We start from the raw sequence: 115,343 nt of genomic DNA on the forward strand, positions 1-115,343 counted from the left end.
GGTCGGCCAGGTGCGCTTCGGCCTGGGCCAGGGTACCGGCATCGATATCGGCGGGTAGGTAGCTGAAGAAGGAGCGGATCACCGCGATATGTCCCGCCCCGATGGTGCCGGCTCGTTGCGCGGTAGCCACCGCGGGCCGCACCGGTTCCAACGGCTCGCCGGTCAACGTTCGGCGGGCCCCGAGTTCGGCGGCTTCGGCGATACGGCGTCCGGCTTCCCCGCGGGTGATGTGCAACTCGTCGGCCAGGATCCAGCGGGGCTTGCCACCGACCTCGGCCGGGTCGGCGGCGGCCAGCTGATTCACCAGCGGATGCTCCACTGCCGGCAGGCGGCGTCGCAGCTTCTCGCAGCGCCGCAGCAGGGCCACACATTCCCGGGGCGTCAACGCATCGAAGTCCAACTCCAACGCCCGGTCCAGGTCAGCCGAGAGCGCGTCGAAGGCTTCGACAACTTCCTCGCGACCACTCGAACGCATGTGCTAAGACTAGCGCCGGGGTCCGACAAGTCACGGAAACTCAACCACACCTAAAACCACAGTGACACAAGTGAATACAGTGACACTGCGGGCGAACTATTCAGTCCCCCAGCGTGGCGTCAGCACCCCGAGCGCACCCAGCGCGACCGCGGCGGCGGTGGAGGTGCGCAACACCGTCGGCCCTAGCCGGACCACGGCCGCCCCGGCCCCGGTCAACGCCGTCAGCTCCGCCTCGGTGATACCGCCTTCGGGCCCGACCACCAGGGCCAGGGCCGGCGCACCCGCCCCGACGGCATCGGCCAGGGCGGCGCCGGCCGCGTCATGCAGCACCAGGACCCTGGTGCCGGCGGCCACCTGCTCGCGGACCCAGGACACCAATTCGGCGCCGGCCAACACTCCGTCCACCGGCGGAATGTAGGCCCTGCGGGATTGTCCGGCTGCCGCGCGGGCCACCGCCTGCCAGCGCCGCACTCCCTTGTCGGCGCGCGAACCGTCCCACCGGGCCACGCATCGGTCGGCCTGCCAGGCCACGAAGGCGTCGGCACCGGCCTCGGTGGCCAATTCGATCGCCAACTCGGATCGCTCGGATTTGGGCAACGCCTGGACCACCGTGACTGGCGGACTGGGAGGCTCGACCTGGGACCGCTCCAACACCCGCGCCCGCAACCCGGCGCGGTCGGCCTCCTCGACTTCGCACTGCGCCATGACACCGGCACCATCACCGAGGGTGAGCTGCTCACCGGGCCGGATCCGGCGCACCGTCGCGGCGTGGAAGCCGGCGTCGCCACCGACTACCGCCACCGAACCCACTTCGGGCAGCGCGTCGACGTAGAACAGGCCGGCCACCGCGGGCTCAGCGCCCGGTGAAGGTTTCGCGCAGTCGGCTGAACAGTCCGCCGCTGGGCGGGGTCTGCGCCGAACGGACTTCGGCGGACTCACGGTCACGGTGCTCTTTGAACTTGCGTAGCAGCTCGGTGTCATGGCTGTCGAGGCGCTCGGGAACAACAACCTCGATATGTGCGTGCAGATCGCCGCGCACTCCTGTGCGCACCTGCGGCATGCCACGGCCGCGCAGCACGATGGTGGCGCCCGGTTGGGTACCGGCAGGGATCGTGATGTCGACGGCACCATCGAGGATGGCGTCGACCACAACGGTGGCGCCCAGCGCCGCGTCGACCATCGGCACCGAAATGGTGCAGTGCAGATCATCGCCGTCGCGGATGAAGATCTCGTGGGGCTGTTCGTGCACCTCGACGTAGAGGTCGCCGGCCGGTCCACCACCCGGGCCGACCTCACCCTGCGCGGCCAGCCGAACACGCATCCCGTCGCCGACGCCGGCCGGGATCTTGACGCTGATCTCGCGGCGGGAACGCACCCGACCGTCGCCGCCGCACTGATGACAGGGATCCGGGATCACCTCGCCGACCCCGCGGCAGGTCGGGCATGGCCGCGAGGTCATGACCTGACCCAGCAGTGAACGCTGCATGCTCTGCACCTCGCCGCGGCCGTGGCAGGTGTCGCAGGCGATGGGGCGCGAATCTCCGTTGGTGCCGCGGCCCTGGCAGCGGTCGCACAGCACCGCGGTGTCGACCGTGACGCGCTTGGTGACACCGGTCGCGCACTCGGTGAGGTCTAGGCGCAGTCGCAGCAACGAGTCCGAACCCGGCCGAACCCGGCCGACGGGGCCGCGCGAGGCGGCACCGCCGCCGAAGAACGCCTCGAACACGTCCCCGAGGCCACCAAATCCCGAGGCGCCGCCGAAGCCGCCGAAGCCATTGCCGGCGCCGCTTTCCAGCGGGTCGCCGCCGAGGTCGACGATACGGCGCTTCTCCGGGTCGGAGAGCACCTCGTAGGCGGCGCTGATCTCCTTGAACTTGGCCTGCGCGGCCTCGTCGGGGTTGACGTCGGGATGGTAGGTGCGCGCCAGCTTGCGGTAGGCGCGCTTGAGCTCGGTGTCGCTGGCGTCCTTACCGACGCCCAGCAAGCCGTAATAGTCGCGTGCCACGCCTGACCCTTCCCACCTTCTGCCGACCGGAGATCAGCGAGCCCCGAGCACTTCACCGATGTACATCGCCACCGCGGCGACACTGGCGATCGTTCCCGGATAGTCCATCCGAGTGGGACCCAACACCCCCATGCCCCCGTACACGGTGCCCTGTGACCCGTAAGCGGTGGACACCATCGAGGCCCCGGCCATCTCCTGCGCCTCGGTCTCGTGACCGATGCGCACCGTGACTTTACCGGCTTCCTGCTGCACAGCCAGCAGCCGCAGCACCACCACCTGCTCCTCGAGCACTTCCAGCACCGATCGCAGTGAGCTGCCGAAGTCGGCCGCGTTGCGGGTGAGGTTGGCCGTGCCTCCCAGCAGCAGGCGCTCCTCGCGGTGTTCGACCAGCGATTCCAGCAGTACGGTCGCCGAACGGCCGACCGCGTTCGCCAGCCCGGGTGAGAGCCCACTGCGCCCGTCCAGGTGACCGGCGAGTTCGGCGACCGCGGTCGAGGCCGCCGAGATCCGCTTGCCCTCCAGCGCGGCGCCGAGTAACTCCCGCAGCTGACTGAGCTGGTGGTCGTCGATGGGATCGCCAAGCTCGACGATGCGCTGATCGACCCGGCCGGAGTCGGTGATCACCACCAGCAACAGCCGCGCCGGGGTCAGCGCGATCACCTCCAAGTGGCGCACCGTGGACACCGACAAGGTCGGATACTGCACCACGGCGACCTGCCGAGTCAGCTGCGCCAGGGTGCGCACCGCGCGGCGCAACACGTCGTCGAGGTCCACACCGGAGTCCAGGAACGACAGGATCGCCCGGCGCTCGGCGGCCGACAGCGGCTTGACGTCGTCGATGCGGTCGACGAACTCCCGGTAGCCCTTCTCGGTGGGGACCCGCCCGGAACTGGTGTGCGGCTGGGCGATGTAGCCCTCGGCCTCCAACACCGCCATGTCATTGCGGACGGTGGCCGGAGAGACCCCCAGGTTGTGCCGCTCGACCAAAGCCTTGGAGCCGATGGGCTCCTTGGTGGCAACGAAGTCCGCGACGATGGCGCGCAATACCTCCAAGCGGCGATCGTCAGCCACGCCCATGAGTGCTCACCTCCTGCGACGAACAGTTACGGCCGTTGTCGATTTTACGGTGACGCCGCCACTAGCCGGTGCTCGATACCGTGCACGATCGCGGGCTCGGCGTCGCGCACCGAACAGGCGACGTCGACGAAGCGGGTCACCAGCGGTGACGGTTCGTCATCGGTCCAGCCGACCGCGATCACCGATCCGGGCCAGTCTCGTATCGACACGAACCGGACTCCGGTCGCCGGCATGAAGTGAGCCGCCGCCGCACTGGTGACGGCGATGGCCGCCCCAGCCGCGACCACCTGCGCCTCCTCGGTGATCGAGTCGGTACGCACGGTGTCGATCCGGGCCGCGTCGGCCCGCGCCGCGGCCAGGCTCCAGAACGCGTGGTGAGCGTCGTCCACGCTGGAGGACTGGGTGATCGGTTCGTCGAGGAGGTCCCGCACCGACACCGACTCTCGGCCGGCGAGGCGGTGCGATGCCGACACCATCGCCACGACAGGATCGATCGCGAGGATCTCAGTCATCAGGTTGGGTGTGCTCTGGGGCAACCGCAGGAAGGCCACGTCGGCCGCGCCCGACGCGACCCCCGCCGACGGATCGGTGACCGGGAATTCCCGCATCTGCACGCTGACGTCGGGGTGACGCTCCCGGAACTCGGCAATGATCGGCGCGGTCAGTTCGAGGGCGGCACCCGGCACGTACCCCAGTCGCAGGGTGCCCGCCATGCCGCGGGCGGTCTGTTGGGCAGCCGCGGCCGCGCCGTCCAACGCGGCCAAGACGGCCCGCGCGCCCTCGAGAAACACTTCGCCGGCGGGCGTCAGGGCCACGTTGCGGGTGGTTCGCTCGAACAATCTGACGCCGAGTTCGTCCTCAAGGTCCTTGATCTGGCGGCTCAGGGCCTGCTGGGCCAGATACACGCGCGCCGCTGCCCGGCTGAAGTGCAGTTCCTCGGCGGCCACCACGAAGTGGCGCAGCTTGCGCGTGTTGATGTCGATAGAGCCCGATCCTAGGTCACGGCCTGCTGGTCAGACAGGGTTCGATCCGGTCGCGGAGCCGGGCACGGACAATAACGCCACGAACCGATGCTCCCGCGAGCCAGAAATTCCTACCTGTGTGGCACGCATTTATCTGCGTGCGGCGCGGGTCAGAATTTGGACTAATTGACGAGCAAACACACCCCACGTCCATTTGCTGGTATTGTCCCCCGCTTGTGGGAATTGCAGCAACATCCATCAATGATGACCTGACGTTGGCGCTGGCCCTGGCGGACCTCGCGGACGCAATGACTATGGACCGGTTCGGCGCGCTGGACCTGCGGGTGGACACGAAACCCGATCTCACCCCGGTCACCGATGCCGACCGTGCGGTCGAGGTCGCGCTCCGTGACGCCCTGGCGCGCGATCGGCCCGACGACGACGTCCTGGGCGAGGAGTTCGGTGGCAGCGCCCTCTTCAGCGGCCGCCAGTGGGTCATCGACCCGATCGACGGAACCAAGAACTTCGTCCGGGGGGTGCCGGTGTGGGCCACCTTGATCTCGCTGCTCGACGACGGTGTGCCGCGCATCGGCGTGATCAGCGCGCCTGCGCTGGGCAGACGGTGGTGGGCCGGTGACGGCCTCGGCGCATTCGCCGCGGTCGGGGACGCCGCAGCACGTCGTCTGGCGGTGTCCGCGGTGGCCGACCTGAGCGCGGCGAGCCTGTCGTTCGCCGGACTCAAGCAGTGGGCGCAACTGGGACTGCGACAGCGTTTTCTGGATCTGACCGACTCGGTGTGGCGAACCCGCAGCTACGGCGACTTCTGGGCCTACTGCCTGCTCGCCGAGGGTGCACTCGACGTGGTCGCCGAACCCACGGTCTCCCTTTGGGATCTGGCGGCACTGGATGTCCTGGTACGCGAGGCGGGCGGGGCTTTCACCGATCTGAGCGGCACCGCAGGCCCGCACGGCGGCAGCGCGGTGGCCAGCAACTCGCTGCTGCAGGCGGCGGTGCTCGACTGCCTCGGAGTGGGCTAGCAACGGGCATTCCCTGCGGCCAAGGGATTCACAACCAGAATCTGTTAATCGCGTCGATTTTCGGTGTTGGAATTGTCAATGCTGATTTGACATTCTTGATCGGCGGCCATTGTGCACATGTGTCGGTAATTCCGGCTGACCAATCGCAGCGGTCATGTGGGCGGGCAGGCGATCACGATTTCGAACTTCCCGATCGCGGCCGCGGCGGCCCCGGCGTGATGCAAAGGTATGGGCGCGACGTAATGTGACGGCGCGCGAGTCGGTCATGGTTAGCTCTGCTATTGCGCGTGCGAACAACAACAACACGATGCTCCCTCTCCGGTGCCCGGCCTGGAGAGGTCTTCAAGATGGAGGATCCGCTTCACCATGTCCGACTTCCCCTATACGGACCGCTTCACCGTCAACCGCACGTTGCCCGAACGTGGCCGGCCGCGCGATGAGGTACTGGCGGAGTTGCGTGAGATGGCGCAGGCCGAGGACCCCACCTGGGAGACCGGCAAAGTGTCCGGGACCATGTACTGCGGAGACCACGAGCACTACCGATTCCTCGATGAGGCCTTCGGACTGTTCGCCCACGTGAACGTGCTGCAGCGCGACATCTGCCCGTCGGCAACCAAGTTCGAAGGCGAGATCATCGCGATGGCACTGGATCTCATGCACGCCGAGGCCGTCACCGACGGCGAGCCGGTGGGCATGGTCACTACCGGGGGAACCGGCAGCATCATCCACGCGCTGTTGGCCTACCGTGAGCACGCAGCCAAACATCGGGGCATCACCCGGCCGAATTTCATCAAGCCCGAAACCGGCCACCCGGCCTTCGACAAGGGCTGTCACCTGTTCGGCATCGAGCTGCGCAAGGCCCCCATCGACCCGCAGACGGCGCAGGTCGACGTCGACTGGGTGGCCGCCAACATCGATGAGAACACCATCGCGATCATGGGCTCGGCCTGCAACTACGGCTACGGCACCGTCGACCCGATCCCGGAGCTGGGCCAGTTGGCGCTCGAACGCGGGGTGGGCTTGCACGTCGACGGGTGCCTGGGCGGTTTCGTGCTGCCGTTCGCCAACGAACTGGGCTACGACATTCCCCTTTTCGACTTCCGGGTCCCCGGCGTCACCAGCATCTCGGCGGACAACCACAAGTACGGCTACGCGTTGAAGGGTTCTTCGACCCTGCTGTTCCGCGACAAGTCCTACCGCAACGCGCAGTACTTCTTCCTGCCGGACTGGACCGGCGGCAAGTACATGTCCCCGGGAATCGAGGGATCCCGCTCGGGCGGGCTGATCGCCGCCGCGTGGGCCTCCATGGTCCAGCTGGGCCGGGAGGGGTACCGCAACTACGCCAAGGCGATCTTCGAGACCGCGGCGGCCATGCAGGACGCGGTGCGCAGCCACCCCGAGCTGACCATCATCGGCTCCCCCACGTTCTGCTTCAGCTTCCGGTCCGACGAGTTCGACATCTACCACGTGGCAGACGCCATGAAGCCTCAGGGCTGGCGGTTCAACGGCCAGCAGTACCCGAACGCGATTCACATGGCGGTCACCCGGCCGCAGACCCAGCCCGGTGTGGTCGAAGCCTTCACCGCCGATCTCGACGACGCGATCGAGTACGCCAAGAAGAAGACCGCCGCCGGTGAGGCGCCGATCAGCGCCGCGGTCTACGGCGGTGTCCCCGGCGGGATGACCGACGAGGCGGCCCATTTCATCGAAGGGTTCATGGAGCACATCCTCGACACCCAGCAGTCCCTGCCGCCCCAATGAGCGACCGCTCCGCCCACATCATCCTGGCCGTCGACCTCGGAACCGGCGGCCCCAAAGTCGGCTTCGTGTCGTTGGACGGAACCGTGCTGTGGTCGGATCACGTTGAGGTCGCGACCGAATACGGCCCAGGCGGGGAAGCCACCCAGGACGCCGCCCTGTGGTGGTCGATCATCCGCGACGCCACCCGACGCGGGTTGGCCGAAGGCGGTATCGACGGCCAGCGAGTCACCGGGGTGTCCATCACCGGGCAGTGGGCCAGCATCGTGCCGGTCGACGCCCAAGGGCGCCCGGTGGGGCCCTGCGTGATGTGGATGGACAGTCGCGGAGCGCCCTACAGCCGCAAGGCCTTCGGCGGGTGGCTGGCCGGTTACCGGCCGCGGGTGGTACTCAACTGGCTGCGCCGCAACGGCGGGGTCCCCTCCCCCAACGGTGACGACCCGATCGGGCACATGCTGCACCTGCAGCACGCCGACCCGGCGGTATTCGCACAGACCCGCTGGCTGCTTGAGCCGGTGGACTACCTGAGCATGTGCTTCACCGGGCAAGCAGCCGCATCGCCGGCATCGATGACGGGCAGCTGGCTCACCGACAATCGAAAACTGGGCGTGCTGGACTACGACGACGTGCTGGTGCGTCTGGCCGGTGTGGACCGCGCGAAGCTGCCGCCGTTGCTGCCCACCGGATCGATCATCGGCTCGGTGACACCCGAGGTCGCTGCCGAGCTCGGCATCTCGGCTGCGGCCCAGGTGGTCACCGGCAGCACGGACATGCACAGCGCCGCCGTGGGCTCCGGTGCGGTGCGGCCGGGCGAGCTGCACCTGACCATCTCGACCACCTCGTGGATAAGCTGCCCGATGCCGTCGAAGAAGACCGATGTGTTTCATCAACTCGCCACGGTTCCGGGCCTGGACCCGTCGTCCTACCTCTTGGTCGACATGCAGGACACCGCCGGGCGCGCGCTGGAGTGGTTGCGCGACAACGTCTTCGATGGCCTGAACTACGACGCGCTGACGCAGCTGGCGGCCGGCGCACCGGCCGGATCCAACGGCGTGATCTTCACCCCGTGGCTCAAGGGCGAACGCTCCCCCGTCGACGACCGCCAGGCCCGGGGCGGTTTCCACAACCTTTCGCTGGCCACCACCCGCGCCGATCTGGTGCGTGCGGTGCTCGAAGGGGTGGCTTTCAACAGTCGCTGGCTGCTGCGGTACCTGGACCGGTTCGCGCCCAATTCCGGGCCGATCCGGATCATCGGCGGCGGCGCGCGGTCGGACCTGTGGTGCCAGATCATGGCCGATGTGACGGGCCGCACCTACGAACGAGTCGCGGACCCGCTCAACGCCCAGCTCCGCGGCGCAGCGTTGTTCGCCGGAATCGGGATGGGTGTCCTGCGCCCCGACGAGCTGCGCCACCTGACCCCACTCGACGGCGTCTTCGAGCCCGACGCCGGCAATCGCGAGGTCTATGACCGGCTCTTCGCCGAATTCCCGGGGCTCTACAAGACGCAGAAGGGCATGTTCGGGCGCCTTAACCGCTGAGCGCCGCTGCTAGCGGGCTAGTGAGCGCCGAGGATCTGTATCAGCTGGGTCGCCGAGTCCTGCGACAGCACCCAACTGCCCTGATCGACGAGCTGCAGCGGCACGGTCCGCGGCGCAGGCATCTTGGGGCCGGTGATGGTGACATTGGCCAACCCCTGCCCGTCGCCGGTCTGCACCACGTTGAGCACGTCGAAGTTGTAGGGCAGCTCCCCGTCGCGGTATGCCCGACGCAGCTCACTGTCGAGCCCGTGCCCCTCGTGCTGAGTGATGCCGTTCTCGACCAGATCGGCCTTCTCCTTGTAGCCGATACCGGCATCGCTGAGCCTGGTCAGCATGCCCGCGACCTCGCCGGTCGTGGGCAGCGGCACTCCAGACGGCGCCGGCGGTGCGGGCTCCTGCGGAATGGGCGCGTCAAGCACCGAGTCCTGCGGTGCGGCCGGCTCCGCGGACGCGACGCCCCCCGTTGCGACCCCGATGGCGGCCAACGCCGCAGCGCCGATCAGTAGCATTCTTCCAGTCACGGTTCCCCCTCGAATAGCGACGGTTACCGCGCCAGGCTACCCCCGTTCGGCCGCCATGGCATCACGAAGACTCTTGGGCCGCAGGTCGTTCCAGTGCTGTTCTACGTATTCCAAGCAGGCCGAACGAGCGGCGCCCAGTTCACCTCCGTAGACCACGCGCCATCCGGCGGGCACATTGGCGAAAGTCGGCCACAGGCTGTACTGCTCCTCGTCATTGACCAGCACGTAGAAGCTGCCATTTTCGTCGTCAAAGGGATTGGTGCTCATCGGATCTCCTCGATATCGCTGGGGAAGGGGGTGACGTAGGCGCAAGATGAGCGCCCAGCACCCGGTCGGACAGCAGGCCCAGACAGCTCAGGTTGGGAAAGCCCGGCCCCTGGGTGAGGCCTGCCAAATTGGGTAAGAACAGCTTCGGGGTGACCTCACTGACGGCAAGATCCGGCCCGATCGCCTCGGCCAGCCGTTCCCCGGACAGCGGACCGCCCAGCCCCAACTCCAGCAGGTCCAGGGTGTCTTGGCCGAACAACGGCACAAACCACAGCGGATCGGCGCCGGAACCGTCGATCACCAGGTCGAAGCCGTGGACGGTCTCGAAGTTCTCGCCGCCCCGGTTGGTGCTCAACGTCAGTCGGATACGACCGTCTCGGGCCACCGCGTGGGCTACCCGGCCCCGGAGGTGACGGATCCGGTCGTCGGCCAGCAGCGCATCTTGCACCCGAGCCGAGAACACCCCGCGGTCGGTACGGGCGAGCGCGTCTCGCCGCTCCGCCAAGGTGAGCGCGGTCCAATCGATGGGGTCGGAGAACAACGCGTTCTCGAAGAACCCCTCCCCCCGGGTGAACAGAGTCACCTGCGGGGAGATCACCGTGATCGTCGAAACACGATGGCGGAAAAGCTCATTGAGCATCGACGCGGCCGTCTCACCGCCGCCGATGACCGCCACGCGTTCGGCGCTGATCCGATCGGCGGCGGCCCGATGCCAGAACTGGGCGATCGAGAGCACCAGGGGGTTGCCGGGCAGGATCGACTTCTCCGCCTGGCCCGGTCCGGTGATCATCACCGCGTCAGCGGCGACCTCCGTCTCGCGGGTGTGCAACACCCAGCCGGTGCCCTGCACCCCGAGTCGCTCCACCTCCCCCGGGATCACGGTCAGCTGCACCGCGTCGGCCACCCAGCGCAGGTACTGGCTCCACCGCAGGTGAGTCGGCGCTGGGCGGCCGCGATCCACCCATTGCGCAAATTGGCCGGTGGCGATCAGATAGGCCTGCCAGCTGTAGCGGGTCATCCGCTCGTCGAGTTCGGCGTTGCGACCGGCTACCAGTGCCGAGCGGTACGGAAAGCCGACGTCTTTCTCCGGGCTGGTCCCCAACCGGTGGGCGCCGTCGGTCCAGCCGCCGGAAGCGCGCCAGTTGGCGGCGACCTCGGTGCGTTCCACGGCGACCACGTTCGGAGCGGCGACCCCCATCGCGCGCAGCACGGCAGCCTTCGCGGCCACCGCCACAGCTTTGGCCCCGGCGCCCACCACCGCAAGTGTGCTCATCGCAGCTCCTCCACCAGCTCGCTCAGACTGTCGGCGAACAGCCCTTGCAGCTGCACGATCTCGGCGTCGCCGAGGATATCGGGCAGGGTGCGCCACTGGGCCATCAACGCCGGCCCGGCCCCGAGATCGGCCACCGCGGCGAAGATGCTCAGCTCGTGGCGCACCGCCTGGCCTGGCTCGGGCACCGACGGCAGCCCGGCGATCAGGTCGGGGGCCACTGCCGGTCCGCCGCCCACCCGGTCGACCCTGCCCAGGTAATTGAGCAGCAGCTGCGGGCCCGGAAAAGCCGCCAGCTGCTCGGCGGTATCGGCCCGTAGATAGGCCAGCAGGCCGTAATCGATTCCCCCGCCGGGAATTCCCGCCAGCGCATCCGCCACCCCGGCCGGGTCGGCCTGGGGCACCCGCAGCGGATAGATCGCCGAGAGCAGGCCGGCGATGTCGGTGGTGTCGACCCCGGTCACCACCTCCTCAGCGCGTCCATGGGTCTCCACGGCCAGCAACGGTGGCGTGTCGACCTGTCCGCGGCGGGCCCGCCAGGCCCTGACCATCCTTGCCGTCGCCGCGACCAGCAGGTCGTGCATCGGAACCTGGGTGGCCAACAGTGCAGCGGTGATCGCCGGGTCGGCCACGGTCACCGCCACCGTGAGGTCACCGGCGCGATCGTGCCGCGGGTCCACCCGTCGCGCACCCAACTCAGGGTCGTCGCCGGCCAGCTGTGCAGCCCAGTAATCCACCGTGTCCAAGTCCTGGGCGCGCTGCTGCAGTGCGGCCGCCCATCGCCGGTAGCCGCTGTGTTCCGGCAGCGGCTCGGTCCCGGCAAGGGCGGCATGCAGCTCACCGAGGATCACCTGCCACGACACCGGGTCCATCGCCAGCACGTGGGCGCCCAGGATCAGTACCCCAGCCCCACTCGGCGGACGCAGCCACACGGCGCGCAGCATGGCTCCGGCCTCGGGATCCAGGCTCTGCAGCAGTCGGGTGCCGTGCTCGGTGACCATCGACTGATCGGCCACCGCGACGGCCACCTCGCTCACGATGTCGGTGGTTTCGATCGGATGCAGCGTCAGCTCGGCCAGATCGAGTCGGGCGTGCAGGAGCGGGTGGGCGGCGACGACCGCGGCCACGGCCGAGCGCAGCCGCTGCGGATCGGTGTCCTCGGGCAGCCGGATCGCCTCGACCTGCCCCAGTCGGCGCGGACTGCCGTATTGGTAAAGCCAGCGGCCGGCGGGAAGCAAGGGGATCGGGCCGTCGTCACCGAACGGACCGCCGAATCTCGACGCTTCGGCGGCCTCGGCGAGTTCGCTGTCCAAGACCGCAGCCAAGTCACGGATCGTGTTGCAGCTCAACACTGCCCGCGGACGCAAGGGCAGTCCGCGCTGGCGTGCGGCGCGCACCAGCGACAGGGCGACGATGCTGTCCAGCCCCAGCTCCCGCAGATCGGCCTCGACCCCGAGCGCGGCGACATCGACACTCGGGGAGCCCGCCGGACCCGCCAACACCTCGGCGAGCACTGCTACCAAAGCTCTTTCGGTGTCGGTAACCGCTTCGACCCCGCCGCCGAGCGGACCGGATTGCGCCAGCAGCGCCGTCAGGTGCTCGGTGTCCAGTTTTCCGTTGGGAGTCAACGGCATCGATTCGACCGCGATGAGCCGCGCGGGGATCAGGTACGACGGCAACCGGGAACCGATCTCGGCGCGGACCCGGGTGACGTCCACCCCTGCGCCCACGACGAAGCCGGCCAGTTGAGTCCCGGTCGGGCCCGCAACGGCGAGCACGGCGGCGGCCGTCACCCCGGTCGCCGCGGCCAACGCCCCTTCGACCTCGGCGATCTCCACTCGGTAACCCCGCACCTTGACCTGGTCGTCGGCTCGGCCGAGATAGACCAGCCGACCGTCGGCGCGACGCCGGACCAGGTCCCCGGTCCGGTACATCCGGCCGCCGTTGCCGGAGGGATCGGCGACATAGCGGGCCGCGGTTGCCCCGGCACGGCCCAGGTAGCCCCGGGTTACCTGTGCCCCGGACAGATACAGCTCGCCGGCCACTCCGGCGGGCACATCCCGCAGCGCCGAGTCCAGCACGTGGGCGACCATCCCCCGCACCGCATGCCCGATCACCGGCACATCGGTGTCGGCAACATCAGCGACCACGGCTTCCACCGTCGTTTCGGTCGGCCCGTAGCAGTTGTGCACCGCCGTCGACGGTGCGGCCCGCAGCCGAGCCCACACGTGCGGGGCGATCGCCTCGCCGCCGAGCGCCAGCACCGTGAGCCGGTGGTCGGATCCGGCGTCGAGCAGTCCGGCATCGAAGAGCTGGGTGAACATCGACGGGGAGGTGTCGATCATGTCCAGGCGATGCCGGCGAATGCCGTCGATGATCGCCTCGGCGTCGCGCATCTCCTCGGCGGAGAACAGGTGCACGCTCTGTCCGCCCAACAGCCCGACCAGCGGCTGCCAGCTGGCGTCGAAACTCAGCGACCACGCGTGCGCGACACGCAGGGGACGGCCGAGCCGTGCGATGGCCGGTGCGTACATGCGTTGCTGATGGTCTGCGAAGTAGGACGCCAGGGCCCTGTGGGTGCCGATGACGCCCTTGGGTTCGCCGGTGGATCCGGAGGTGAAGATCACGTACGCAGCCGAATCGGGGTGGATCATCGTCGGCGTCGGGCGCTGCTCGACCCCGTCGGCGCGCAGCTGCGCCAGCAGCTCGGGGGTCAAGGTCATCTTCGGGCCGGATTGGCGCAGAATCGATTCGATGCGCGCCTCGGGCAGACCGATATCGACCGGAACGTAGGCGGCGCCGGCTTGCAGCACCGCCAGGATCGCGATGACCGAGTCCAGCGAGCGAGGCAGCGCTATCGCGACCCGGTCTTCGGGTCCGATCCCCTGCCCGGCCAGTGCCCGCGCCAGCCGGGCCGATTCGGCGGCCAGCTGCGCATAGGTCAGGCTGCGGTCCGCGCCGGTGAGCGCCACACTGTCCGGCTGCGCGGCAACGGCCCCGGCGAACAACGACGGCACCGAATTCGCTTGCACCGAAACCGGATCGGCGAGCACGTGTGCCCGCTCGGCCGGCAGCAGAACATCCAGGTCAGCGATCCGCGGCCGCGCCGGATCCACCATGTGTCGCAGCACCTGCAGCAGCCGCTGCCCCAGGTCGGGCACCGACAGCTCCCCGAGCGCATGGGGAACGGCTTCGAGCAGCACGGTGAGTCGGCCCTCGCGCGGTGGGTAACTGACCAGCGTCAGCGGGTAGTGCGTCAGGCTTTCCACCGTGACCGGAATGAACCGCACCCCGTCCGCGGTGGTGACACCGGCCGACGCCGAGCCGATCGGCGCGTTCTCGAAGACCAGCAGGGTGTCGAATACCGCAGTGCTGCTGGCCCGCTGCACCGTCGACAGGCTCAGATAGCTCAAGTCGCGCATGGCTGCGGTATCACGTTGCAGCGCTTGGCAGGTGGCGACCACCTCGGCCCGCGGAGGCGTGGATGCCGCCACCGGAACGGTGTTGATGAACAGGCCGACCATGGTCTCGACACCGGTCAGCTGTTGGGGGCGTCCCGACACCACCGCCCCGAAGGCCACGTCGGTCCGGTCGGTGAGCCGGCCGAGCAGCACCGCCCAGGCGAACTGCAAGACCGTGTTGAGCGTCAACCCGTGCCGGCGGGCCCACTCGGTCAGGCGTGCGGTGTCCTCAGCGTCCAGGGCGACCTCGTGGGTCACGGGTACGGCGCTGCCCACCACGGGCCGCGTACCCCGCGCCAGGATGGTCGGGGCGCTCAGTTCCGCCAGGTAATCGCGCCACGCCGCCACGGCGGCGTCGCTGTCCTGGCTTGCGAGCCATCCGATGTAGTCGCGGTAGGGCCGCGGTGGGGGTAGCGGATCGACTCCGCCGGCGCGGTAGATGGCGACCATCTCGTCGAAGAACACCGCCATCGACCACCCGTCGAGCAGCAGGTGGTGCACGGTGAGGATGAGCCGGCGCTGTTCGGGGGCCGATTGGACCAGCACGAAGCGCAGCAGCGGACCGCGAGCCAGGTCGAAGTTGGTGGTGCGTTCTACCCGCGCTATCTCCTCGAATTCGCTGGGTGCCGCAGTGATCTCACGCCAGGGAAGGACCGCCGTCGCCGGGATGATCTGTACCGGGTGGGGCAGGTCGACATCCCAGAACGATGCGCGCAGGTTGGCGTGCCGAGCCAGCATGGCCTCGGCGCTGCGACGTAGCAGTGCCGGATCCACCGCGCCGACGATGTCGATGACGAACTGCACGGTGTACAGGTCCACCCCGTCGCCCGCGGCGTCGGGTACGCCTCCGTCGTCGGTGGCGAGTTTGGCCAGTGAGAACAGTCCCTGCTGCAGCGGGGACAGTGCCAGCACGTCCTCGATGGCCGCGGCCGGTGCCGCGCTGGACCGTGTCGTCGCCTCGGTCACGGCGAATCACCCCATGCCGCGGTCAGATCGGCCAGCGCATCGCTGCTCAGACCTGAGACGCTCATCGGCTCAAAAGCCGTGTCGGCCGCCTGCGGAGTGCTTTCGGAGGCGTCGACGGCGGCGGCCAGTTCGCCGAACGTGGGGTGCTCGAAGATCATCCGCGGGTCCACATCCAACCCGGCTGCGCGAGCCCGGGCGGCCAGCTGCACCGACAAGATGCTGTCCCCGCCGAGTTCGAAGAAGCCGTCGCTGCGGCCGATCGCCTCAAGACCCAGCAGTTCGGCACAGATACCCACCAGAGTCTTTTCGGTGGGGGTGACGGCCGGGTCCGACTCCCCGCGGGTAGCCACCGCGGGCTGCGGCAGCGCGGGCCGGTTCAGCTTCCCGGAGTCGGTGAGCGGCAAGGCTTCCAACACCGTCAGCGATGCCGGAACCATGTAGCCGGGCAGCACCGCGGCCACCTCGGCGCGTACCGCGGCGATGAAGGCCGCCACGTCGTCGACCGGGTCGGCGGGCACCACATAGCCGGCCAGGGTGGTGACACCGCGCTGCTCCCACGTGCGGGCAGCCGCCGAAGCCACTCCGGATGCTGCGCGCAGCGCGGCTTCCACCTCCGCCAACTCCACCCGGAAACCTCGCACCTTGACCTGGTGGTCGGTCCGGCCGACGAATTCCAGGACGCCGTCCACGCTCCAGCGAGCCCGGTCCCCGCTGCGGTAGAGCCGGTCACCGGCGGTGGTCGAGAAGGGGTTGGCCACGAAGCGGGTCGAGGTCAGTCCCGGTCGCTTCCAGTAGCCGCGGACGATCTGCGGGCCGGCGTAGTAGACCTCTCCGACCACGCCGGGCGGCACCGGTTGCAGCGCGTCGTCGAGCACATAGGCCGCGGACCCGGGCGTGGGCCGACCCAGTTTCGGGGTCGGCGGCTCCAGTTCACCGCGCACGGCGGCCCCCGAGGTCTCGGTGGCACCGAAGTTGTTGAGCAGCGCAGCGTTCGGATCAAGCGCCGTGGCCAGGCGCGCCAGCAGGTCGGCGGAGACGGGTTCGCCGCTGCACACCAGCCGGCGCAGGCCACGCAAGGTGCCTTCGGATTCAGCCAGCACCGAGATCAGGCTGGCCACCGCGGTCACTTGAGCCACCCGTTCATCGACGATCAGCCGAGCGAGCGCTTCGGGATTGCGGAACTCGTTGTCGTCGGCCAGGATCAGCGTCGCCCCGGCGGCCAGGCCGGCCAGCATCTCCATGCCGCCCTCCAGGAACGTCATCGACGACTGGGCCAACCGGATGTCCTCACCGGTCACCGGATAGTGGGCGATCTGCCAGTTCAGCCGGGCGCTCATGGACCGATGGGTCCCCAACACGCCCTTGGGCACACCGGTGGATCCGGAGGTGAACACCAGATACATCGGGTCGTCCGGGTGCGGTACCGGAAGCGGGACTCCGGCAGCGTCTTTCGCCAGCTCGGCCTGCACCTCCGCGTCGTCCAGGCACAACAGCGTCACACCGTCGGGAGCCGGAATCGCCTCCCGGGTGGCGGCGCTGACCAGCACCACCGAGGCGCCGCCGGCCCCGAAGACGTCGCTGATCATGAATTCGAGGCGCTGCCGCGGATAGGTCGGGTCCAGCGGGAAATATCCGGCACCGGCCTTCATGATGCCGACCAGCGCCACCGGCAGATCCACGTCGCGTTGGACCGACAGTCCCACCAGACTTCCGGGCTGCACGCCGGCGGCGATCAGCAGCTCGGCAAGCCGGTCGGAACGCTGATGCAGCTGCGGGTAGGTGAGCTCGGCTCCCGCGCAGCGTACGGCGACGCCATCGAAGTCCCGGCTGGCCGCAAGCACGTCGGCGATAGTGCGCGGATCATCCGCGGGTACCTCGGCGCCGCGGCTCCACTGGTTCAGGATCAGGTCGCGTTGCGCGTCATCGACCAAGCTGATGTCGCGCAGCGCCCGGCCCGGATCACTGGCCATGGTCGCCAGCACCCGGCCCAGCCAGTCGGCCAGTCGCGCCACCGTGGCTCGCTCGTAGAGATCGGTCCGATAGATCAGGTGGCCGTCGTAGCCGGCGCCGTCGGCACTGTCCCCGGCCGCGGTGAACAGGTTCACCGACAAGTCGGCGTGGGCGATGTCGAACGTCGGCATCACGGTGCGGAAGACCAAGTCACCGTCGGACCCGGTGTCGATGACGTGGGTGACGTCGGCAGCTTCCCGCACGTGGACCACCACCTGGAACAGCGGATTGCGCGACAGGGTCCGGACCGGGTTGAGTGCCTCCACCAGTCGGTCGAAGGGCAGGTCGGCATGCGCATAGGCGCCCAGCGCGGCTTCGCGTGCCCGGGTCACCACGTCGCGCAGTGTCGGGTTGCCCGACAACCGGTTTCGCAGAACCACGATGTTGACAAAGAACCCGACCAGATTGTCCAGGGCGTCGTCGGTGCGTCCAGCGATGGGCACCCCGAGCGGGATGTCGTCTCCGCTGCCGGCCAGATGCATCAGCACCGCGACCGCGGCCTGCACCACCATGAACTCCGTGGCACCGGTCTCGCGCGCCAGTGCCGCCAGACCTGCCCGCACCTGCGGTGACACGGTGAAGGCGACCGAGTCACCCGAACCGTTGGCGGTGGCGGGCCGGGCGAAGTCCGGCCGCGGCCCGGTGTCGTCGGCCAGGCCGGCCAATTGTTCCATCCAGTAGCGGCGTTGCGCCTCGATCAGCCCCGACTCGTCGCGCAGCAGTTCGCCCTGCCAGTGCGCGAAGTCGGCGTACTGCAAGGCCGGCGGCGCCCATCCCGGCGCTGAACCCGCGGCCCGCGATCGATAGGCGATCAACAGGTCGGTGAACAGCACCTCGACCGACCAGTGGTCGGCGGCGATGTGATGGACCACCAGCGAGAGCACCCGCTCGTCGCCGGGCAGGTGCAGCAGTGCGGCACGGATCGGCCACTCCCGCTCGAGATCGAATGCGGCACCACGCTGCTCATCGAGGCGGGCCTGGGTCCAAGCCGTGACGGCCACCGGATCGGTTTCCGGGCAATGCAGCTCGGTCACCGGAAGCGCAGCCGCGGCGTTGATGACTTGGTGCGGCAGCCCGTCGACCTCGCGGAAGGTGGTGCGCAGGCTGTCGTGTCGGGCCACCACGTCGCTGATCGCCGCGATCAGCGACGCGGTGTCGCACGGGCCGGTGAGCCGAGCCGTCAGTGGAATGTTGTCACCGGTGGCGCCCGGGTCCAGCCGATAGGCGAACCAGGTGCGCAGCTGCGATGCCGACACCGGGGCATCCCCGGAGCGCGGCACAGCGACCAGCGCGGGTCGCCCGGCGGTCTGCTGCGCGGCCGGTGCCCGGTCGATCGCCGCGGCCAGCCTGGCTACCGTGCTGGCCTCAAAGATCTCGCGGATGCCGATCTCCACGGCGCATCGCGAGCGGATGGCGGCGACCAGTTTCGTGGCCAGCAGTGAATGCCCGCCGAGGTCGAAGAACGAGTCGTCGGCGCCCACCTTGTCGCGGGAGAGCAGCTGGGCGAACAGTTGCGCCACCAGGTGCTCGGTCTCGGTCTGCGGTTCCCGGTAGGGCGTGCTCTCGATCGGTTTCGGGTCGGGCAGAGCGGCACGGTCGATCTTGCCGTGCGCGGTGATCGGGATGTCGTCGACGACCACGTAGGCGGCGGGAGCCATGTACTCCGGCAGCGCGGCGGCAACCCGCGCGCGGATCCGCGGAATCTCGACGGTTTCCTCGCCGGCACCGGGTCCCACGGGGGTCAGATAGGCGACCAGACTGCGGCCCAGCCCGGGCAGGTCCGACACGACGACCACACACTGGCCGACGCTGGGATCCACCGAGATGGCGGCGGCCACCTCGCCGAGTTCGATCCGGAATCCGCGCACCTTGACCTGGTCATCAGCGCGACCGATGAACTCCAGGTCGCCGGCGGCATTGCGGCGGGCCAGGTCGCCGGTGCGGTAGAGCCGTTGACCGGGGGTCCAGGGGTCGGCCACGAAGCGTTCCGCGGTCAGTCCAGGGCGGTCGAAGTAGCCACGGGCCACATGGGTTCCGCCGATGTAGATCTCGCCGATCACGCCGACCGGTACCGGCGCCAGGGCGTCATCGAGCAGCCACATGGTGGTGTTGATGTTCGGGCTGCCGATCGGCACGATCCGATTGCCCTGCGGGCCTTCGACCTTGTAGCGGCAGGAGTTCACCACGGTCTCGGTCGGACCGTAGAAGTTGTGCAGCAGTGCATCGAACGTGGCGTGGAACTTATCGGCGAGTTCGCCGGGCAGCGGCTCGCCGCCGATCGGGATGCGCCGCAGTGTCCGCCACTGGTTGACACCGGGCAACGACAGGAACAGACCCAGCAGCGACGGCACGAAGTGCATGGCGGTGACGCCTTCGCGCTGCAGAAGATCGGTCAGGTACCCGATGTCACGCAGTCCGTCCGGGCGTGGAATCACCAGCCGGGCACCGTTTCCCAGGGTGCCGAACAGCTCGCCGATCGACACGTCGAAGCTCGGAGAGGCGACCTGGAGCAAGACGTCGGAGTCGTCGATTCCGTATTCGGCGCCGAACCAGAGCAGGTACTCGGTGATCGGGGCGTGGGAGACCTCGACGCCCTTGGGCAACCCGGTCGAGCCCGAGGTGTAGATCAGGTAAGCGAGATTCTCCGGGGTCAGCGGGCGCACCCGGTCGGCGTCGGTGGGGTCGGTGTCGGGCCGGCCGGCCACCTCGTCGGCGGTCAGCGGCTCGCGCAGCACCAGCGCCGGCCGGGCATCACCCAGGATGAATTCGATACGGTCCGCTGGGTATTCGGGGTCGACAGGGACGTAGGCGGCGCCGGCCTTGGCGATGCCCAACGCCGTGACCACCAGATCCACCGAGCGGCCGAACAGCACCGCGACCTTGTCCTCGGTGCCGATGCCGGCCGCGATCAGGTGGTGGGCGATCCGGTTGGCGCGCGCGTTGATCTCGGCGTAGCTGTAGCGGCCGTTGTCGTCGACGATGGCGATGGCATGCGGGGTGGCCGCTGCGCGATCGGCGACCAGGGCGCCCAGCGTGGCTGGGGCGTCCGAGGCCGGGGTGTAGTCCGGTCCGTGTGAGACCGCTTCCAGCCATGCCCGATCCTCGTCGCCGAGCATGTCGAGTTCACCGACGGTTCCGTCCGGTTGGGCGACCGCGGCGGCCAACAGTTGCACCAGGTGGCGCAGGACCTGGTCAACCAGCGCCTCGTCGAGCACGTCGTGCAGATACTCGGCCTCGATCAACGCGCCGCCATCGTGAGAGCCGCCGGCCTCGACCATGATCCCGAGCGGCAGTTGGGCGATCTTTCCGCGGTAATCGGCTCGGGTGCAGGTGATCCCGGCAGGCTGGAAGCCCTCGCCGTGGGTGGAACGGAACCCGAAGCTGATGCGGGTAAGACGTTCCACTCCCCCGTGGCGGCGATCAGGGTTCAGTTCGCGCACCACGCGGTCCAAGTTGATGCCCTGATGGCCGAACGCGCCCAGCGCCGCGTCACGGGTGCGGGCCACCAGTGCACTGAAACTGTCCGCGGCGTCGACCTTCGCGCGCAGCACGACGGTGTTGCCGAAGTAGCCGATGGCCCCCTCGGTGCCGGCGGTGCGGTTGAGCACCGGTGATGCGATCAGGAAGTCGTCGGTGGCGGTGTAGCGGTAGATCAGGGCGGACAACGCCGCGGCGATCACCATGTAGGGCGTGGCGCCGTTGCTGCGCGCCAGCTCGGCGACGCCGGCCATCAGTTCGGCGGGCAGCGTGCGCGTGCACAGGCCGGCGCGCAGCGTGCCGGGAATGGCCGAGCCGTGCGGGCCGGGCAGCTCCAGCGGATCGGGCGGGTCGGCCAGCAGGGTCCGCCAGTACGTCAGTTCGGCTTCGTGTCCGGAGCCCGCCGGAGCGACGGGATGCGGCACCGGCGGGCGGGCCGCAAACTGCTCGGGGTCGGTGTAGGCGGCGGTGAGGTCGGCGAAGAAGACTGCCCAGGAGTCGTCGTCCCAGGCGATATGGTGCGCCACCAACAGCAGAATGTGTTCGTCGGGACGGACGCGGACCACGGTGAGCCGCAGTGGCGCATCGGTTTCCAGCCGGAACGGGGTGGCGAATTCTCGCTGGGCCAGCACTTCCAGCCGCAACGCCCGGGCCTGATCGGGCAGGTCGGACAGGTCGTGTGCGGCGAAACCGGGCGTGACCTCGGCTATCGCCGGGTGGGGTTCGCCCGCGTCGTCGACGGTGTAGACGGTGCGTAGGACTGGGTGTCGGGCAGCCACGGCGACCAGCGCGTCCTGCAATCGGGCGGCATCCAGCGGGCCGGTGAGCCGGTAGGAGACCGAGATGTTGGCCAACGAGCCGTCAGGGTCGAGCTCTTGAACAAACCACATCCGGCGCTGGCCATCGCTCATGGTCAGCGGCCCAGAACCGTTGTCCGGTGCGGGACCCCGCTGTGTGGCGGCCAGCCCGCGTTCGGCGAGACGGCGACGCATCAGCTCCAAGCGCAGCTCGTTGGCGTCCGTCGCCAAACCGCCGGTGTCATGCGGCGATCCCAGCTTCGCCTCTCCTTCGTCGAGCCTCGCTAAACCGCCGGTGTCAGTCATGGGTGAATACAGTCCTTTCCGTTGCCGGCGGCGGTGCTGCGTCATCACGCAGCACCGCCGTCAGCTGGGCTCCGGTCATTCCGGCCAGCAGCGGGCCCAGTGCCACACGTAGTCCGGTGGCTCGTCCCAGACGCTTGCGCAGGTCCAGTGCGAGCAGCGAGTCCAAGCCCAGATCGACCAGGGCTCGGTGCATGTCGATGTCGTCGGGGCCTTCCAGGCCAAGCACGGTCACCAGCTCGTCGGCCACCACGTCGGCAATCGAGCGGTCGGCGCCGACGCCAGTGGAGGTGCACAGGTCGGCGGTCAGGGCCGCGTCGAACGGCGACGGCACGCCCTGACTGTCGAAGAACACCGCCAGCCTGTCGAAGTCGGCGGACAAGATGGCGGGGTCGTTGGGAGCGGCGACAAGTCCGGCGGTGATGGCGGCTTCTGGCGCCATCGGAGTCAGGCCGGTCCGGCCGATCCGGTCCTTCTCCTCGCCGCTGACCACGGCGACGCTGCGCCACAGCCCCCAGCGGATCGAGCTGGCGCCCAGCCCCTGCGCCCGTAGCTGTCCGACCAGGGTGTCGGCCATTCGATTGGCGGCCGCATAAAGACCATGCCCAGAGCCACCCCACAGCGCCAATACCGAGGAACACACCAGTACCCGGGCGTCGGCGTGCAACGGCCAGTGCCGAACCACGTTGTCCAGTCCGATCACTTTGGCGCCGAGCGCATCCCGAATCGCGGACTCAGTGACCGTCGACGCCGCAATGGCCTCCGCCGAGGCCGTATGTACCAGGAGACCGGCCGGTGCGGGCCGATGGTGCGCGATCACCGCCGCGACCGCTGCGTCGTCGGTGATGTCGCAACGGATCGCCGTAACGCGTGCCCCGGTCCGTGCGCGCAGCACCGCCAACTGCGCCGCAATGGTGTCGGTGGCGCCGCTGCGACTGAGCAGAACGATGTCCTGTGCGCCGTGGTCGGCGCAGTAGGCGGCATAGGCCATCCCGATGGCTCCGGTGCCGCCGGTGATCACCACGCTCTGCGGGAGTGCGGGCACCGTCGCGGCTGCCGGGGACTCGACGAATCGGCGGGTGGCGAGCACCCCGCCACGGACCGCGACCTCCGTGTCGTCGAGCACAAGCGCGCCGACGGCGGCCCGCAGATCCTCGTCGGTGACCTGCGCGGGCAGGTCGATGTGGGCGAAGGTCTGGTCGGGGTAGTCGAATCCGGTACTGCGGTGCAGCGCGGCCAGCGCGGCGGGACCCGGGAGTGGCGGTGTGTCAGCATCGAGCTGCTCGGCGCCGCGGGTCAGCAGCCAGACACGGCGGCAGTTGCGGCCGGGCTGGACGGCGGTCTGGGCGGCTGCGTAGTGGACGAACTCGGCTGCCGCCGCACCGATCTCCGTGGTGGCTGCGGGCGGGGCGACCAGGAGCAGCAGCTCGGCGTCTTCCGGGTCCGTCACTGCGACATCCGAGGCCCCCAGGGCGGCCACCAGCCGTGCGGTCAGCTCGGCCGATTTCCCGGTGTAGTCGTCGACGGCGACCCGCACGGGCCGGCGCCCCGGTTCAGTGGCCGGCTGCCAGCTTTCGGTCATGACCACCGGCGCCCGACGGCGGGGCGCCGATTCTTGCGCACCGGCCCACAGCCGGTTGGTGTGCATCGGTGCGTGCGGGAAGTGCCGCAGCGGCGCCGGAGCCTCCGGCGGAGTGAAGTCCCGCCAGCGATAGCCGGGGTCGGCGATCGCTGCGGCGGCAATGTTGGCCGCCAGCGCGTCGGCGGCCGGCCGGTCGCGGTCGGTGCTGCCCAGCACCTGCGCGGCGCCGGCGGAATCACCCAGTGCGATCAGCAGGGTCGGGTGGGCGGACATCTCGATGAACGTCGTCACGCCCCGGGCGACCGCCGCGGCCGCGGCCAGGTCGAATCGGACCTGCCTGCGCAGGTTGTCGAACCAGTACTGGCGGAACGCCGTACCGGCCGGGATCGGACCCCCGTAGACCGAACCGAGGAATTCCACCGGGGCACTGTGGAACACAGCGTCGGGAAGCTGCGTGGTCAGCTGGTCGCGTAGCGGTTCCAGGGCACTGGTGTGTGCCGGGTAGCGCACTGCAAGCTCGCGGGCGAACACCCCGCGCCGTTGCGCGGAATCCAGCAGCTGTTGTATCGCCGGCCACTCACCGGATATCACCACCGACTCCGGGCCGTTGACCACCGAGAGCTCCAGCCAGCCCGGGGTCTGCGCAATGATCTCGGTCGCGGTGTCGGCGCCCACGGCGATCATCGCCATGCCGAATCTGACCGGGGCGTTGGCGGCGAGCAGGTCGGTCAGTTGAGCCCGTGTGGCCACCACGGCCACAGCGGCATCCAGGTCCACCACGCCCGCGGTGTAGGCGGCGGCCAGCTCCCCCAGGCTGTGGCCGACGGTGATGTCGGGCAAGACACCGAAGTGCCGCCAGGTGGCCGCCAGTGCCGCGGCGTGGGTGAACTGTGCGGCCTGCACCACCACGGGGTCATCGCCGCCGTCCTGCGTCGAATCATCGGTGCCGCGCAGATAGTCCAACGGCGACCGGTGACCGGCACGCACGAAGGCCTCGTGGCAACGGTCCGCCTCGGCGCGATAAGCCGCGACGCCCCACAGGCCGGCTCCCATGCAGGGCCACTGATTGCCCTGGCCGGGAAACACGAAGGCGGTGCGCGCGGCCTCGGGTTGATTCGACCGGACCACCAGTGGGTGTTCGGCCCCGCGATAGAGCGCGTCGAGGCCACTGAGGAGTTCGTCGGTGTCGCGGGCCCGGACCATCGCGCGGTGACGGCGTAGCGGGCGGGTGGCCCGCAGGGTGTGGGCGACCTGCGGCACTGCGGCGGGATGCGTGTGCAGGTAGCGAACCAGTGCGCCCGCCTCGGCGGCCACGAGGTCACGGGCATGTGCCGAGATCAGGACCGGGATCCGGCCGTCGGGCAACGTGTTCGGGTGATTGCTCAGCATGCCGGCACCGCTTCGGAGCTCTCGTCGACCGCCACGATGAGATGCGCGTTGGTGCCGCTCATGCCGAAAGCCGATACCGAGCCGTATCGCCGGCCCTCCTGCGCCGGCCAGGCGGTGCTGGTTTCGGCCAGCGTGACACCGCTGGCATCCCAATCGATGCCGTCGTGCCGGCCGTCGCCGACATGCAGGGTGGCCGGGATCGTCTGGTATTCGGCGGCCAAGAGCACTTTGGTCAGTCCCAGGGCTCCGGCAGCGGCCTGAGCGTGACCAATGTTCGATTTGACCGAGCCCAAACGTGGGCCGGCGTCGGGTGCGGCCTCGGCGCCGTACACGCTGGAAAGCGAACGCAATTCGACTGGATCGCCGACCTTGGTCCCGGTGCCGTGCCCCTCGATCATCCCGACCTGACCAGGATGGAGGCCGGCGTCGGCCAGGGTGTCCCGGAACAGGCGCTGTTGGGCGGTTTCGCTGGGGGTCAGCAGGCCCGCCGTGTGACCGTCCTGGTTGAGCCGGCTGGCCAAGATCTCGCCGTAGATGTGGCGTCGTTCGCGCAGTGCGGCCGACTTGCGTTGGAGCACAAAAACTCCGGCGCCCTCAGCCCACACCGTTCCGGTGGCGGCGGCACTGTAGGGCCGGCAGTGGCCGTCATCGGAGAGCGCATGCTGTTTGGAGAACTCCACGAAGAATCCCGGCGAACCCATGACACACACGCCACCGGCCAGCGCCATGTCGGCATCGCCTGACCGGATGGCCTGAACCGCCAGGTGTAGCGCGGACAGCGCCGACGAACACGAGGTGTCGACGGTCAAGGCCGGGCCGGCCAGGCCGAGGGTGTAGGCGATCCGGCCGGAGATCACCGACAGTGCGGTGCCGGGCAGCAGGTGACCGCTGTGCGCGCTGAACTGCGCCATGTCCGGTCCGTAGCCGGTGACCGAGGCACCCAGGTACACACCGACGTTGTGGCCGGTGAGGTCGTCGGGATTGATGCCGGCGTCCTCGCACGCACGCCAGGCCACCCGCAGCGCAACCCGCTGCTGCGGATCCATCGCGATGGCTTCCCGCGGCGCGATGCCGAAGAACCCGGGGTCGAATTCGGCTGCACCCGAGAGGAATCCACCCACGTTGCAGATGGGTTTGAAGCCTTCACGGTGAGAACCCTCGATGAGTTCGCGCACCGCCCAGTCACGGTCCTCGGGGAGGGCGCTGAGCGCTTCACGGCCGTCGGCCAGCAGTGACCAGTACTGCTCGGCGGTGTCGATGCCACCGGGCGCCTCGACGCCGAGGCCGGTGATGACGACCGGGTCCTCGCGCCGATCATTCATCGGCGATGATCCGCTTCGCCAGGGTCTCGATGTGCTCGTAGTGGTAGAAATGCCCGCCGTCGTAGAGCGAGACCGTGCAGGCTCCGGTGGTGTGATCGGCCCAGCGTTCCAGCAGGTCGGGGCCGACTCGGTCGTCGGAGCGGCCACCGAGCACCGTGATGTCGGCGCGGATCGTGACGTCGGTGGCGCACTGGTAGCGGTTGAACGCCAGGTAGTCCGAGCGGACCGGGGTCAACAGCAGGTTCAGGAACTCTTCGTCGGCCAATATGCGTGGATCGGTGCCGCCGAGCTGGGCCAGTTCGGCACGCAGGTCGGCGTCGCCGGTGGGCACCTTGCGCAGTCCGGCCACGATCCCGGGCGCCGGGGCGGCGGACGCCCACAGCCGCTGGATCTCGATGCCGCGTTCTTCGGCGATCCGGGCGAACTCGAACGCCACCAGCGAGCCCATGCTGTGGCCGAACAGGCGCAGCGGGCCAAGCCGGTGCCACGGCGCGGCGTCGAACAGACTGCGGGCCAGCTCCGGCAGGGTCTCGGCCGCCGGCTCGCGGAAACGGTCAGCACGCTGGGGATACTGCATGACGTAGGTGTCGGCACCGGGGGCCAGCGTCAGGGCCAGGGGGCGGTAGTTGACCGCCGTTCCGCCGGCATGCGGAAACAACAGAGTCGCGACGCCGGGTCCGGGAAAGCGGCCGATCCAGGACGGGAATTGCGCGACGGCCGAGGTGTCGTCGACGGCCATCCGATCCCCTCGCAAGTATTAGTAAAGGCTGCCCTAATTTGCCTGCGCTAGGTTACCTTATCGTGCTACAGCGGGGCATCCCGGCGCTCGTCGGCCCGCCTGAGACCGGAGTTGCGCCGAGCGTGCACTCAGCACGAGATTGACGACTTTTTCCCGGTCTCAACGCACGTTCGGCGAAAGCCGTCCCCGTCCGTCGGCCACACTGCCCTCATGGACGTCCGCGCAACGCTCGACACCTACCTGCGGGCCTGGATGCAACAGGACCCCGAGCTCATTGTCACGATCTTCACCGAAGACGCCACCTACCACGAGCGGGTGCTGGGCGAACCGATCCGCACGCGAGCCGGGATCGGTGACTACTGGCAGCGCAAGGTCGTCGAGGGACAGGCCAATATCGACGCCCGGCTGCTCAACCTCTACACCGCTACCGACGGCACCACGGTGATCGCCGAGTGGGAGGCGACGTTCGATGATCGCGCACAGGGCGTCCGCAAGCGGATGCGTGAAGTCGCCATCCTGGAGTTCGCCGGCGACCAGATCGCCGGCCTGCGCGAGTACTGGACGTCGGAGATCGTCGACTGAGGCGGCCAGCCTCAGAGCTTGCCTGCGACGAAGGCCGCGGCCTGGCCCGGCATCGGCGACTGCGCGTAGGACAGGTGCGGCGCAGCGGTCATCTCTTCGGGTGTGGGCAGCGCCAGTGCTCCCGGGGTGCAGATCGGGTCGCCGTCGGCGCACAGATCGATAGCCTTGGCCCCGTACCAGGGGCTGATCTCGCTGATCGGTCCCCCCAGGTACCGGTCGGTCGGATTCCCGAAGACCGCGACCGCGGCCACGTGTTCGGCCTCCTCGGCCGACAGGGTGGCCGCGGTGAACCCCGCCACCGAGGCCCGCGCAATGGTGATCAGATCGATGACCATCGCGCCTTGGGAATATCCGCCGAGCACCAGCTTGGTGTCGGGGCAGGTCGCAACCATGGACCGCACGTGCGCGTTCGCGTCAGCGGCGCCTTCGGACGCCGACGGCGGCCAGTCCTCGCTTGCCGGGTAATTGACCGCGTACACCCCTAAGGACCGCCCCCCGACCTGCGAGCGCAACGCGTCGATAAATTTCTGGCCGACTTCACCCACACCGGGCGCCTCGGCGGTACCCCGGGCGAACGTCACCTCTACGTCGGGACAACCGGCCGCCGACGCGGTGCCCACGCCCGGGGGGCCGGCCAGCGCAGCCAGGCCCGTCATCGCCGAGACACCGAGCAACACGACCGATCTGCGCGTTTCCATGCAGTCGATGCTGACACACCACAAGGGGGTCCACCAGGGCCTTATCGCAGTGCGTCGGCCACCCCGGCAGCGTCCAGCTGCGCCACTTCCAGGTACACCTCGGCCACCGCGTCCAACCGGCCCGGATCGGTCTCCCGCGAGGTCAGCCGCTCGGCCAGCTTGGCGACGGTTCGAGTCGCGAAGATGTCGGCGACCACGGCGCCGGGCACATCCAGCCAGGTGCGGACCCGCGACACGGCGGCGGTCGCCAGCACCGAGTCACCACCCAGGGCGAAGAAGTCGTCATCGGCGCCTACTCGTGCGGCACCCAGCACCTCGGCGACGATCGCTGCCAGGGCGCGTTGCAGCGGACCGACCGGCTCACGATGGCCGTCGGTGGCGGCCAGGTAGGTGGCCAGTTCGGTGCTCACCGCCCGACGGTCGATCTTGCCGGAGACGGTGTAGGGAATCACCGAAACCAGCTGCAATTGCCGCGGAATCATGTGCTCGGGCAGCGACTGGGCCAGTCCGGCCCGCAGCCCGGCAACGCTCACTGCGGGGTCGCCGGTTCGGACAGCGGCCACCAACACCTCCCGTCCGCCCGGCTCGGTCAGCGCCACGACCACCGCCTCTGCTACCCCGGGCAGCCGGCGCAGGGCGGCTTCGACCTCGCCCAGCTCGATGCGATAACCGCTGATCTTGACCCGGTGATCGGCCCGGCCGACGAATTCCAGGGAGCCGTCGGGGGTGTAGCGGGCCAGATCGCCGGTGCGGTACCAGGTTCGGCCGTCATGTTCGACGAACTTCTCCGCGGTCAGATCTGGCCGCCCGCGATAGCCCGAGGCGATCCCGCGGCCGGAAACCCACAGTTCGCCGGCCACCCAGTCCGGACGGTCGGCGCCGTCGGCGTCCACCACGCGGCAGGCGATGTTGGGCAGTGGCGTGCCATAGGGCACCGCCGCCCAGTGCGCGGGCGGCTCCCCCACGACCTCGCACAGCGTGGCGTGGATGGCGGTCTCGGTGGCCCCGCCGAGTCCGGCGAATCGCACCCCCGGCGCCGCCACGGCTAACCGGCGGGCCAGTTCGGGGCGAACCCAGTCCCCGCCGGTCAATACGGCCCGCACCGAAGGCAGCTGACCGCCAACCGACACCAGCATCTCGAGTGCGCCCGGCATCAGGTTGAGCACGCTGACCCGGTGCCGCGCCACCAAATGGGCCCACACCTCGGGGCTGCGCCGGTCGGCCTCGTCGACCATCACGATGGCCGCGCCGGCGCGCAGCATCGCGAAGACGTCGAGCACCGACATGTCGGCGTCCAGGGTCAGCAACGCCAGGCTTCGATCATCCGGGGCAAATCCGAAACGGGCGCTGAGTGTTTCGACGGTGTTCATGGCGGCGTCATGGGTGACCTCGACGCCTTTGGGCTCCCCGGTGGAGCCGGAGGTGAACACCACATAGGCCAGCTGGGCCGGATCGGTGCGGACCGGATCCGTGCCGGGGCGGCCCAGCGCTTCGGAGACCGCCACCGCTGGAATCTCCAGGGCCGGGGGCTCGTCCCCGGTCACCAAGGCCAACACGGCACCACCGAGTGCCAGGATCCGTTCCCTGCGTTCGGGTGGCTGATCGGCGGCGATCGGCAGGTACACCGCACCGGCAGCAAGAATGCCCAACAGGGCCGGGATCTGCTCGGCACCCTTGGGACCCAGCAGGGCCACGGTGTCACCGGGACGCACGCCGCGCTCCTGCAGTTCGGCGGCCACCGACAAGGCCTGATCGCGCAGCAGGCCGTAGCTCAGCTCGCCCGCGCCGTGCAGCACCGCGACCGCCTCGGGATCGCTGTCGGCCTGCCGAAAGAACCCGTCCTGCAGTGCTTCCCCGCTGGTTTGGGCGGTGCCCGCGTTCACGGTGGCCCGCACCTGTGCCTGGTCGTCGGGTAAGGCGGCCGCTGCGTGGTCGACCCAGCCCTGGCCGCCGGCCAGCCGGGTCACCTCGGTGATGTGGTGGGCGAACATGGCGTCGATCACCCCGGGGGCAAACATGTCCTCCCGCACGTCCCAGTTGACCAGGACCCCGCCGTCGAACTCGGTGACCTGGGCGTCCAGCACCACTTGGGGCCCCTGGGAGATGATCCAGACCGGGGTACCGAAAGTCTCGGTGACTCCGGTGGCGAAGAGCTCTCCGAGGCCGAGGGCACTGGTGAACACCACCGGTGCCAGCACCTGGCTACCGCGATGCCGGCTCAGGTCGCGCAGCACCGCCAGACCGGGATAGTCGGCGTGCGCTGCGGCGGTGCGCATGGCGTCTTGCACCGCGTGGGCGCGTTGCGCACCGGTGTGGGCCTGGCTCAGATCCACGTCCAGCAGCAGTGACGAGGTGAAATCGCCGACCAGCCGATCCACGTCGTCATGCAGCGGCTCGCGCCCGAACAGCGGCACATTGAGCAGGAAACGCGGCGCGTCCGACCATCGGGCCAGGGTGTGGGAGAACGAGGCGGCCAGCGTCATAGCCGGAGTGACGCCGTGTGCGCGCGCCTGCGCGAACAGCGCGTCGCGGGTCTGCGGGTCCAGCCAGTGCCAGCGCCGCGTGCTGCGCCGCGGGTCGGCCGGGGCGCCCGGCGGTGGCGGCAGCTTGGGTGGGTCCGGCAGGTCGGGGATGCGTTGCTCCCACCACTGGCGGTGGTCGTCGTCGGGTTCGCGCGCGGCGGTGGCCTGGCGGTACTGCCGATAGGTGTAGCCCAACTCCGCCAGCGCCTCCCCCCGGTAGGCGGCGGCCAGGTCGGCCATCAGGGTGCGGTAGCTCATGGCGTCGGCGGCTTGCATGTCGAGGTCAACGTGGAGGCGCGCCGTCCCGTCCGGCAGCAGCGACACCGTGAGCTCGAAGACCGCGTCCCGAAGTTGCTGGTGGGACTTCTCCGCCCTGGTCGCTTCCAGACGCTGGGCCACCGCGCCGGCGTCCAGGCCGCGCAGATCCTGCACCGCGACGGGCACCGTCGCGTCGGCACGGATGTGCTGGGTGCCGTCGGGGGAGAATGCGACCCGCAGCATCGGATGGCGAACGGCCAGCGCGGCGGCGGCGTCCGCCAGGCGCTCCGGGTCAAGACCGGGCGCCCCGGCGGCGGTGTGGAACTCCACGTAGAGGTGGCCGGCCACGCCGCCGAGCGCCACATCGTCGTCGCGGCCCACCCACATGGCGTGTTGCATGGGCGCCAGCGGGAACGGTGCGGCCGCGTCTGCCGGATCCTCGGCGGTCACCTCGGCCGGCGCGGGTCCGTCCCGATCCCCCACCAGCTCTTGCCATGCGGCGATGCGCGGGTCTGCGGCCAGCGCGGCGAAGTCGACATCGATGCCCTGTTTGCGCCAGCGGCCGGCCAGGCTCATCATCCGAATCGAATCCAGGCCCTGTCCGACCAAGTCGGCCTCGGGGTCGATGGCGCTGGCGTCGGCGCCGAGCAGCTCCGCGACCTGCGCGCGAATGTCGTCCGGCCCCACAGCGCCACCCCACCTTTCGTTAGGCTGCCCTAATTTTCCTCGAAGCTACTCTATCTACGTTCGGTCGCCGCTCAGCCAGGGAGTACACATGCACGGATTCGTACCGTTCCCCGACGAGCGGGCCGCCGCCTACCGGGCCGCCGGTTATTGGACCGGGCGCCCCGTGGGATCGCTGCTCGACGACGCCGCGGCCCGTTGGCCAGATCACCCCGCGGTCATCGATGCGACGGCCACGATGACCTATGCCCAGTTGGACGGCGCGGTCGACCGCGCGGCGGCAGCGTTGCACCGGCGGGGCCTGCGCCCCGGCGATCGCGTGCTGGTACAGCTGCCCAACAGTTGCGCGTTCGCGATCACGGTGTTCGCGCTGCTGCGCGTGGGGGCCATCCCGGTCCTATGCCTGCCCGGGCACCGCGCCGCCGAGATCGGGCATCTGGCCGGGGTCAGCGATGCGGTCGGGATCGTGATCCCTGACGCCACTGCGGGATTCGACTATCCGGCCATGGCTGCCGAGCTGGGCCTGGATCGGATCACCATCGTCGACGCACCGGAGCTCTCCCCCGCGCCGCGATTCACCCCGGATCCGGGCGCGCCGGCCCTGCTGCTGGTCTCCGGCGGCACCACTGGGATGCCTAAGCTGATCCCCCGCACCCACAACGACTACGTCTACAACGCGGTTGCCAGCGCAGAATTGTGTGAGCTGACCCACGACGACGTGTACCTGGTGGCACTGCCTGCCGGCCACAACTTCCCGCTGGCCTGCCCGGGACTGTTGGGGGCCATCTCGGTGGGCGCGACCACCGTCTTCGGCACCGACCCCAGCCCGGAGGCGGCGTTCGCCACCATCGCGCGGCACCGGGTGACGGTCACCGCGTTGGTGCCGGCGTTGGCCACCCTGTGGGCCCACGCCTGTGACTGGGAGCCGCAGAGACCGACGACGTTGCGGTTGCTGCAGGTCGGGGGCGCCAAGCTGGCACCGACCGATGCGGCCCGGATCCGCGAGACGCTGACACCGGGCCTGCAACAGGTGTTCGGAATGGCCGAGGGCCTGCTCTGCTACACCCGGCCGGGCGACGACGCGGACCTGCTCGACAACACTCAAGGCCGGCCGTTGTGCGCCGACGACGAGCTTCGGGTGGTCGATGAGGACGGCGCCGAGGCAGCCGAGGGTGAGCTGCTGGTGCGCGGGCCGTACACGATCAACGGCTACTACAACGCCGCCGAGGCCAACGCGCGCTCTTTCAGTCCGGAGGGCTTCTATCGCAGCGGTGACCGGGTCCGTCGCTGCGCCGACGGCTATCTGGAGGTCACCGGCCGGGTCAAGGACGTCATCGTGCGTGGCGGCGAGAACATCGCGGCCGATGAGCTGGAGGCGCATCTGCTGGGCCACCCCGCGATCCGGTCGGCGGCAGTGGTCGGTTTGCCCGATGAGTATCTGGGGGAAAAGGTCTGCGCTGCAGTGGTGTTCAAGGACGCACCGCTTCTGCTCGCAGAGCTCAACCGACACCTCGACGAGTGCGGGGTTGCCACCCACATCCGGATCGATCAGCTGGCGGCACGGCCGGCGCTACCCACCACCGCTGTCGGCAAAGTCGACAAGAAGGCACTGGTGCGCCAACTCGGCTGACCTGACGGGCTCAGCCCCGCTCCACGACGTTGTCGAGACCAGAAGTGCTCACCTGGGGTTCGCCGGAGCGATAGGTCACCCGGTTCTGCAGGCCGGAGACGGTGATTGTGGGTGTCGACGTCACGGTGATGATGTTGCCGATTCCCGACACGGTCAGGCCACTGCACTGGCCGACGAACTCAACGGTGTTGTTGACCCCGCTCACGGAGGCGTCACGACCGTCGCAGGGCAGGGTCTTGTTCTCCCCGGCCCCGGTGACGACGAGTGTGGTGCCGCTGCCGGGGACGGGAATCTGCGGCGGCGCAGCGATGGGCGGAATAGGCACGGGCACCGGCGAAGGCGCTGGCTCGGGGGCGGACTGGAGCCCGGCAGTCGGCATCCCCGGCACGGAGCGACTGGAGCTGTGGGACGCGAGATAGATCGCGAACGCGCCCACCATCGCCACCGCCGCGACCATCACCCCCACGACCACGAAACCCAGACCGGCACCCCGCTGCGGGGGCGCTTGGCCCTCGGTACCGAGCGACGGGACGGTCAGTTCCACGGCCCCGTCTGACCGCGACAGCGGTTGTTCCAGTGCCCGAATCCGGGCCTCTGGGTCATCGTCGGAGCTCACGCTGGGAATGATCCCACAACGGATCCCGTGACAAAGGGCAGTTGCGGAGATGGCTCCGCCGCGCTTGCGACCATCGCTAGCCGGCGTGGATCTGCCACCCGGCGGCGTCGTTCTGCTGACGCCAGAACTCGTCGAATCGCCGACCGGCGGAACGCAGTTCATCGATGGTGCCGTCCTCGACCACCCGGCCTCCGTCGATGAACAGCACCCGGTCGGCTTGCGCGATGCTGGCCAGCCGGTGCGCGACGATCACCCGGGTGCGCGGACGCAGTTCGGCGCTCAGCGCGGCGACGATGGCCGCCTCGTTCTCGGTGTCCAGGGCGCTGGTCGCCTCGTCGACCAGCAGCACCGGCGCGGGTTTGAGCAGGGCGCGCGCGATGCTGACCCGTTGACGCTCACCGCCGGACAATGCGGCCCCCGCTTCGCCCACTGCGGTGTCGGGGCCGTCGGGCAGCCTGGCGACCAGCTCGTCGACCCGAGCCAGTCCGGTGGCCCGCCCGAGAGCCTCCTGATCGGCGTCGGGATCGCCCACCAGAATGTTGTCGCGGATGGTGCCATCAAGCAGGTAGGGATGCTGGAACACCACGCTGCTGACCGCCCGCCGCGACGACGCGTCCAGCCCTGCGGCATCCGTCCCGTCAAACAGCACTCGGCCGGCCGTCGGTTCGTGCAGCCCGGCGATCAGCGACAAGATGGTGCTCTTGCCTGATCCGGAGGGCCCGACTATGGCCGTGGTGGTGCCGGCCTCCAGCGTGAAGCTGACCCGGTCGAGCACCGGCGGACCGTCGGGCTCGTAGCCGAAGGTGACGTCGTCGAACTCGATGCGCGGTGCACCGGCGCCCTGCGGTATCCGCCCCGAGCCGACCGTCACCTCCGGCGCGGTGAGGACGGCACGGATCCGTTCGAGGGAGGCCCGGGTCGACTCCAGGGCGGGCCCCAGCTCGCTGATGACGGTGAACGGTTCCAGGTAGCGCGCCGCCACGACGATCAACGCGACGGCCTCCGGAACACTCAAGGTGCCCGTAACGGTCAGTGCGGTGGTGGTTCCGGCAAGCAGAATCAGCGCGCCCTGGCTGGCCAGACTGAACAGCAGCTGTCCGGGAATCTGCATGAGCAGCAACCGCATCGCCGCGCCGTGCTGGGCGGCCAGCGCCTCTCCGACAGTGCTGCGTTCGGGTTCCACGCGCCGCGCCGCGCGTAACGCCTGCTGGGTCCGGGCGAACTCGATGATGCGTTCGGTCAGGGCGGTGTTGGCCGCACCGGCCGCGGCGTCGGCGCGCCCACTGAGCCGGTTGGATGCCCACAGCGCGCCCAACAGCAGCGGTACGCCGCCCAGGGCGGCCAGCCCCAGCTGCCAGGACACCCCCAGCAGCGCCACGGCGATCGCCGGGGGCAGCAGGATCGCGCCGATCACCGGGGTCAACAGGTTGACCACCAGGCTGACCAATTCCGGGCCGGTGGCGGCGATCGCCTGTCGCGCGTCAGCGGTGTTGGCGGCGCTGAACCAGCCCAGGCGGACACCGGGCAGCCGGTCGGCCACGTCATGCTGGGTGTGGTCAAGGACGGCGAATCCCAGATCGAATCCGATTCGGGCGCAGGCGAAGTCCACCAGCCAGCCCGCGATGGTCGCCACCGTCAGCCAGCCCAACCAGGCCACCGCCCGGCCCGGGGTCTCGGAGAACAGTGCGCTCACCAGGGGCACCAGCAGCACCGTGCCGGCCGCCCGCACCGCCACGGACACACACGTCAGCACGGCGTAGGCGAACATCCGGCCCCGACGGTCCGGGGGGATCAGTCGGATCAGGGTGCGGATCATCGGTGGGCCTCCGCGCCGACGGTGGCCGCGGAACGGCCGGTCTGCCATAACTGGTGATAGCGGCCGCCCGCGGCCAACAACTGCTCGTGGGTGCCCTGTTCGACGATGCCACCGCCATCGAGCACGGCGATCTGGTCGGCACCGGTGATGGTGTGCAGGCGATGGGCGATCACCAGCACGGTCCGATGCCGGGTCAGCCTGTTCAACGCCTGCTGCACCAGGTACTCCGATTCCGGATCGGCGAACGCAGTGGCCTCGTCTAGGATCAGGACTGGCGTGTCGGCCAGAATGGCCCGAGCGATGGTGAGTCGCTGCCGTTCCCCGCCGGACAGCGCGGCGGCGGCGCCGAGCACGGTGTCGTAGCCCTGGGGCAGCCGCAGGATCCGGTCGTGGATCTGGGCCTCGCGAGCGGCGGCCCACACCTGTTCGTCGGTGGCGTCCGGGACGGCCAAGGCGATGTTGTCACGCACACTGCCGTGAACCAGTTGCGTCTCCTGCAACACGAATCCCACCTGCCGGTAGAGTTCGTCGGCCGTCATTGACCGGATGTCTTGTCCGTCAATCGATATCGAACCGGAGTCGACGTCGTGGAATCGCGCGAGCAGGGCGGCCAGGGTCGACTTGCCCGACCCTGAGGGGCCCACCAGTGCGGTCACGGTGCCCGGCCGAAGTGACAACGACACCTCGCGGATCACCGGGACACCGGGACGGTATCCGAAGGTGACGGCGTCGAAGCGCACCGTGCCGGCCGCCTCGGAGGCCACGGCCTGGTGCTGCTCGACGGCGAGTTCGGTTTCATCCAGGGCGATCTGCAGCCGTCGGGCCGCCAGCATGCCCCCGCGGATGCCGCCGACCCCCAGACCGATGCCCAGCAGGCGGGCGCCGAACGTGGTGCCCAGCAACAGGAACGGCAGCAGGTTCACCGGATCCATCCGGCCGCTGACGATCAGCGGGGTGCCGGTCAGGACGATCAGCCACAGGAATGTCGACGGGCGGGTGACCAGATCCATCAGTGTCTTCTTGCCGACGAAGGGCCGCTGCCAGGTGACCAGGAAGTCGATGTACTCGTCGAGGCGTCGGCGGAAGGTGGAGGCCGCGGCGCCGCCGAACACGCGGATCACCGGCTGGCCCTCCAGGTAGGTGCCGGCTTCGCCGTTCATCCGCTCGGCCCAGCGCTGCGCCTGGCTGATCTTGGGGCCCGACTGCGTCATCATCACCGACATCAGCACCATGTAGACCAGCACCGGCAGGAACAGCACCAGCGCCACTCGCCAGTCCACGACGAACAGGTACACCAGTACCGCCACCGGTGCCACGACGGCGGCCACGGCGTCGGGGATCGCGTGGGTCACCAGGTAGTGCAGCGACAGCGTGTCGTCGGCGACCAATTGCTTGATCGATCCGGACCCGCGGGCGGTGAACCAGCCCAGCGGCAGCCGCGACAGCTTGCTCAGCAGCCGGGCACGCAGCGCACTGGCGAAGCGGGCGTCGACGACGTGCAGCCACAGCGTCAGGCCTGCCCCCAGCAGCGTGCCCAGGCCCAGCAGGGACAGGGCGGCGATGCCGACGGGCCACAGCGCTGACTCGTCGGCGCCGGCGACCAATCGCCGGGCCAGCTCCACCAGAAGCACGAACGGCGCCAACTGCAGCAGTGTGATCAGCGCCTGCAGCACACCGGAGAGGATCAGCGGCACCCGCAGCGGGCCCAGCAGCCGGCCCGCGGCCTGAGCACGCCACTGCCCCTTGGCTGCGCTGATGCTGCGCTCACCGGAGACCTCACTCGAACCGGTCTCTGGTGTCGGCAGAGTCAGCTCGGTGTCCTCGGATTTTTCGGCGTCGCGTTGGGTGCCCATGGCACGTCCGGCGGTCCAGTAGGCCTGCGCATGCACCTCGGACTTGGGGAAACCGAACTCGTCGCGCAGCCGCGCCCGCAGGGCTTTGAGTGTCGCGGCCTCGGGGGTGGCCCAGGCGTACCAGTTCGACCAGTCTCTGGCCTCGATGGCATCGGCGAGCGAACGCGCGTCACGGCGCGGCACCCAGTGCACCCGCAGCCGCGGGTGTGCGCTGATCGGGATCAGCAGGTCATTGTCGTCGTGCTGTTCCAGATAGAGCTCGATCGGGATGTCGGGTCCGATGGTGCCGATGATCCCGTTGATGCCCGGAATCGACGCCGAATCGCCCATCAGCAGGTATCCGGCGGGTTGCGCGTCGGCGTCGGGCGCTTCGAAGCGCGACGAGCCCATCAGGGATATCGCGGAGATGGTGGCTCCCGGTTCCACGGTGCGAGCCCAGCGCGTGGCGGGCCCGGCCGGTTCGTGCAGCACCATGTCGACCGCGAAACGTCCGGTCTGCGCGTCCCCCTCGGCGATGGTGTACGCGCGCTGGAACTCGGTGTCAGATCCGTCCGGGTCCGGGAACCAGAACCTCAACCAGGCGCTCGGCTCGACGGCGGCGTCGGTGAACAGCGTGGGCGAGTGCATCCAGACTCGTATGCAGTGCGGGGTGATCCAGCTGGTCTCGACAACGGTGACGGTGTGGTCGCGGGCACCGAAGCCCCGCAGAATCGCCCCCTGCAAGCCGCGCGCCATCACGGTCCTTTCGCCAACGGTGGCCCACCCCGTGGAGCCGGGCGCGGCGCCCGCCGCCACATCGAACCTAGGTTACCCTAGCCTCACTTTCGCCGTGGAGGGCTCGGGTAGGCTGACCGTTCGTTATGACTGACGCCGCCAACATTGTGCCCCGCGAGCGCACGGACATCCCCGATGAGGTTCGCCGCGTTCCCGCACCCCCAGTCCCGGCTCTGGCCGCTCCCTACTCGATACGGGTCGCCGACCCGGACGCCGACGCGGAGATGGTCTCCGAGTGGATGAACCGTCCGCATCTGGCCGAAACGTGGGAGTCCGCCTGGCCGCCGGAGCGCTGGCACGCGTATCTGAGCGCCCTGGTCGCCGGCAGCTTCACCCGGCCGCTGATCGTCAGCCGGCACGGACAGGACAGCGGCTACATCGAGTTATACCGAGCGTCAAAGGATTCCATCTCCAAGTACTACGACGCACATCCCTATGACCTGGGCATGCACGGTGCGGTCGCCGACCTCGCGGCGGTCAACCGGGGGTTCGCGGCGATCTTGTTGCCGCGCGCGATGAAGAGCGTGTTCGAACTCGAACCGCAGTGCCGGCGAATGATGTTCGAACCCGAGTACCGCAACACGGCCATGCGCCGGCTGGCCGAGTATGTGGGCGGCACCTTCCTCGGCGAACACGACATGGGCTACCGCCGCATGGCGCTCTACGGGGTACTGCGCTACCCCGAGGACGACCCGCTCTCGAACAGCTCGGCGTAGCCGTCGTAGTCGGGCCGCATCCCGGCCGCGACCAGTTCCCAGAGCACTTCGTCGGTGCCCCCGCCGATACGAGCCAGTTTCATGTCCCGCCACCAGCGACCGATCGGCGTCTCATCGACCAAATAACCGGAGCCGCCGAAGATGTGCATGCATTCGGAGAACACCTCTTCGCCGAGCCGAGCCGCGCTGACCTTCATCGCCGCCGCGGCACGCAGATCAAGCCGGCCGTCGGCGGCAATGCCGTTGAGCGCGTGGCGAAGCATGTCCACCCGGGCTTGTAGATCGGCCACCCGCATCCGCAATGCCTGATGTTCGAACAACGTGGCACCGAATTGCCGTCGGCGCATCATCCGGGCATGGGTCAGGCCCAGCACCAGCTGGGATGACGCCGCGACCTGCCCCGCGATCGACATGCGCTCGTGTGCCAAACCCCAGGAGATGGCGGCCAGTCCGGTTCCGGGGCGAGCGATCAGTGCCTCGGCGGGCACCCAGGTGTCGATGTCGACCGCGGCGGTGTCCAGCGGCCCGGCCCCGACCTTGCGGTACGGCTCATTGACCTGCACCTGGGAAATCGGTACCGCAATCACCAGGACGTTGCCGTGCCGGCTGTTCTCGTCATGGTCCACCCCGCGCGCCACCACAATGATGTGGTCGGCGATCGGCGACAGGGACACGAACTTCTTACGCCCGCGCACGTGGAAACCGTCACGCACCGAACGCACTTCGGTCTCGACGATCTGCAGGTCGGAGCCGCCGGATTCCTCCGAGGCGCCGATACACAGCACCGCCTCGCCCGCGATCGCCTGCTCGCAGATGTTCTGCAGATACTCCGATCGGCCGAACCTGCGCAGGACGGCGATGGCCGAGTCATGCAGACTCACCCCCACCCCGATACCGGCCGACCGCAGGTGTCCCAGCTTGAATGCCAGTGCCACCAGCTTGGCGACGTCGGGATGCTGGCCATTGCGCCACTTCTCCGCGAACACCCCGCTACTGCCCAGGTGTTCGATCAGCGCACGCGGGAAACGCTCGGTCGCTTCGGCTTCGGCGGTCCAGTCAACCACCTGCTGGTCGAAAACCTGATCCAATAATGCTCGGTAGCTGTCGATATCGGACCCGGCCGTCACGTCGGTCACTTCATCGCCTCCAGGTTGCGTTTGACGTCCAGGCGCCGCAGCTTGCCCGACGACGTCCGGGGCAACGAGCCGGGCGCCAGGAAAACCACGTCCGCGGGCACCACACCGCATTGCGATGCCACCTGGGAGATCAGGTCGGCACGCGCTCCGGCTTCGTCGCGGCCGCGGAACTCCGCGGCGATCACCAGTCCCGGGCGGATGCCGTCGGTGCCGACCGCCACCACCGCGCCCTCGCGAACCCCGCGCACCTGCGCGGCGATCCGCTCGATCTCGGTCGGAAAAACATTGCGTCCGGCGATCGAGATGATCTCCTTCGCCCGGCCGCAGACCACCAGGCCCGCATCGGTGAGGTAACCGAGATCCCCGGTGGCAAACCAGTCGTCCGGGGCCAGGGCATCCTGGCCCAGGTAGCCCGACATCATCGAGGTCCCCCGGATCTCGACCTCGCCGACCTCACGTTGTGGCAGCTCCTCATGGTCGTCGACGACCGGCCGGATCCGGATCTGCATCCCGGGGATCGGCTCACCGAGCACCGCGTGCCGGCGGGTGTTCGCGGCGTCGGCCTGGATCACCTCGTCGTACTGCAGTCCGGTGCCGGGTCGCGGCGCCGTTACCGCGCAGGTGGCCTCGGCCAAGCCGTAGGACGGCATCAGCGCGCCGGGGTCCAGACCGAATTTCGCCAGTTCGGCGACGAATCGCTCCAGCCCCTCGCAGTCGACGGGTTCGCCGCCGTTGATGGCGACCCGCAGCCTGCCCAGGTCTACTTCGGGGACGCGGCGGGCGTACTTGCCGATCACGCTGTAGGCGAAGTTCGGTGCGGCGGTCATCGTGGCACGGCTGTCGTGCAGCCACGACAGCCACCGAAAGGGCGAGGCGGCGAACGCCGCGGTGGGCGCCAGCCACTGCTCCGAGCCGGTCAACGCCGCGCTGAGCAGAAATGTCAGCCCCATGTCGTGGTAGAGAGGCAGCCAACTGCAACCCACGTCGGCCGCCGGGTCGACATCGACGTGCTTACTCAGTCCCGAGACGTTGGCCAGTACGGCGGCCGGGGACAGCTGGGCGGTACGGGGAGTGCCGGTGGATCCGGCAGTGCCCTGCAATACCGCGGGTACATCAGCGGCCGCGGCGACCGGTGTGACCGATCGTCGGGTGCCGGCGGCCGCGGCGACATCGGCGACCGCCAGCGGACGGTCGGCCCCCTCCGCCTGCAGCAGGTCCAACACCGGGCCGTGGCTGAGCACCGTTCGGACGCCGATGCCGTGAAACCGGTCCAGCGTCGCCTGCGCCCATTGCGCCGGGTCGGCGCCGCGGACGGGCCCGGGCAGGATGGACAGGCTGCGGCCGGCCAGCCAGGTGCCTTGGATGGCGGCGACCAGGTCGGCGGTCGGTTCGCCGACCAGCCCCACGGCGCCGTCATCGTCGCCGTCGAGGATGCGGGCGGCGATGCTCTCGGCGCGCGCGTGGACCTGCTGCCACGGGTGGCGCTGCCATGCTCCGGCCTCCGTGCCGAAGACCACCAGGTCATGCGCCGACCCGGTCATGGCCCTGGTCAGGGCCTCGGCCAGTACGCTCACGCGTCGGCGGGGGCTTTCGCCCGGATGGCGGCCTCGAGGTCACCGACCGTGTCGCAGGTCAGCAGGTCTTCCTCGGACAGCGCCACGCCAAGCCGGTCCTCGATGGCCACCATGCCGATCGCGAAGGCCACCGAATCCAGGCCGACGTCATCGACCAGCCGCGACTCCGGGGTCACCCGGTTGAGGTCGACGTTGAGATCGTCACGCAGGATCTCGCGCAGAGCGATGTTGATGGCATCGGGGACTGAAGCGCTCATGCTGAGCGACGCTACACCAAACCCATAAGTAAGGTTAGCGTGCCCTTCCTTGTGACTCTCAACACTACCGTTAGGCAAGGCTTGCCTCGCACGAATTCCGGTGCCTAAGGTGAGCCTGCGTTCTACATAACAAGAACCTCATAAATATTGAGGTCACGACAAGGAGATGCAATGCAGCTCGCCCTAGCCTCAGGATCGAACGGTCCCGGCACTGTATCCACCACCCGGGCTACCGGACTCCTCGCCGCCGGGGTCGCCCTGGCCGGCGCCGGACTGATCGCCGTCCCGACGGCCCCGATGGCAATCTCGGCCAGCCACCAGGCCGCCGTCGAGCTCACCGCCACCACGTCGGAGAACCTCGACGCACTCGCCGAGCTGCTGTCGGGCCCGAACCCGATCTTCTCCGCCCTCGGCGAGCTGGCCGGCTACTACGGACAGGCCACCAGCGACAGCCTGCAGGGCTCGTGGGACGGCATCGAGGGCATGTGGTCGGGCATCGGCCCGATCCGCGGCCTGGAGAACACCCTGCCGGAGATCATCGACTTCCTCAAGGAGGGTGACGTCACCCACGCCTGGAACCTGATCAACTGGGACATGGTGTTCGGCGCGCAGTACATCTTCCAGCCGCTGTTCAACCACCCGGTCGCCGGCGAAACGGTCCTCGGAGCCTTCGGCATCGGGACCGACCTGAGCCAGGTCTGGACCAACGTCATGGACATCTTCGACGACTTCAGCTTCTGGAAGAGCGCCGCCAAGTCCATCTGGGAGCCCTTCCTGGGCTTCCAGTTCGCGCTGGCCGAGAACTTCAGCTTCAACTCCGACCACGAGGCCCAGGACCCGTTCGACGCCCTGCTCAACGGCTACGTCGTGTGGGACGAGGACGGCGGCGTGCCCCGCGCACCGTGGCAGGGCCTGCTGACCTCGAACGGCACCTTTGCCTACCTGTTCGACAAGCTGCCGGAAATGATCGGCAACGCGTTGACCTCGACCATCCCGGTGCCCGAGGTGGATGTCGACCCGGGCGACGCCGCCGCGAGCGCCAGCCTGCTCGACTTCGGCTGGCTCGACAGCCTGTTCAACTAGCAGCACCACAATTCCCGCGCGGGCGCTGGCGATCCCAGCGCTCGCGCGGAACCTCGGAGGCGGGGTGCGGGTCCGGGCGGACTCGCACCCCGCCTCTGAACATTGCCATTGACTAATGACACCATTGGCTGTTGACTCGGTCACATGATCTTCGGCCGCTCGCCGCAACGCAGCCACCACGCCTCGGCCGTCGTCACCGGCGCCGGAAGCGGCATCGGCGCCGCATTTGCCCTCGAACTCGCCCACCGCGGCAGCGCCGTGGTCTGCAGCGACATCGACGATGACGCCGCGAGGCGCACCGTCGAGGCGATCACCGCCGCGGGCGGCCGCGCCACCGCCGTGCACTGCGACGTAGCGGCCGTCGACGAGGTGCACGCGCTGGCCGAGGCCTCCCAGTCCTGGTTCGGCCACTCGCCCACTCTGGTGATCAACAACGCCGGAGTCGGCGCCGGCGGTCAACCCATCGGCACCATGCCGCTGGAGGACTGGGCCTGGACGCTCGGCATCAACCTGTGGGGTCCGATCCACGGCTGCCACGTCTTCACCCCGCTGCTGCGCGAGGCTGCCGGAGATCAGCCTCGCGGCATCATCAACGTGGCCTCCGCCGCTTCGTTCGGCGCCGCTCCCGATATGGCGGCCTACAACGTCAGCAAAGCCGGCGTGCTGTCCCTGTCGGAGACCTTGGCCGCGGAACTGTCCGGAACCGGCATCGGGGTCACCGTGCTGTGCCCGACCTTCGTCAAGACCAACATCGTCGAATCCGGCCGGATCGCCACCCACTCCAGCGAGGCCGCGAAGGCGTTGATGCGCTGGACCGGACTGTCCGCGCGGCGGGTCGCCCGCGACTGCCTGGACACCCACGACCGCGGCGGCCTCTACTGCATGCCGCAGCTGGACGCCAAGATCGGCTGGAACATCAAGCGTTTCGCTCCGGAGACATTCACTCGAACCATCGGGCTGGCATTCCGTGCCAGTGCGGCATTGCCAGGTAGGTCCGACTAGAAGGAGATCACGATGGCTCTCGATATGGACGTCATGCTCACCAGGATCAAGGATCGGCAATGGGCCCTGGCCGATATCGACTGGGACGCACCGGGAGCCGAGTTGATCCGCCCCGAGATGAAACCCAGGCTCAAGAAGTTCATGGCCGACCTGTGCTGGATCGAGAACATCGGCGCCCGCGGCTTCGCGGCCATGGCACGCAAGGCGCCCACCGCGACACTGGCCGAGATCTACCGCTACTTCCATGCCGAGGAACAACGCCACGCCAACGCCGAGCTGGCACTGATGAAGCGCTGGGGCATGCTCGATGACGGCGAGATGCCCGAACCCAATGTCAACATCCGGCTGGCCATGCAATGGCTCGACGACTACTCCGACGACTTGCCGCTGTCCGTTCTGGGCACCGTGATCCCGATGCTGGAAGTCGCCCTCGACGGCGCGCTGCTGAAGTTCCTGCTTGACGAGGTCGACGATCCGGTCTGCCACCAGGTGTTCGAGAAGATCAACAACGACGAATCTCGGCACATCGCAGTCGATTTCGAAGTTCTTGAGATGATCGGCCATGCCGATGCCCGCCGGCTGGCCATCGAATTCGTCGGCACCGTTGCCTCGCCGTCCCTGATCGTCGGAGCGCTGATCTCGATCCCCCTGCTCAACCGCGTCCGCAACGAGGTCATCGGCATGGGGTTGGATCCCCAGCGCCTCTACGCGGCCCTGATGCGCTTCACCCAGTTCGGTGAGCGCGGCGAACACACCCGGAGGGTGCCGGCCTACCAGATCGTCAAGCGCTATTCGGGATGGATGGCCAATCCCGACAGCCCCTACCATCTGCTGGCCAACCCCGCGGTGTGGCTATCCGGCTTCTATCCCAAGAGGCTGCTCAAACCCATCCCCAGCTGGTTCAAGGAGCTCACCCACGAGCCGGCGGCCTGAGATGGCACGTGCGCACGTCTATCAGACGCTGATCGTGGGAGCCGGCTTCACCGGAATCGGCGTTGCGATCAAGCTGGCCGAGGCGGGCCTGGCCGGCAGCGCTGACAACGGCGACGACGAGATCGTCATCCTGGAGCGCAGCGACCGGGTCGGCGGCACCTGGCGCGATACCCGCTATCCCGGTGCGGCGTGCGACATTCCCTCACTGCTGTACTCGTTCTCCTTTGTGTCCAACCCCGGCTGGTCGCGGGCTTATCCGTCGGCGGATGAGATCTGCGCCCATATCGAAGACATGGTCGACCGGTTCGACCTGCGCCGACACATCCGGTTCGGCACCGAGGTGACAGCTCTGGCGTTCGACGAGGGCACCGGCGTGTGGACGGTCTCGGCCGGGCGCAAGAAGTTTCGGGCTCGCACCGTGGTGCTGGCGGGAGGGCCGCTGCCGGACTCCAGCTTCCCGGACATTCGCGGCCTTGCCAGCTATGGCGGGCACAAGATCCACAGCGCCCGCTGGGACGACGACTACGACTTCACCGGCAAGAAGGTCGCGGTCATCGGAACCGGCGCCAGCGCGGTGCAGATCGTCCCGGAGCTGGTCGAGCGAGCAGGATTCGTCAAGGTCTTTCAGCGCACGCCCGGCTGGGTGATCCCCCGCCTGGACGTGACCATGCCGGCTGGCGTGCAGGAGTTGTTCGCCAAAGTCCCCGCTGCCCAGCAGCTCGCACGCCAGGCCCTGTTCTGGGGCCACGAGGCCAGCGCCACCGCGCTGGTCTGGAACACCCCGCTCACCGGACTGGTGGCGCAACTGGGCAAGGCCCACCTGCGGGCAGCGGTCAGGGACCCGTGGCTGCGCCGCCAACTCACCCCGGACTTCACCCCGGGCTGCAAGCGCATGCTGATCTCCAGCGACTACTACCCGGCACTGCAGCGCGACAACTGCAAGCTGATCTCCTGGCCGATCGCCACGCTCAGCCCCCACGGCATCCGCACCAGCGATGGCGTCGAACATCAGCTCGACGCCATCGTCTTCGCGACCGGCTACGACGTGCACCTGACCGGCCCGCCTTTTCCCGTCACCGGGCTGGGCGGCAGGACATTGGCCGCGGACTGGCGCGGCGGGGGTCAGGCGTTCAAGAGCATCCAGTCCCACGGCTATCCCAACCTGTTCTTCATGACCGGCCCGAACTCCGGGCCCGGTCACAATTCCCTCCTGGTCTACGTCGAAGGCCAGATCGACTATGTCGTGCGCGCCGTGGGCGCCATTCGCGGTCGCGGCCTGCGCTATCTGGATGTTCGCGATGAGGTGCAGCGCCGCCACAACGCGCAGATCCAGCGGCGACTGGGCAAAACGACCTGGATGTCGGGATGCCGCAGCTGGTATCTGACCGAGGACGGCTTCAACGCCTCGATGTACCCGGGGTTCGCAACGCAGTATCTTCGGCAGATGCGCAGTTTCCGACTCTCCGACTACCACGCGGTGGCATGAGCACACCCGATCGCCCGCCCCGTCCGGACTCCATCGCCGGTGTGCTGGCGAATCTCCGGCGTCTCCCCCGCCGGGTGCGGCGCGAGTCCCGCGAGGTGGTCGAGGCCGCGGTCACCCAGCTCTTCGAGATCGTGGTGCGCCACCCGGGCGGTGCCACCGCGTCCCGGGAATACCGCATCGACGATCTGGCCAGGCTGGGCGGCACCACCGCCCGTAATGTCCGGGTGTACCGAGACCGGGATCTGCTGCCCCCGCCCCGGCGGGTCGGACGCATTGCGCTGTACAACGACACGCACCTGACCCGACTGCGCCTGATCACCTCGATGCTGGACCGCGGCTACACCATCGCCCATGTCAAAGAGATGATCGGCGCCTGGGAGCAGGGCAAGGATCTCGGCGACATCCTGGGCCTGGAAAGCGCGATCGCCGGAACCTGGACCACCGAACGGCCCGAGACCGTGGCGCGGTCCGAGGCCGAGCGGCGGGTCGGCGACGCCCCGGCCATGCAGAGGCTCGTCGAGCTCGGAGTGATCCGCCTCAACGGCGCCGACGACTCCCTGGCCACCATCACCCGGCCCAAGCTCATCGATGCGTTCAACGAGGTCCGGGGCTACGGAATCGGGATCGACAAGCTGGTCGACCTCTATGAACAGACTTTGCCGCACATCGACGCGATCAGCCAGATGCTGGTGCGGGCCGGCGCCGAACACGTGCTGGCCCGCCTTCAGCCCGGGGCGCCGCTGCCGGCCGACACCGAGATCGCCGAGTTGATCGGGATGCTGGTGCGGTTCCGCACCCAGGCCGTCGCCTCGGTCACCGCCACCCTGGCCGGATCCATCGAGTCGACCATCGAATCCATGGTCAGCGGCCTGCTCGCCGAGTCACTGTTGCACTGACCCGAGCCCCGCGCCCGGCTAGGCCAAGGCGAGGAACAGCTTCTCGAGCTCGTCCTCGGAGAGCGGGGCCTTTCCCCCGGCGGCTTCGCCGGCCAGGCACTCCCGCAGGCCGCTGGCGACGATCTTGAAACCCGCGCGGTCCAGCGCCCGCGAGACCGCGGCCAGCTGGGTGACCACATCTGTACAGTCGCGGCCGGCCTCGATCATCGCGATCACTCCGGCCAGCTGGCCGTGGGCGCGCCGCAGCCGGTTCAACACCGACTTGACGCTGTCTTCATCATCGAGCACGTGAGGTCCTCTCCCCGAGCCGTTCTTTATACCCTACAGGGTATCTTCCTTCGTGGCCGGGGCCGCGGGTTCAGCGCTGGGCGATCAGGTACGGCGCCAGGGTCGCCAGCTTCTCGCAGGTCTCCTCGAACTCCCGCTCCGGACGCGACTCCTCGATCACTCCGGCTCCAGCCCGCAGCCAACAGCGCCCATCGCGCTCGTAGGCGGCGCGCAGCGTCAGCGCGGCGTCCAGCCCGCCCTCCGCGGAGAACATCAGCACCGCACCGGAGTACAGGCCGCGCGGCCCTTCGTCGAGCCGCGAAATGGCGTCCATCCCCGCCGCCTTGGGAATCCCGGACGCGGTGACGGCCGGGAACAGGGCCTCAAGAGCATCCATCCGGTCCCGCGCGGGATCCAGACTTCCGCGGACCGTCGAGCCGAGGTGCTGCACACTGCCCCGCTCCCGCACGGTCATGAAGTCGGCGACGACGACACTGCCGGCCTCGGCGATCTCGGTGATCTCCTCCACCGACGTGCGAACCGAGATCGCATGCTCCACGATCTCCTTGGCGTCCGATTCCAGTTCGGCCCGGACCGCGCGGTCAATAACGGGATCGCCGCTGCGAGCACGCGTCCCCGCCAGCGGCTCGGTGACCACCGTGCCGTCGCCCCGCACCTCGGCCACCAATTCGGGACTGTAGCCCAGAGCCCGAATCCCGCCGAGCCGCAACAGAAACGATCGCGCCGGGGTGTTGTGCCGCCGGCCCAGCCGGTAGGTCGAGGGAAAATCCAGCGAGAACGGCACGTCCACGACACGCGACAGGATCACCTTGCGGTAGCGACCCGCGCGGATCTCCTCGATAGCGGTCGCCACTCGATCGCGGTAGGCCGCAGCGTCCGCGTCCACCACGATCGGCGAGGGTTCGACCACCGCGGGGATACCGTCGGCCAGGAGCCGCTCGAGTACCGCGACGGCGCCATCGTGGTGTCCGAACAGTTCGACCTGCCCGGCGGTGACGACGATGCGGGTCTGCGGCCAGAACACTCGCGCCAGGGCGGTTCCCGGGGCCAGTCGGTCCTGGAGCCCGAATCGATAGGTGCCGAATTCAAAGGCCACCCAGCCGAACACCTCAGCGGTCTCCAGCAGCAACCGGTCCACCGCCTCACCGAGCACCGCGGCCGGCCGGCCCCGCCACTGTTCGCGGCGCACCACTCCGTCGCGCACCGTGCGCAGTTCGTCGCTGTCCAGTTCCACCGCGGCGCGCACACCGGCCGCCAGCGTCCAACTTCCGGCACGTTCGTAGAGCAGATATTCCTGCCCGTCACGGTCGGGCAGCTCCGCGACCAACGCGGCAGCGAGTTCGGCCGGCTCGACGCCCGGCGGCAGCGGCACCGTCAGCGCAGATTCGGAGAATGTTTCGACACCGAGCTCGGACACGATTAGTAAATGTAGCCTAACCTACTCGGTGATGGGCGTCTCGCCCCCGCGCGCCCGCCGGTGGCGCTTCAGAAGGCCTTCAGCAGCGCCATTCGCGCCTTGACATGCAGCTCCTCAAACTTGGAATTGCGCTGCCGCTCCATCTCTGCGGTCATCCGACTGCCCAGCTCCTCCAATTCGGCTTCCGATAAGTCGACCGGCGCCGGCGGCGGCACCAGGTCGCGCTCCTCTTCGTCGGCGTGGGCCTCCAAGACCGTGAGGAACGAGTTCCACTCGTCCGTGTGTCGCGGCGAGCTGGCAGGTGTCCGCAAGGCCACCGCGAGCTGGTCATAAATCTGCCGGTGCTCAGCGTGCGCGATCGAGATCAGCCTGCTGGCTGCGGTCAACGCCGGATAATAGATATCGTCCTCGATCCGCATGTGGATGGTGAACTCTCGCAGCAGGTGGTCAAGGGTCTGCTGTCGCTCCACAGAACCGACGGGAGCGGCCTTGAGTTTGGAACCCAATCCGCGCAGCACGTTGTGGTGCGCCCGCAGTACGTCATAAGCGTTGCTCACTGGATGATCTCTTTCTCGGTCGCGACCTTCTCGGTCGCGACGTCGGAGCACTGCAGGGCCCGCGGGGCGAGGTATTTGACCCGACCTTCGCCAAGCGGTGTGGACACACCGTCGCGCAGCTCGATCATCCCTTCACGCACCCGTGCCTGGTAGCGCGGAATCGGCGCGGCAGATGGCCCGCGCAGTACCGCGCCGGTCTCCACGTCGAATTGCGAACCATGCCATGGGCAGACGAGTCGGCCGCGGTCCACCCAGCCGTCTTCCATCGGCGCCGCAAGGTGAGGGCACAGTCCCGCGAACGCCGCCAAATCGTCACCGCTGCGGCAGAGCACCACCGCGACTCCGTCGACGTCGATGCGCTTGGGCTTCGTGCCGGACGGAAGCTCCGCCTCCGGGAGCACCGGTGTCCAGTCATCGATGCGCAGCCGGTCGCCGGACTGGTCAGTGCCGATTCCGGAGCCGAACACCAGCGCACCTCCCAAGAATCCGCTGGCGGAGGTGATACCGTAGCCGACCGCACTGGCCACGATGCCCCGTAACTGATGTCCACTGCGCCGGTCCCGCCAGGATTGGATGTACAGACCAGTGGCCACCAGGTTCAGAAACCCGTGCACCAGTCCGATTCGCCGGTCTTTGTCGTGGGTGTGCTGCCAGTCGGTCACCCCGGTGACTGCTGAGGCGAAGTTGCCCGCAATCCCGAGAGCCAGTGCATGCTGGGCGAATCGGGACGCGTCGAGCATTCCCGTTGCGGACTTACCCGGCAGCAGACTTAGCGCGTCCAGTGCGACAGTCGTCCCGATGGAGCCAGTGGTCAACGATGTCAGCGGTGGATGCACAGGGTGCCCCAGCCAGACTCCGTTCAAGAAGTTGGCCACCCGATTCCTGGCTCCGCCGAGGGCGTTGAAACCGAAGCTCACAACGTTCTCCAGCCGGTAGCTGGGCCGATCAAGCCAACCCTGTCGTCCGAGAAGTGCCAGCACCTGGTCGCCGACCCCGCGGCTCCGACCGGCGGCGCCTCGCGCCCGCAGAACTGCCATCCGTCGTCCTCCATCTGCCCTCGGCTGCGCCATGTCCTGGCCCCATTCGCGGAGCTACAAGCCGGAGCGCATCCGCATGTACCGTCTTCCCATAAATATCGTAACACGATATAGCTATGGCCGATTACGGCCTCTTCATGCCGGCACGTGTGGACGCTGCCCGTGTGGTCCACACCTGTTATTTGCCAATCTCGTTGATCCGCCTTTGGTCGCCTCAAGGCAGTCGCATTCACATAACTGCCACCCCGCGTTGCAGTTGCTGTGAATCTGTCGGCAACGCTCTACCGGTAGTGAAGCGCTTACCGCGAACACTTCCCATGCCGCATGCGCAGCGGCGTTGCCAGCCTCAAACCGGTGGCCGGGCCAGTGGCGCCGGCCACTGCCGAGAGGTGAAGTAATGCCTTACCGGCGTTCACGATTCGGTATCGGTCCTCACACATCGGTTGGCAAACGGCCCGATCCGCGCGGAATATGGAGGAATGCTAAGTATTCGCAAGTTCGTGGGATCGATGTTTGTGGCGACGGCCGCCGCGGCGATCACGCTCGCCCCGACTGGCGTGATGCTCTCCACCGGATCAGCCGGCACGCCGGGCCACGCTGTGGTTGCTCAACCGCACGGCTCCGGCGGCCCCGACGGAAACGGCGGGGGAAGCGGCTGCGGCCATGACGCCGGATGGCAGGGCTGCGGCGGTTTCATCCCGGGCCAGGGCGGTTTTGGCCACGGCTGCTTCAACGGCATCTGCGGCAGCTGGGACAGCAACCGCGGGTGGTTCAGCGGCTGATCGGCCGGACCCACCACAGCTAGCCCAGCAGGGAACGCACCACCGCGTCGGCCAGCAGCCGGCCGCGGTCGGTCAGCACCAACCGCTGACCGTCGTTCTCCAGCAGACCATCGCTGACCGCGACCGCGGCCCGCTCACGCTCGTCGGCGTCCAGCACCGTCAGCGCCAGCCCGTCGCGCATCCGCAGCGCCAGCATCACCTCTTCGGTGTGCCGGTCGGTGGCCGAAAGCTCCTCAAAGCCCGCCACCGGCAAGGCACGCTGATCCAGCAGTTGCGCATAAGTGTTGGGGTGCTTGACGTTCCACCAGCGCAGTGTCCCGTCGAAGCTGTGCGCGCCCGGGCCTGCGCCCCACCACTGCCCGCCTCCCCAGTAGCCCAGGTTGTGCCGACAGGCCGCCCCGGGACGGCTCCAGTTGGACACCTCGTACCACTCCATGCCCGCCGCCCGAAGCCGCGCGTCGACCAGCTCGTAGCGATGCGCGGCCACATCGGGCTCGGGTGCGGGCAGTTCGCCGCTGCGCACCCGGCGGGCCAGCGCGGTGCCCTCCTCGACGATCAGGCTGTACGCGGAGACGTGATCGACGCCCGCCTCCAGGGCGGCGTCCACCGAACGCAGCAGATCATCGTCGGTCTCTCCCGGGGTGCCGTAGATCAGGTCGATATTGAGATGCTCGAAGCCGGCGGCGCGCGCCTCGCGGGCGGCCGCCACCGGCCGGCCGGGTGAATGAATGCGGTCCAGGGTGCCCAGCACGAACGGCGAGACCGACTGCATGCCCAGCGACACCCGGGTGTACCCGGCGGCACGGATCGCCTCGAAGAACGCCGGCGACGTCGACTCCGGATTGGCCTCCGTGGTCACCTCGGCACCATCGGCCAACTCGAAGTGCTCGCGAACATGCCCCAGCACGCGCGCCAGACGCTGCGCACCCAGCAGAGACGGCGTACCGCCGCCCACGAACACGGTGTCGACGTGCCTGCCGCCCACGCGTGCCGCGGCCAACTCCAGCTCCGTGGCCAGCGCCGCCACCCACGCATCCGGGTTCGCACCTCCCAGCTCCGCCGGGGTGTAGGTGTTGAAGTCGCAGTAGCCGCAGCGGGTGAAACAGAACGGCACGTGGACATACACCCCGAAGGGGCCGTCGTGGCCACGCCGGTCCTGCGCCGGCTCGGGCAGCGCTACGGCAGTCGGGGTCGGTGTCATGGGGCCTGATCATCCCACGATCGCGCCGGCCTCGCCGGAGCGCCGGGCACCTAGTCCGAGGGTGCGCCGGCGCGCAGCGCGGCCTGCTCCAAGGCGCTCAGATAGTGCGTCAGCGAACCCACCGGCGCGGTCCCGGCCGCACCAGCCCTCGACGCGCATCCCGGCCAGGCCCCAGGCCCCCGGTTCGCCATGATGCGTTTGGCGACGGCGATCTGCTGCTGCGGGGAGGCCTGCGAGGGCAGACCGACCCCGCCGTTGGCTTCCCAATCCGTGGCGCTGATCCCCAATCCCCCATAGCCGCCGTCCCCAGAATCGGCCGCCCAGTTCGCACCGGACTCGCAGACGGCGATCGCCTCCCAATCGATGGGGTCGGCGTGGGCCGCGCCGGACCATTCAGCCGCGCCGACCAGTAGCGCGCCGGTCGCCAGCACTGTGAACTTCCTCATACGAGTTCCACCTTGCTGGCCAGCCAGTGGCCGTCGATCCTGTCCATCGTCATCCGGATCCGGCTGTGATCGATCACCGGTTCGGGGTTGTCGGAGTTGCGCACCGCCTGGTCCACCAACAACACCACGACGGCATGGTTGCGGTCGGCGGACTTGAGCACTGCCTCGGCGACGTTGCCGCGGGCCATCACCTTGTTGTCGATGAGCTCCTGACGCAACCGCACCCCGGCGCGGGTGTGCCGCGCCGCGAGTTCACCGGTCGACCCCTCTGCGATATCGGCGAAGCTGCGATCGACGTGATCGGCATCGATATCGCTGAGCCGCAACACGTAGGCCTCGGCAGCCTCCAACGCCTGTGCACCCGCGAGGTGGGTCTGGTAGTGCTGCACCGCCAGCCATGCCCCGCAGCCCACCGTGGCGACCAACGTCGCGACGGCCAGCCGGCGCCGCAGCTGAGCGAGGCCGCTCGTTCGCGGCGGCGGGTCTGCCACCGGCACCGGATCCCACGCCGGTTCCCATCCGAAGTCGACACTCACCTGTCCCACCCGCCTTCCGATCGACAGTCGGTCTACGGCGGCCCGGTTCTCGGGCACCGCCGCCCCCGTCCCGTTCCGATCCGTTCCCCCGGCCCGACCTCGTCGACGTCGTGCCCGAGATGAGTTTTGCTCACGCTGATCACAACTTTGCGCCGGTAAGGAAGATTTTCGGTATCCATGGCATAATCGCCACTGTGACCGCCGCCTACTGCACCGCATCCGGGGTTGCCTTGGTGGCACGGCGGCATATCGATCTCAAGCGTGTATGCAGCTGTCGCTGTCTGCCTTGATGTCGTAGAACCGCCCACCTGAACTTTCCAGCTGGCCGCCGGATCTGCGCCGCCGGAGACAGTTGCCGGTGGATCGCGTTCCACCACGCCAGCTCCTTGTTTCGAAGGAGAATCGATGACCGCCACTCCGACCGCCCCGCCGAGCAGGCCCAAGCGCAGCGAGGCCCAGTGGGCGCTTGGCGAGACCGAGCCGGTTAACCACAACGAGCAGTTCAAGCAGGAAGACCCGGCGCTGAATGTGCAGGCCCGGATCCTCGACGTGTACTCCAAGCAGGGTTTCGACTCCATCAGCAAGGACGACCTGCGCGGGCGGTTCCGCTGGATGGGCCTCTACACCCAGCGCGAGCAGGGCTATGACGGCACCTTCACCGGCGACGAGAACGCCGACCTGCTGGAGGCCAAGTACTTCATGATGCGGGTGCGCTGCGACGGCAAAGCGCTGTCGGCCGCCGCCATGCGGACGCTGGGTCAGATCTCCGTCGACTTCGCCCGCAACACCGCCGACATCTCCGACCGCCAGAACGTGCAGTACCACTGGATCGAGATCGAGAAGGTCCCCGAGATCTGGGATCGGCTGGCCGCTGTGGGCCTGCAGACCATCGAGGCCTGCGGCGACTGCCCCCGCGCCATGCTGGGTTCCCCGCTGGCCGGCGAGTCGCTCGAGGAGGTGCTCGACCCCACGTCGGCGCTCGACGAGATCATCCGGCGCTACATCGGAAACCCGGAGTTCGCCAACCTTCCCCGCAAGTTCAAGACCGCCGTCTCGGGCCTGCAGGATGTCGCCCACGAGGTGAACGACATCTCCTTCATCGGGGTCAACCACCCCGAGCACGGCCCCGGCCTGGACCTGTGGGTCGGTGGCGGCCTGTCGACCAACCCGATGCTGGCGCAGCGGCTCGGCGCCTGGGTTCCGCTGGCTGAGGTACCGGATGTCTGGGAAGCCGTCACCAGCTTGTACCGCGACTACGGCTACCGTCGACTGCGTTCCAAGGCCCGGCTGAAGTTCCTGGTGAAGGACTGGGGGCCGGAGAAGTTCCGGGAGGTTCTCGAAACCGAGTACCTCAAGCGGCCGCTGATCGATGGCCCGGCGCCGGAGAAGCCCACCGCTCCGATCGATCATGTCGGCGTCCAGCGCACCCGCAACGGCCTCAACGCGGTGGGCGTGGCCCCGATCTCCGGACGCGTCAGCGGCCAGACGCTGGTCAAAGTCGCCGAGCTGATGGAACAGGCCGGCACCGACCGCGCGCGATTCACCACCCACCAGAAGTTGATCATCCTCGACGTGTCCGACGAGAAGCTCGACGGACTGCTGGCCGGGCTGGACGCGCTGGGCCTGCCGGCAAACCCGTCGCAGTGGCGCCGCAACCTGATGGCCTGCACCGGACTGGAATTCTGCAAGCTGTCGTTCGTCGAGACCCGCGTACGGGCGCAGAGCCTGGTTCCGGAACTGGAGAGCCGCCTGGCCGATCTCAATGCGCTGCTGGACGTGCCGGTCACGGTGAACATCAACGGGTGCCCGAACTCGTGCGCCCGGATTCAGGTGGCCGACATCGGGTTCAAGGGCCAGATGATCGACGACGGCGAGGGCAACTCGGTCCCCGGCTTCCAGGTGCACCTCGGCGGCAGCCTGGGCGCCGACAGCGGATTCGGCCGCAAGCTGCGCCAGCACAAGGTCTACAGCGATGAACTCGGCGACTACATCGACCGGGTGATCCGCAACTTCATCGCGCAGCGCAACGCTGGTGAACGTTTCGCACAGTGGGCGGTGCGTGCCGAAGAAGACGATCTGCGATGAGGGCGCACACCGAGGCGGAGTTGCGAGAACTGGCCGCCAAGGGGGCGGCTGAACTCGACGGCGCCAGTGCCACCGAGCTGCTCGAGTGGACGAACGCGCAGTTCGGCGGCGACTCATCGACGGCCTGCAACTTCGTGGTGGCCTCCAATATGGCCGACGCGGTGTTGGTGGACGTGGCGTCCAAGGTCCGCGCGGGGGTGCCGGTGCTGTTCCTGGACACCGGCTACCACTTCGCCGAGACCATCGGCACCCGCGATGCCGTCGAAGCCATGTACGACATCGAGTTGGTCAACGTCACCCCGGAGCAGACCGTCGCGGAGCAGGACGCCGCCCACGGCAAGAACCTGTTCGGCTCCAATCCGGCCCTGTGCTGCCGGCTGCGCAAAGTCGAGCCGCTGGCTCGCACCCTGGGCGGTTACTCGGCATGGGTGACCGGATTGCGTCGCGTGGAGGCGCCGACGCGCGCCAACGCACCGCTGATCAGCTTCGACGAGCAGTTCGGGCTGGTGAAGATCAACCCCTTGGCGGCCTGGACCGACGAGGAGATGGACGCCTACATCGTCGCCAACAACGTCCTGGTGAACCCGCTGATCGACGAGGGCTATCCGTCGATCGGCTGCGCGCCCTGCACGGTCAAACCCGCGGCCGGCTCCGATCCGCGCAGTGGCCGCTGGGCCGGGCTGGCCAAGACCGAATGCGGACTGCACGCCTCGTGACCAGCACGCTGGTGCTGACCGCACACGGCAGCCGGGATCCACGGTCAGCAGCCAATACTCGGGCGATCGCCGGCCACCTGCGCCGCGTCGCGCCCGAATACGCTGTGCGCGTGGCGTTTTGCGAGAACAGCACTCCCAACCTGCGGGATGTCTTGAGCACTGTTCCGCACGGTCGCGACAGCGACACCGTGGTGGTCCCGCTGCTGCTGGCCAGCGCCTACCACGCCCGCATCGACATCCCGGCGATGATCGCGGAGGCCGGAGTTGACGTGCGGGTGGCTCCGACACTGGGCGAGGACAGCCGACTGGTGCGGGTTCTCGGTGAGCGACTGACCAGCGCGGGCGCCTCCCGCTTCGATCCGGAGCTGGGCGTGGTGGTGGTGGCGGTGGGCTCGTCGCGTGCGGCCGCCAATGCACAGACCGCCACGATCGCAGCGCCGCTGGCTCGCGGAACGCGATGGGCGGGCGTGGAAGTCGCCTTTGCCACCCAGGACCTGCACCCTTCGGTTCCCGAAGCCGTCGACCGCCTGCGGGCGCGGGGAGCCACCAAACTCATGATCGCCCCGTGGTTCCTGGCCCACGGCAGGATCACCGATCGAATCGCCGCGTACGCCTCTCACGCCGGCATCCCGATGGCCGAGCCGCTGGGCGCCCACCGCCTGGTGGCCGCGACGGCGCTGGACCACGCCGAAAGCGCCCTGGCGGCACCGGCTGCCGCCTGACGGGCCACCGCCCGCCCGCTCCTGCCGCCCCGTGAGACCCGTCACAGCCCTCTTCTCTCGTCGCCACTCTGAGTATGGTTAGCCTAACCTACGTTAGGAGCTTGGTGGTGTCGACGGGCGAGGACCCCCTGATCGCGAGAATGGTCATTCGACGGCGTGCGGCGTTGCACGAATCTTGTACCAGGCTTCGCCAGCTTCACCCGCATTGCCCCCACACCTACGGCGTGGCGGTGCTGGCGGACGTCAACAAGCGCCGATGGTTCCCGTTGGACTCGGTCTTCACCCTGGACCGGCTACGGGTCCGGTTCTACGAGACCGCCGCGAAAACCGACCCCCGGGCGGCGGCAAATGTGCTGGCGGCGAGCCTCATCCACGAGGTCTTGGGGCGCCTCCTTCCGCTGGTGCTCCTGGAGGGGCGCGCCTGGGACACCGGCCTGGAGAACCTCTGGGTGCACTTCGACGCCGAGAACGACATCGACTGGGTGGCCGTGGTGGACCCGACGTTGCGCGCCCTGCCCGGTGACCCGTGGATCCGCGCCAAGGACGGAATCGGCCGTGCCGAGACCGTGGTCGTGTTGCCGAACGAGTCGGCCCTGACCACCTGGGCGGCCCACCGATGCCACCGGAGTTTGGCACCGTTGTTCGTCTGGCTTCATGAGGCGTGCGAGGGCGCGATGTCGGTCACGGCGATGTGGCAGCTGCTGGGCTCCACCGTGGTGGTGGCGGCAGCTCAGCTGCCACGCCGCACCGACAACGCCGAGGCCACCAACTTCCGGCGAAGTCAGGCCATCCTCGACGCGATGGTCGGCTTCGGCCTACCGGTCCGGGGGACGGTGACCCCGCCTTTTCGCCCGAAGTCCGCTCGGCGGCCCGTCACGGCGTCCAGCCCCGCCGGGGACAAGCCGTGAACACCGGGCCCGAATTCTCGATGATCGTCGGCTACGGCAGCGACATGGGCAATGCTGAAGATGCCGCGATGTCGTTCGCCGAGGCCTTCGCCGAGGCCACCGGCCGGGCCGCCGAGGCGGTGGAACTCAACCAGGTCGACAGCGATGACCTGCGGTCGGCCACGCACCTCATTGTCGTCACCTCCACCTGGGGCGACGGCGAATTTCCGGACAACGCCGCGCTGTTCTGGGAGGCACTGAGCGCAGAGTCCGCCGAGCGGCTAGAGCACCTCGGGTTTGCCGTGCTCGCGCTCGGCGACACCGGCTATGAACTGTTCTGCAACGCCGGCCGCCTGCTCGACGAACGCCTTGAGCAGCTGGGCGCCACCCGGCTGGCCGAGCGCCTCGACATCGACGGCTCCTACGTCAAGCCGGCAGCGGCATGGACGGCCGACGTCGTCAAGCAGCTGGCGGCCGAGCACACCCATCCCACGGTCGGCGTCGCCGTGGCGAGCCACCAGCTGGACTCCCCCGGTCCGGCCGCACCGCCCGTCCCCGATCGGGACAACCCCATCGAGGTTCGCGTGACGGTCAATCGCCTGCTCACCGCTCCCGGAAGCGACAAGGAGGTCCGGCACTACGAGCTGGACCTCACCGGTACCGGTATCACCTACACCGCGGGCGACAGCGTGGCCGTGCATCCGACCAACGACCCCGACCTCGTCGGCGCCCTGTTGGCCGAGTTCGGCGTCGGCCCCGGACACACTGTGCCCGGTCACGACGCATCATTGGGCGAGCTGCTCACCCATGAGCTCGAGATACGCACACCATCGCGGGCGCTTCGGGAACTGACCGCGGTCCGCACCGGGGATGCACACGCCGCGGCCGCCCTCGCCGGCGCTGTCCCCGCGGCCCGGGATTCGTGGCTCTATGGCCGCGACGTGCTCGACCTGATCCGGCTGGGCGCACTGAAGGTGGATGAGGTGATCGACACCTTGCGTCCTTTGCAGCCTCGCGACTACTCGATCGCATCGAGTCCCCTGATGAGCCCCGATCGTCTGCACCTGACCGTGGCGACCGTGCGGTATGCCCTGGCCGACCGCCGCTATGGCGGCGTGGCCACCACGTTCCTGGCCGATCGCGCCGAGACGATGCGGGTTCACCTGCGCCCCAACCATTCCTTCCGGCTGCCCGCTCCCGATGTGCCGATCATCATGGTGGGGCCGGGCACAGGCGTGGCGCCCTTCCGCGCATTCCTGCAGGAGCGCCGTGCCGTCGGCGCGGCCGGGCGTTCGTGGCTGTTCTTCGGAAGCCGACACCGCGCCGGCGACTACCTCTACCAGGACGAGTTCGAAGAACATCACCGCTCAGGGACACTCTCCCGGCTCGACCTGGCGTTCTCCCGAGACGGAGGCGCTGATGCACCGAATCGGTATGTCCAGCAACGTATGCGGGAGAACTCGGCCGAAATCTACCGTTGGCTTGAAGACGGCGCGCACCTGTACGTCTGCGGTGATGCCGAGCGCATGGCCAAGGATGTCGACGCGACTCTGCATGCCATCGTGGCCGACTCCGGAAACATGAGCAGCGCCGACGCGCACACCTACGTCAACCAGCTCGTGAGAAGTCACCGCTATCTGCGGGACATTTACTAACCCGTGCCGGCGGACGCCTTCAGTGGCGCTTCGTCGCTGAGCGGGGGCACCCGGGTGGCCCGGACATAGACGGTGTCCCCCTCAGCCAGCGCGAGCGCTTCGGCGTCGCCCCGGGTGATCTGCGCCGTGAACGGCACTCCGGTGGCGGCGTTGGTCAGCTCCACCCGCACCTCGAAGCCGAGCGTCACCACCCGATCGACGACCGCGCGCACGACCGCGGAAGCGTCCGCGCTGTCGGCGGCGGCCACCGCCATGTCGGGGGTGCGGCCCACCCGGATGTCGTGCGGGCGGACCAGGGCTCCGTTGAGCGCGGACACCGCGCCCAAAAACGACATGACGAAGGCGTTCGCGGGGGCGTCGTAGACCTCGGTCGGGGTGCCGAGCTGCTCGATGCGCCCCTGGTTCAACACCGCGATCCGGTCGGCGACGTCCAAAGCCTCGGCCTGGTCGTGGGTGACCAGAACCGTGGTGACGTGCACCTCGTCATGCAGGCGACGCAACCAGGCCCGCAGATCCTCGCGGACCTTGGCATCGAGCGCCCCGAACGGCTCGTCGAGCAGCAGCACCTGCGGGTCCACCGCAAGCGCCCGCGCCAACGCCATGCGCTGACGCTGACCGCCGGAGAGCTGGTTGGGGTAGCGATTCTGAAAACCGCTGAGCCCCACGACCTCCAGCAGATTGTCGACCTTCTCTTTGACCTCAGCCTTGGGGCGCTTGCGGATCTTGAGCCCGAAGGCGACGTTGTCGCGCACCGTCATGTGCTTGAACGCTGCATAGTGCTGGAAGACGAAGCCGATGCCGCGCCGCTGCGGCGGGATGCCGGTGACGTCCACGCCGTTGATGGTGACCGTTCCGCTGTCTGGGTGATCCAGGCCGGCGATGGCACGCAGCAGAGTGGACTTACCCGAGCCGCTGGGGCCGAGCAGCGCGGTGAGCGAGCCGGACGGAACCGCGAAGTCGACGTTGTCCAGCGCGACGAAGTCACCGTAGCGCTTGTTCGCACCACTCACCGTGATTGCGTTGCTCATTTGTCTCCCTTTCCGGCCCGCCGCACGTCGAGCACCACCTGAACGATCAACACCAGCACCGACACCGCCATCAGCAGTGTGGACAAGGCGTAGGCGCCGTACTCGGCGCCGCGGTTGTAACGGTCGGACACCAGCAATGTCAGCGTCTGGGACTTTCCGGGAAGGTTCGACGACACGATCAGCACCGCGCCGTACTCGCCCAGGGTCCGGGCCACCGTCAACACGATCCCGTAGGTCAACCCCCACCGGATCGAGGGCAACGTGATCCGCCAGAACGTCTGCCACCAACTCGAACCCAGCGTGGCCGACGCCTCTTCCATGTCGGTGCCCAGTTCGTGCAGCACCGGTTCGACTTCCCGGATCACGAACGGCAGCGTCACGAAGATGCTGGCCAGCACGATGCCGGGCAGGCCGAAGATGATCTTGAATCCCCAGTCGTTCTCGACGAAGCCCAGCAGTCCCGCCGATCCCCACAACACCACCAACGCCACGCCGACGATCACCGGAGACACCGCGAAGGGCAGGTCGATGATCGCCTGCAGCACGCCCTTCCCCCGGAATTTGTTGCGTGCCAACACCAACGCTGTCGGTATCCCGAAGATGACGTTCAACGGCACCACGATCGCCACCACCAACAGTGACAACTGCAGCGCCGAGATGGCCGCCGGAGTGGAGATGTAGTCGTAGAACTGTCCGAGGCCAGGTGCAAAACTGCGCCACAGGATCAACGACACCGGAACCACCAACAGCAGGCCGATGTAGGCCACCGCCAGAAAGCGCAACAGATAGCGGACTTTCCGTGTGGGCGTCATATCAGGACCTCTCCTGCCGCTTGCTCACCCGCGACCCCAGCACCCGCAACGCGAGCAGCACCAGGAAGGACACCCCGAGCAGTACCAACGAAATCGCTGCCGCACCGGTGCGGTCGTCGTTCTCGATCAGCGTGCGAATCCACTGCGAGGACACCTCGGTCTTGCCGGGAACCGCTCCGCCGATCAACACCACCGAGCCGAACTCCCCGATCGCCCGGGAGAACGCCAGCCCCGCACCGGTCAACAGGGCCGGGGTCAGGGCCGGCAGCACCACGGCACGGAAGATGGTCAGTCCCGAGGCGCCCAGCGACGCGGCGGCCTCCTCGACCTCTCGGTCGATCTCCAGCAGCACCGGTTGCACGGAACGCACCACGAAGGGCAGCGTCACGAATGCCAGCGCCAGGCCGACGCCGACGGCGGTGTGCTGCAGATGCAGATGCACCGGGCTGGCGGGTCCGTACAGCGCGAGCATCACCAGACTCGCGACGATGGTGGGCAGCGCGAACGGCAGATCGATGATCACGTCGAGGAAGCGCTTGCCGAAGAAGTCGTCACGCACCAGCACCCACGCGATCAGCAGGCCGAATACCAGGTTGAGGAGGGTGACCCCCGCCGCGATCGTCAGGGTCACGCGGAAGGACTGCACGGCAGCGTGCGAGGTGACCGCCAACTGGAAGGCACGCCATCCGCCGCCGCCCGCCTGCCAGGCGATCGCGGCCAACGGCGCCAGCACGATCAGTGACAGCCACACGGTGGCGGCACCCACCCGCAGGGACACGCCTTCCCGCCGGAACCTCGAATGCGTAACACCCTCGCCGTCGGGTCGCGTCGCCTCGGTGACCACGTCCGCGCTCATCCGGTGACCCGGGTATAGATCTGAGTGATGGAGCCGGTCGATTTGTCGAACAAAGCGCTGTCGACGATCTCCCACCCACCAAGGTCGGCGATGGTCCACAGTTTATCGGGATCGGGGAACGAGTTGCGGAATTCGTCGGCAATGCTGGGGTCGGCAGGGCGGAAACCGGCTTCGGCCCACAACCGCTGCGCCGCGGCGGTGTACTGAAAATTCTTGAACGCGGTGACGGTGTCGAGGTGCCGGCTGGAGCTCACCACGGCCAAGGGGTTTTCAATCTTGAAAGTCTGCGATGGGTTGATGTGCTCCACCGGCTTGCCCTTGCGCTCGATAGCGATCGCCTCGTTCTCGTAGCTGATCAGCACATCACCACTGCCCTGAAGGAACACATCGGTGGCCTCGCGGCCCGAGCCCGGACGCAGCTTGAAGTGGTCACCGACCAGCTTCTCGATGAAGTCCAGCCCGGCCTGCGGGTTCTTGCCGCCCTCGCTCTTGACGGCGTACGGGGCCAGCAGATTCCATTTGGCCGATCCCGAGCTCAGTGGACTGGGGCTGATCACCTCAACTCCGGGCCGCAACAGGTCGTCCCAGCCGCTGATGTGCTTGGGATTGCCCTGCCGCACGACCAGGGTCACGACCGAACCGAACGGGATGCCCCGGGTTACGCCGGCGTTCCAGTCCTCGGCGACCTTGCCGGCCTTGACCAGCCGGGTGACGTCGGGTTCCACCGAGAAATTGACGATGTCTGCGGGCTTGCCGCTGGCGACCCCGCGGGACTGATCACCCGATGCGCCGTAGGAGGTGACGACCTGGACGTCGGCTCCGGCCTCGGTGTTGTAGAAGGCCGGGATCACCTTGCTCCAGCCGGGCTCGGGAACCGCGTAGGCCACCAGCGTCAGGGTGGTGTGCGCGTCCGAACGCTCGCCGCCTCCAACGACATCACTGGGTCCGCCGCCGCACCCGGCGAGCGTGGTGGCTGCCAGGGCGGCAGCCAGTGCCAGCGCGATACTGCGCGCGATGGTAGTGGGCATTGATGACCTTTCCGGGCGAATCCGTATCGACGTCGGCAAGAATGCTTGTCCGTCGGATCGCGAAAGGCGTTCGATTTGTCCAGAACGTGCGTCAACTAAGACGACACCGGTACGCCGACGGGTGCGGTATCAGCGACAACAGTGCAGGTCGGCCACAGCGGAAGTCACCACGGCAAGCATCGGAAGCGCCACCACGGGGCGCTGCCGGTCACCGGACGCTGCGAACATGCGGGGAAGCATAACAGAGGCAGACGACGCCGCGACCTAACGCAGCTGGGTGCCTCAGCGGGTCAATAACCACGTGACGATCACCAACAGGATCAGGCTGACCAGCACCAGGGTGACCTGCGAACGCGGCATCAGCGGTCGCCGCCGTCGCCACCATGGCGAACCCGCTCCTGCAGCCGGATTCCCTCCCCCAACGCCGTGTCCACCACCAGGGCCAGGGCATAGGCGAGCACCAACACCACCGGCATCACCACTGCGGTCTGCACCACGAAGCCGAGGCCGGACAGCCACAGCTCCACGCCGTCCCACCAGCTCAGGAAGCCCACCATCCCGCCTACTTTAGCGGCGATCGCAAGCGCGGCGAAGCCGGGCGAAGCGGATCGCCGTCATTAACACAACGGCGATCGCAAGCGCGGCGAAGCCGGGCGAAGCGGATCGCCGCCATCAACACAGCGGCGATCGCAAGCGCGGCGAAGCCGGGCGAAGCGGATCGCCGTCATTAACACAACGGTGATTTCGAGCGAGTGATGTTACGAGCAGCCGTTCCGGGTAGACGTGCGGCAGGCCCGCCAGAGATGATTGCCGCATGGACCTGCACACCCCGCCGGGCGATGCACCCGCCACGAGTGCCCCGGAATTCACCAAGCCCGCCACGGGCGGCGGCAACGCGGCGACGTCGGTACCCCCGCTTTCGGCGACCGCACCGGTGCCCTATGCCGCGACGCAGAGTCAGGTCCGCAATCCCTTCCCGCCAATCGCCGACTATGCCTTTCTGTCCGATTGCGAGAACACCTGCCTGATCTCGGCGGCCGGGTCGGTGGAGTGGATGTGCCTCCCCCGCCCGGATTCTCCCAGCGTGTTCGGCGCCCTGCTGGATCGCAGCGCCGGACATTTTCGGCTGGGCCCTTATGGCGTGTCGGTGCCCGCGGCGCGGCGTTACCTGCCCGGCAGCCCGATCATGGAGACCACCTGGCAGACGCACACGGGCTGGATGATCGTGCGCGATGCGCTGGTGATGGGCAAGTGGCACGACATCGACGCGCGGTCCCAGACCCACCGGCGCACGCCGACAGACTGGGATGCCGAGCACATCTTGCTGCGCACCGTGCGCTGCGTCAGCGGCACCGTCGAACTGACCATGAGCTGCGAGCCGGCGTTCGACTATCACCGCACCAGCGCCACCTGGGAGTACTCGTCGAACGCCTACGGCGAGGCGATCGCGCGGGCCCGGCAGAACCCCGACGCCCACCCGACCCTGCGCCTGACGACGAATCTTCGGCTGGGGCTGGAGGGCCGCGAGGCGCGCGCCCGCACCCGGCTGACCGAGGGCGACGATGTCTTCGTGGCATTGAGCTGGTCGAAACACCCTGCGCCGCAAAGCTATGCAGAAGCAGCCGACAAGATGTGGAACACCACCGAATGCTGGCGGCAATGGATCAACATCGGCAACTTCCCCGATCACCCGTGGCGGTCCTATCTGCAGCGCAGCGCGCTGACGCTCAAGGGCCTGACGTACTCGCCGACCGGAGCGCTGCTGGCCGCACCCACTACCTCGCTACCGGAAACCCCTCAGGGCGAACGAAATTGGGACTACCGCTACAGCTGGGTGCGCGACTCAGCGTTCACGCTCTGGGGCCTGTACACCTTGGGCCTGGACCGTGAGGCTGACGACTTCTTCTCCTTCATCGCCGATGTATCCGGGGTCAACAACGGCCAGCAGCACCCCCTGCAAGTGATGTACGGCGTCGGGGGCGAGCACGAATTGGTCGAGCAGGAGCTGGATCACCTGTCCGGTTACGACAACGCACGTCCGGTGCGTATCGGCAATGGTGCCTATAACCAGCAGCAGCATGACATCTGGGGCACCATGCTCGACTCGGTTTACCTGCACGCCAAGTCGCGTGAGCAGATACCCGAGACGCTGTGGCCAGTGCTCAAGCGCCAGGTGGAAGAGGCGATGAAGCACTGGCGCGAGCCCGACCGGGGCATCTGGGAGGTACGGGGAGAACCGCAGCACTTCACCTCGTCGAAGGTGATGTGCTGGGTGGCCTTGGACCGCGGGTCGAAGCTGGCCGAGCTGCAGGGCGCGGTCTCCTACGCCAAGCAGTGGCGGGCTATCGCCGAAGAGATCAAGGCCGACGTGCTGGCCAACGGGGTCGATTCCCGAGGTGTGCTGACTCAGACCTACGGCAGCACGGCGCTGGACGCATCGTTGCTACTGGTGGTGCTTACCCGGTTCCTGCCGGCCGACGATCCGCGGGTGCGCGCCACCGTGATGGCGATCGCCGAAGAACTCACCGAAGACGGCCTGGTGCTGCGCTATCGGACCGAAGAGACCGACGACGGCCTGTCCGGCGCCGAGGGCACCTTCACCATCTGTTCGTTCTGGCTGGTCTCGGCCCTGGTGGAGATCGGCGAGGTCAGTCGCGCCAAGCACCTGTGCGAGCGGCTGCTGTCGTTTGCCAGCCCGCTGCACCTGTACGCCGAGGAGATCGAGCCCCGTACCGGACGGCACCTGGGCAACTTCCCGCAGGCCTTCACGCATCTGGCGCTGATCAACGCCGTCGTCCACGTGATCCGCGCCGAGGAGGAGGCCGACTCCACCGGAGGTTTCCAGCCCGCGAACGCGCCGATGTAGCGTCAGCCGCTGAGGTTGCGGACCTTGTCCAGCATCGCCCGCGCCAGGTCTGCGGCGGCGGTCTCGCCCTCCGGCGGGGCGCTGGGGTCGTCGTCCTCGTCGACGAACCAGAACACGTCGACGTCGACGACGCAGTTCACTCTCGTCGCGAGCGCTCGCGAGACGCGCAGCCCGGCATCGTCGTCGACACTGGTCCGCACGGTGGCCACGAGCACCGAGTCCTGATCGGAGACATCGGTGATCTCACCGCTGGCCTCGCTGTCCGTGCCGCCGTCTCGGGTCACCACCACCCCGTCGCAACTTTTCCACTGATCGGCGAACTTCTCGAACAGCGCGTCGGCGTCTGAGGCGCTGGCCAGCGCGATCACCGCCTCGGCGACCCCGGTCAGCGATGAGTCCTCGTCGCTGGCGCTGTCCCAGAACTCGTGGGCGACGTCGCGCACACTGGCAGCGCTGTACACGCTGCGCTGGCCGCCCACCGCTGCGCCCACACAGTCCGGCGGATCCGCGGACTCCCAGGCGTCGGGCAGGTCGTCCAGCCCGCCGTACCGCGGCGGAAGCGAGGGGTCGCTGTGGAACGGCTGACCAGTCAACTTCGACAACTCGGAGTCGTCGAGCAGAACCTGCCGAACCGCCATTCCCTCCACCGGCGTTGGCGCCAATCCCGGTGCGGGACGCACGGTCCCAGCGACCACCGTGGTGCAGCCACCGGTGAGCAACGAGATCGCCGCCACGCCCGCCGCGACTGCGCCTGCCCGGGCGGCCACTACTTCTTGGCCTTATCCCCGGCAGAGCCCCCGCTGTCGGTGGACAGTGCCGCGACGAACGCCTCCTGCGGGACGTCGACCCGACCGATGGTCTTCATCCGCTTCTTGCCCTCTTTCTGCTTTTCCAGCAGCTTGCGCTTACGGGTGATGTCACCGCCGTAGCACTTGGACAAGACATCCTTACGGATGGCCCGGATGTTCTCGCGGGCAATGATTCTCGAGCCGATCGCCGCCTGCACCGGGACTTCGAACTGCTGACGCGGGATCAGTTCCTTGAGCTTGGTGGTCATCTTGTTGCCGTAAGCCGATGCCGAGTCCTTGTGCACGATCGCGCTGAACGCGTCCACGGCCTCGCCCTGCAGCAGGATGTCCACCTTGACCAGGTCGGCCTCCTGCTCGCCGGCCTCCTCGTAGTCCAGGCTGGCGTAGCCCCGAGTGCGTGACTTCAGGGAGTCGAAGAAGTCGAAGATGATCTCTCCCAGCGGCATCGTGTAGCGCAGTTCGACGCGTTCCGGCGAGAGATAGTCCATGCCACCGAGCTCGCCGCGCCGCGACTGGCACAGCTCCATGATCGTGCCGACGAACTCGCTCGGCGCGATAACCGTGGTCTTGACGACGGGCTCGTAGACGGTTCGGATCTTGCCCTCGGGCCAGTCCGACGGGTTGGTGACGATGATCTCGCTACCGTCCTCGGCGGTCACTCGGTAGACGACGTTGGGCGAGGTGGAGATCAGGTCGAGGTTGAACTCGCGTTCCAGCCGTTCCCGGGTGATCTCCATGTGCAGCAATCCCAGGAAGCCACAGCGGAATCCGAAGCCCAAGGCCACCGAGGTTTCCGGCTCGTAGGTCAGGGCGGCGTCGTTGAGCTGTAGCTTGTCCAAGGCCTCACGCAAGTTGGGGTAATCGGACCCGTCTACCGGGTACAGCCCGGAGTAGACCATCGGCTTGGGCTCCCGGTATCCGGTGAGCGCCTCGGTGGCGCCGCCCCGGGCGGTGGTGACGGTGTCGCCGACCTTGGACTGGCGCACGTCCTTCACGCCGGTGATGAGGTAGCCCACCTCGCCGACGCCCAGGCCCTTGGTGGGCTTGGGCTCCGGGGAGACGATGCCGACTTCGAGCAACTCATGGGTGGCGCCGGTGGACATCATCGCGATCTTCTCGCGCGGGGTGATTCTGCCGTCCACGACACGGACGTAGGTCACCACACCGCGGTAGATGTCGTAGACGGAGTCGAAAATCATGGCCCGGGTCGGCCCGTCGGCGTCGCCGGTGGGCGGCGGCACCTGCCTGACCACTTCGTCGAGCAGTTCAGCCACTCCCTCGCCGGTCTTGCCGGACACCTTCAGTACGTCTTCGGGCTCGCATCCGATGATGTGGGCCAGCTCGGCGGCGTAACGCTCGGGGTCGGCGGCGGGCAAGTCGATCTTGTTGAGCACCGGGATGATGGTCAGCTCGCGATCCAACGCCAGGTACAGGTTGGCCAGGGTCTGCGCCTCGATGCCCTGCGCAGCATCGACCAGCAGGATTGCGCCCTCGCAGGCCTCAAGTGCTCGGGATACCTCGTAGGTGAAGTCGACGTGACCGGGAGTGTCGATCAGGTGCAGCACGTAGTCGCCGGCCGCGGGACCTTGACCTGCGGCCGTGTCAGGGCGGTCCTGGACAGTCCAGGGCAGCCGAACGTTCTGCGCCTTGATGGTGATGCCGCGTTCCCGTTCGATGTCCATCCGGTCCAGGTACTGGGCCCGCATCGATCGGTCGTCGACCACGCCGGTGAGCTGCAGCATCCGGTCGGCCAAGGTGGATTTGCCGTGGTCGATGTGGGCGATGATGCAGAAGTTCCGAATCTGCGCCGGCGCGGTGAATGTCTGGTCGGCGAAACTGCTGATGGGAATCTCCTGGTGAACGGGTGCGGTGGTGTGCGTACTGCCTAGTCAGGGTAGCGAGGCGGTGGGGTCAAAACGAAACCCCCGGAGGCTCTGCTCCAGGGGTTTGCGTTTCCGGGCGCCGATTACACGTCGATCGCGAAGTAACCGCCGATGTCGGCGAGGCCCGCCTGGAAGAAGAGAGCAGCGTCTTCCCAGGCACTGTCGCCGGCCAGACCGGCGGCTATCGCGGCATCCGATCCGAACAAGTAGTCAGCGGCATCCTCGAAGTCGATCTGGTCGCCGCCGTTGAGGATCGCGAACAGCAGCACGTTGTTGCTGTCGATGAACTGCGTCAACGCACCGTTGAACAGGCTGTACGCGCCCGGTTCCGCAGAAATCTCGTCTTCCCAGTTGATGCCGTAGAGCATGGCGCCCAACTCGGCGTTGACGTCTTCTTGGGCGATGGTGAGAAATGGGTTGGCGTCCGAGACATCGATGACCTTGTCGGCGACGCCGGCCAGGGTGGCCTGCGACTCGAACAAGAAGTTCATTGACTGGATCTGACCTTCCAGCACCCAGCTGAAGTCCGCACCGGCCGAGTCGCCGTCGGCGACCGCCACCGGCGCCACCGCGAGTGCCACACCGACGACAAGGCCGCTCAGCGCGTCTATCTTTCGCATAGCCATCCCCCCCAGGACGTTCACATTCACTTTCCGACGGCCGGTTCCCCAACCACCGCCGGACATTCCCCCCAGCAGCGTTGCTGCAAGCGTCATTAAATCTAACGGAAGTCTGTGATTAAACGCAAGGTTCACTTACCGACGCGCCGGCCACCCGCTTACGGCGCCACATCGGCGAGGCTGAACATGCCGAACAGATCAGCCCAGGCGGCCTGCATCAGGTCACCCGGCACTGACCACACGGTTTCCCCGAAGCCGCCCATACCTGCGTAGGCGCCGGGATCGATCAGGTTCGTTACGTCGACACTCAGGACAGGGCCCGGTGGGATTGCGATGCCGCTGAGATCGTCGAAGAGTTGCTGGCCGCTGAGTATGGCGTCGCCGCCGGCATCACCGCCCTGGCCCGCCCCCAGCAGCTGATCCAGCTGAGCCTGCACCAATGCCTGGTCGAGGACGTCGGCGTTGCCGTCGAACAGCAGTGCGTCATCGGCCAGCCCGAAGCCACCGTTGGGCAGGGGTTCAAGCGCCCACGAGTAGGCGCTCTGCTGCAACGCGACGTCGTTGAGGAAATGGTCGTGATCGCTGCCCACCGGCACGTCGATGAGGTCTTGCTGGGCCCAGTCGGCCGCGCCGACCAGGATGATGTCGCGCTGGGCGGCACGGTCGGCCTGGTCGGAGATACCCACCACTCCCATGGCCACGACCGAAAGGACGGCCAGGGTTGTGGCCCCGGCGGCGATCCGACCTCGAATGTTGTCCCGTTGATTCATGGCCTCGCTCCACTGGCGGTGAAGAATGAGCAATGCCCCCGTATGTGAACAGCTGTTCTGGCAACGTTACGCCGATCTGCCTCTAGGGACAATGCAAGCGCCACATCAGTTTTCGAACAGTTTTCGGCGTTTTCCCGGTGCGCACATATCAATAGATGACTGGCTCGCACGCGCGTCGCCTATGCTGCGGACATGGCTTCCCCGCGGAAGACCCCATGGGAGACGGTGCAACGGTTTGCCGAGAACCTGGTGTTCAACGAAGCCCCCCGGATCATCCGGCAACTCGAGCAGGCGCCGGCGGTGCAGCAGCGCATCCAGCGCGGCATCGAACAGGGCATCAAGATGGGACTGGAGATCCTCAACGGCTCCTCGGCCGAGCCGGCATCGATCCCCGCGGGGCGCCCCGTGACCCAGAACAGCGTTCCCACCGCGCACCGTGCACGCCGGATCAGCTACGCCCCTGACCTCAACGGCCGCGCCGACCCCGGCGAGATCGTCTGGACCTGGGTGGCCTACGAGGACGAACCCGACCAGGGCAAAGACCGACCGGTGTTGGTGGTCGGACGCGACCGCGACACCCTGTTGGGCCTGATGCTGTCCAGCCAAGAACGGCATGCCGAGGATACGAACTGGGTCGGCATCGGCGCCGGAAGCTGGGACGAATCCCAACGACTCAGCTGGGTGCGGCTCGACCGGGTTCTCGATGTGCCCGAGGAATCGATTCGTCGCGAGGGCGCGATCCTGGCCCGCCCGGTCTTCGAGGTGGTCGCCGGCCGACTGCGCTGCGATTACTCGTGGAGCTGACTAGCCCTGGCTGATGTAGGAACGCAGCGCGGCGTGCTCGGCCTGCAACTCCTCCATCCGCGACTTGACGACGTCGCCGATGCTGACGATCCCGGCCAGTCGACCGTTCTCGAGCACCGGTATGTGACGGGCACGCTGCTCGGTCATCAGCATGCTGACGTCATCGGCGGAGTCGGTCTTGCTGCAGGTCGCCACGAGCCGGGTCATGATCGCCGAGACCGGCCGGGCCAGCAGGCTGGCGCCGTGGACGTGCAGCTGGCGCACCACGTCACGTTCGGAGGCCAGCCCTTCGAGCCCGTCGCCTCCGATCACCACCATGGCTCCGATGTTGTGCTCCGCCAGGCCGGCGAGTAACTCCATGACCGTGGCATCGGGGTGAATCGTCACCACCGCCGCACCCTTGTTCCGCAATACATCCGCGATCCGCATCGAAGCCTCCCGCCGCAGTGATCTGCTTCACACCAGGCTAGGCCATTTGGCAGAACAGGGGGCGCCGAAAACAAAACTCCGCCGATCGCCTGGTATCGGACCCACTTCTGTGGCATATGTGACGTCATGACCATCGAGATCACCCTGCTGGGGACCGGAAGCCCGATCCCCGACCCGAACCGTGCCGGACCGTCGACCCTGATCCGAGCCGGCGGCCAGCAATTGCTGGTCGACTGCGGACGGGGGGTCTTGCAACGTCTGGCGGCAGCGGGAGCCGGCGCCAGCGGCCTGTCGGCGCTGCTGCTCACGCACCTGCACAGCGACCACATTGCCGATCTGGGCGACCTGCTGATCACCCGATGGGTCACCACCTTCACCCCCGACGCGCCCCCGCTGCCGATCATCGGACCACCCGGCACGGCCGAGGTCGTGGAGGCGACCCTGCGCGTATTCAGCCGCGACATCGGCTACCGCATTGCCCATCACGACGATCTGAACGCCCCACCACCGGTCGACGTGCAGGAGTACACCGAGGGCCAGGTGTGGGATCGCGGTGGAGTGCGGATCTCGGTGGCCCCCACCGACCACCGTCCGGTGACGCCGACCATCGGGTTCCGGATCGAGCACACCGATGATGACGGGACCGCCTCGGTGGTGATGGCCGGCGACACCGTGCCCTGTGCTGGGCTCGATGAACTGGCCGCCGGCGCCGACGCCCTGGTGCACACCGTGATCCGCAACGACCTCATCGAGGCACTGCCCCAACAGCGGATCCGCGACATCTGCGACTACCACTCGTCGGTGGCTCAAGCTGCCGAAACCGCCAGCCGGGCGGGCGTGGGCACCCTGGTGCTGACCCATTACGTGCCCGCCCTGGTGCCCGGCCAGGAGGAGCAGTGGCGGGCGCTGGCCGCAGCGGAGTTCGACGGCCCGATCGAGCTGGGCAATGACTTGCATCGCGTGGAGGTGACCGCCCGCCGCTGAGGCGAGTTGGGGAGTTGCCAGACCTGCTGCTACCCTGAACAGCTGTTGCTCCCGCGTCGGGAGGCAAACCCAACTCAAGCTTTTGCGAAGGAATTACTCCGTGGCCAACATCAAGTCGCAGGTGAAGCGCAACCGGACCAACGAGCAGGCCCGGCTGCGCAACCAGTCGGTGAAGTCGGCGGTGCGCACCGCGATCCGTGCCTTCCGCGAGGCCGCCGCAGCCGGCGACAAGGACAAGGCCGGCGAGTTGCTGGTCGCGACCAGCCGGAAGCTGGACAAGGCGGCCACCAAGGGCGTCATCCACAAGAACCAGGCCGCCAACAAGAAGTCGGCATTGGCGAAGGCGCTCAACCAGCTCTGACGCAGCGGGTTATCCGCACACACCGGCCCCTGATTGCCTCGGCGAACAGGGGCTTTTGTGTTGGCCGCCGATCAGTGGGCGGCCAGCTCGGCCACCCCGCGGACCGCGGCCTCCAATGCATAGTCGGCATCGGCCGCGGCGCCCTTGACGTCGGCGTTGAGGGCCGCCACCAGCCGCACCGCGGCGGCAACGGACTCCGGCGACCAGTATCGGCACTGCTTCTGTGCCTTCTGCACCCGCCAGGGCGGCATCCCCAATTCACCGGCCAACCGGTAGGGATCGCCGGACTTGGCGCGCACCCGGGCAATGGTGTGTACCGCCTCGGCCAGCGCGTCGGCCAACACCACATGCGGTTCCCCGCGGATCATCGCCCAGCGCAGCGCCTCGGTGGCACCGGCGACGTCGCCGACGACGGCCCGATCGGCCACGTCAAACCCTTTCACCTCGGCTTTGCCGCTGTGGTAGCGGCGGACCGCCACGGCATCGACGTGCCCACCGGTGTCGGCGACCAGCTGCGAGCACGCCGACGCCAGCTCACGGATGTCTGAGCCCACTGCGTCCAGCAGCGCCGTCACGCAGGCGTCATCGACTCGGACCTTGAGGCCGCGGAACTCGGCCCGGACGAAGTCGGCGCGCTCCGAGGCTTTGGTGATGCGGGCGCAGGCGTGTACCTGCGCGCCGAGTTCGCGCAATTGTCCGGCCAGCGCCTTGGCCCGCCCCGCGCCGGAGTGCACCACCACCAGAACCGTGCCCAGCGGAACGTCCTCGGCGGTGGCTGCGATCAGCGCGACGGCGTCCTTGCCCGCCTCCGCCGCCGCCTCAAGCACCACCACCCGCTCGTCGGCGAACAGCGACGGACTGAGCAGCTCAGCGAGCTCTCCCGCCTCGACCTCACCGGCCCGCAGCCGGTCCACCGGAATGTCGATGCTGCCGGCCTGCGCGCGCACCGCGGCCACCACCTGGCCCACGGCCCGTTCGACCAGCAGTTCCTCATCCCCGAGGATCAGATGCAACGGCGAAACCGATTGGCCCACCCGGCAATCGTGTCACGGTGCGCCGACACCCGCCCACGCGGTCAACATCTCAGCGGCAGACCACGCCAGCAGGCACAGCGTCAGCCCCGCCAGCACCCGGCGGCACCAGGGCCATCGCCAACTCACCACCACGAGGACGGCACCGACGCCGACCCCGGCTACTCCGGCCGCGCCCGCAGGCACCGCAACGGTGGCGGCCGGAACCGCCCCCGCCCACTGCGCGACGCGGCACACCCACCACAGTTCGGGTCCGGTGAAGCGAATCAGCAGGTCCGCACCCGTCGGCCACCACACGCACAGCACCGCGGCGGCGCTGCCCAGCACCGTGATCGGTGCGACCAGTGCCGCCACCGCCAGGTTGGCCGCAGTGCTGACCAGACTGAGCCTGCCGGAGATGCCGGCGATCAGGGGCGCGGTGACCAGATTGGCGGCCCAGGCAACGCAGAGCGCGGCGGCAATTGGCCGGGGCCACCCGCGGGCCACCAACCGACTTGTCCACACCGGAGCGATCAGCACCAGTGCCGCGGTGGCGACCACCGACAGCGCGAACCCGACATCGACGGCCAGGTGTGGGGCCAACGCCAGCAGCACCAGCACACTGGCAGCCAGGCTCGGCACCGCCTGACGACTGCGCGCGGAGAGCACGCCCAGCAGGGCGACTGCGCCCATCACCGCCGCCCGCAACACACTGGCCGTCGGCTGGACGACGATCACGAATGCCACCAGCGTTCCAGCGGCCAACACTGCCGCCATGCGTGGGCCGATCAGCCGCGCGGAGAACAACACCGCGCCACAGACGATCGTCACGTTGGCGCCGGAGACCGCCATCAGGTGTGTGAGCCCCGCGGCCCGAAAGTCGCGCCCGGTGGCGGCGGTGATCGCCGTGGTATCGCCGAGCACCAAGGCGGGCAGCAGCCGGGCCTGCTCGGTGGGTAGTACTCGCGCAGCGGCGTCCGCGAACCGGGTCCGGACCCGATGCGCTGCCCGTGCCACCGCTCCGGGCGGGCCGCGCACCGCGGCCCCGCTTGCCGTGAGCACCGCCACCGTCAGGTCACGGCGGGCCGGGCGGGAGACGCGGGCGCGAAACGCCGTCGACTGACCGACCATCACCTCACCGAAATCCGAACCGGAGGCGAACACCACGACCCGGCCGGTGGCAGCGGCATCGTCGACACGGCGCAGGGTGGCGCGGAACATCACCCGCCGGGCCCCGGCCGCCAGCGGACTCTCGGTCGGAGTGACTGTCACCGACACCGTAGTGCCGAACACCGCGCTGATCGGGTGTTGGTCAACGGCCGCGGTACGCAGCGCGACGGCCCACCCGAAGCCCATTCCTGTCAACGACGCCGCGGCAGCCACGGCACCGGCCAGGCGCAGGCGGGGTCTCCCGATCCGCCCACCGTGCCGGCGTACCGCGACGGCGCTGGCACCCAGCAGGGCGCACAGAACGGCCAGTGCCGCGCCGATTCGCCATTGGATGCCGGCCGCGGTGACAAGCCAGCCGGCCAGGGCCGCCGGTACCAGCCGGATATCGAGCCGGGTGGCCTGGTCCGGTGTGGCGGCTGGCGGCGTCACCCCTAGACACGAACCAGGGCGCGCAGCTTGTCCAGCCGCGCCGGGCCGATCCCGTCGACGTCCCCGAGCTGGTCGACCCGGGTGAACTTGCCATGAGTGTCGCGCCAGGCCACGATCGCCGCCGCGGTCACCGGCCCCACCCCGGGCAGGGCATCGAGCTGCTCCACCGTGGCGGTGTTGAGGTTGACCGGCTCATGTCGGTCAGCGGAAGTGGGCTCGGCGGGCGCGGTGCTGGTGCGGGGCGCCTCTGCAGCCGGCGTCCCTGCCCCGATCGAGCTGCCCAATACCGGCGGCCCCGCCGGCGGGGCCAGCCCGACCACGATCTGTTCACCGTCGGCCAGGGGCCGGGCCAGGTTCAAGCCGATGGTGTCCGCGCCATCGAGGGCACCTCCGGCCGCGCTCAGTGCATCGGCGATACGGGATCCGGGCGGCAACGTCGCCAACCCCGGCTTGTGCACCAAACCGACCACGCTGACCACGACCTGCTCAGCGGACGCAGCCGCGGCGACGTCGGCCGCCTCCTCGGCGGGCGGGCTGGCGGTCGCAACCATCTCCACTGGAGGCAGTTTGGCGCTGGTCACCGGCGCGGGCTTATCTCGCAGCACGGTGAAGACCGTGATGAGCACCGCCACCGCGGCGATCAGCGCCAAGGCCATCGCCCCGGCCCGGCCCGGGTCGGCCCGCACTGCGGCCAGCCAGCCCGCATCGGCAGCACCATCGGGCAGCCAGCGCGGCAGCAACGAATTCGCGTCGGCTTCGTCATCGGCCTCGGCGAGGTGTTCACCGTGCTCGGGTTCCGCCAGCAGGCCGAGCCGACGCTGCAGCCGCTCACCGGGTAGTTCTGTTGCCATGCGCCGACGGTAGGTGCCGGGACCGTCGGAGCAGCTCGTCCAGCGGCCGATCCGAAGCGGTCTGTGGATCAACCGGCGACTGTGCGCAAACCACCGGGTTGGGGGCAGCCACGCGCGGCAAGCCCTCCCCCGCGGCACCGTGGGAGAGCCGATTAGGGTGCATACCAACCGTGAGTTCACCCAACCAACCGGGAGGTCGACGTGAGACTGGCATTGACCACGGAGGAGGCCGCATTCCGCGATGAAATGCGGACTTTCTTCACCACCGAGATCCCCGCTGACATCCGCGAACGCAGTCATGCCGGCCATTCGATCTTCCCTGACGACATCGTCACCACCCAGCGGATCCTCAACGCCAACGGGCTTGCAGTACCGAACTGGCCGGTCGAGTGGGGCGGCAAGGACTGGACACCGACCCAGCACCAGATCTGGCACGACGAGATGAGCCTGGCCTCGGTGCCCGAACCGCTGACCTTCAACGCCAAGATGGTCGGCCCGGTGATCGCGGAGTTCGGTTCCCAGGAGATCAAGGAACGCTTCCTACCCGCCACCGCCAACCTGGACATCTGGTGGTGCCAGGGCTTTTCCGAGCCCGAAGCCGGCTCCGACCTGGCCGGCCTGCGCACCACGGCGGTGCGCGACGGTGACAGCTACATCGTCAACGGCCAGAAGACCTGGACCACGCTCGGCCAGTACGCCGACTGGATCTTCTGCCTGGTACGCACCGATCCGCAGGCACCCAAGAAGCAGGCCGGTATCTCCTTCCTGCTGTTCCGTGTCGACACTCCGGGTGTCACGATGCGGCCGATCAAGCTGATCGACGGCGGCTACGAAGTCAACGAGGTGTTCTTCTCCGACGTGCGGGTGCCCGCTGACCAGCTGGTCGGCGAGGAGAACCACGGCTGGACCTACGCGAAGTTCCTGCTGGGCAATGAGCGGACCGGGATCGCCGGGGTGACTCACACCAAGGTGCGCGTGGCCGAACTCAAGGAACGCGCCAAGGCGCTGGGAGCACTCGATGATCCGCTGTTCGCCGCGCGGGTCGCCGAACTCGAAAACGATCTGTTGGCGCTGGAGCTCACCCAGATGCGCGTGTCCAGCGGTTCTGCCGACGGCAAGCCGAGCCCGGCCTCGTCGGTGCTCAAGTTGCGGGGCAGTCAGCTGCAGCAGACTGCTACCGAGCTGTTCGTGGAACTGGCCGGCCCGGACGCCCTGCCGTTCGAGGTGGGAGACGGCATCGGCACGCCCGCCTGGGCACAGGATGCGGCACCGAGGTACCTGAACTACCGCAAGACCTCGATCTACGGCGGTAGCAACGAGGTTCAGCGCACCATCATCGCGTCGACCATTCTCGGCCTTTAGGAGGTATGACGGCCATGGACTTTCAACTCAGCGACGAGCAGGTTCTGCTGCGCGACACCACACGTTCGATGTTGTCGGGCTACGACACCGAGACCCGCAACAAGGTCATCGAGACCGAACCCGGCTTCAACCCCGAGGTATGGAAACAGCTGGCAGAGGTGGGCATTCTCGGTCTGGGTTTCGACCCGGAGGAGTCGGGCCCGCTGGAGGTCATGGTGGTGCTCACCGAGATCGGTCGCCGGCTGGCCCCGGAACCCGTCGTGCACGGCGCGCTCGGACCGGGCGCGCTGATCGTCGAGCGCGGTGACGCGCAGCAGCGTGCACTGCTTGACTCCGTAGCCGAAGGGGACCACGTCCTGGCCTTCGCCCACACCGAACCCGGGATGCGCGGCACCACTCCCGTGGTAACCACAACCGCCGTCCCACAGGGCGACTCGTGGCGGCTGAGCGGACGCAAGAACCCGGTCCTGACCGGAGATCGCGCCGACACCCTGGTGGTCAGCGCCGCGTTGCCGGACGGCGGGACGGGCCTGTTCCTGGTCGACGGCGGCGCCGACGGCCTGACCCGCCATGGCTACCGGACGTTCGACGGTCAGCGCGGCGCCCAGATCGACCTCGCCGACACCCCGGCCACCGCGCTCGGCGAGCCGACCGACGCCACAGCGGCAATCGAACGCGCACTCATCCGGATCTCCTCGGCACTGTGCGCCGAGGCGGTCGGGGCCATGGAAGAGTCCTTGCGGTTGACCTCCGACTACCTCAAGACGCGCAAGCAGTTCGGGGTCACCCTCAATACGTTCCAGACCCTGACCCAGCGGGCCGCCGACATGTACGTGTCCCTGGAGCTCGCGCGCAGCATGAGCATGTACGCGGCGATGTCGCTCGCCGACGACAACTACGACCCGCTGATCGCCGCCCGTGCCAAGCTGCAGGTCGGCCGGTCCGGGCGGCATATCGCCCAGGAGGCCATCCAGCTGCACGGCGGGATCGGGGTGACCTGGGAATACCCGGTCGGCCACTACGCGGCCCGACTCACCGCGATCGAGCACACCCTGGGGTCTTCGCAGGACCAGCTGCGCGTCCTGATCGACAACGTGGGCGGCTACGGCCTGGCCAAGCTGTAGCCCTCAGAAGTGGTAGCCGATCTGGGCGCCGACATCGCTGACAAAAGCGGCGTCCAGTCGGCGTACCAGGGCGTCGTCGCGACAGCGCAATCTGCCCGCCGCGGCCAGCGACGTCGCACGATGGGCGCCCAAGTACAGGCTGCACAGGACATCCAGGCCAAGATCAACCTCGGCCTCGGCCTCGGTCGGTACGCAGTCGGCGACTCCCTCTCTGATGGTTAGCGCGAATCGTCCACCGTCGCCGCGGAATCCGTCGTGCACCGCGATCACGACGGACAAGGTCGGCACGTCCGGGCCGTAGCGGCGTGCCTTCAGCACCGTGGGGATGTCCATCATCCGCAACCACAACGCGTCGAGGCGCCCCGTGGTGGTGGCCAGCCGGGAGTCGCTCAGCAGGTACGGCATCGGGTCGTCGGGGAAGGTCTCGATGACGATCTTGCCCATCAGGTCCAACCCGAGCAGGGCGCGCCACAAGGCGGCATGGGCGGCAGGTGTGACAGCGCGGAATTCACTGACTCGCACCGTTTTTGGATGTTCGCCGTGTGCACGGTAGAGCACATAGCCGTCGGGGTGGAGCATCGCGAACCACTCGGTGCCGCCCTCGCGGGTGTTCTCCCGGTCGGCAAGCAGGTCGTCCCAGAGCGCCTGGGGGCGAGCCAAAGCCCCCGGGACGTGCCGGCGCCACCGCTGGTAGATCGCCGCGAACTCGTTGCCGCTGTCGGCGGCCTTGACCAGCCGTACCCCACCGGGATCGGGTGCGTCCGCGTGCAGCTCGGCGAACCTCCGGTCGATGGTGAGCTGGTGATCGATGGTCGCCGGGCCGTAACCGAACCGCCCGTAGATGCCGCCCTCGCTGGCCGTCAGCGCCGCAATCGGATAGCCCGAATCGGCGATGCGCCGGTGCAGTTCGTCGTACATCAAGCGCAGAACACCACGACGCCGGTGGGTCGGCGACACCACGACGTAACTGATCCCCGCCGCCGGCAACACCGCCCCACCGGGCACGGTCAGCTCCATATGGAGATAGCCCGACATGCCGATGACGGTGTCGCCGTCGCAGGCCACCAGGGAACTGTCGGGGGTGGTCAGGGTTCGCCAGGCGGCCATCGACTCGGCGTCCCAGTCCTCACCGAAGCCGACGGCGCCCAGCACTGCCATCGCAGGCCAATCGTCATCGGTGGCGGTCCGCACGGTCAGGGTTTGAGATACGGTGCCGGTCACGCCGATCGAGGCTGCCACAAACGCTCGTGGGCCGCACCCCAATAATGGGGATACACCCGTCACCGAGGAGCATGATGCCCACTACCGACCGCCCACTTCGCGTCATCCAATGGACCACCGGAAACATCGGGCAGCGGTCACTGCACGCCATCATCGGTAGGCCCGACATGGAGCTGGTCGGCGTCTACGCCCATGGCAAAGACAAGATCGGCGTGGACGCCGCCGAGCTCGCGGGATGGCCGGAGGCCACCGGGGTCACCGCCACCAACGACATCGACGCTCTGCTCGCACTGCGCCCGGACGCCTGCTGCTACAACCCGTTGTGGCCGAGCATCGACGAGTTGGTCCGGTTGCTGGAGGCCGGCGTCAACGTGTGCTCGACCGCGGCCTGGATCACCGGCGGCAAGCAGAGCGCGCAGGACCGCAAGCGCATCGAAGACGCCTGCCGGGCCGGCAATTCCACCATGTTCGGTAGTGGCGCGCACCCGGGTCTGACCAACATGGTCGGCATGGTGCTGTCCGGGGCATGCGAGCGGGTCGATGAGATCCGGATCACCGAATCGGTGGACTGCTCGACGTATGAGTCGGCGGCCACCATGGCGGCCATGGGTTTCGCGCAGGATCCCGACACCCCCGGGCTGGCCGAAAGCGTCCGCGTCGAGAGCGAGGTCTTCGCCGAGTCCGCGGCGATGATGGCCGATGCGATCGGCGCACAGTTGGACCGCATCACCTTCGATGTGCAGTTCACCGCCGCGACCGGCGACAGCGATCTGGGCTTTATGAAGATTCCGGCCGGCACGGTGGGCAGTGTCTTCGGTTACCACCGCGGCTGGGTGGGCGACCGCAATGTGGTCAGCGTCGGCTTCAACTGGATCATGGGCAATCAGGTCACGCCGCCCAAGCCGGTGGCGCACGGCCACGTGATCCAGGTGTTCGGGCTGCCGAACATGCGCACCGTGATCAACTGCCTGCCGCCCAAGGACTGGAGCGAGCCGAACTTCAACGGGTTGGGCTCGATCTACACGGCAATGCCGGTGACCAATGCCGTGCCGGCGGTGGTCGCCGCCGGGCCGGGCATCGTCACCCTGGCAGACCTGCCGCCGATCACCGGACGCTCCGGCGGGCGCTGACCGCCGAGTCAGACCTGGCGGTTGCCGGTGACGGTGCCCGTCGCCGCGTCCAGCGTGAGTTCTCGCTCGGCCAGTTCGTCGTCCCACACGTCGGCTTCCCAGACAACGGTGCCGTTCATGTCGAGCAGGCTCAGTTGGGTGATCGAACTGTTGGGCACTGCGCGCAGTACTCGGTCCACGGCTGCGTGGTAGTCCAGGTGGGCGCCGTCGACATTGGCGCGCCGTTTGGCCTTGTCGGCGTCGTTGTCGTCGGTGGTGTCAGGGCCGACCAGCACCGTCACCCCGTCGGAGGCGATCTTGAGCTGATGTTCGGTGCCGTCCGCCGTGACCACCCTGACCTTCCAGGTGCCGGCGTCGCTGGTCTGGCTCTCGATGAACGTCAACACGCTTTCGGGGACCTGGGAAACGGCGAGGTCAGCGGCGCGTAGCAACGTGAGCGGGTCCGGCGGCGCGTCGGGCCGTGTCCACGACGTCTCGGGAGCAGCCGACTCCTCGGACGACGAACCCGGACTGCCACTACTGCTGCAGCCGGACAGCGCCAGCGCTGCCACGATGACCACTGCACCGAATCGGACGAAACTTCCCAGAGCGTGCATCAGCGGCAATGCTACTGAAGTCCGGCGGTCGGTGCTGAACTCGAGGTGCCGGGGCCGGCGCTCAGCTGTTCCCCGGATCGACGTCGACGCAGACCGCGACCGCACCGGCGCCCACATGCAGGGCCAGCGTGGGACATAAATCCGTGATGACGGCCGGCGCACAGACCGGCAGACGCTGCGCCAAGGCATCGGCGACGTCGCGGGCTCCCTGCGGATTGGCCACGTGATGCACCGCCAGCGCGGCCGATCGATCCCCGACCACGTCATGGACGCGGTCGATCATTGCGGTCACGGCTTTGCCGACGGTGCGGATGCGCTGCGCCAAAACGAGCTTGCCGTCGTCGATCGCAAGCAGGGGCTTGAGCGACAGTGCGGTCCCCAGCCAGGCCGCCGCGCTGCCGATCCGGCCGCTGCGCCGCAGATTGTCCAACCGCTGCACCACCATGTAGGCGTGGCCACGTTGGACCGCCGCCTCTGCCGCGGCGGCTACGCCCTGCAGATCGGAGCCGACGGCCGCAGCCCGGGCGGCAGCCAATGCCGCGAACCCGGTGCCCATCGCCGCCGATCTCGAATCGATCACCCGTACCGCGGGACCGAACTCGGAGGCGGCCTGCTGGGCGGTACCGAAGGTCCCGGACAGTGCCGAGGAGATGTGCACCGCCAGCACTCCGGAACCGGCGCTGTGGGCGAGCGCATTCCGGTAGGCCTCGGTCAATTCCTCCGGGCCCGCACCGGAGGTGGTGACGCGCTCACGCGCATAGATGTCCGCGGGCACCTCGTCGACACCGTCGCGCAGGTCGGCTCCGTCGAGCAGGATGTGCAGCGGGACGGTGCGAATACCCCAGTGCTCACGCAGCTCGACCGGTAGGCACGCCGACGAGTCGGTGACGACGACGACGCTCATCGCCCGCTCATGCCGCCGGGCCGGGGACGCCGGCCTCGGCCAGCGCCTTGAGCATCAGGTCGGCGACCGCCCGGTGCGCTTCGAAGTTCCAGTGGATGCCGTCGGGGTTGGCCCTGCCGCTCAACACCTCATCGGCAACCGCCTCCTTGAGGTCCACCAGGGGAACGTCGTATTCCTGCGCCCAGGCGGTGATGGCCCGCACCGTGGGCTCCCGCCCCTGGTGGGCGCGGCCGTAGGTTTCGGCGATGTGCACCGACGGCAGTGAGGCCACAATGGGGATCCCCGGCCGGTTGAAATCGATTGCGCCCCGTGTCATCTCGAGGTAGCTGACGGTGAGGTGCGGCGGCAGTGCAGCCCGCGCCATCGGGGAGAACCGGGGCTGCAGCCAGCCGTAGCCGTCACGGACCCACCGCCGCAGCCACGACGGCCGCACGTAGCGGATCAACTCGCGCAGCGCCGTCGGCCACACCGACGGCAACGAGTCCATCCCGCTGGTGGCGAAGATGACGGCGCCGGCCCGGGGCAGAGCAGCCCACGCGCGCGGGTCCTGAGTGGACGCCCACCACACGTCACGGCTGGTCCAACCGATCCGGCCGATCAGCTCGACATCCCAGTCGAGTTGCTGTGCAACGATGTTCGGCCAGATCCGCGGGTGGTCGGCGGGCAGGCCTCCGGTCGGTCCGTAGTAGGACAGCGAATCGGCAAACACCAGCAGCGTGGGGCGTGCCTGGGCGGGCGTCTGCGGATCAGAGGACATCGCCGGCCACCTGCGCCGAGGCGTTCCAGACATCGAGGCGCCAACGCACGTCGTCGAAGGCGTCGTCGGGTTCCGGCCCACCGGAGTACCCGCTGAGCTGGGTCCAGCTGGCGTTGGCCATTCCGCCCAAAGCGGGCCAGTTCTCGACCGGCAGCCGCAGCAGCGCCGCGGTCAGGGCGGCGATAAGCCCACCGTGGGCCACGAGCACCACCGGCTGATCGGCGTGCTCGGCGCTCCCCCACGCCGGCTCTCCGGCCACCAGCTCCTGCACCAGCGGAACGCTGCGCTCGGCCACGTCGATTCGGCTCTCTCCGCCGTGAGGCGCCCAGCGAGCGTCATCACGCCAGGCCAGCCGGGCCCCAGGGGTGGTGGCATCGACCTCTTCGTGGGTCAGCCCCTGCCAGTCACCGAGATGGGTCTCCCGCAGTCGGGTGTCCACGCGGACCTTCAACCCGTTGTGTTCGGCCAGCACGGTGGCGGTGTCGTAGGCCCGCCACAGGTCCGAGGAGACGATCAGCAGCGGGTGCCGCTTACGCAGCACCTCCGCCGCGGCCGCCGCCTGGGCGCGGCCCAGATCGCTCAACACGGTGTCCAGCTGGCCCTGCATCCGGCTACCGGCGTTGAACTCGGTCTGGCCGTGTCGCAGCAGGATGAGCCTGCGCACCCTCACGAGGCGTCCTCTCCCGGCGCCGGCTCACCGCTCAGGTCGATCGGCACCAGCGGGCAGTCCTTCCACAGGCGTTCGAGGGCATAGAAGTCGCGCTCGTCCTGGTGCTGGATGTGCACGACGATGTCGACGTAGTCCAGCAGCGTCCAGCGTCCCTCCCGGGTGCCCTCCCGGCGGGCCGGTTTGTACCCGGCCAGACGCATCTTGTCCTCGACCTCGTCGACGATCGCGTTGACCTGACGCTCGTTGCTCGCCGAGGCGATGACAAAGCAGTCGGTGATGACCAGCTGAGCGGAGACGTCGATGACGACGACGTCGTCGGCCAGCTTGTTCGAGGCGGCGCCGGCCGCCACGGTGGCCATCCGCACGGCCTCGGGTGTCGCGGTCATATGTGCTCTCCGGGGGTCGGTTGGTACAGGCGGCGCTTAGAGACGTACTGGACTACGCCGTCGGGCACCAGGTACCAGATGGGTCGGGCTTCTGCCGCGCGCTGTCGGCAGTCGGTTGACGAGATCGCCAGCGCCGGCACTTCGACCAGCGTCAAGGCGTGCGGCGGCAGAGATTCGAGCGCGTCGGCAAGGTGATCGCCGTTCAGCTCGTAACCGGGCCGACTCACCCCCACAAACCGCGCCATCTCGAACATCTCCGGCCAATCCTGCCAGGACAGAATGGTGGCCAGCGCATCCGCACCGGTGATGAAGTACAGCTCGGCGTCGGGATTCTGTTCCTGCAGGTCACGCAGGGTGTCTTTGGTGTATGTGGGTCCGCCACGATCGATGTCGGCCCGGCTCACCGAGAATCGGGGATTGGATGCCGTGGCGATCACGGTCATCAGGTAGCGATCCTCGGCAGCGGTGACCCGGCGGTCCTTGAGCCAGGGTTGCCCGGTCGGGACGAACATCACCTCGTCAAGCTCGAAAAGGTCGGCCACCTCACTGGCGGCGACCAGGTGTCCGTGATGGATGGGATCGAAGGTCCCACCCATGACTCCCAGCCGCCGTTTTCGCACGATAGGCCAGCTTACTTGGGCTCGTCGCCGGCATGAGCTCACTGGTGGCACCGACTGCCGCTCGGCACAGTGGCGCCGGGGCGGCTACGCTCATCGCCAGAACGCAACGTGGCGTTGCTGCCGCGAAGCGGATGCCAATCGTGTAGAAGATGTCTGTGGAAGATTTTCCGGTGAGCTCAATTGATCGCGCCAAGGCGGCCCACGAGGCCATGGTCAGGCGTTTCTACACCCGCGCCCAGACCAGCGGTGAAATCAGGCTGCCGGCCGTGCCGAGCATGCTCGCGGAATACGTCACGATGTGTTCAGCGGTGTTCGCGGGACTGGGCAAGCCCTTCAGCGAGGCCGAACTCGACCGCCTCCGAGAGGTGCTTCAAGGCCAACTGGCTGAGGCGTATTCGCACTCGCTGCGCTCTCACATCATCATCTCCTACAACGCGCCCATCGGCCCCACCCTGGACTACACGGTCCGCGCGCAGTGGAACTCCGTCGCAGACGCCTACGCCGCCTGGTTGGACACCCGCAAGCCGCCGTTGTTCGGCACCGAACCCGACGCCCGGGTGTGGAATCTGGCCTCCGAGGCCGCCAACCCCGCCTCGCATCGGGTGCTCGAAATCGGCGGCGGCACCGGGCGTAACGCCCTGGCGCTGGCCCGCCGCGGGCATCCGGTGGACGTCGTCGAGATGACACCGAAGTTCGCCGAGATGCTCGTGGCCGACGCGGCGGCGGAGTCCTTGGACGTCCGCGTCATCGTGCGGGACGTCTTCGAACACTCCGACGACCTGCGCGACGACTACCAGATGATGGTGCTCTCTGAGGTGTTGACCGACTTCCGGTCCACCGCGGAGCTTCGCAGCCTGTTCGAGCTCGCCGCTCGATGCCTGGCTCCGGGTGGGCGGCTGGTGTTCAACAGCTTCCTGGCACACGACGGCTACGAACCCGATGCCGCCGCCCGGGAGTTCTGCCAGCAGGTGTACTCCGGCCTGTACACCCGCACCGAGATGGCCGCGGCTTCGGCCGGCCTGCCGCTGCAATTGCTGTCCGACGAGTCCGTCCACGACTACGAGAAGGCGAACCTGCCCGACGGCGCATGGCCGCCCACCAGCTGGTACATCGAGTGGGTGAGCGGGCAGGACGCCTTCCGCACCACCCGCGAGGAAAGCCCGATGGAACTGCGCTGGCTGATCTACCAGCGCACGTACTGAACCACCGGCAGCTGGGCGCGCTGCGGTCCGGTCAGCGCCGGACCATTCCGTCGTCGATCATCTGCTGAAAATGCTCGACGACAGAGTCTTCGACGTCCCGGAAATCGATCGCGAGTTCGGTGCGCGACCGCGAACTGTCCAAACACAGCGGCCAGCCCACGTTGCGCTCGACGAATGGGCGGGTGAGCCCGGCGGCCGGCGCCACCAGCTTCACCACGAACTTCGGCAGCTCGCGCGTCGGGAAAGATAGCCGGGATCCGAAGTGCCGACGCAACATTCGGCTGAGTTCGAGCATGCTGACGACTTGCGAGTTCACCACGTAACGGCCCTGGGCACCGGGCGTGTAGCCGGCGGTGATGTGGGCGCGGGCCACGTCACGCACGTCGACGCAGCCCATCTGCAGCGCCGGCGCGCCCAACGCCATCGACATGTCGACGAAGTGCCGCATGGTGTCCATGCTTCCCGAGGCGCTGGCGGTGGTCAGTGACGGCCCCAGCACCAGTGAGGGATGAATAGTGACCAGATCCCAGCGTTGCTGGGCCCGCTGGATCTGCCAGGCGGCCTGTTCGGCGACCGTCTTCGAGTAGGCATAGGGCTGGTGATCGAGCGTGCTGGTGGTGTTCCAGTCCGCCTCGGTAAAGCAGTCCTTGCCGCTCATGTCGGCGTTGTCACCGTAGATGGCCGCGACACTGCTGGTCAGCACGACGCGGGCCACCGAAGGGGCTTCGGCGACGGCGGCCAACACGTTGCGCGTGCCTTCCAGCGCCGGCCGTACCAGCTGCTGTTCGGGGTCGCGGATGGTCCCCAGAAGGAATGGCGACGCCGTGTGGATGACCAGTTGGCAGCCCTGGACCGCGCTGGTGAAACTTCCCGGTTCCAGCAGGTCGGCCCGGTGCAGGCTCAGCTTGCCGGGGTGTCGGGCCGCCAGCGCGTGCAGGTGCTCGAGGCCGTGCGGCTTCTCGGGATCGCGGACCGTCGCCCGCACCGTGTGCCCGTCCTCGAGCAAGTAGCGCACAATCCAGCTGGCGATATAGCCGCTGCCGCCGGTGACCAGCACCGCGGCGCCGGGATCAATCGTCGTCATGACTCAACCCTCTCTGATCGCCTCCGCCTACTGGACCGAAGTGCCCCGGCTACACCGGCAACAGTGCGTCGATGACCCCGGCCAGCTGCTTGGCCGAGCGGCATTCATGCATGGGTATCACGTCGCTGTAGCGCGGCACCGCGGAATCGCCACTGCCCCAAAGATGCTGAGGCTCGGGGTTGAGCCAATGCGCATGTCGGCTGGCCGTCACCAGGTGCGAGAGCACATTCACCCCGGGATCCCGGTAGTTGGTGCGGCCGTCACCGAGAACCAGCAATGCACTGCGTGGCGAGACCACATTCGGAAAGTTCTCGGCGAAGGAGACAAACGCGTTGCCGTAGTCGGAGTGGCCGTCGCGGGTGTAGACGCCGGACTCCCGGGTGATCCGCTGTATTGCCACAGCCAGGTCGGCTTCCGGACCGAACAGGTGCGTCACCTCGTCGGTGGTGTCGATGAAGGCGAACACTCGAACCCTCGAAAACTGTTGACGCAGAGCGTGAACCAGAAGCAGCGTGAAGTGACTGAACCCGGCCACCGATCCGGATACGTCACACAGCACCACCAGCTCGGGCCTGGCCGGGCGCGGCTTGCGCAGTACCACGTCGATCGGGACCCCGCCGGTCGACATCGACTTCCGCAACGTCTTGCGCAGGTCGATGGTGCCGGCGCGGGACCGTCGCCTGCGCGCGGCGAGCCGCGTGGCCAGGGTGCGGGCCAGGGGGGCCACCACCCGGCGCATCTGGCGCAACTGCTCGCCAGACGCCCGGAGAAACTCGACGTTTTCGCTCAGCTGCGGGATGCCATACATCTGAACATGTTCACGCCCCAGCTGTTCGGCGGTGCGCCGCTTGGTCTCGGCATCGACGAGTTTGCGAAGCTGGGCGATGCGCTGCGCGGCCATCGCCTTGGCGATCTGCTCCTGTGTGGGGCTGGGCTCATCACCGTAGGGCGCGAGCAGCCCGGCCAGCAGTTTGCCCTCCAGCTCGTCCAGGGCCAGCGCCTTGAGCGCCTGATAGGCCGAGAAGGACGGTCCCCGGCTTGAGCGGTACTGACCGTAGGTTCCGACGATGGCGGCGATCATCGCCGACAGTCGTGGATCGGTGTCGGCGAGTTCGGGATTGTCGTTCAGCAGGTCGAGCAGCATCGACCGCATGTCCTCGGCGTTCTCGGGCAGCGGCGCAGATTCCGGATCGGCTTCGTCCCCGTCGATCACCACCGTGCGCCCGCCCAGCGCGGCGGGGAACCACAGGTCGAACATGGCGTCGTAGGTGTCCCGGTGATCTGGGCGTCGCAGAACCGCGCAGGCCAGGCCCTCCCGCAGTACCTCCCGGTCGTCCAAACCGATCACGGTCAGCACCCGTCCGGCGTCGACCGTTTCGGAGGGCCCCACCGAGATGCCCTGCCCGCGCAGCGCCTCCACGAATCCCACCAGATGCCCGGGGATTCCGTGCGGAGCCAGCGGCTGCTGCGGGCGGGTACGTCGGACCATCAGATGACCATCAGTTCAGCCGCAGTTCCCCGGATGCCCGCACCTGGTCGGACTGGTGCTTGAGCACCACCCCCAGCGTTGCCGCGACGGTGGCGTCATCGATGGTGTCCATCCCCAGGGCCAAGATGGTGCGGCCCCAGTCGATGGTTTCGGCCACCGAGGGCAGTTTCTTGAGCTGCATGCCGCGCAGTACCCCGATGATGCGCACCAGCTCGGCGGCCAGATGTTCGGGCAGCTCAGGCACCCGCGACAGCAGAATGCGGCGTTCCAGATCCGGGTCGGGGAAGTCGATGTGCAGGAACAGGCATCGGCGCTTGAGCGCCTCGGACAGCTCTCGGGTGGCGTTCGAGGTCAACACGGTGAACGGGGTACGCGTCGCGGTGATGGTGCCCAGTTCCGGAACGGTGACGGCGAAGTCGGAGAGCACCTCAAGGAGCAGGCCCTCGATTTCGATGTCGGCCTTATCGGTCTCATCGACCAGCAGCACCGTCGGATCGGTACGCCGGATCGCGGTCAGCAACGGCCGCGACAGCAGGAACTCCTCGGAGAACACGTCCATCTTGGTGGCATCCCAGTCGCCGCCCTGACCGGCGGTGTTGCCGGACTGAATGCGGAGGATCTGCTTGGCGTGATTCCACTCGTACAACGCCCGGGCCTCGTCAACGCCTTCGTAGCACTGCAGGCGCACCAGCTCGGCGCCGGTGGCGGCGGCCACCGCGCGGGCCAGTTCGGTCTTGCCGACGCCCGCGGGGCCCTCCACCAGCAGGGGCTTGCCCAGACGGTCGGCCAGGAACACCGCGGTTGCGGTGGCGGTGTCCGCCAGGTAGCCGGTCTCGGCCAGTCGGCGGCCCACGTCATCGATGTCGGCGAACAGCGAGGTGTCTGGTGCGGGGGTGGTGGGCTTTTCCATGCGGGCTACGGGCTCCTTAGACGGGACGGGTGTGGCCGTCGCCCCACACGATCCATTTGGTCGACGTCAGCTCCGACAGACCCATCGGTCCGCGGGCGTGCAGTTTCTGGGTGGAAATGCCGATCTCGGCACCGAAGCCGAACTGCTCACCGTCGGTGAACGCGGTGGAGGCGTTGACCATCACCGCAGCGGAGTCGACCTGTTCGCTGAACCGCTGGGCGGCAGCCATGTTGGTGGTCACGATGGCCTCGGTGTGACCGGTTCCGTACTCGTTGATGTGGTTGATGGCGTCCTCGAGCCCGTCCACCACCGACAGTGCGATGTCCATCGCCAGGTATTCGCGGCGCAGATGGTCTTCGGCCGCGGCGTCGTCGGCGTCACCGTGCACGGTAACCCCGGCGGCAGTCAGCGCATCCACCAGCCGCGGGACCGCGGATGCCGCGATGGCCCGGTCGATCAGCAGGGTTTCGGCGGAGTTGCAGACGCTGGGCCGGCGAGTCTTGGAGTTCAACAGCACCTGTTCGGCGATGTCGAGATCGGCGGCCTCATGAACGTAGACATGGCAGTTGCCCACCCCGGTTTCGATGGTGGGCACCAAGGCGTCGCGCACCACGGCCTCGATCAATCCGGCCCCGCCGCGCGGGATCACCACGTCGACCAGACCACGGGCCTGGATCAGGTGGGTAACGGTGGCGCGATCGACCGAGGACAGCAGCTGTACGGCGTCGGCGGGCAGGTCCTCGGCAACCAACGCCGCGCGCAGCACATCGACCAGGGCCTGGTTGGAGTGGGCCGCGGACGAACTGCCGCGCAGCAGTGCGGCGTTACCGGATTTGAGGGTCAACCCGAATGCGTCGACGGTGACGTTGGGCCGGCCCTCATAGACCATGCCCACCACGCCGAGCGGCACGCGCTGCTGACGCAGCAGCAACCCGTTGGGCAGGGTGTAGCCGCGCAGCACCTCACCGACCGGGTCGGGCAGTCCGGCGACCTGGCGCAGACCGGCGGCGATTCCGTCCACCCGGTCCTTCGACAGCGCCAGCCGGTCCACCATGGCTTCGGGTGTACCGGCCGCACGGGCTGCGGCGACATCGCGGGCATTGGCGGCCAGGATGTCGTCGGCGTGCGCCAGGAGCGCGTCGGCCGCGGCGTTCAGCGCGGTGTTCTTGGCCACGGTGGACAACGCCGTCAGGGAGCGCGAAGCAATCCGAGCTCGGCGGGCGGCGTCGTGGACCTCTTGTCGCAGGTCGGGCAGGACGGGGACGCTCATCAGGCCAGCGTATCGGCGAACGCCCGATCAGGTAAAACGGCCCCGCGGTGTCGATGGCGACGGGCCGCTTCGAGCTGGCCCACCGCCGTTGGCGAACGCCTCACGTCGCTGATCGATCATCCGGCCCAGTTCCTGCAGGAGCAATGGCTTGGTCTTCACCAGTTCTTCGATGTGTTCGCGATCGATCACCACCGCGGTCACTTCTTCCAGCGCGTGGGCGTCGAACTGGCTGGACTGGCGGGTCAGGGTGGTTATCCCGAGGAATGCACCCTGCCCCAGCGTGGCACCGGCAAAGTCCGGGTCGGTGCCGGTGACGCGGACGCTGCCGTCAGTCAAGAACGTCATCGCGGTGGGCACTTGATCGGCGTGCTGCAGGGGTTCGTCGACGCCGTAGCGCACCATCCTGGCGTGCGGCGCCAGCGCCTGCTGGTCGGATTCGGTGAGCCGAAGTGCGGGCGCCACCACCGTCCGCAGCGCATCGGCCACTCGTTCGGGGGTGCCGAACTCGTCATCGGCGCCGTCAAGATGCAGTCCCTCTCGCCGGGAGGCGTACCAGAGCCACCGCAGGAAGGTGGCCTGCGCGGCGCTGTCCTCATCCGGCGAATCGACCTCGATCGCGGTGCGGTACTGCCCTGCCCCCAACGCCGCCGAGTGCGGCGCGGCACCGGTGGTTCTCATCGGTAGCGCGGTGGCGACCCGCGACAACAGCGCACACACCCGGTCCGGCGGGTCTTCGACGCCGAAGCTGGTTGTGATGGACACCCGATGCGCGCCGCTGGAGCGGCTGACGTTGGTGAACGAGGTGCCGGCCAGGACCGAGTTGGGAGTGATCTGCAGCCCGTCCGCGGTGCTGATGTGCACCGCCCGCCAGTTCACTTCGACGACGCGGCCGCGCGCGGTGGGGGTGGACAACCAGTCACCGATCCGGAAGGGCTGCTCGAAGAGCATGAACAGACCCGAAACGATCTGACCGACCGAGTTCTGCAGCATCAGACCGATGACCACCGAGGTCACGCCCAGCGCGGTGAACAGGCCACCGATCCTGGCGCCCCAGACATGAGACAGCGTCAACGCCAGGCCGACACCGATCAGCAGAAAGCGGGCGACGTCGACGAAGATGGTCGGTATTCGGCCACGCCAGGAGCCTTTCGGCGCGCTCTGGAAAAAGGTGACATCGAGCACTGACAGCAGCAGCACCAGCAGGACGACGCCGAAGGCGGTGTAGATGATCCGCAGGGTGGGATCCTCACCCCGTACTCCGGCCACCTTCGCCAGCAACACCAGCAACGCGCCCAGCGGCAACAGGTAGTTGCGGGCCAGAGCCACCGGCGGTGCCAGAGGACTACCTCTGCGGGCCAGCGCCCCATGGCCTTCGGTGAGCCAGACCAGGCTCGCGGGGAATCCGACTGCGACCCCGATCGCCCAGTACAGCCACGGCCCGAAGACGTTCACGGTGCCTCCGTCAATCTCCAGGCCTGCTCTTGGGCGTCGCCGGTCGTGACGGTACCGACTAAGACGAATTCCTCGGTGTCGCCGAGCATGTCCCGCACCGACTCGGTGACATAGATGCCGGATTCCGGTGTTTCCCTGCGCAACTGGTAGGCGAGGTTGACCGCCGAGCCCCACAGGTCGTAGGTGACGCCGGATCGGCCGACCAGACCGCTGATCACCTCGCCGGTGTTGACGCCGGCCCACAGACTCAGCCGGTAGCCGGATTTGACGGCGAACCGATCGACGATCCGCTGCATCTCGCACGCGAACTCCACGATGCGGTGTACGCCGTCGAGCCGCGGCGTGGTCAGGCCACAGCCGGCGAGATAGCCGTTGTACATCGTCCGAATTCGTTCCACTCCCACGGCTTCAGCGGCCGCGTCGAACTGTCTGACCAGCTCGTCGACGATCGTGACCAGTTCACTCGCGGAGACCTGTGCGGACAGCTGATCGATGCCCTGCAGTTCGGCGTAGATCACCGTGACGTTGTGATGCTGGTCGGCGATACCCTGCTCGCCGCCGCGGTAGCGCTGGACCAGCGACTCGGGCATCAGCGACAACAGCAGTTCATCGTTCTGCTTGCGCTGCTGGTCGAGTAGGGCCTGCTTGGTCCGAAGGCTATCGCTCATGTCGTTGAACGCCTTGGTCAGGTCGCCGATCTCGTCGGCGGTCCTGGGCTGCACCATCGCGCTGTAGTCGCCGGCGCTGATCCGTTGCGCGGCGGCCTGCAGCCGCCGGATGGGCTGCAGAAAGAGCCGGGCTGCCAGCATCGCCAGCACACAGATGGCGAAGATCACCGCGGTGGTGGCCAGCACGACTCTTCTGCTGAAGGCGGTGACTCCCGCGAAGGCATCGGAGTACTCCCTGGTCGCCAAGATCGACCACTGCAGGTCCGAGTTCGGCACGGTCAGTGGCGAATACGCGGTCAGCTCCCGCTTGCCCAGGTAGTCATAGCCACTGGTCAGGGTGCCGGTCTGACCGCGTTGCGCGGCCTGCAATCCCGGTCCACTCACCGGCTGCACCAAGGTGGTGGTCCCCAGCCGTAGCGCCCGCTCCACCGTCGCCGTCGATGTGCCGGCTTCCACGGCCTCCTTGCGGTATCGCTCTGGATCCTCCAGGAAAAGACGCGAATCGGAGCGCATCAGGTCGTCCGGACCGGCCAGGTACGTCTCGGTGGTGTGCCCCAGTCCGGCGGCGTCCCAGTCGCGGTCGGCGGTCATGATCCGGGTGATCTTCTCGCTGGGCAGCGCCAGGGCCATCACACCGTCGATGGCGCCCTTGGTGCCGACGGGTGACACCAGCCAGGCCGTGGGAGTGTCCAGATTGGGTTGATAGGTCTCGTAATCGGTGATCCACACGAAGTTGACGGCATTGGCCGCCAATGCCTTGCGGTAGGCGTCACGCAGGGTGGACTCGCGGTAGGGCCCGGTGAGCACGTTGGTGCCCAGATCTACCCCCTTGTTGACCGAATACACCACATTTCCCTGGTTATCCAACAGCAGCGCGTCCAGGTATTCATTGAGGTGGACGGTTTGGGAGAAGAGATCGTTGTATTGCGCGTTGGCCGCGGACCACGCACTGCCGTCACCGGCGTCGTCGAGGTTCCTGGCGGCCCCGGCCGCGGTGTAGTGGGCTTGCAGGTAGCGCTGCGCGTTCGAGGTGGGCAGCAGCGCGGCCAGGTCGGCCTGCTCGTCGGTGCGTTCGGCGAGTGCCTTGGTGAAGCGGTCCTGGTAATAACCCACGATGCTGCGCTGTTGTTCGGGTGTGACTGCGGCAGTGGCGAGTTCGTTGAATCCGGCGGAATACGCCTTGAGCGCACTCGTCGCGGTCACTCCCCCACTGAAGACGACCAGTGAATTGGTCATCTCTTCGAACAGGCTGCTGACCGCGCGCCGCTGCGCCTCGCGGGCCACCACCAGTTTGTTGATGCCGGCACGCTGCAATTCTTGTGCGCCGAATTGAAACTCGACGAATCCGACGACGGCAACCGACACGATGCTGGTGAGCAGCAGGACAATCATCAGCTTGGTCTTGATGCTGAGCCGCGCCGCCAACCGTCGATACTGGGGCTCGCTGATTGGTGTGGTTGTTGACGACAGCGCCGGGTCCACTCGGCGACTCCCTTCCCCGGTTGCCGGACGGTTCTCCACCCTAGGGGATGCGCGACATTGAGCGGTCGCAAATGCCAAGCTGGAGCCCGTGGCGGCACAGGTGTGCGTGGTGGGCAGCGTCAACTCCGACGCCGTGTTCGCCGTCGCCGCGCTGCCCCGGCCCGGCGAGACCGTGGTGGCCTCGGCGCCCAGCACCCATCCGGGCGGAAAGGGCGCCAACCAGGCGGTGGCTGCGGCCCGGGCCGGCGCGCTGGTGGAGTTCGTCGGTGCGGTCGGTGACGACGGCGCCGGATCGCGACTGCGTCGGCACCTGCAGGACAACGGCGTCGGAACGGCCGGCCTCTCCACGGTGGTCGGCCCCAGTGGCTCCGCGGTCATCACGGTGGATCCGACCGGGGAGAACACCGTCGTGGTGGCCCCCGGCGCCAATGCTCACCTGAGACTGGATCCGGTCCAGCGTGCGCTGATCGCCGGCTGCGACGTGTTGCTGATGCAGCTGGAGATTCCGGTTCCGGTGGCGCTGGAGGCCGCCTCCGTTGCCCGCGGCGCCGGTGCGAGGGTCATCCTCAACGTCTCGCCGCCCGCCGTGGACTCGGCGGAGCTGGCCGAGCTGCTCGGGCGCACCGACGTGGCGGTGGTCAACGAATCCGAAGCCGCGCACTTCGACCATCAGGTGCCGCACCTCGTGGTCACTCTCGGCCCGCGCGGAGCGCGCTATCGAGGAGTGGACGGCACCCGCAGCGTGCGGGCACCGGTGGTGCGGGCCGTCGACAGCACGGGCGCGGGTGATGTCTTCGCCGGTGTTCTGGCCGCCGAGTGGGCAGGGGGCATCGACCATGCGTTGCCGCGTGCCACGGTCGCCGGGTCGTTGGCAACCCTGGTGGCGGGAGCGGGCAACTGCGCACCGCGCCTCGCGGCGATCAACGCCGCCCTGGCTACCGTCACACCTGAACGGTGAAGCCCAGATCGACGTCCGACGCCGCCTGGCCGCCCCGGATGCCCCAATTGTCGCGGTCAGACTCGTGCAGGGTGATCATCACGTGGTCACGTGGAATACCAAGTTCGGCAAGGTTTTCGACGATTCCGGCGTAGAGCAGTCGCTTGGCCTCCACCGACCGCCCAGAGAAACAGTCGATGGAGACCAGGGTCCGATACTCGGGCTGGGCGAGCTGAGCGGGTACCACGAAGCGGTGCGGCTCGTGCACCACCAGCCGCACGTTCTTGTCCTTGGCCGGTATCTGGAACGCGGTCACCAGCGCGCCGTGAACGGCGTCGATGATCGCGACTTCCTCGGCCTGGGAGTAGTGGCGGCGAACCTCGATCAAGACAGTTGGCATGGTTCCCAGCCTCTCAGACCGGGATGTCCCGGTCGATCTCATCAAGCCAGATTCGCGCGGACATGTCCGACGGGGCCCGCCAGTCCCCCCGCGGCGATAACGCGCCCCCGTGGGACACCTTGGGGCCGTTCGGCAGCGCCGATCGCTTGAACTGGCTAAACGAATAGAACCGTTGCGCAAAGACTTTCAGCCAGCGGCGGATCTCCGCCAGGGTGTAGGCCTGGCGTCCGTCCGCCGGATAGCCCGGCGGCCAGGACCCGGCGTCGGCGTCATGCCAGGCATGCCAGGCCAAGAACGCGATCTTCGCCGGCGTGAACCCATGGCGTAGCACGGAGAACAGCGCGAAGTCCTGCAGCGAGTACGGGCCGACGGTGTCCTCGCTGCGCTGGATCGCCTCTCCCTCGCCCACCGGGACCAGCTCAGGGCTGATCTCGGTGTTGAGCACCGACGCCAGCACCGCGCAGACGTCGGCGTCGAACTCACCGGAGTTGATCACCCAGCGAATCAGGTGCTGGATCAGGGTTTTGGGAACCCCACCGTTGACGTTGTAGTGCGACATCTGATCGCCCACGCCGTAGGTGGACCACCCCAGGGCCAGCTCGGACAGGTCACCGGTGCCCAGCACGATGCCGCCGTTCTGATTGGCGATCCGGAACAGATAGTCGGTGCGCAGGCCGGCCTGGACGTTTTCGAACGTGACGTCATAGACGGCCTCCCCCCGGGAGAAGGGATGTCCGAGTTCGGTCAACATCAACGTCGCGGTGTCCCGGATGTCGATTTCGGCAAACGTCACACCGAGGGCCTTGCTCAGCGCGGCAGCATTGGCCTTGGTGTGTTCACCGGTGGCGAAGCCGGGCAGCGTGAAGGCCAGAATGTCACTGCGCGGGCGGTTTTCCCGGTCCATCGCCCGGGCGGCCACGATCAGCGCGTGGGTGGAGTCGAGGCCGCCCGATACGCCCAGGACCACCTTGGGGAAGCCCAGTGCTCGCAGCCGCTGCTCCAGGCCCGACACCTGAATGTTGTACGCCTCGTAGCAATCCTGCTTCAGGCGCTGCGGGTTGGACGGAACGAACGGGAATCGCTCGACCACACGGCGAAGCCCGATGTCCCCGGCGGGCGGTGAGAGGCGGAATTCGACCGTGCGGAACTGCGCAGCCACATCCCGATGCTGTCGGCGGTTGTCGTCGAAGGTGCCCATCCGCAGCCGCTCGGCGCTCAGCAACCCCAGGTCAATGTCGGCCACCGACTTGCGCGCAGCGTTGGGAAAACGCTCGGTCTCGGCCAGCAGTGCGCCGTTCTCCCAGATCATCGTCTGGCCATCCCAGGCCAGATCGGTGGTCGACTCGCCCTCGCCGGCGGCGGCGTAGAGATATGCCGCCAGGCAACGGGCGGACGCAGACCGGGCCAGCAGCGCGCGGTCCTCCGCCCGCCCGACGGTGATCGGGCTGCCCGACAGATTGGCCAGCACCGTCGCTCCGGCCAGCGCCGCGCCCGCGCTGGGCGGAATGGGCACGAACATGTCCTCGCACACCTCGACATGCAGGACCAGTCCAGGCAGGTCCGTCGCGGCAAACAACAGGTCTGGCCCGAACGGGACCTGCACCCCGCCGATTCGCACCGTCGCCTGTTCTCCGGTTCCGGCTGCCAGCTGCCGGCTCTCGTAGAACTCCCGGTACGTGGGCAGGTAGGACTTGGGGACGACTCCGAGGACCCTCCCGCGGTGAATGACGACGGCCGTGTTGTACACCCGGTGCCGGTGGCGCAACGGCGCCCCCACCACCAGAACCGGCAGCAGCCCCTCCGAGGCGGCGGCGAGCTCGAGCAGTGCCGTGTGGACGGCATCGAGGAGGGTGTCCTGCAACAGGATGTCGTCGATGGAGTAGCCCGACAGCGTGAGCTCGGGGAAAACAGCGACCGCGACGCCCTCGTCGTGACACTCCTGGGCCAGGCGTAGTACCGACTCAGCGTTGGCGCCCGGGTCGGCAAGGGTGGTGCGGTGTGTGCACGCGGCGACCCGCGCGAACCCGTGACGGTAGGCGTTGTAGAAGTCCCCAGAAGCGTCCATTGCCTGCCATTGTCGCCCGCTGGGTCGAATTCGGCGCAAATACCCCACGTTGCGCGTAAACAATCGCGCATTCTTGACACACAGTTCCACCACAATCCGGCACTATGCTCGGGTGACAAAGCAGCGGCTCACGCCGGATCAGCGCAACTCGTTCCTGGCCGCGGTATTGGGCTGGTCGATGGATGCCTTCGACTACTTCATCGTGGTGTTCGTCTACGCCGACATCGCCAAGACCTTCGGCCACACCAAAACCGAGGTTGCCTTTCTCACCACTGCCACCCTGATGATGCGCCCCCTCGGGGCCCTGCTGTTCGGCCTGTGGGCTGACCGGGTCGGCAGGCGAATACCGCTGATGGTGAACGTCATCTTCTACTCGACGGTGGGGTTCTTGTGCGCCTTCGCGCCGACCTTCACCGTGCTGGTGATTCTGCGCCTGCTGTACGGGATCGGGATGGGCGGCGAGTGGGGATTGGGCGCCGCGCTGGCCATGGAGAAGATCCCCGCGGAACGCCGGGGGTTCTTCTCCGGGCTGCTACAGGAGGGATATCTGTTCGGCTACTTGGCCGCGACCCTCGCCTCGCTGCTGGTGAACGATGTGATGGGGCTGTCCTGGCGCTGGTTGTTCGGGCTCTCCATCCTGCCCGCCATGGTCAGCCTGCTCATCCGTTATCGGGTCACCGAGTCCGAGGTCTGGCAGGCCACCCAAGATCAGATGCGGTTGACCAGCACCAGGATTCGCGACGTGTTCACCGACGCAAAGGTGATCCGCAGGTTCTGCTACCTGGTGTTGCTGATGACGGCCTTCAACTGGATGAGCCACGGCACCCATGACATCTACCCGACGTTCCTGACCTCTGCCGACGGCGCGGGCCTGTCGCATGTCACGGCCAAGTGGATCGCGGTGATCTACAACATCGGCGGAATCATCGGCGGGTTGCTCTTCGGTTCCCTGTCCCAGCGACTGGGCCGGCGCTACGCGATCATCTGGGCCGCCCTGATGGGCTTGCCGATCGTTCCGCTGTTCGCGTTGTCGCACACCGCCGGCATGCTGTGTCTGGGCTCGTTCTTGATCCAGGTCTGCGTGCAGGGCGCTTGGGGCGTGATTCCGGCCCACCTGACCGAGATGTCACCGGATGCCATCCGCGGCTTCTACCCCGGTGTCACCTATCAGCTCGGCAACCTCTTCGCCGCGTTCAACCTTCCGATCCAGGAGCACTTGGCGGCCGCCCACGGCTACCCGTACGCCCTGGTCGTCACGGTGGTGCCGACGCTTCTTGCGGTCGTGGTGCTCACGGCGATCGGCAAGGATGCGACGGGGCGGCACTTCGGGCAGGGCCTGCCTCAGTCCATGGGATCAGAAGGTGCAGGGCAGGGCACGGATCCCGTGGATGAAGCTGCCCGCTAGGAATTCCGGCTCGCCGGCCTCGATCTGTGGCAGTTCGCGAAGAAGTTCGCCGAACAGTGCGCGCAGCTGGGCGCGGGCCACGTGGGTTCCCAAGCAGTAGTGCTGCCCGCCCCCACCGAAGCCCAGGTGCGGGTTTGGGTCGCGACTCAGATCCAGCCGGTCTGGCTCCTCGAACACCTGCGGGTCCCAGTTCCCCGAGGCGTAGAACATCGCGACCTTGTCGCCGGCCCGAATGGTCTGGCCGCCAAGCTCGTAATCGGTTGCGGCAGTGCGACGGAACGTCATGACCGGCGTGGCGTAGCGGATGAACTCCTCCACCGAGGTCCCGATCCGGCGGTCGAAGTCATCGAGCAGCCACGCGCGTTGCGCAGGGAAATCAGTGAGCGCCCGCAGCGCGTGGCTGGCGGTCTGGCGGGTGGTGTCGTTGCCCGCCACGGCAAGCAACACGAAGTAGGCGGACACCTCGGCGTCGGTCAGCCGGTCACCATCGACCTCGGCGTTGACCAGGCTGCTGAACAGGTCGTCGCCGGGGTTCTCGCGGCGCTGCGCTGCCAATGCACCGGCCACCTGATGCAGGTACATGATGTTCTCGCCCATCACCGCCATCGGGTCGCGTCCGTTGAGGTAGACCGGATCGTTGGTCGAGACCAAGGCATCGGCGGCATGGGCCACCTGCGCCCGCTCGGAGTCCGGCACGCCGACCATGTCGGCCAGGGTGCGCAGCGGCAGTTCCTTGGCGCAGTATTCGACAAAGTCCGCCCCGCTTCCGGCGGCCTTCAGTTCGGCGACGATCGCTGCGGCGTTGGCCTTGATCGAGTCTTCGATGCGCCTGATCTGCCGGGGGGTGAATGCCGCGGTGGCCAGTTTGCGCAGCTTGGTGTGCCGGGGTGGATCCATGGCAAGAAACGACTGGGTGGTCTCCAGCATCTCCTCGGGGATGTTCTCGAACTGCACACCCTTGCCCGACAGGAACACGTCGTTGGTGCGGCTCACGGTGACGATGTCGGCGTGCCGGGTGACGGCCCAGAAGCCGGGGTCGTCGGGATCGTTGAGCAGGGCGTCTTCGACGGGTGGGTGCCAGCTCACGGGACGCTCGGAGCGCAGTACCGCAAACGAGCGCTCCCGCTCGGCCGCGGTGCCGGACCAAAACGCCCGCGAGGACAGGTCGACGGGGTCGTACCCGCGGATCGTGACGGATGGAGCTGACATCTGGCCTCCCGGGCTTATGACACCGATCACAGTCGAATGAGCCGACAATAAGTCTAGACAGGATGTCTAGTCAAGACGTCGGCCCAGGCAGTACGCTTACGGGCGTGGCTTCTGTGACCCGCAAGCCCGCCACGAGCCGTCAGGATCGGCGCGCGGAGATCGAGCGGCGCCTGCTCGACGCGACCGAACGTCTGATGCGTGCCGGCGCAAGCTACACCGAACTGAGCGTCGACCGCCTTGCCACCGAGGCCGGGATCTCGCGCGCCAGCTTCTACATCTACTTCGAGGACAAAGGCCACCTGCTGCGCCTCCTCGCCGGACAGGTCTTCAGCGATCTGGCCACCAGTGGCCAGCGCTGGTGGGGTGTTGCCCAGCGCCGCGATCCCGAAGATGTCCGCGCCGCGATGACCGCGATCATCGCCAACTATCGCCAGCACCAGCCGCTGTTGGTCGCCCTGAGCGAGATGGCCGGCTATGACCCGCAGGTGGCAGCCACCTACCGGGAGCTACTGGCGGCCATCTCGCACCAGGCGGCACAGGTCATCGAGGAAGGCCAGGCCGACGGGGCCATCCGCCGCGAGTTACCCGCGGCCACCACCGCCAGCGCGCTGACCTGGATGGTGGAGCGGGCCTGCTATCAGAATCTGCCGAACCACGGACCCGACTACGATGCCGAACTGGCCACTGCGTTGACCGAAGTGGTGTGGGGCGCGCTCTACCTCACCCCCACCGCATAGCCGGCGCCAGAAACTAGGGCGCGCTCGGCCTGCCCCAGGCCGAGCGGTCATAAGAGTTCTCGACCATCCGACGGCGCCGCCTCAGCCGAGAGGGAACCAACGCGCTGAGCCCGCAGACCGGGGGCACGCGCGTCGGCGAGAAGACATAGGTGATGTTGCCCTGATTCACCCGAACGTTGTCGGCGCCGCGCAGGTCGACCCTGAAGTAGTTGTTGTGAATCAACACCAGACCCAGCAGGGCATTGCGGATGGCCAGCGAATCAACCCGCCCTGCAGGAAGATTGGGGAAGTCGGCCATGCCGTCGTACTGGCGGCACAGGTCGGTCACGGCGAATGGGGTGTTCACCGGCACTCCGACACCGCCGTAGTCCGGAAGGCGCATGAACGTGACCAGCGCGGGGTCGGCGCGATAGATGCCATGGAACGGCTGTTCGGGATTGGCCAGCAACAGAAACGACACCTTGTCCGCCGGAACCGCGGAAGTCGGCCCCCACTCGCGTAGCCACTTGCAGGCGACCTGCGAACCCATGCTCACGCCGTAGACCAACACATCGTCGGCGTCCGGCGAATCGGCGAAATGCGCGACCAGCATGTCGTCGAGAGCCTGCGCGCCACGCCGAACCGCCTCGACCGCAGGGACGTAGCGCAGACCGGAGAAATAGGTGTTCGGGTACTTGACGTTGCGGACTGTGGCGCCCTTGGTCACCGCACCGCGGCACATGAACCGCAGAAAACCGCTCCAGCCCGCCCCGTCGATGGTGAATACGGTGCCCATGCCGGCGGGAACTTACACCGCGACCAGATCGTCGGCGTGCACCACCGGGCGGCGAGCGTCCGGCGCCAACTCCGCGGTGGATCGGCCGATCATCGCCTCCAACTCCGTAGCGTCGTAGCCGACGACGCCGCGTGCCACGACAGCACCCTGCGGGTCGCACAGTTCCACCACGTCACCGCCGGAGAACCGGCCTGCGACCGCGGTGATCCCGGCTGGTAGCAGGGAGCCGCGGCGTGTCAGCACCGCCTCGACCGCCCCGGCATCGAGGGTCAGCACCCCGACCGCATCCGCGGCGTGACGCACCCAGAACTTCCGTGCCGACAACCGCTGCGCCCGGGGCGAAAAGACCGTTCCCACCGAGGCCTCGGACAATGCCTCGGCGGCATCGGTGGCGGCGGCCAGCAATACCGGCACGCCCGCGTCCGCGGCCAGCAGTGCCGAGGAGAGCTTCGAGACCATGCCGCCGGTTCCCAGGTGACTGCCTTCGCTGGCGACCACGTCGGCGAGGTCATCCGGTCCGGACACTTCGGAGACCAGACGGGCCGGGCCCTTGCGAGGGTCGGAGTCATAGAGGCCGTCGATGTCGGAGAGCAACACCAGCGCGTCGGCGCCCACCAGATGTGCCACCAGCGCCGAGAGCCGATCGTTGTCGCCGAACCGGATCTCATTGGTGGCTACCGTGTCGTTCTCGTTGACGATCGCCACCGCGTGCAGGGCACGCAGCCGGTCCAGGGTGCGGGCGGCATTGGTGTGCGACACCCGCATCGAGACGTCCTGGGCGGTGAGCAGCACCTGGCCCACGGTGCGGCCGAATCGCCCGAAGGCCGAACTCCACGCGTTGACCAGCGCCACCTGTCCCACGCTGGCGGCGGCCTGTTTGGTAGCCAGGTCCGTTGGCCGCTTGGTCAGGCCCAGTGGCTCCAGGCCGGCCGCGATAGCGCCCGAGGACACGATCGTGACGTCCGAGCCGGCCTTCATCCGGGCTTCGATCGCCTCAGTGAGCCCGGCGAGCCGCGCCGCATCGAACATGCCGGTCTTCGTGGTCAGCGCGGTGGTGCCGATCTTGACCACGACACTGCGCGCGGTGCGAATCGCTTCGCGCGCCGCGGATTGACCACGGCTCACGACTCCTCCGGGTGTTCACGACGCTGCTTGCGGGCGACCTTGCGTTCCGCGGCGCCCACTCGATCCGTGCGCTCCAGCCGCGTGTCGGTTCCCCGGCCGGACAACGTGATGTCCACGCCGGCGGGCGTGGCGGGCTCCCAGTCGAAGGTCATCTCCCCGATCGTCACCGCACAACCCGGCTTGGCCCCCCGCTTGAGCAGTTCGTCCTCGACACCGAGCCGCGCCAGCCGGTCACCCAGGTAGCCGACCGCCTCGTCGTTGTCGAAGTTGGTCTGGTGCACCCAGCGCTCGGGCTGTGTACCGCGCACCAGGAATCCGCCCTCGCCGTCGGCTTCCACGGTGAACCCGGTCTCCCCCGCGCGCACGGGACGGATCACCTGGCGGCGCGCCACCGGCTCCGGCTGCGCCGCGCGATACGCCGACACCATCTCGGCCAGCGCGAACGTCAACGGCCGCAAGCCGGCTCGGCTGACCGTCGAAACCATGAACACCGGCCAGCCGTACTGGGCCGCGATGTCGTCGCGGACGAACTCCGCCATCTCCAGCGCCTCGGGCACGTCGATCTTGTTGAGCACCACCGCCCGTGGCCGGTCCACCAGGTCACCGAGCGTCGAATCCCCTTGCATGGTGGGGGTATAGGCAGCCAACTCGGCTTCGATCGCTTCGATGTCCGAGAGCGGGTCGCGACCGGGTTCGGCGGTGGCACAGTCCACGATGTGGACCAGCACCGCGCAGCGCTCGATGTGCCGGAGAAAGTCCAGACCCAGACCGCGCCCCGCCGAAGCGCCCGGAATGAGGCCCGGCACGTCTGCCGCAGTGAAGGTGTTGTCGCCGGCGGAGACCACGCCCAGATTCGGCGCCAGCGTGGTGAACGGATAGTCGGCGATCTTCGGCTTCGCCGCCGAGATCACTGATACCAGAGCGGATTTGCCCGCGGAGGGGAAGCCGATCAGACCGACATCGGCAACAGTCTTGAGTTCCAGGGTGAGATCGCGGGTCTCGCCCTTCTCCCCCAACAACGCAAAGCCGGGCGCCTTGCGGGCGCGCGACACCAGCGCCGCGTTACCCAGACCGCCTCGCCCGCCGGCGGCTGCCTCGAATCGGGCACCCGTACCTACCAGGTCGGCCAGCAGCCTCCCGTGCTCGTCGAGCACGACAGTGCCGTCGGGAACCTTGATCTCCAGGTCCGCGCCGAAAGCGCCGTCCTTGTTGTTGCCCTGGCCCTGCTTGCCGGACGCCGCGGCGATGTGCGGCCGAAAGTGGAAGTCCAGCAGGGTGTGCACCTGGGGATCGACGACCAGCACGACGCTACCGCCGCGGCCGCCGTTACCCCCGTCGGGGCCACCGAGTGGCTTGAACTTCTCCCGGTGAATGGAGGCACAGCCGTTGCCCCCGTCGCCGGCCCGCACATGGATGACAACGCGGTCGACGAACCGGGACATGGCGTTACTACCTATCCGGCGCCCGAAGGCGCCCAGTTACGCCAGCGACTAGTCGCGGGCGACAGGCACGATGTTGATCAACTTGCGGCCGCGCTTCACACCGAATTCGACCGCACCAGGTGCCGTGGCGAACAGGGTGTCGTCGCCACCGCGCCCGACATTGACGCCGGGGTGGAAGTGGGTGCCGCGCTGCCGCACCAGGATCTCGCCGGCCTTGACGACCTGGCCGCCGAACCGCTTGACGCCGAGCCGCTGGGCGTTTGAGTCGCGCCCGTTACGTGAGCTGGAAGCGCCCTTCTTGTGTGCCATCTCGCTGCCTCCTGCTGCTACTTGATTCCGGTGACCTTGAGCACGGTCAGCTGCTGACGGTGACCCTGCCGCTTGTGGTAGCCGGTCTTGTTCTTGAACTTGTGGATACGGATCTTGGGGCCCTTGGTGTGCTCGAGCACCTCTCCGGTGACCGCGACCTTGGCCAGCTTGGCGGCGTCGGTGGTGACGTTGGCGCCGTCCACGACCAGCGCGACCGGCAGCGAGACCGACGATCCCGGCTCGGACTCGATCTTTTCAACCTTGAGCACGTCGCCAACGGCTACCTTGTACTGCTTGCCGCCGGTTTTGACGATTGCGTACGTCGCCATCGTTGGTTTCTACCTCTGCTTCTCAGGCGCGCACGCCATCGGGACTTGCGCAGGTGTCTGGGGTTCTGTCCGCCGAGCTGTGGTTATTCCCGCCTGGCGACAACTGGTCAAGGGTACGTGACCAGCGGCTAAGGGGTCAAACCGGCCCGCCTTAGATCGGGGGTCCGGCAGGCCGTGCCGCCGCGCGTCGCCGTCGCGGACGCTCGACCAGCGCAACAGGCACTTCCGGCTCCTCGAACTCCTCGGATTCATCGGAATCGTCGGCTTCATCGATGACGTCCAGATCTTCGTCGAAGTCTTCTTCATCGTCATCGTCATCGTCGTCGTCGTCGTCGAGATCGACATCGTCGACTTCGTCATCGTCATCGTCATCGTCGTCGTCATCGTCGTCATCGTCGTCATCGTCGTCGTCGTCGTCGTCATCGTCATCGTCATCGTCATCGAGATCGACGTCGTCGACTTCGTCGTCGTCGTCGTCGGTGTCGTCGTCGGTGTCGTCGTCGGTGTCGTCGTCGATTTCGTCGTCATCGTCGGTGTCGGCGTCATCGTCTTCGGCGTCATCGTCTACGTCGTCTACGTCGTCAGCGAGGTCCTCATCGACCACGTCGGACTCCACGGCTTCTTGAGCGACCTCGTCGCCCTGCGCATCCTGCGCGCCCTGCTCGGCGAGGCTCACCGCCAACTCATCGGCGTCGGATGCGGTCTCGTGCTCGTCGTCGGACTCATCGTGCCGGTCGGTGGCCGCCGCCATCGCCTTGAACATCGGGTGATCACCTGGCGTGTGCACCGGAACCTTGCTGACCGGCGGCTCATCAACCTTCGGCTTTTTCGAGCGCTTGCTGCGCCGGCTGGTGGTGCCACCCCCACCCCCCGACTCGGACTTGCGGCCCGGCCCGGCCGAGTCCACTGGATCGGCATGCAGCACGATGCCGCGCCCGGCGCAGTGCTGACATGACGTCGAGAAAGCCTCGATCAGCCCCGTGCCCAACCGCTTGCGGGTCAGCTGCACCAGTCCCAGCGACGTCACCTCAGAAACCTGATGACGCGTGCGGTCCCGGCCCAGCGCCTCGGTCAACCGGCGCAGCACCAGGTCGCGATTGGACTCCAGCACCATGTCGATGAAGTCGATGACGATGATTCCGCCGATGTCGCGGAGCCGAAGCTGCCGCACGATCTCCTCGGCAGCCTCCAGGTTGTTCTTGGTCACCGTCTCCTCAAGGTTGCCCCCGGACCCGGTGAACTTGCCGGTGTTGACGTCGACGACAGTCATCGCCTCGGTCCGGTCGATGACCAGCGTGCCGCCCGACGGCAGCCATACCTTGCGGTCGAGCGCCTTGGCCAGCTGCTCGTCGATGCGGTGCACCGCGAACACGTCCGGACCGGCCTGGCCATTCGGACCGGTGGGGGCCGAGTAGCGGGTCAGCTTCGACACCAGTTCGGGTGCCACCGAGCCCACATACTCGTTGATCGTGGCCCAGGCGTCGTCGCCGGAGACCACCAATTCGGAGAAGTCCTCGTTGAACAGGTCCCGGATCACCTTCACCAACACGTCGGGCTCTTCGTAGAGCGCGACCGCGGCACCGGACGCTTTGCCCTTGGTCTCGGTCGCGGTGGCCTCGATCTGGTTCCAGCGTTCCTGCAGACGCTCCACGTCGGCGCGGATGTCTTCTTCTTTGACGCCCTCCGACGCGGTACGGATGATCACGCCGGCGTCGGCGGGCACCACCTCGCGCAGAATCTCTTTGAGCCGCTGCCGCTCAGTGTCGGGCAATTTGCGACTGATACCGGTGGACGACGCACCCGGCACGTAGACCAGGTAGCGGCCTGCAAGGGATACCTGGGTGGTGAGCCGGGCGCCCTTATGCCCGATCGGGTCCTTGCTGACCTGCACGACGACGTAGTCGCCGGGCTTGAGTGCCTGCTCGATCTTGCGGTTGGCGCCACCGAGCCCGGCAGCCTCCCAGTTCACCTCACCGGCGTAGAGGACGCCGTTTCGGCCCCGCCCGATGTCGACGAAGGCTGCTTCCATCGACGGCAGCACGTTCTGCACAACGCCCAGGTAGACATTGCCCACCAGCGAGGTCGATGCGGCCGACGTGACGAAGTGCTCGACCATCACGCCGTCTTCGAGCACGGCGATCTGGGTGTAGCGGGCGCCCTGATGCGGTGGCTCGGTCCGGACGCGATCGCGGACCACCATCCGGCGTTCGACGGCCTCGCGGCGGGCCAGGAACTCCGCCTCGCTCAGGATCGGCGGGCGACGACGTCCGGCATCGCGACCATCACGGCGGCGCTGCCGCTTGGCCTCCAGCCGTGTCGAGCCGGTGATGCCCTGGATCTCGTCGTCGCCGGTCCCCCGGTCGCTCTTGGCGGAGCGGTTGGTCTTGGCGCGCGGGGCCCGCTCGTGCACGACGGTGTTGGGCGGGTCGTCCAACGAGGCGGCGTCATCGTCCTCGCCGGTCCCGGCCTTGCGCCGACGACGGCGCCGACGACGCCGGTTGCCTGCGTCGTCGCCCGAAGCGCTGTCCTCGTCGCCGGTGTCCTCGCTGTCCCCGGCTTCCTCCGAATCCGCGGCGGCGTCGTCGTCCTCGGTCTCGTCCTCGGAGTCCGCAACGTCGTCGGAGGCTGCGCCCTCGGTGCCGCGACCGCGGCCGCGTCCGCGCCGCCCCCGGCGACGGCGCCGGTTGGCGGGCCGGTCACCGTTCTCGTCGTCGGCGTCGGTGTCGGTGTCGGCCTCGGCGCTGCCGGCCTCGTCGTCGTCATCGTCATCGTCGAGGTCGTTGGCGACGGCGGCGCGAGCCACCGGGCGGTCAAAGGCGACCGGCTGCGGGGCCACGAACAACGGCATGTAGTCGGCCCGAGTGGCGACCGGCTCTGGAGCGGTCTCCAGCAGCAGCCGGGACTCGGGTTCGTCGGGGACCTCGTTGGCCTCGACGGCCGGGCCGGCCTCCTGGAACAGTCCACCCACGGCGGGCTCCTCGGTGGAGCCCAGCAGGTCGCGGACCCGAACCGCCTCGACGCGGTCCACGCTGGAGTGGGCGCTGCGAGTGCGGCCGTCCAGCTCGGTCAGCGCGTCCAGGACCCGCCTGCTGGTGGTGCCCAAGACCCGCGCCAGGGAATGGACCCGCAGCCGATCGGGCAACTCCTGGGGCTCGGCGGCCCCAGCTGCGAGGTCCGACTCAGGTCCTGACACAGGTCCTTTGGAGTCAGGACCTTCGAAGCCTTTGAAAAGAGAAGGTTCTTCCACGTAAGTCTCCTCAAGCCCCCGGGCGCGTCGTTACGACGCGGCCACGCGAGGACTTCTCGTTATGGGCCCGGATCGCTTCTCCGGGCTTGTAGTGGTCTCGCTCCGAGGGGCTCGGGTTGAACCGACTCGGTGCCTGGCTGAATGAGGTTCAGCGATCGGCGCCGCATCACAGATCGCGATCGTCGCACTCGCCGAAGTCTTCATTCGGGTGTCGGAAACCGATCCGGTGACGTTCACCCGTTAGTCAGTATCCCACACAATGCACAGCAGTCGGACGAAAGGCGCTAACCCGGTATCAGGCCAGGGTCATCGGCGACGCCGACGCCGAGGGCTTCAGGTCGGGAAACCACAGTGCGATCTCACGCTCGGCCGACTCCGGCGAGTCCGAGCCGTGCACCAGGTTGAATTGGGTCTCCAGGCCGAAGTCGCCGCGGATGGTGCCCGGCGTCGCCTTGGCCACCGGGTCGGTTCCGCCGGCGAGCTGCCGGAATGCCTCGATCGCGCGCGGGCCCTCGACCACGGCTGCGACCACCGGACCTGAGGTGATGAAGTCCAGCAACGAGGCAAAGAACGCCTTACCGTCGTGCTCGGCGTAGTGCTGCCGGGCCACCGCCTGCTGCACGGGCCGCAGTTCCAGGGCCGCCAACGTCAGGCCCTTCTTCTCGATCCGGTTGATGATCTCGCCGACCAACCGACGGTTCACGCCGTCCGGCTTGATCAGTACCAACGTCCGCTCAGTCATGACGCGCCGCTCCTGTCCCATCGCTCCGCCCGGCATCGTCGCCTGCGGCACGGGCGATAGCGTACCGGCCTGGGAGCGGCCCCCATCACGAGCGTCGCAAGACCACGGTGCGGAAGTACGCGATCAGCACCCACACCGCGGTGAACACCAGGCCCATCACCCCTACACCGGGGTAGACCACGAAACCGGCCACCAGCACCGGCTGCAGCGCCAGATTGGCCCAGATCGCCCAACTCCGGCCCTGGACGCCGGCGAGCAGCAGCAGCGCCAGGGCCAGACCGAGCAGGTAGGTCAGCGAGAACGGCGTCAGACCGCCCCCCACGACGCTGACCACCGGCAGCGCCAACAGCACCGTGATCGCCTCGAGGATCAGCGTCGCGGCCATCACGCCGCGAAATCCCCGCCAGGGATCGGGTGCCGACGATTGTTCGGTCATTCCGGATCCCTTCCGAAAAGGGAGCGAGCAGCTCCCGCGGTGACCACCGATCCGGTGATCACAATACCGGCCCCGGAGGCTTGCCCCTCGGAGTCGAACTCGTCAACCAAGGCCGTTGCCGCGTCGATCGCATCTTCCAGCGTCTCCGTGGTGACCACTCGATCATCACCGAAGTACTTTGCCGCGGCCACGGTGAGCATTTCGACGTCCATTGCCCGAGGAGAACCGTTGTGAGTCACAACAATTCGGTCAAATGCCGGCTCCAGAGCCGCCAGAATCCCGTCCACGTCCTTGTCTGCCATCACACTGACAACGCCGATCAGATAGCGGAAGTCGAAGTCTTCGGCCAGGGCCTGGGCCAGTACGGCGGCACCGGCCGGATTGTGCGCGGCGTCGATAAAGACGGTGGGCGAACTACGCATTCGTTCCAGCCGACCTGGGCTGCGCGCAGCGGCGAACCCCGCCCGAACCGTGTCGACATCGAGTTGGCGCTCGGCACCGGCCCCGAAGAAGGCTTCCACCGCCGCCAGTGCCAGCACCGCGTTGTGTGCCTGATGCTCACCGTGCAACGGCAGGAAGATGTCCGAATACACTCCGCCGAGCCCCTGCAGCTCCAGTACCTGCCCTCCGACCGCGAGTTGACGGCTACGGACTGCGAATTCCGAATTCTCCCGCGCCACTGCGGCATCGGCGCGCACGGACTGCGCCAGCAACACCTCCATGACCTCGGGCTTCTGACGGGCGATCACCGCCACGGTGTCGATCAGCTCATCCGGCGAACGGTGGATGATCCCGGCCTTCTCGGCCGCGATTCCGGCGATGTCCTCGCCGAGGTAGTCGACATGGTCGATTCCGATCGGAGTGATGACCGCGACGGGCGCGCCGACGACGTTGGTGGCGTCCCAGCGACCACCCATGCCAACCTCCACCACGGCGACGTCGACCGGGGCGTCGGCGAAGGCCGCGAACGCCATCCCGGTGAGCACCTCGAACTTGCTCATCGCCGGCCCACCGTCGGCCTGTGAAGACGCGTCGACCATCTGCACGAAGGGCTCGATCTCGGCGTAGGTCTCCACATACCGCCCCGGGCTGATCGGCCGGCCGTCGATCGCGATGCGCTCGACCGCCGACTGCAGGTGCGGGCTGGTGGTGCGTCCGGTGCGGCGGGAGAACGCGGTCAGCAGCGCGTCGATCATCCTGACCACCGAGGATTTTCCGTTGGTGCCCGCCACGTGAATGGAGGGGTAAGCGCGCTGCGGAGATCCGAGCAGCTCCAGCAGGGCAGTGATCCGGGTCAGGCTCGGTTCGATCGTGGTTTCGCCCCATCGCTGATCAAGCAGGTGCTCGACCTGAAGCAGCGCTGCGATCTCGTCGGGAGTGGGCTCGGTGATGTCGATCGGCTGATCGGTCACGTCAGGCCCGCCAGTCGCGCGGTGATGCGCTCCACTTCGTCACGGGCCAACTGCTGACGGGCGCGGATCTTGTCGACTACCGCCTCAGGTGCCTTGCCCAGGAATTCGCCGTTGCCCAGCTTTGCCGAGGTGGCATCGAGGTCCTTGCGCGCGGCGGCCAGGTCCTTTTCCAAACGGCGGCGTTCGGCAACGACATCAACGGTCCCGGAGGTGTCCAGTTCGACGACGACGGTGCCGCGAGCCAGTCGCACCTCGACGGTGGCCGACGGCGCGAAGCCCTCCCCCGGCTCGGTCAGCCAGGCCTGGGAGGCCACTGCTGCCACCTGGGTGGCCAGGTCGGCGTCGTCGATACCGGTGAGCCGGGCCGGGACCTTCTGCCGATCCCGCAGCCCCTGGTCGCTGCGGAAGCGGCGGATCTCGGTGACCAACTTCTGCATATCGGTGATCCGTTGCGCGGCAACTTCGTCCAAGGCGATGCCCGACGATGCCGGCCAGTCCGCGATCACCAGTGACTCCGCGCCGGTGAGTTCTTGCCACAGGGTTTCGGTGACGAACGGGATCACCGGGTGCAGCAGCCGCAACAGGGTGTCGAGCACCTCGGCGAGCACGGCTGTGGTGTGGGCCAGTCCCTGCCCCAGCTGGGTCTTGGCCAATTCGACGTACCAGTCACAGAACTCGTCCCAGGCGAAGTGGTACAGCGCCTCGCAGGCCCGGCCGAACTCATAGCCGTCGAACGCCGAATCCACTTCGGCGCGAACCTCTTCCAAGCGCCCCAGGATCCACCGGTCGGCGTCTGTCAGCACGTCAGCAGCCGGAAGAGGCGCCGGCGAGGCGCCGTTCATCAGCGCGAACCGGGTGGCGTTGAACAGCTTGGTGACGAAGTTCCTCGATGCCCGGGCATGATCCTCGCCGATCGACAGGTCACTGCCGGGGCTCGCGCCGCGGGCCAGGGTGAACCGCAGGGCATCGGCGCCGAACAGCTCCACCCAGTCCAGCGGGTCGATACCGTTACCCCGCGATTTACTCATCTTGCGGCCGTGTTCGTCGCGGATCAGGCCATGCAGGAACACATTCCGGAACGGCACCTTGCCCTCGGGCAGCGCCTCGTCGCCACCGACGAACGTGCCGAACATCATCATCCGGGCGACCCAGAAGAACAAGATGTCGTAGCCCGTCACCAACACGCTTGTCGGATAGAACTTCTCCAACTCCGGCGTCGCGTCGGGCCAGCCCATCGTGGAGAACGGCCACAACCCGGACGAGAACCAGGTGTCGAGCACATCGGGGTCCTGCTCCCAGCCCTGCGGCGGGGTCTCGTCCGGCCCGACACAGACCTTCTCGCCATTGGGGCCATGCCAGATCGGGATGCGGTGCCCCCACCACAGCTGGCGCGAGATGCACCAGTCGTGCATGTCGTCGACCCAGCTGAACCAGCGCGGTTCCAGGCTCTTCGGGTGGATGATGGTGTCCCCGTTGCGGACAGCATCGCCGGCCGCCTTGGCCAGCGAGGAGACGTCGACCCACCACTGCATCGACAGTCGCGGTTCGATGACCTCGCCACTGCGCTCGGAATGCCCAACGCTGTGCAGGTAAGGCCGCTTCTCGGCGACGATCCGGCCTTGGGCGGCCAGCGCTTCGCGCACCGCGACCCGCGCCTCGAAGCGGTCCATCCCGTCGAACTGTGTTCCGGTGCCGGTGATCCGCGCACGTTTGTCCAGGATCGTCGGCATGTCCAGCTGGTGGCGCAGACCGATCTCGAAGTCGTTGGGGTCGTGGGCGGGGGTGACTTTGACCGCTCCGGTGCCGAATTCGGGGTCAACGTGGGCGTCGGCGACCACGGCGATCTCGCGGTCCAAGAACGGGTGCGGCAACGAGCTGCCCACCAACGCGCGGTACCGGTCGTCGTCGGGGTGGACCGCTATCGCGGTGTCACCGAGCATGGTCTCGAGCCGGGTGGTGGCCACCACGATATGAGGCTCGGTGTCGTCGAGCGAGCCGTACCGGAACGACACCAGCTCACCCTCGATGTCTTCGTACTTGACCTCGAGGTCGCTGATCGCGGTTTCCAGCACGGGAGACCAGTTGACCAGTCGTTCGGCCTGGTAGATCAACCCCGCGTCGTAGAGCCGCTTGAAGATGGTGCGCACGGCCCGCGACAGGCCGTCGTCCATGGTGAAGCGTTCGCGACTCCAGTCCACGCCGTCACCGAGCCGGCGCATCTGGCCACCGATGGTGCCGCCGGACTCACGCTTCCAGTCCCACACCTTCTCGACGAACAGCTCGCGACCGAAGTCTTCCTTGGTCTTGCCGTCGGCGGCCAGCTGCCGCTCGACCACACTCTGCGTCGCGATACCGGCGTGGTCCATGCCCGGCAGCCACAACACCTCATAGCCCTGCATCCTCTTACGGCGGGTCAGCACATCCATCAGGGTGTGGTCGAGCGCATGCCCCATGTGCAAGCTGCCGGTGACATTCGGTGGGGGCAGCACGATCGAGTAGCCGGGCTTGTCACTGGTGGGGTCCGCCGTGAAGTAGCCGGCATCCACCCAACGCTGGTAGATCGCGTCCTCTACCGCACCCGGCTCCCAGGACTTGGGCAGGTGATCGGCGCTGGCGGCGTTGGGAGTGTCAGTCACCGGTCAATTCTAGGAACGTCGGCCAGGCAATTCCCTAGGAGGGAGGTGTCACCGACAAAAGCCCCCGGACCTGCAGTGATCCGGGGCCTTGATCGATTGATTTCGGCGGGGCTACTTCTTGCCGCCGAGCAGACCGCCGAGGATGTCGCCGATGGCGCCGCCGGTCTTGCCGCCGATCATGTTGCCCAGGATGCTGCCCATCGACTGGTTCTTCGGGGCACTGCCACCGGCCATTCCACCCAGAATGCTGCCCAGCACGTCGCCGAGGCCGCCGCCTGAAGCCTGCTCCTGGGCCGGCTCGGCCTTCTGCCCGGTCAGCTGCTTACCGATGTAGGCAAGCACGATTGGCGCGATGATCGGCAGCAGCTTCTGCAGCAGGTCGTTGTTGCCGGCACCGGCACCAGACAGCGCCGAGGCGACCTGGCTGGTGTCGTTGCCGCCGAAGATGGTGGAGATCACCTGCTGGCCGTCGGACTGGCTGGCGCCCAGTGCATTGTCCAACAGCCCAGCAGCAGCGAAGGTGGCGGCGGAGTTGACGATCGTGTCGGCTTGCCCGGGGTCTTGAGCGTTCTGGCTCAACCCGCCGACCAGTACGGGCACCAGGGTGCGAATGGTGCTGTCCACCTCAGCCGAGTCGGCGCCGAGCTGGTTGGCGATGTCTTGGATGGGGATCTGAGCGAAGAGGTCGTCGAGGCCGGCCATGAGTGATTCCACCTTCTTTGCTGGGTGCTGCTGGGGGCAGCGGTCGAAAACGACACTAGCGGAAAGATCTGTGCACGGCACCGGCGAATTTGGCGGCACTCAGCGCAGCCGGGTGACCGTGAGTGTCACGCCCGCCGCGGGCAGTCTGGCCAGCAGTACGTCGCCCATCGCGGCCGCCGGAGTGAGCACGCCATAGCGCTCGGGCAGCGCGTCTCGGTCCAGCGCCAAGGCCAGCGCACTCTCACCCAGCAGCACCGAGGTGGCTTGGTAGCCGGGGTCGCCCTGCTGCGCCATCTCCACGCGGTAGCGCGCTCCGCCGCTCGTCCTCGTGTAGGTCTCGATGCGGTAGTAGCCGCTCTCACGGCGGCTTCGGCTGGGTCCGGTTCCCGGCTTGGGCAACGCCCGTTCGAGCAGTGCGGGCGGCACCAGCCGTACAAGGTGCCCACCGAAGGCGAAGCTGGCCCTGCTCAGCCCGGTCGCCAACCCGGCCAGCGCAGGTGCGGCGGCCGACGAGCCGCAGCTCATGTGCTCGGCGTAGCGGAAACGGCGGCCGTAGGCCCAGCCCAGCAGGCCGTTACTACGGCGCACGATCCGGGT

General features: G+C 68.0%; 99 protein-coding genes (1 of these 99 running past the window's edge). 29 read left to right on the forward strand and 70 right to left on the reverse strand.

From position 1 onward, the window contains the following. The 5 genes from BST15_RS01520 to BST15_RS22485 form a co-directional block, all read right to left on the reverse strand. A partial coding sequence (locus tag BST15_RS01520) for a DUF222 domain-containing protein (protein ID WP_133053188.1) occupies positions 1-475 on the reverse strand: 475 nt, incomplete at its 3' end. 96 nt (positions 476-571) lie between these two features. Beyond that, positions 572-1,321 carry a 16S rRNA (uracil(1498)-N(3))-methyltransferase gene (locus tag BST15_RS01525; protein WP_046188774.1) on the reverse strand — a complete coding sequence of 250 codons (750 nt, stop codon included), beginning with the start codon at positions 1,319-1,321 and terminating at the stop codon, positions 572-574. A gap of 7 nt (positions 1,322-1,328) precedes the next feature. Beyond that, on the reverse strand, positions 1,329-2,480 hold the full coding sequence (dnaJ, locus tag BST15_RS01530) for a molecular chaperone DnaJ (RefSeq protein ID WP_046188775.1): 1,152 nt from the start codon (positions 2,478-2,480) through the stop codon (positions 1,329-1,331). Between the two features lie 33 nt (positions 2,481-2,513). Further along, positions 2,514-3,557, reverse strand: coding sequence for a heat-inducible transcriptional repressor HrcA (hrcA, locus tag BST15_RS01535; RefSeq protein ID WP_046188776.1), 1,044 nt, complete (start codon positions 3,555-3,557; stop codon positions 2,514-2,516). A gap of 44 nt (positions 3,558-3,601) precedes the next feature. Next, complete coding sequence (locus BST15_RS22485) at positions 3,602-4,540, reverse strand: LysR family transcriptional regulator (RefSeq protein WP_306341105.1); 939 nt, start codon at positions 4,538-4,540, stop codon at positions 3,602-3,604. A 221-nt stretch (positions 4,541-4,761) separates the two neighbouring features. Here BST15_RS22485 and hisN point away from each other — a divergent pair, with 221 nt between their 5' ends. From hisN to BST15_RS01555, 3 genes are all read left to right on the forward strand, one after another. After that, positions 4,762-5,556, forward strand: a complete 795-nt coding sequence (gene hisN, locus BST15_RS01545; protein ID WP_370759863.1) for a histidinol-phosphatase — start codon at positions 4,762-4,764, stop codon at positions 5,554-5,556. A gap of 366 nt (positions 5,557-5,922) precedes the next feature. Next, positions 5,923-7,317 (forward strand): pyridoxal phosphate-dependent decarboxylase family protein, encoded by a 1,395-nt coding sequence (locus tag BST15_RS01550; protein ID WP_046188778.1) that lies wholly within the window; start codon positions 5,923-5,925, stop codon positions 7,315-7,317. Further along, positions 7,314-8,852 (forward strand): xylulokinase, encoded by a 1,539-nt coding sequence (locus BST15_RS01555; protein ID WP_046188779.1) that lies wholly within the window; start codon positions 7,314-7,316, stop codon positions 8,850-8,852. Before BST15_RS01550 ends, BST15_RS01555 begins: the two co-directional genes overlap by 4 nt. A 17-nt stretch (positions 8,853-8,869) precedes the next feature. Here the strand turns inward: BST15_RS01555 and BST15_RS01560 are convergent, their stop codons facing one another. The 8 genes from BST15_RS01560 to BST15_RS01595 are packed head-to-tail and all read right to left on the reverse strand — an operon-like array spanning position 8,870 to position 26,956. Then, positions 8,870-9,373, reverse strand: coding sequence for an MTB12 family secreted protein (locus BST15_RS01560; protein WP_131701163.1), 504 nt, complete (start codon positions 9,371-9,373; stop codon positions 8,870-8,872). A 36-nt stretch (positions 9,374-9,409) separates the two neighbouring features. Next, positions 9,410-9,640 (reverse strand): MbtH family protein, encoded by a 231-nt coding sequence (locus BST15_RS01565; RefSeq protein ID WP_046188781.1) that lies wholly within the window; start codon positions 9,638-9,640, stop codon positions 9,410-9,412. Continuing rightward, entirely contained in the window at positions 9,621-10,913 is a 1,293-nt protein-coding gene (gene mbtG / locus BST15_RS01570) for an NADPH-dependent L-lysine N(6)-monooxygenase MbtG (RefSeq protein ID WP_046188782.1), read from the reverse strand. Before mbtG ends, BST15_RS01565 begins: the two co-directional genes overlap by 20 nt. Then, on the reverse strand, positions 10,910-15,337 hold the full coding sequence (locus tag BST15_RS01575) for a non-ribosomal peptide synthetase (RefSeq protein WP_046188783.1): 4,428 nt from the start codon (positions 15,335-15,337) through the stop codon (positions 10,910-10,912). The genes mbtG and BST15_RS01575 overlap by 4 nt, the downstream gene beginning before the upstream one ends. Then, the gene (locus BST15_RS01580; RefSeq protein WP_083070778.1) at positions 15,334-21,927 is read right to left on the reverse strand and encodes a non-ribosomal peptide synthetase; all 6,594 of its coding nucleotides are present in this window, start codon (positions 21,925-21,927) and stop codon (positions 15,334-15,336) included. Before BST15_RS01580 ends, BST15_RS01575 begins: the two co-directional genes overlap by 4 nt. After that, positions 21,920-24,895: an SDR family NAD(P)-dependent oxidoreductase gene (locus tag BST15_RS01585; protein WP_046188784.1), complete on the reverse strand. Its 2,976-nt coding sequence runs from the start codon at positions 24,893-24,895 to the stop codon at positions 21,920-21,922. The genes BST15_RS01580 and BST15_RS01585 overlap by 8 nt, the downstream gene beginning before the upstream one ends. Continuing rightward, positions 24,889-26,217 (reverse strand): beta-ketoacyl [acyl carrier protein] synthase domain-containing protein, encoded by a 1,329-nt coding sequence (locus BST15_RS01590; RefSeq protein ID WP_046188785.1) that lies wholly within the window; start codon positions 26,215-26,217, stop codon positions 24,889-24,891. The genes BST15_RS01585 and BST15_RS01590 overlap by 7 nt, the downstream gene beginning before the upstream one ends. Beyond that, on the reverse strand, positions 26,210-26,956 hold the full coding sequence (locus BST15_RS01595; RefSeq protein ID WP_046188786.1) for a thioesterase II family protein: 747 nt from the start codon (positions 26,954-26,956) through the stop codon (positions 26,210-26,212). The genes BST15_RS01590 and BST15_RS01595 overlap by 8 nt, the downstream gene beginning before the upstream one ends. 210 nt (positions 26,957-27,166) lie before the next feature. Here BST15_RS01595 and BST15_RS01600 point away from each other — a divergent pair, with 210 nt between their 5' ends. Beyond that, positions 27,167-27,538 (forward strand): nuclear transport factor 2 family protein, encoded by a 372-nt coding sequence (locus BST15_RS01600; protein WP_046188787.1) that lies wholly within the window; start codon positions 27,167-27,169, stop codon positions 27,536-27,538. Between the two features lie 11 nt (positions 27,539-27,549). Here BST15_RS01600 and BST15_RS01605 read toward each other — a convergent pair whose 3' ends face one another. Continuing rightward, entirely contained in the window at positions 27,550-28,236 is a 687-nt protein-coding gene (locus BST15_RS01605) for a cutinase family protein (RefSeq protein ID WP_083070779.1), read from the reverse strand. A 41-nt stretch (positions 28,237-28,277) separates the two neighbouring features. Then, positions 28,278-31,703, reverse strand: coding sequence for a non-ribosomal peptide synthetase (locus BST15_RS01610; RefSeq protein ID WP_046188788.1), 3,426 nt, complete (start codon positions 31,701-31,703; stop codon positions 28,278-28,280). Between the two features lie 88 nt (positions 31,704-31,791). Between BST15_RS01610 and BST15_RS01615 the strand changes: the two genes are divergently transcribed. Continuing rightward, positions 31,792-33,330, forward strand: coding sequence for a (2,3-dihydroxybenzoyl)adenylate synthase (locus BST15_RS01615; protein WP_083070780.1), 1,539 nt, complete (start codon positions 31,792-31,794; stop codon positions 33,328-33,330). A 10-nt stretch (positions 33,331-33,340) separates the two neighbouring features. Here the strand turns inward: BST15_RS01615 and BST15_RS01620 are convergent, their stop codons facing one another. From BST15_RS01620 to BST15_RS01630, 3 genes are all read right to left on the reverse strand, one after another. Continuing rightward, positions 33,341-33,946, reverse strand: coding sequence for a DUF3060 domain-containing protein (locus BST15_RS01620; RefSeq protein WP_052751330.1), 606 nt, complete (start codon positions 33,944-33,946; stop codon positions 33,341-33,343). Positions 33,947-34,022: 76 nt separating this feature from the next. Further along, positions 34,023-35,762, reverse strand: coding sequence for an ABC transporter ATP-binding protein (locus BST15_RS01625; RefSeq protein ID WP_046188798.1), 1,740 nt, complete (start codon positions 35,760-35,762; stop codon positions 34,023-34,025). Next, entirely contained in the window at positions 35,759-38,350 is a 2,592-nt protein-coding gene (locus BST15_RS01630) for an ABC transporter ATP-binding protein/permease (RefSeq protein WP_046188799.1), read from the reverse strand. Before BST15_RS01630 ends, BST15_RS01625 begins: the two co-directional genes overlap by 4 nt. Before the next feature lie 125 nt (positions 38,351-38,475). Between BST15_RS01630 and BST15_RS01635 the strand changes: the two genes are divergently transcribed. After that, entirely contained in the window at positions 38,476-39,105 is a 630-nt protein-coding gene (locus tag BST15_RS01635; RefSeq protein WP_046188789.1) for a GNAT family N-acetyltransferase, read from the forward strand. Here BST15_RS01635 and mbtN read toward each other — a convergent pair. The 3 genes from mbtN to BST15_RS01650 are packed head-to-tail and all read right to left on the reverse strand — an operon-like array spanning position 39,066 to position 42,150. Further along, positions 39,066-40,232 (reverse strand): mycobactin biosynthesis acyl-ACP dehydrogenase MbtN, encoded by a 1,167-nt coding sequence (gene mbtN, locus BST15_RS01640; protein WP_046188800.1) that lies wholly within the window; start codon positions 40,230-40,232, stop codon positions 39,066-39,068. The genes BST15_RS01635 and mbtN overlap by 40 nt on opposite strands. A 5-nt stretch (positions 40,233-40,237) precedes the next feature. Continuing rightward, positions 40,238-41,815, reverse strand: a complete 1,578-nt coding sequence (gene mbtM / locus BST15_RS01645; protein ID WP_046188790.1) for a long-chain-fatty acid--ACP ligase MbtM — start codon at positions 41,813-41,815, stop codon at positions 40,238-40,240. Further along, positions 41,812-42,150: an acyl carrier protein gene (locus BST15_RS01650; protein WP_082103896.1), complete on the reverse strand. Its 339-nt coding sequence runs from the start codon at positions 42,148-42,150 to the stop codon at positions 41,812-41,814. The genes mbtM and BST15_RS01650 overlap by 4 nt, the downstream gene beginning before the upstream one ends. 93 nt (positions 42,151-42,243) lie before the next feature. Between BST15_RS01650 and BST15_RS01655 the strand changes: the two genes are divergently transcribed. From BST15_RS01655 to BST15_RS01675, 5 genes are all read left to right on the forward strand, one after another. Next, positions 42,244-43,155: a hypothetical protein gene (locus BST15_RS01655; RefSeq protein ID WP_046188792.1), complete on the forward strand. Its 912-nt coding sequence runs from the start codon at positions 42,244-42,246 to the stop codon at positions 43,153-43,155. 144 nt (positions 43,156-43,299) lie between these two features. Beyond that, entirely contained in the window at positions 43,300-44,157 is an 858-nt protein-coding gene (locus tag BST15_RS01660) for an SDR family NAD(P)-dependent oxidoreductase (RefSeq protein ID WP_083070782.1), read from the forward strand. Between the two features lie 12 nt (positions 44,158-44,169). After that, positions 44,170-45,090 (forward strand): hypothetical protein, encoded by a 921-nt coding sequence (locus BST15_RS01665; RefSeq protein ID WP_046187568.1) that lies wholly within the window; start codon positions 44,170-44,172, stop codon positions 45,088-45,090. A 1-nt stretch (position 45,091) separates the two neighbouring features. Beyond that, positions 45,092-46,576: a flavin-containing monooxygenase gene (locus tag BST15_RS01670; RefSeq protein ID WP_046187569.1), complete on the forward strand. Its 1,485-nt coding sequence runs from the start codon at positions 45,092-45,094 to the stop codon at positions 46,574-46,576. Further along, positions 46,573-47,472 carry a MerR family transcriptional regulator gene (locus tag BST15_RS01675; RefSeq protein ID WP_046187570.1) on the forward strand — a complete coding sequence of 300 codons (900 nt, stop codon included), beginning with the start codon at positions 46,573-46,575 and terminating at the stop codon, positions 47,470-47,472. Before BST15_RS01670 ends, BST15_RS01675 begins: the two co-directional genes overlap by 4 nt. An 18-nt stretch (positions 47,473-47,490) precedes the next feature. Here the strand turns inward: BST15_RS01675 and BST15_RS01680 are convergent, their stop codons facing one another. The 4 genes from BST15_RS01680 to BST15_RS01695 all read right to left on the reverse strand — a co-directional run bounded on the left by BST15_RS01680 (position 47,491) and on the right by BST15_RS01695 (position 50,762). Beyond that, positions 47,491-47,760, reverse strand: coding sequence for a metal-sensitive transcriptional regulator (locus BST15_RS01680; protein ID WP_083070783.1), 270 nt, complete (start codon positions 47,758-47,760; stop codon positions 47,491-47,493). A gap of 70 nt (positions 47,761-47,830) precedes the next feature. Beyond that, positions 47,831-49,177, reverse strand: coding sequence for a salicylate synthase (locus tag BST15_RS01685; RefSeq protein ID WP_046187571.1), 1,347 nt, complete (start codon positions 49,175-49,177; stop codon positions 47,831-47,833). 68 nt (positions 49,178-49,245) lie between these two features. After that, positions 49,246-49,734 (reverse strand): hemerythrin domain-containing protein, encoded by a 489-nt coding sequence (locus BST15_RS01690; RefSeq protein WP_046187572.1) that lies wholly within the window; start codon positions 49,732-49,734, stop codon positions 49,246-49,248. Then, positions 49,731-50,762: a Rieske (2Fe-2S) protein gene (locus BST15_RS01695; protein WP_370759864.1), complete on the reverse strand. Its 1,032-nt coding sequence runs from the start codon at positions 50,760-50,762 to the stop codon at positions 49,731-49,733. Before BST15_RS01695 ends, BST15_RS01690 begins: the two co-directional genes overlap by 4 nt. Positions 50,763-51,250: 488 nt before the next feature. Here BST15_RS01695 and BST15_RS01700 point away from each other — a divergent pair, with 488 nt between their 5' ends. After that, complete coding sequence (locus BST15_RS01700) at positions 51,251-51,553, forward strand: hypothetical protein (RefSeq protein WP_046187574.1); 303 nt, start codon at positions 51,251-51,253, stop codon at positions 51,551-51,553. 19 nt (positions 51,554-51,572) lie between these two features. On the opposite strand, the gene hemW is transcribed toward BST15_RS01700, so the two are convergent. From hemW to BST15_RS01715, 3 genes are read right to left on the reverse strand one after another with little or no spacing between them, the layout of a single operon-like run. Next, on the reverse strand, positions 51,573-52,754 hold the full coding sequence (hemW, locus tag BST15_RS01705; RefSeq protein WP_046187575.1) for a radical SAM family heme chaperone HemW: 1,182 nt from the start codon (positions 52,752-52,754) through the stop codon (positions 51,573-51,575). 50 nt (positions 52,755-52,804) lie between these two features. Continuing rightward, entirely contained in the window at positions 52,805-53,200 is a 396-nt protein-coding gene (locus BST15_RS01710) for a transglycosylase family protein (protein WP_046187576.1), read from the reverse strand. Next, the gene (locus BST15_RS01715) at positions 53,197-53,793 is read right to left on the reverse strand and encodes a hypothetical protein (protein WP_234708163.1); all 597 of its coding nucleotides are present in this window, start codon (positions 53,791-53,793) and stop codon (positions 53,197-53,199) included. Before BST15_RS01715 ends, BST15_RS01710 begins: the two co-directional genes overlap by 4 nt. Before the next feature lie 62 nt (positions 53,794-53,855). Here BST15_RS01715 and BST15_RS23210 point away from each other — a divergent pair, with 62 nt between their 5' ends. The 6 genes from BST15_RS23210 (at position 53,856) to BST15_RS01740 (ending at position 59,801) form a co-directional block, all read left to right on the forward strand. Then, complete coding sequence (locus BST15_RS23210) at positions 53,856-54,026, forward strand: Ms4527A family Cys-rich leader peptide (RefSeq protein WP_369127100.1); 171 nt, start codon at positions 53,856-53,858, stop codon at positions 54,024-54,026. Between the two features lie 115 nt (positions 54,027-54,141). Then, positions 54,142-55,821, forward strand: coding sequence for a nitrite/sulfite reductase (locus tag BST15_RS01720; protein ID WP_046187577.1), 1,680 nt, complete (start codon positions 54,142-54,144; stop codon positions 55,819-55,821). Next, positions 55,818-56,537, forward strand: a complete 720-nt coding sequence (locus tag BST15_RS01725) for a phosphoadenylyl-sulfate reductase (RefSeq protein ID WP_046187578.1) — start codon at positions 55,818-55,820, stop codon at positions 56,535-56,537. The genes BST15_RS01720 and BST15_RS01725 overlap by 4 nt, the downstream gene beginning before the upstream one ends. Then, entirely contained in the window at positions 56,516-57,259 is a 744-nt protein-coding gene (locus BST15_RS01730) for a sirohydrochlorin chelatase (protein WP_046187579.1), read from the forward strand. The genes BST15_RS01725 and BST15_RS01730 overlap by 22 nt, the downstream gene beginning before the upstream one ends. A gap of 74 nt (positions 57,260-57,333) precedes the next feature. After that, positions 57,334-58,167 (forward strand): hypothetical protein, encoded by an 834-nt coding sequence (locus tag BST15_RS01735; protein WP_046187580.1) that lies wholly within the window; start codon positions 57,334-57,336, stop codon positions 58,165-58,167. Positions 58,168-58,187: 20 nt separating this feature from the next. After that, positions 58,188-59,801, forward strand: coding sequence for a diflavin oxidoreductase (locus BST15_RS01740; protein WP_046187674.1), 1,614 nt, complete (start codon positions 58,188-58,190; stop codon positions 59,799-59,801). On the opposite strand, the gene BST15_RS01745 is transcribed toward BST15_RS01740, so the two are convergent. The 6 genes from BST15_RS01745 to BST15_RS01765 all read right to left on the reverse strand — a co-directional run bounded on the left by BST15_RS01745 (position 59,798) and on the right by BST15_RS01765 (position 64,082). Beyond that, complete coding sequence (locus tag BST15_RS01745; protein WP_046187581.1) at positions 59,798-60,829, reverse strand: sulfate/molybdate ABC transporter ATP-binding protein; 1,032 nt, start codon at positions 60,827-60,829, stop codon at positions 59,798-59,800. The genes BST15_RS01740 and BST15_RS01745 overlap by 4 nt on opposite strands. Beyond that, positions 60,826-61,641: a sulfate ABC transporter permease subunit CysW gene (gene cysW / locus BST15_RS01750; protein ID WP_046187582.1), complete on the reverse strand. Its 816-nt coding sequence runs from the start codon at positions 61,639-61,641 to the stop codon at positions 60,826-60,828. Before cysW ends, BST15_RS01745 begins: the two co-directional genes overlap by 4 nt. 1 nt (position 61,642) lies before the next feature. Further along, entirely contained in the window at positions 61,643-62,497 is an 855-nt protein-coding gene (gene cysT / locus BST15_RS01755) for a sulfate ABC transporter permease subunit CysT (protein ID WP_046187583.1), read from the reverse strand. After that, complete coding sequence (locus BST15_RS01760) at positions 62,494-63,525, reverse strand: extracellular solute-binding protein (RefSeq protein WP_046187584.1); 1,032 nt, start codon at positions 63,523-63,525, stop codon at positions 62,494-62,496. The genes cysT and BST15_RS01760 overlap by 4 nt, the downstream gene beginning before the upstream one ends. 129 nt (positions 63,526-63,654) lie before the next feature. Next, the gene (locus BST15_RS23215) at positions 63,655-63,765 is read right to left on the reverse strand and encodes an Ms4533A family Cys-rich leader peptide (protein ID WP_370759862.1); all 111 of its coding nucleotides are present in this window, start codon (positions 63,763-63,765) and stop codon (positions 63,655-63,657) included. Between the two features lie 119 nt (positions 63,766-63,884). After that, positions 63,885-64,082 carry a hypothetical protein gene (locus BST15_RS01765; protein WP_046187585.1) on the reverse strand — a complete coding sequence of 66 codons (198 nt, stop codon included), beginning with the start codon at positions 64,080-64,082 and terminating at the stop codon, positions 63,885-63,887. Positions 64,083-64,339: 257 nt separating this feature from the next. Between BST15_RS01765 and BST15_RS01770 the strand changes: the two genes are divergently transcribed. Further along, positions 64,340-66,391 (forward strand): glycoside hydrolase family 15 protein, encoded by a 2,052-nt coding sequence (locus BST15_RS01770; RefSeq protein ID WP_046187586.1) that lies wholly within the window; start codon positions 64,340-64,342, stop codon positions 66,389-66,391. A 2-nt stretch (positions 66,392-66,393) separates the two neighbouring features. Here the strand turns inward: BST15_RS01770 and BST15_RS01775 are convergent, their stop codons facing one another. The 4 genes from BST15_RS01775 to BST15_RS01790 form a co-directional block, all read right to left on the reverse strand. After that, positions 66,394-67,158: a sensor domain-containing protein gene (locus tag BST15_RS01775; protein WP_046187587.1), complete on the reverse strand. Its 765-nt coding sequence runs from the start codon at positions 67,156-67,158 to the stop codon at positions 66,394-66,396. After that, on the reverse strand, positions 67,158-69,050 hold the full coding sequence (gene lepA, locus BST15_RS01780; RefSeq protein WP_082103897.1) for a translation elongation factor 4: 1,893 nt from the start codon (positions 69,048-69,050) through the stop codon (positions 67,158-67,160). Before lepA ends, BST15_RS01775 begins: the two co-directional genes overlap by 1 nt. A gap of 116 nt (positions 69,051-69,166) precedes the next feature. Then, a complete protein-coding gene (locus BST15_RS01785) occupies positions 69,167-69,703 on the reverse strand; it encodes a hypothetical protein (protein WP_234708164.1) in 537 nt (178 codons plus the stop codon). 158 nt (positions 69,704-69,861) lie between these two features. Then, the gene (locus BST15_RS01790; protein ID WP_046187590.1) at positions 69,862-70,473 is read right to left on the reverse strand and encodes a hypothetical protein; all 612 of its coding nucleotides are present in this window, start codon (positions 70,471-70,473) and stop codon (positions 69,862-69,864) included. Positions 70,474-70,665: 192 nt separating this feature from the next. Here BST15_RS01790 and BST15_RS01795 point away from each other — a divergent pair, with 192 nt between their 5' ends. Continuing rightward, the gene (locus tag BST15_RS01795; protein WP_046187591.1) at positions 70,666-71,277 is read left to right on the forward strand and encodes a type II toxin-antitoxin system PemK/MazF family toxin; all 612 of its coding nucleotides are present in this window, start codon (positions 70,666-70,668) and stop codon (positions 71,275-71,277) included. Here BST15_RS01795 and BST15_RS01800 read toward each other — a convergent pair whose 3' ends face one another. Continuing rightward, the gene (locus BST15_RS01800; RefSeq protein WP_046187592.1) at positions 71,278-71,706 is read right to left on the reverse strand and encodes a CBS domain-containing protein; all 429 of its coding nucleotides are present in this window, start codon (positions 71,704-71,706) and stop codon (positions 71,278-71,280) included. A 126-nt stretch (positions 71,707-71,832) separates the two neighbouring features. On the opposite strand from BST15_RS01800, the gene BST15_RS01805 reads away from it, so the two are divergent. Together BST15_RS01805 and rpsT are read left to right on the forward strand one after the other, a co-directional pair. Further along, positions 71,833-72,690 carry a ribonuclease Z gene (locus BST15_RS01805; protein ID WP_046187593.1) on the forward strand — a complete coding sequence of 286 codons (858 nt, stop codon included), beginning with the start codon at positions 71,833-71,835 and terminating at the stop codon, positions 72,688-72,690. 100 nt (positions 72,691-72,790) lie between these two features. After that, a complete protein-coding gene (rpsT, locus tag BST15_RS01810) occupies positions 72,791-73,051 on the forward strand; it encodes a 30S ribosomal protein S20 (protein ID WP_046187594.1) in 261 nt (86 codons plus the stop codon). Positions 73,052-73,122: 71 nt separating this feature from the next. On the opposite strand, the gene holA is transcribed toward rpsT, so the two are convergent. The 3 genes from holA to BST15_RS01825 are packed head-to-tail and all read right to left on the reverse strand — an operon-like array spanning position 73,123 to position 76,511. Next, positions 73,123-74,085: a DNA polymerase III subunit delta gene (holA, locus tag BST15_RS01815; RefSeq protein WP_046187595.1), complete on the reverse strand. Its 963-nt coding sequence runs from the start codon at positions 74,083-74,085 to the stop codon at positions 73,123-73,125. 12 nt (positions 74,086-74,097) lie between these two features. After that, a complete protein-coding gene (locus BST15_RS01820) occupies positions 74,098-75,615 on the reverse strand; it encodes a ComEC/Rec2 family competence protein (RefSeq protein WP_046187675.1) in 1,518 nt (505 codons plus the stop codon). A 47-nt stretch (positions 75,616-75,662) separates the two neighbouring features. Continuing rightward, positions 75,663-76,511: a ComEA family DNA-binding protein gene (locus tag BST15_RS01825; protein WP_046187596.1), complete on the reverse strand. Its 849-nt coding sequence runs from the start codon at positions 76,509-76,511 to the stop codon at positions 75,663-75,665. A gap of 201 nt (positions 76,512-76,712) precedes the next feature. Here BST15_RS01825 and BST15_RS01830 point away from each other — a divergent pair, with 201 nt between their 5' ends. After that, positions 76,713-77,873 (forward strand): acyl-CoA dehydrogenase family protein, encoded by a 1,161-nt coding sequence (locus BST15_RS01830; protein ID WP_046187597.1) that lies wholly within the window; start codon positions 76,713-76,715, stop codon positions 77,871-77,873. Positions 77,874-77,887: 14 nt separating this feature from the next. Then, positions 77,888-78,997, forward strand: coding sequence for an acyl-CoA dehydrogenase family protein (locus tag BST15_RS01835; RefSeq protein WP_046187676.1), 1,110 nt, complete (start codon positions 77,888-77,890; stop codon positions 78,995-78,997). A 3-nt stretch (positions 78,998-79,000) separates the two neighbouring features. On the opposite strand, the gene BST15_RS01840 is transcribed toward BST15_RS01835, so the two are convergent. Beyond that, positions 79,001-80,218 (reverse strand): enhanced intracellular survival protein Eis, encoded by a 1,218-nt coding sequence (locus BST15_RS01840; RefSeq protein ID WP_109370660.1) that lies wholly within the window; start codon positions 80,216-80,218, stop codon positions 79,001-79,003. A gap of 74 nt (positions 80,219-80,292) precedes the next feature. On the opposite strand from BST15_RS01840, the gene BST15_RS01845 reads away from it, so the two are divergent. Then, entirely contained in the window at positions 80,293-81,348 is a 1,056-nt protein-coding gene (locus BST15_RS01845) for an NAD(P)H-dependent amine dehydrogenase family protein (protein ID WP_198528270.1), read from the forward strand. Between the two features lie 8 nt (positions 81,349-81,356). Here the strand turns inward: BST15_RS01845 and BST15_RS01850 are convergent, their stop codons facing one another. The 6 genes from BST15_RS01850 to nadD all read right to left on the reverse strand — a co-directional run bounded on the left by BST15_RS01850 (position 81,357) and on the right by nadD (position 85,284). Next, a complete protein-coding gene (locus BST15_RS01850) occupies positions 81,357-81,944 on the reverse strand; it encodes a PepSY domain-containing protein (RefSeq protein WP_052734774.1) in 588 nt (195 codons plus the stop codon). Positions 81,945-82,005: 61 nt separating this feature from the next. After that, complete coding sequence (locus BST15_RS01855; RefSeq protein ID WP_046187599.1) at positions 82,006-82,848, reverse strand: DegV family protein; 843 nt, start codon at positions 82,846-82,848, stop codon at positions 82,006-82,008. A 7-nt stretch (positions 82,849-82,855) separates the two neighbouring features. After that, entirely contained in the window at positions 82,856-83,605 is a 750-nt protein-coding gene (octT, locus tag BST15_RS01860; RefSeq protein ID WP_046187600.1) for a diglucosylglycerate octanoyltransferase, read from the reverse strand. Further along, positions 83,595-84,275, reverse strand: coding sequence for a glucosyl-3-phosphoglycerate phosphatase (gene gpgP / locus BST15_RS01865; protein WP_046187601.1), 681 nt, complete (start codon positions 84,273-84,275; stop codon positions 83,595-83,597). The genes octT and gpgP overlap by 11 nt, the downstream gene beginning before the upstream one ends. Continuing rightward, positions 84,272-84,661 carry a ribosome silencing factor gene (gene rsfS / locus BST15_RS01870; protein ID WP_046187602.1) on the reverse strand — a complete coding sequence of 130 codons (390 nt, stop codon included), beginning with the start codon at positions 84,659-84,661 and terminating at the stop codon, positions 84,272-84,274. Before rsfS ends, gpgP begins: the two co-directional genes overlap by 4 nt. Next, positions 84,658-85,284 (reverse strand): nicotinate-nucleotide adenylyltransferase, encoded by a 627-nt coding sequence (gene nadD, locus BST15_RS01875; RefSeq protein WP_109370661.1) that lies wholly within the window; start codon positions 85,282-85,284, stop codon positions 84,658-84,660. Before nadD ends, rsfS begins: the two co-directional genes overlap by 4 nt. 146 nt (positions 85,285-85,430) lie before the next feature. Between nadD and BST15_RS01880 the strand changes: the two genes are divergently transcribed. Further along, entirely contained in the window at positions 85,431-86,483 is a 1,053-nt protein-coding gene (locus BST15_RS01880; protein WP_276037723.1) for a class I SAM-dependent methyltransferase, read from the forward strand. Positions 86,484-86,514: 31 nt separating this feature from the next. On the opposite strand, the gene BST15_RS01885 is transcribed toward BST15_RS01880, so the two are convergent. Genes BST15_RS01885 through BST15_RS01910 form a run of 6 tightly spaced genes read right to left on the reverse strand, consistent with a single transcriptional unit; the run spans position 86,515 to position 94,748 of the window. Beyond that, the gene (locus BST15_RS01885; RefSeq protein WP_046187605.1) at positions 86,515-87,567 is read right to left on the reverse strand and encodes an NAD-dependent epimerase/dehydratase family protein; all 1,053 of its coding nucleotides are present in this window, start codon (positions 87,565-87,567) and stop codon (positions 86,515-86,517) included. Positions 87,568-87,616: 49 nt separating this feature from the next. Beyond that, on the reverse strand, positions 87,617-89,059 hold the full coding sequence (locus BST15_RS01890; RefSeq protein WP_370759884.1) for a vWA domain-containing protein: 1,443 nt from the start codon (positions 89,057-89,059) through the stop codon (positions 87,617-87,619). A gap of 7 nt (positions 89,060-89,066) precedes the next feature. After that, entirely contained in the window at positions 89,067-89,966 is a 900-nt protein-coding gene (locus BST15_RS01895) for an AAA family ATPase (protein ID WP_046187607.1), read from the reverse strand. Between the two features lie 16 nt (positions 89,967-89,982). Beyond that, on the reverse strand, positions 89,983-91,236 hold the full coding sequence (locus BST15_RS01900) for a glutamate-5-semialdehyde dehydrogenase (protein ID WP_046187608.1): 1,254 nt from the start codon (positions 91,234-91,236) through the stop codon (positions 89,983-89,985). 27 nt (positions 91,237-91,263) lie between these two features. Next, positions 91,264-92,688 (reverse strand): mechanosensitive ion channel domain-containing protein, encoded by a 1,425-nt coding sequence (locus BST15_RS01905; RefSeq protein ID WP_083070785.1) that lies wholly within the window; start codon positions 92,686-92,688, stop codon positions 91,264-91,266. After that, positions 92,685-94,748, reverse strand: a complete 2,064-nt coding sequence (locus BST15_RS01910) for an adenylate/guanylate cyclase domain-containing protein (protein WP_052751337.1) — start codon at positions 94,746-94,748, stop codon at positions 92,685-92,687. The genes BST15_RS01905 and BST15_RS01910 overlap by 4 nt, the downstream gene beginning before the upstream one ends. A gap of 178 nt (positions 94,749-94,926) precedes the next feature. Between BST15_RS01910 and BST15_RS01915 the strand changes: the two genes are divergently transcribed. Continuing rightward, positions 94,927-95,796 carry a ribokinase gene (locus BST15_RS01915; protein WP_198528271.1) on the forward strand — a complete coding sequence of 290 codons (870 nt, stop codon included), beginning with the start codon at positions 94,927-94,929 and terminating at the stop codon, positions 95,794-95,796. On the opposite strand, the gene BST15_RS01920 is transcribed toward BST15_RS01915, so the two are convergent. Together BST15_RS01920 and BST15_RS01925 are read right to left on the reverse strand one after the other, a co-directional pair. Beyond that, a complete protein-coding gene (locus BST15_RS01920; protein WP_046187609.1) occupies positions 95,780-96,175 on the reverse strand; it encodes a tautomerase family protein in 396 nt (131 codons plus the stop codon). The two genes, BST15_RS01915 and BST15_RS01920, sit on opposite strands and share 17 nt — an antisense overlap. A gap of 13 nt (positions 96,176-96,188) precedes the next feature. Then, a complete protein-coding gene (locus BST15_RS01925) occupies positions 96,189-98,240 on the reverse strand; it encodes an NAD(+) synthase (RefSeq protein WP_046187610.1) in 2,052 nt (683 codons plus the stop codon). A gap of 112 nt (positions 98,241-98,352) precedes the next feature. Between BST15_RS01925 and BST15_RS01930 the strand changes: the two genes are divergently transcribed. Further along, positions 98,353-99,645 carry an MFS transporter gene (locus BST15_RS01930; protein ID WP_234708166.1) on the forward strand — a complete coding sequence of 431 codons (1,293 nt, stop codon included), beginning with the start codon at positions 98,353-98,355 and terminating at the stop codon, positions 99,643-99,645. Here BST15_RS01930 and BST15_RS01935 read toward each other — a convergent pair. Further along, positions 99,595-100,854, reverse strand: coding sequence for a cytochrome P450 (locus BST15_RS01935; protein WP_046187611.1), 1,260 nt, complete (start codon positions 100,852-100,854; stop codon positions 99,595-99,597). The two genes, BST15_RS01930 and BST15_RS01935, sit on opposite strands and share 51 nt — an antisense overlap. Positions 100,855-100,958: 104 nt before the next feature. On the opposite strand from BST15_RS01935, the gene BST15_RS01940 reads away from it, so the two are divergent. Next, positions 100,959-101,591, forward strand: a complete 633-nt coding sequence (locus tag BST15_RS01940; protein ID WP_046187612.1) for a TetR/AcrR family transcriptional regulator — start codon at positions 100,959-100,961, stop codon at positions 101,589-101,591. 13 nt (positions 101,592-101,604) lie between these two features. Here BST15_RS01940 and BST15_RS01945 read toward each other — a convergent pair whose 3' ends face one another. From BST15_RS01945 to BST15_RS02000, 12 genes are all read right to left on the reverse strand, one after another. Further along, a complete protein-coding gene (locus tag BST15_RS01945; RefSeq protein ID WP_046187613.1) occupies positions 101,605-102,366 on the reverse strand; it encodes a PE-PPE domain-containing protein in 762 nt (253 codons plus the stop codon). A gap of 12 nt (positions 102,367-102,378) precedes the next feature. After that, positions 102,379-103,491 (reverse strand): glutamate 5-kinase, encoded by a 1,113-nt coding sequence (gene proB / locus BST15_RS01950; protein WP_046187614.1) that lies wholly within the window; start codon positions 103,489-103,491, stop codon positions 102,379-102,381. Next, on the reverse strand, positions 103,488-104,933 hold the full coding sequence (gene obgE, locus BST15_RS01955; RefSeq protein WP_046187615.1) for a GTPase ObgE: 1,446 nt from the start codon (positions 104,931-104,933) through the stop codon (positions 103,488-103,490). Before obgE ends, proB begins: the two co-directional genes overlap by 4 nt. A gap of 48 nt (positions 104,934-104,981) precedes the next feature. Continuing rightward, positions 104,982-105,242: a 50S ribosomal protein L27 gene (rpmA, locus tag BST15_RS01960; RefSeq protein WP_024440772.1), complete on the reverse strand. Its 261-nt coding sequence runs from the start codon at positions 105,240-105,242 to the stop codon at positions 104,982-104,984. Positions 105,243-105,259: 17 nt separating this feature from the next. After that, positions 105,260-105,571: a 50S ribosomal protein L21 gene (gene rplU, locus BST15_RS01965; RefSeq protein WP_046187616.1), complete on the reverse strand. Its 312-nt coding sequence runs from the start codon at positions 105,569-105,571 to the stop codon at positions 105,260-105,262. 151 nt (positions 105,572-105,722) lie between these two features. Further along, positions 105,723-108,764, reverse strand: coding sequence for a ribonuclease E (gene rne, locus BST15_RS01970; protein WP_046187617.1), 3,042 nt, complete (start codon positions 108,762-108,764; stop codon positions 105,723-105,725). A gap of 349 nt (positions 108,765-109,113) precedes the next feature. Beyond that, positions 109,114-109,560 (reverse strand): nucleoside-diphosphate kinase, encoded by a 447-nt coding sequence (ndk, locus tag BST15_RS01975; protein WP_046187683.1) that lies wholly within the window; start codon positions 109,558-109,560, stop codon positions 109,114-109,116. An 85-nt stretch (positions 109,561-109,645) separates the two neighbouring features. Then, on the reverse strand, positions 109,646-109,996 hold the full coding sequence (locus BST15_RS01980) for a DUF4233 domain-containing protein (protein WP_046187618.1): 351 nt from the start codon (positions 109,994-109,996) through the stop codon (positions 109,646-109,648). Continuing rightward, complete coding sequence (folC, locus tag BST15_RS01985) at positions 109,993-111,408, reverse strand: bifunctional tetrahydrofolate synthase/dihydrofolate synthase (protein WP_046187619.1); 1,416 nt, start codon at positions 111,406-111,408, stop codon at positions 109,993-109,995. The genes BST15_RS01980 and folC overlap by 4 nt, the downstream gene beginning before the upstream one ends. Continuing rightward, positions 111,405-114,044 (reverse strand): valine--tRNA ligase, encoded by a 2,640-nt coding sequence (locus BST15_RS01990; RefSeq protein ID WP_046187620.1) that lies wholly within the window; start codon positions 114,042-114,044, stop codon positions 111,405-111,407. The genes folC and BST15_RS01990 overlap by 4 nt, the downstream gene beginning before the upstream one ends. Positions 114,045-114,155: 111 nt before the next feature. Beyond that, a complete protein-coding gene (locus BST15_RS01995; RefSeq protein WP_046187684.1) occupies positions 114,156-114,746 on the reverse strand; it encodes a DUF937 domain-containing protein in 591 nt (196 codons plus the stop codon). A gap of 99 nt (positions 114,747-114,845) precedes the next feature. Continuing rightward, a protein-coding gene (locus BST15_RS02000; protein WP_046187621.1) for a saccharopine dehydrogenase family protein crosses the window boundary here: on the reverse strand, positions 114,846-115,343 show its 3' end. The gene runs 759 nt beyond the window's last position; 498 of the gene's 1,257 nt are visible here — the last part of the coding sequence; its start codon lies off the right edge, out of view; its stop codon occupies positions 114,846-114,848.

Source organism: Mycolicibacter arupensis (assembly GCF_002086515.1).
Lineage (GTDB): Bacteria > Actinomycetota > Actinomycetes > Mycobacteriales > Mycobacteriaceae > Mycobacterium > Mycobacterium arupense.

Coding starts and splice junctions, on each gene's coding strand:
- BST15_RS01565 (WP_046188781.1), bottom strand. CDS start 9,640: ATGAGCACCAATCCCTTTGACGACGAAAATGGCAGCTTCTACGTGCTG.
- BST15_RS01835 (WP_046187676.1), top strand. CDS start 77,888: ATGGACTTTCAACTCAGCGACGAGCAGGTTCTGCTGCGCGACACCACA.
- BST15_RS01635 (WP_046188789.1), top strand. CDS start 38,476: ATGACTGACGCCGCCAACATTGTGCCCCGCGAGCGCACGGACATCCCC.
- BST15_RS01730 (WP_046187579.1), top strand. CDS start 56,516: ATGCGGACTGCACGCCTCGTGACCAGCACGCTGGTGCTGACCGCACAC.
- BST15_RS01615 (WP_083070780.1), top strand. CDS start 31,792: ATGCACGGATTCGTACCGTTCCCCGACGAGCGGGCCGCCGCCTACCGG.
- BST15_RS01555 (WP_046188779.1), top strand. CDS start 7,314: ATGAGCGACCGCTCCGCCCACATCATCCTGGCCGTCGACCTCGGAACC.
- BST15_RS01745 (WP_046187581.1), bottom strand. CDS start 60,829: ATGAGCAACGCAATCACGGTGAGTGGTGCGAACAAGCGCTACGGTGAC.
- BST15_RS01795 (WP_046187591.1), top strand. CDS start 70,666: ATGGCTTCCCCGCGGAAGACCCCATGGGAGACGGTGCAACGGTTTGCC.
- BST15_RS01580 (WP_083070778.1), bottom strand. CDS start 21,927: ATGACTGACACCGGCGGTTTAGCGAGGCTCGACGAAGGAGAGGCGAAG.
- BST15_RS01885 (WP_046187605.1), bottom strand. CDS start 87,567: ATGACGACGATTGATCCCGGCGCCGCGGTGCTGGTCACCGGCGGCAGC.
- BST15_RS01670 (WP_046187569.1), top strand. CDS start 45,092: ATGGCACGTGCGCACGTCTATCAGACGCTGATCGTGGGAGCCGGCTTC.
- BST15_RS01995 (WP_046187684.1), bottom strand. CDS start 114,746: ATGGCCGGCCTCGACGACCTCTTCGCTCAGATCCCCATCCAAGACATC.
- BST15_RS01850 (WP_052734774.1), bottom strand. CDS start 81,944: ATGCACGCTCTGGGAAGTTTCGTCCGATTCGGTGCAGTGGTCATCGTG.
- BST15_RS01855 (WP_046187599.1), bottom strand. CDS start 82,848: ATGAGCGTCGTCGTCGTCACCGACTCGTCGGCGTGCCTACCGGTCGAG.
- BST15_RS01980 (WP_046187618.1), bottom strand. CDS start 109,996: ATGACCGAACAATCGTCGGCACCCGATCCCTGGCGGGGATTTCGCGGC.
- BST15_RS01725 (WP_046187578.1), top strand. CDS start 55,818: ATGAGGGCGCACACCGAGGCGGAGTTGCGAGAACTGGCCGCCAAGGGG.
- BST15_RS01665 (WP_046187568.1), top strand. CDS start 44,170: ATGGCTCTCGATATGGACGTCATGCTCACCAGGATCAAGGATCGGCAA.
- BST15_RS01585 (WP_046188784.1), bottom strand. CDS start 24,895: ATGCTGAGCAATCACCCGAACACGTTGCCCGACGGCCGGATCCCGGTC.
- cysW (WP_046187582.1), bottom strand. CDS start 61,641: ATGACGCCCACACGGAAAGTCCGCTATCTGTTGCGCTTTCTGGCGGTG.
- BST15_RS01785 (WP_234708164.1), bottom strand. CDS start 69,703: ATGCGAAAGATAGACGCGCTGAGCGGCCTTGTCGTCGGTGTGGCACTC.
- hemW (WP_046187575.1), bottom strand. CDS start 52,754: ATGACACCGACCCCGACTGCCGTAGCGCTGCCCGAGCCGGCGCAGGAC.
- rpmA (WP_024440772.1), bottom strand. CDS start 105,242: ATGGCACACAAGAAGGGCGCTTCCAGCTCACGTAACGGGCGCGACTCA.
- BST15_RS01920 (WP_046187609.1), bottom strand. CDS start 96,175: ATGCCAACTGTCTTGATCGAGGTTCGCCGCCACTACTCCCAGGCCGAG.
- BST15_RS23210 (WP_369127100.1), top strand. CDS start 53,856: ATGAGTTTTGCTCACGCTGATCACAACTTTGCGCCGGTAAGGAAGATT.
- BST15_RS01590 (WP_046188785.1), bottom strand. CDS start 26,217: ATGAATGATCGGCGCGAGGACCCGGTCGTCATCACCGGCCTCGGCGTC.
- BST15_RS01700 (WP_046187574.1), top strand. CDS start 51,251: ATGCTAAGTATTCGCAAGTTCGTGGGATCGATGTTTGTGGCGACGGCC.
- cysT (WP_046187583.1), bottom strand. CDS start 62,497: ATGAGCGCGGACGTGGTCACCGAGGCGACGCGACCCGACGGCGAGGGT.
- hrcA (WP_046188776.1), bottom strand. CDS start 3,557: ATGGGCGTGGCTGACGATCGCCGCTTGGAGGTATTGCGCGCCATCGTC.
- rsfS (WP_046187602.1), bottom strand. CDS start 84,661: ATGACCGCGACACCCGAGGCCGTGCGGATGGCCACCGTGGCGGCCGGC.
- mbtG (WP_046188782.1), bottom strand. CDS start 10,913: ATGAGCACACTTGCGGTGGTGGGCGCCGGGGCCAAAGCTGTGGCGGTG.
- BST15_RS01925 (WP_046187610.1), bottom strand. CDS start 98,240: ATGGACGCTTCTGGGGACTTCTACAACGCCTACCGTCACGGGTTCGCG.
- BST15_RS01845 (WP_198528270.1), top strand. CDS start 80,293: ATGCCCACTACCGACCGCCCACTTCGCGTCATCCAATGGACCACCGGA.
- ndk (WP_046187683.1), bottom strand. CDS start 109,560: ATGACTGAGCGGACGTTGGTACTGATCAAGCCGGACGGCGTGAACCGT.
- BST15_RS01790 (WP_046187590.1), bottom strand. CDS start 70,473: ATGAATCAACGGGACAACATTCGAGGTCGGATCGCCGCCGGGGCCACA.
- BST15_RS01760 (WP_046187584.1), bottom strand. CDS start 63,525: ATGCCCACTACCATCGCGCGCAGTATCGCGCTGGCACTGGCTGCCGCC.
- BST15_RS01910 (WP_052751337.1), bottom strand. CDS start 94,748: ATGATTGTCCTGCTGCTCACCAGCATCGTGTCGGTTGCCGTCGTCGGA.
- BST15_RS01935 (WP_046187611.1), bottom strand. CDS start 100,854: ATGTCAGCTCCATCCGTCACGATCCGCGGGTACGACCCCGTCGACCTG.
- BST15_RS01945 (WP_046187613.1), bottom strand. CDS start 102,366: ATGGGCACCGTATTCACCATCGACGGGGCGGGCTGGAGCGGTTTTCTG.
- BST15_RS01735 (WP_046187580.1), top strand. CDS start 57,334: ATGGTTAGCCTAACCTACGTTAGGAGCTTGGTGGTGTCGACGGGCGAG.
- BST15_RS01800 (WP_046187592.1), bottom strand. CDS start 71,706: ATGCGGATCGCGGATGTATTGCGGAACAAGGGTGCGGCGGTGGTGACG.
- BST15_RS01825 (WP_046187596.1), bottom strand. CDS start 76,511: ATGGCAACAGAACTACCCGGTGAGCGGCTGCAGCGTCGGCTCGGCCTG.
- BST15_RS01805 (WP_046187593.1), top strand. CDS start 71,833: ATGACCATCGAGATCACCCTGCTGGGGACCGGAAGCCCGATCCCCGAC.
- BST15_RS01600 (WP_046188787.1), top strand. CDS start 27,167: ATGGACGTCCGCGCAACGCTCGACACCTACCTGCGGGCCTGGATGCAA.
- BST15_RS01595 (WP_046188786.1), bottom strand. CDS start 26,956: ATGGCCGTCGACGACACCTCGGCCGTCGCGCAATTCCCGTCCTGGATC.
- BST15_RS01655 (WP_046188792.1), top strand. CDS start 42,244: ATGCAGCTCGCCCTAGCCTCAGGATCGAACGGTCCCGGCACTGTATCC.
- BST15_RS01880 (WP_276037723.1), top strand. CDS start 85,431: ATGTCTGTGGAAGATTTTCCGGTGAGCTCAATTGATCGCGCCAAGGCG.
- BST15_RS01770 (WP_046187586.1), top strand. CDS start 64,340: ATGGACCTGCACACCCCGCCGGGCGATGCACCCGCCACGAGTGCCCCG.
- BST15_RS01720 (WP_046187577.1), top strand. CDS start 54,142: ATGACCGCCACTCCGACCGCCCCGCCGAGCAGGCCCAAGCGCAGCGAG.
- BST15_RS01605 (WP_083070779.1), bottom strand. CDS start 28,236: ATGGAAACGCGCAGATCGGTCGTGTTGCTCGGTGTCTCGGCGATGACG.
- BST15_RS01900 (WP_046187608.1), bottom strand. CDS start 91,236: ATGAGCGTCCCCGTCCTGCCCGACCTGCGACAAGAGGTCCACGACGCC.
- BST15_RS01710 (WP_046187576.1), bottom strand. CDS start 53,200: ATGAGGAAGTTCACAGTGCTGGCGACCGGCGCGCTACTGGTCGGCGCG.
- BST15_RS01675 (WP_046187570.1), top strand. CDS start 46,573: ATGAGCACACCCGATCGCCCGCCCCGTCCGGACTCCATCGCCGGTGTG.
- BST15_RS01550 (WP_046188778.1), top strand. CDS start 5,923: ATGTCCGACTTCCCCTATACGGACCGCTTCACCGTCAACCGCACGTTG.
- BST15_RS01660 (WP_083070782.1), top strand. CDS start 43,300: ATGATCTTCGGCCGCTCGCCGCAACGCAGCCACCACGCCTCGGCCGTC.
- obgE (WP_046187615.1), bottom strand. CDS start 104,933: ATGTCCCGGTTCGTCGACCGCGTTGTCATCCATGTGCGGGCCGGCGAC.
- BST15_RS01765 (WP_046187585.1), bottom strand. CDS start 64,082: ATGGTGGGCTTCCTGAGCTGGTGGGACGGCGTGGAGCTGTGGCTGTCC.
- BST15_RS01740 (WP_046187674.1), top strand. CDS start 58,188: ATGATCGTCGGCTACGGCAGCGACATGGGCAATGCTGAAGATGCCGCG.
- BST15_RS01625 (WP_046188798.1), bottom strand. CDS start 35,762: ATGATCCGCACCCTGATCCGACTGATCCCCCCGGACCGTCGGGGCCGG.
- rplU (WP_046187616.1), bottom strand. CDS start 105,571: ATGGCGACGTACGCAATCGTCAAAACCGGCGGCAAGCAGTACAAGGTA.
- BST15_RS01895 (WP_046187607.1), bottom strand. CDS start 89,966: ATGGAAAAGCCCACCACCCCCGCACCAGACACCTCGCTGTTCGCCGAC.
- BST15_RS23215 (WP_370759862.1), bottom strand. CDS start 63,765: ATGCTTCCCCGCATGTTCGCAGCGTCCGGTGACCGGCAGCGCCCCGTG.
- BST15_RS01630 (WP_046188799.1), bottom strand. CDS start 38,350: ATGGCGCGCGGCTTGCAGGGGGCGATTCTGCGGGGCTTCGGTGCCCGC.
- octT (WP_046187600.1), bottom strand. CDS start 83,605: ATGTCCTCTGATCCGCAGACGCCCGCCCAGGCACGCCCCACGCTGCTG.